Below are 115,343 nucleotides of genomic sequence, written 5' to 3' on the forward strand. Positions count from 1 at the left end.
TCCCCTTTGTCTTTTTCTTTTTTCAGGTTATTTTCTAGTTTTTTTAAGTCACTTATTTGTCTTTTTTCACTGGTTACTATTAGCCAGATTTGTTGGATTCCCCCATAAGTCACTTTTTCTTCTTTCCAGGTATATCCTTCTAAATTTAGCTCTGCCCTTTTTTCTCTTTCCTTGGCCTCTATTTCTTCCATTTCTGAATTTTGGACTAATTCTTTGGCTCTTTTTATCGTCATGGGAACTCTACTTATCCATTTTAGATGTTGAATTAGTTGAAGATTCTCTTGACTATATAAGGCACTGTCACAGACCATAATACTGTCAAATTTTATTTGTTTTTTAAATTCTACTAAGATTTTGCCAAAGACAGCTTTGTCCGCTTCATTTCCATCTCCGACTCTCACAAATAATGGTACGTCTCCATCCTCGGTTGTTATTAAGTCTAAGACGCATTGTTTCAAATCTGGTCGATGGTCACGAGAATATCCTTTGGTAATAATTATTGGTCTTTCTTTGAGCAGCTCTTCTTCTTTCTCTTTTTTTTCTTCACTTTTATATTCTCCATCTAGATGAAATGATGTGGCATCTAGATGAGAATATTTTGTCTCTATTTTAAATTTTTTGATGACCGATAAGACAACTTCTATAAAGATATCATTCAGTCCATGTTTGTATAATTCATCCATGACTCTCCCAATTTTATCATCATTGATATAATCGGTTTTTATTTCTTCTCCCAATAATTCTTCGATTCCTTTATCTTCAAAAAATTGACTAAATAAGTATAAAGGTCTTGAAACAAATCCTAATCCATTGATTAGAATAGCTTTGACCACTGTTCCTGCTGAAATTTTTTCTCGGGGGTCGATTCCTAATTTAGAGTTGATTATTTCAACTATTCCTATTTCGTCAATTAGCCCGGCTACTATTCCTAAGTGATCTAGGTTTTTAATTTTTACCTCTGAGATAGGAGACAATTTTTGTACCTTTAATAGATTTTTGAGCTTTTTGATTGTCTCACTTTTTTGGGACTAATTCTCTGAGTATTTTTACTTATTTTTTCTTGAATGAGTTTATGCTACTTTATACTACATTTTGAAGTGCGGAGTGTCGGATATTAGTAGAGTTAAAGGAAAAATATGGCAGGAGTTTATAAGATAGAAATATCTGAAAGTGAAGCAGAACTCAAGGAACTGCTTAGAAAAGAAAAAACTGGTTCAGGAAAAGAAAGAATACAAGTATTGTACTTGTTAAAGACAAAAAAGGCAAAAACGGTGACAGAAGCCGCGGAAATGCTAGGAAGAAATAGTAGAGCATCAATTTTGTTTTGAGGGATAAAAAAAGAGCTAATCTGGAAGAAGTTATCCAACTTCAGACAAAAAAATGCCGAAGAAAAAATATATTGTAGATCTAACAGACTCCGAAAGAACTGAACTCGAGCAGCTAACCAAGAAAGGAAAAATAGCAGCTTACAAAATGAACCATGCCAGAATACTACTTTTAGCAGACGTCAATCAACAGGAAGGTGGTTGGACTGACTCGAAAATTAGTGAAGCCTTAAATGTTGCTCAAGCCACCATTGAGAGAGTACGACAAAGATTTGTCGAGTCAGGAATTGAATCATCATTAATTCGAAAAAAGCAAGAACATCGCCGTGCCAAAATTATCGATGGGGAAAAGGAAGCATATCTGATTGCCATCGCTTGTAGTGAAACACCAAAGGGACGAGCAAAATGGACACTTCAAATGCTGGCAGATAAAATGGTCGAACTTGAATATGTGGAAAAAATATCACGAGAAACCATCAGAAAAACCTTAAAAAAAATGAATTGAAACCATGGCTGAATCAATCATGGGTCATTCCCCCAAAAGAATCAGCGGAGTTTGTCTGTGCCATGGAAGATGTCTTGGATATTTATCATAGTGAGTATGACCAGCAAAATCCCTGGCTGTGTTTTGATGAGATTTGTAAACAATTAGTCAAAGAAACAAAAGAGAAAATACCAGCCGAACCAAGAGAACCAGAAAGGTATGACTATCAATATGAGCGTAATGGTGTAGCCAATATGTTTATGTTTTTTGAACCATTACAAGGTGGGCGACATGTAGAAGTTACACAACAAAGGACGGCGAGCGATTATGCACACCAAATGAAATATTTGGTTGATGAGCATTATCCGGATGCCCAGAAAATTAGAGTAATTCAAGACAACTTAAATACTCATGTAAAAGCCTCATTATATAAAGCCTTTGAACCAGAAGAGGCCAAGAGAATTTTAGATAAACTCGAATTTCATTACACTCCCAAACATGGCAGCTGGTTAAATATGGCAGAAATTGAGTTGAGCGTTTTGAATCGTCAATGTCTCGATCGTCGTATCCCAGACATGGATAGTTTAAAACAAGAAATTAAGGCATGGGAAGAAAATCGAAATGAAAAGTCAAATTCAGTTGACTGGAGATTTACTACTGCTGATGCTCGTATTAAATTAAAAAAACTCTATCCCTCAATTCAAACTTGACAGACTAATAGAGTCACTGTACAAGATTGGTTAGGAAAATATCGTCAAGGAGGACTCGAAAAATTATTGTCTAAAAAAGTCAGTACAGGAAGACCAAGAAAAGTTCCTCAGTGGGCAGAAAAAACCTTAGAAAAAAGATTAAAAGAAAAGGAAGGATTTGATAATTATGAGGAAATTTGTGAATGGTTAAAGGAAAAATTAGGGATAGAAGCCAAGTACAAAACTGTACACAAATTAGTATATTATCGGCTAAAAGCGTCTCCAAAAATAGCCAGACCAAAAAGCCTAGAACAATCAGAAGAAAGGTTAGAGGATTTTAAAAAAAACCTCCTAGAAAATTTGGCAATGCTGAGTTGGATGGCGATAACAATGATGAGTAATACAGGAAAAATTCGCTTTTTATGTGAAGATGAAACTCGTCTGGGACTGAAAACAATCAGCGGGAGAAAAATAACAGCAAAATGGGTAAAACCTTACGGGAAAGTGCAGGGTCAATTTCAAGCGATCTATATCTATGGGGTGGTAGAGCCGAAGACAGGAGAGCATTTTTTTTACGAATTCACTCATTTAAACAGTCAATGTTTTCAAATATTTTTAGAATTAGTTTCTGAATATTTTGCCGATAGTATTTTGATAATACAGTTAGATAATGGCAGGTTTCATAAGGCAAAAAACCTGAAAATACCTGACAACATTATTCTCATGTTTCAGCCACCACATTGCCCAGAATCTAATCCAATTGAACAGATTTGGCAATATCTAAAAAAAGGATTGAGATGGAAACTACCTAGAGACTTAGAGGAATTACGTTTGTTAATTGGTCAACGACTCGAAGAAATGAACAAAGAGGTAATTGCTTCAATTGTTGGACGAGGTTATATCCTGGATGCTCTATCTGTAGTTGGTATTTAGAGAATTGGTATAACCACCTTTAAGGTGGCGCAGGCAGAGAACTGTTAGGAGATCGGACTCGGTGTTATTGATAACAAAATTGTAGATATCATTAGCCGCCTCTTCTTGAATTCGGATCAGGTAACGATTATCCATGCACCAATAAATCCATTCTTCATCAGGCAAGTCTTTTAAGAGATTTAAAACCGTATCCCTGATCTTGGAACAGTCCATCGGAATTAACTCCACTTTATCGCCATATTTTGCTAAGTTCTCAGGATAATTGTCGTAGGGAACACGAAAAGTAAAAGGATTACTTGGCCACAATTTTTGATAAGTATAAATCATGTGATCAGCAAATTTAATGTACTTATCGCAGGTCAAAACGATCGCTTTCATAAATGATTCTTAATCCTGAATAGTTTTTTAGTTTTAGCTGTTATCCTTACGGAGCGACTAATTATAGGATTATCACCAGCAAATTTACAGCAAAGCTGTCTATTTGTCAATACTTTTGGTATCCTAGTCTTGAAAAAACAGAGAGCGGCACTCAAGAAGGCCGTTTATTCTCTCCATCAACTGGCAATTTTAGCGATTATTACTGACAATAATCAAGAATAACGAATCGAGTTAAGTAGCTGGTTATAATTAAATTAAAAATGGATTTTAGGTTCGATCCCCCCTGCCCCCCTTGATAAGGGTGGTGCCGATAGGCGGGGGGATCTGAAAGTTTTTAATACCTATCTACTTAAGTAGTTATCAAGTCACAAACATTTAAAAAAAGAAATAGGTTTATATTGGGGTAAAATCCAGTTTAGAATGGCCACAAGACCCAGAAAAAAGAAAAAAATTCAACAGAAACTAGCGGAATATTTAAAAATAGCAAAATCTCAATATAGACTCACAGCGATCGCACCATACCAGAATTGAGGGATAACTTTCCCCAGTCTGCAAGCTGGGGGGGACAAAACTGGTTTATGCTAGAAAGAGTTACCTTAACGTAACTTTACAAAGTCATCGATCGCCCACATTTATGGATTGCATCATCAATCGTCGAGCGCGGTTTTCAGCCAGCCATCGCTATTATCTACCAGAATGGGACGAAGCCGAAAATCAAAGACTTTTTGGTCTTGGTAGCCGTTTTCCCGGTCATGGTCACAATTACGAATTATACGTCTCCCTATACAAAGAACTCAATCTTTATGGCATGGTGGAGAATCTCTCCACCGTGAAACAGGTAATTAAACGAGAGATAACCAGTCAATTAGACTACTCCTATCTCAATCAAGTCTGGCCGGAATTTCAGCAAACCCTACCCACCACAGAAAATATCGCTAGAGTTATCTGGCAAAGATTAGCACCCTATTTACCATTGGTCAAAATTCAACTATTTGAACACCCCGAATTGTGGGCAGAATATCAAGGAAAAGATATGGAAGCAACTTTAACTATCAAAACCCATTTTAGTGCCGCTCATCGTTTGGCTTTACCGCAATTAACCCTCGAACAAAACTCGGAAATCTACGGCAAATGCGCCAGGGTAAACGGTCATGGTCATAATTATCACCTAGAAGTATCCGTGGCGGGAGAAATTGATCCCCGCACCGGTATGATTGTGGATCTAGGAGATTTACAAAAAGCGATCGATGAATTGGTAGTAGAACCCTTCGATCATACTTTTTTAAATAAGGATATTCCCTACTTTGCCGAAGTGGTTCCCACCGCGGAAAATATTGCCTTACATATCGCTCAACTATTGGAGGAACGGATCCGCCAATTAGGAGCCGAATTAGATAAAGTTAAACTAATTGAAAGTCCCAATAATTCTGCGGAAATCCACTGTCGTGGTTCGGTTCAAGCTCCCCGACAACTTCTAGAAAAAACCCTGACAGCCGTTTAATTGCCTGTTGGTGAAGGTGATTAGGGTGAGCATGGCTCACCCTGATGGATTTAATCAAACCCTAGTTAAACACTTCTCGCCATCCTCGCTTTCCTTTGCTTTGGCGCAAGGGAGAGGCTAAATCGACAATTTTCTCCAGCAGTTTCGGGGCCAATTTTTGACACCAAAGAGCTAGATGACTTTGCCAACCGACGACAATTTCCGTTTTTTCCCTATTTAACCCGGTAATTAGGGTTTGGGCGACTTCTTCGGCGCTCATCGGCTTTAACCATCGAAATAACTGCAATTCTCGCACCATATCCGTATCGGTTAAAGAGGGTAAGAGGGTGACAACTTTGATGTTGTGTTCCCGTAATTCCGACCTGAGAGCCTGACTAAAACCCAAAATGGCAAATTTGGTGGCCGAGTAGGTAGCGAAGCTAGGAGCGGCAATTTTACCCATCATGCTGGAAACATTGACGATGGTTCCCTGTCCCCGAATTGCCATCCGGCGGGCAATTAAGCGAGTAACTGTGTACATGGCCATCAGATTTAAAGATATTTCTGCTTGCACTTGCGAAAATTGCGATCGCAGAAAGGGGGTTTGATGGGCAATACCGGCACAGTTAACGAGGATATCAATGCCACGACATTCTTGCCAAACGCGGATAATTGAAGGACTAACAAGGTCATTTTCGGTTAAATCTAGGGCTAAAGGTGTGGCAATGACCCCTAGAGACTCAATTTCTTTGGCTAGTTTGTCTAATCGCTCTTGATCTCTGGCAACAATCACAATTCTGCTTAAACCTTGTCGGGCTAATTCTAAGGCGATCGCTCGTCCAATGCCCCGGGATGCCCCCGTGACTAGGGCTGTTTTTCCCTGTAATTTCATGATCAAACTCCTGTTTTAAGCAACAGTACAGAAATTTATTGGTTTTGCTTCTGAAATCTTTGATTTGTGCATCTATGCCCTACATAAGTAGCGAAGCAATCGGGGGATAGATGGATAGGTTAGGGTGCATGGGATTTTTCCTCCTTCAAAGCGCACTCTTGAACCCACGGTAACAGTTGTCTTTACAAACAGCAATCTTTTTTAACACTTTTCCGCAAAATCACTCGATCGGATGAACGCTCAGGGTGATCCTCAATCCTATGGAAGGGGAGCAGGGAGAGAGGAGAGGTAGGGTTGATTCATGAATCAACCCTACTATGAATCAACCCTAGGGGAGAGGGGCAGCAGAAAAAAAAATTGTGGTTCCACCCTATTGTTGATCTCAATTTAGGTGTTCAATGTCGGTAATAATCGGTAGAATCACCGTGATCTTTGTGCCTTTTCCTTCCTCACTTTCTATGTAAATTTGTCCTTTGTGCGCTTCCACACAGCGTCCGACAATGGCTAATCCTAATCCCGTTCCTTGAATATTATCGACATTGCTACCGCGATAAAAAGGTTTAAATAAATTTTCTTGATCTTTGCTGGGAATACCAATGCCTCGATCAATAATTTTAAAGACTACCTGCTCGGATTCGACAATAATCTTAAATTCTACGGGGTTTCCCTGTGGTGAATATTTGATAGCATTTCCCAGTAAATTTGTCAAGATATGTTTAATTAAATTAACATCCCAAAGTCCTCTTTCTAAGCTGCCCTCAATTTGGAAAATAATTGCCGATTGTTTTTCTGGCTTAACCATAAAAGATTCTACCAATTTCTGACAATAATCGAGCAAATCCACTGGATCAAATTGACAGTATAATCTCCCAGAATCGGCCCTACCAATTAATAACACTTCTGTGAGCAATTGATCCATGTCTTTAATGGCCGATCGAATCATGCGAAAATAGCTAACTTGCTGATCTTTTGTCAACCGATCGCGACTTTCTTCTAATAATCCAGCCGAGAGTAAAATTTTATTTAAAGGATTGCGAAAATCGTGAGATAACATGGAAACAAATTCAGTTTTTAACTGATTTAATTCCTGAGCTTTTTCCAGTTGATTAGTGCGTTCAATCACGCTCATTTTTAAAGCTTCGTTCGATTCTCGTAAAGCTTCCTCCATCTGTTTTCGCTCGATCGCATAACATAGCGATCGAGTTAAAATTTCTAAACTTACTTCTCTTTTAATTAAATAATCCTGCGCTCCCTGACGTAGTGCTGCCAAAGCTAAATTATCATCATTAGTATTAGTTAAAACCACGATTGGTAATTTCGGAGCCGTAATTAAAAGGGGAGCTAAGGATTCCAAATCCTGACTATCTGGTAAAGTTAGATCTAATAAAATTACATCAAAATTTGTTTGTTTTAAAAGAGAAATTGCCTCCGATAATCTTGACACATTAACCAGATGAAATTCTTTTTTTTCATTACCCTTAAGAATTTCCTTTAATAATCGAGCTTCGGCTAAATTATCCTCGATTAAAAGAACTTTTATATCCTGCGAGAGTCCCATTGTTTAATCAAGAGTTAAAGAGATTTGGGAAGTTAGGAAGTGGGGTGTGGGGTGTGGGGAGAATAAAGCTGCCTCCTGACTCCTGACTACTGACGACCGACTCCTGATAACTGATAACTGATCACTGATAATGATTCACTCCCCAGGTAAAGTAGCGGTTTCTAACCAAAAAGCCTCGATATTTTTGACAATTTTGAACAAATCGTTGAGATTGCGCGACTTGGTTATATAACAATTAACGTGCAGTTCATAGCTATAAAAAATATCCTCCTCGTTGCGAGAAGTGGTTAAAACCACCACAGGAATTCTTTTTAAACTGGGATCGTTTTTGATTTCCGCTAATACCTCCCGTCCGTCTTTTCTTGGCAAATTCAGATCGAGAAGAATCAGATTAGGACGAGGAGAATCGAGATACTCCCCTTCTCGACGCAGATAATCCATGGCGTTGACACCATCCCTAACGATAACTAATTCGTGCGGGACGGTGCTAGTTTTTAATGCCTCTTGGATGAGGCGAATATCAGCTTTACTGTCCTCCACTAATAAGATAATTTTGTGTGGCACGTCCTCGCCAGCGCTCACGCTCGTTACCTCCTAGGGGAATTGTAAAATAGAAAACCGCTCCTTTACCTAATTGGGATTCTACCCAAATTCGTCCGCGATGACACTCGATAATTTTCTTACAAATCGCCAAACCCATACCTGTGCCGGGGTACTCGTCGCGGGTGTGCAGTCGTTGGAAAATTACGAAAATGCGTTCGGAAAATCGGGGATCGATGCCAATTCCATTATCGCTGATAGAGAACAGCCATTCCTCCTCTTGACGTTGAGCAGCAATATGAATAGTGGGGGTTGCTTTTCCCCGGAATTTAATGGCATTACCGATGAGATTTTGGAACAATTGCATTAACTGAGTTTTATCTGCCATGACAATTGGCAAAGGATCAACGGTGATTATAGCTTGACTTTCTTGAATTCTCCCTTTCAGGTTAGCGAGAGCTTTTTCCAGTGCCAGATTAGCATCGATGGTATTAAACTCTACCGCCTGCATATCCACTTTTGAGTAAGCCAGCACATCATCTATTAATGTTTGCATCAAGCTGACACCTTCGACGGCAAAAGTAATAAATTCTTTAGCATCTTCGTCCAGTTCTTCGGTGTAGCGCATTTCTAGCAACTGCACATAGTTGGCGACTTGATTGAGGGGTTCCTGTAAATCGTGGGAAGCGACGTAGGCGAATTTTTTTAATTCGGCGTTTGATAGTTCCAAATCCCGCGCTAAACGTGCCAATTCATCGGCTTGTTTTAAGATGATATTGACGATCGCTTTTCGTAATTCTAGTGCGGCGTTAATTTCTACCGCTTTCCAGGGTAAAGATTTGAGGCGAACGGTTTCTTTCCAGAGGGAGAAAGATTTACGCGGACAGAGACGAATATTACCATCTATGGCAGTCGTTTTGATCGCTTTACCCGGATCACCACCCCAGTTCACGGTTTGAATTACTTCTGGACGAAACCAGAGGAGATAATTACGTTTAGAAATGGGAATTGCTAGTAAACCACTGGCAATATCTTTAAACTTACCCGCATCGGTATAAATTCGCGGCAAGGAATTAGTATAGTAAACATCTTCATGGACGTTTTTTTCTAGCCAAGTAATCAGATAATTTAGTTCTTCTTCGCTCGGTGTTACTCCAATTAAGGTATAATTGCCGCCTAAACAAATAGCGGCTCCTGTGGCTTTAGTTAGATCGAGCAGATTCGGTTTATGGGCAATTAATCCATCAATAAAGTTATTAGCTTCCGCCATATAATCGATTAATTGCGATTGCACAAAGCTTAATTTTACTCGATAGTCATAATCCTCGGTTTCTTCCCGTGCCGATATTTCCGAAAAAATCACTCTTCCTAAGAACTCACAGGCTTTACGGAGTTCGTAGGGTACATATTTAGGGGTGCGATGATGACAGGCAATAATGCCCCAGAGACGTTTATTTTCAATCAAAGAAATGGTTAGAGATGCTCCCACTCCCATGTTATGCAGATATTCTAAATGACAGGGAGAAGCACTTCTAAGACTGGACAGGGTTAAATTTAAGGGTTGTTGGGTTTCGGGATGAAGACTAGGCACTAGCTCGACGGGTTCAGAGGTAGCATCGGGAATCTGTCGAATCCAATTAGCGCTTAATAAATTTCGTGCCGGGAGAGGGATATCGGAAGCGGGATAACGTAAACCTAGATAGGGTTCTAGTTGCTCTATTTTGTCTTCTGCTATCACATCACCGTTATCTTCTTCGTCGAATTTGTATAACATAACTCGATCGAATCCTGTCATTTTTCGCACTTCTTTAACGATGATATTACAGAAATCTTTCAGGCTACGGGTGGCTTCAAGTTTATCGATCGAAGTTTTGGCTAGGTGATAGAATCTCAGGAAAGGAATGTTTTCATAGGAAATAGCTGGTTCTAACTCTAAAATCAGCATTTGTTCGGCGTTACGGTGGAAAATAGCATCAAAGACGGCAAAATCATCCCCTTTAACCCGCGCCCAAATTTTGGCAGGATTGAGAGCATCAAAATCGTTATTTTCTATGGCTGATTTTAGAGGATCGATCTGAAAGGGATCGAAGATTTCCTCTAGGGTTTTACCGATAATTTCCCCCGGAGAAATACCCAATAAACTGCGGCTATTATTGCTAGTTTGGCTGACTTTTAGCTCCGGTTCGCTGAGAACTAAAAGCACCCCGTGCGGTTGAATTCGGTTATAGAGATGGATCGGTTCCCGTTCGATCGAAGTTGGGTTAATTGTCTCGGTTATAACTTCCATGTGTATTGCCCCTAGAGGATTTTTGCCAAGTTGAAAACTCTTTGTTTATTAAAACTATTTCTTCTCACTTTCAGGGAGCGATCAAGAATAAATTTACTTCTCTTAATCCCAGGCCATCAAAAGTAATAAAACTTTAATTAATCAGTTATCTATCGATCGAGCAGTTCTGTTCAGTTCCCTTTATTATAATCAGTTTTTCTCTGAGAATCTAGGGTAATTTGTTAAGAATTAAGATTTAATGTTACAAGGGACGGATAATTCTTAATAAAAATATATAGTAGGGTGTGTTAGCGAAGCGTAACACACCAAAATCTAAGATTTAAATATGATAGCAACCCTTTTTTGTTAATTACCTGGAGGCAAAATATTATGATTGTTGATCATTTCTACCAGCTTATAAACATTGACAGGGAGACTAATTGGCGGATTAATCTTTTGTGCTTTTTCTGGAACTATTTTTGTTAAAAATTCATGTAATTTTTGCCATACATTTTTCTTAGTTTCTCTATCTTCGCCTTCGACTTCATTAATTCTCAACTCAGCCAGAGTAGCCAAAATTTCCTTGCGAAGACCATTATAGCCAACGATGTAAAATTTGTTAAGAGCTTCTAGGACTTCATTTAATTTAATCAGCAGAAATTGTTTAAACTCTTGCGTAATTTTGCTATCTTCAATCATTTGAATTAAACCTAAGATTTCTTCCCTTAACCTGTTCAAATCCTCTTTGCTTAAATATATTTGCTCAACATCTTCTACACAAGAAGGAAGCCAATGTAGAGCGTGCCAGTCAGGAGAGTTTAATGGATATGCTGAATGACTTAACCACTTTATTTGAAGTTGTGAAAATACACTAATTAATTCATCACTAATTTCTTTCATAAGTCTTTTATAGGAAGACTGTTTGTTTGAAGAAAAATATTGTAGTTGATCTTCTATGTGATAAATAAGCTGTAGTAATTGAATCAACCCTTTCTGAACAGAATCAGTGTCATTTTTCACTTCCATTGCTCTTGCTAAAACTGCTTGAACTGATTCGTCAGTTTCGTCTTGAGAACATCTTTGTAGGATAATTAATAAACGTTCGGCTGGATTATGAATCGGTAGAGTAGATGATTCCATAAATTTTATCAAAGGCTAGATTGGTAATGTATAGAACAATAGTATTGTAACTTATCATTTCTATTTTTACAGCAAGTTTGAGAGCCTATTTATGAAAGTAGGGTGCGTTAGACAATCCCTTGTTTTTAGGGAAAAAATCAAGAGCTAAATATTACCGTAACGCACCACAAAGAAAAGTGTTTGACTACTTTTATAAGCCGCTATGACGGAGGAGAGGCTCGGTACTAGGTTCACGACCGCGGAAAGCTTTAAAAACATTCATAGGATGGGAACTTCCCCCCATAGCTAAGACAGTGTCGCGAAAACGACGACCGATCGCTTTCACTGCTTCTTCGTTATCTAATCCTACTTCCTCGAAAGCGGCAAAAGCATCGGCACTGAGGACTTCTGCCCATTTATAACTATAGTAACCCGCCGCATAACCGCCAGCGAAAATATGTCCAAAAGAACACAAGAAAGCATCTTCCGGTAGGGGAGGAATGATCGTCGTCGTTGCCGCTAAACGCTGTCTGACTTGTTTAGGAGTTTCGCTGCCATTGGGTTGATAGCGATGGTGTAATTCCAAATCTACTAAAGACAAATGTAACTGACGCAGCATAGCCGAACCGCTCATATAATTCTTAGCTAGGAGCAGTTTTTGATAGTAATGTTCGGGGAGAGTTTCACCGGTTTGGTAGTGTTTGGCCATACTCATTAAAGTAGGGCGATCATAACACCAATTTTCCATAAATTGACTGGGCAATTCCACTGCGTCCCACTCAACGTTATTAATACCCGCCGCGCCAGAATAGTCCACAGTGGTTAACATATGCTGTAAACCGTGGCCAAATTCGTGAAATAGGGTAGTTACCTCCTCAAAGGTCATTAAACTGGGGTTTCCGTCCACTGGAGGGGTTTGATTGCAGATTAAATAAGCCACAGGTAAACGCACCTCGGTGCCGGTTTTGGCCCGACCGATACAGACATCCATCCAAGCACCGCCGCGTTTTTCGGCGGGACGACTGTAGGCATCGAGGTAGAAATAGGCGATTTTTTCGCCCTTTTCGTCGTTAATCTGGAAATAACGCACATCGGGATGCCAGATAGGTGCTTTACCGTCGGCAGCGATAATTTCTACCCCAAAAATCCGTTTAGCGAGGCTAAATATGCCTTCTAAAACCCGTGGTAGGGGGAAATAGGGGCGTAATTCCTCGGCACTAAAGTTAAACTTGGCCTGACGCTGTTTTTCTGACCAATAGGCTATATCCCAATTCTTGAGATCGTCGGTTCCCGCAAAAGTTTTTAAGGCCTCTAAATCCTGTTTTGCCGCTTCATAGCTTACTTGGCGCAAATTGTCAAGCAATTTCTCGATTTCATCCACAGAATTGGCCATTTTCCGGGCAAGACTGACCTCGGCGTAGGTACTATAACCTAGAAGATGGGCCTGTTCCTGACGAAGTTGCAAAATGCGATCGATTAAGGGATTATTATCCAATTCTCCCAGATCAGCCCGACTAACGTAGGCTTTATAGAGTTTTTCGCGCAATTCCCGATTATCGCTGTACTTCATAAAGGGGAAATAACTGGGAAAATCGAGGGTAATCACCCAGGGGCCAGTTTCGTTGCTGGCGTTAGTTTCTCCTTGGGTGCGGGCGGTTTGGGCGGCTAAACTGAGGAGACTAGGGGGTAAACCGGCGATATCTTCTGGGGTTGTTAGTTTTAGTTGAAAAGCTTTGGTGGCATCGAGGAGGTTATTAGAAAATTTCGTGGTGATTTCCGCTAATTCCAGTTGAATCGCGTTAAATCTGTCTTTTTTCTCCCCTACCAATCCCACCCCAGCCAATTGGGCATCCCGCAGGGAAGCTTCGACAATGCGCTGTTGTGCCTCGTCTAATTGCCCCCAGCTTTCCCCTTGGCGCAGGGACAAAAATGCTTCATAAATGGGTTTACTTTGGCTTAAACGGCTAATAAACTCGACTACCTGTGGTTGTACGGTTTCGTAAGCTTGACGCAATTCTGGGCTATTTTTTACCCCCATCAGATGACCGATAATCCCCCAACTCCAGCTTAAACGTTCTTCAATCCGGGTGAGGGGTTCGACTAATTTTTCCCAGGTGGGGGTAATCTGCGCTTCTAGTTCGGTTAATTCTCTGGCCAGTTCCTGCAAAAGTTGCGTCATGCCAGGGACAATCAGGCCGGGTTGGATTTGGTCAAAGGCCGGTAATCCTTGACCGGCAAGCAGCGGGTTACTGGTATTCGTCATAATTTTTGGTCTGGAAGGGTGGGTAATCTGTATCTTTTACTACCCTAACCCAAATCCCCGACCATCTATCCGGGCGATCGAACGCCGGAGCTTTTTCAGTGGGGTGTAGGGTGTGGGGTGTGGGGTGTGGGGTGTGGGGTGTGGGGTGTGGGGAAAGAAACCTCTTTCATCTGTGGGGGTGAAAATTTTTTCATTGGGACTGCCTCTGTTGATCAAAGATAAGCAAAAATTATTTATTGACTGCAAAAACTTGAGAATATTTAAATTAACATTCCGCAATATTTACAAATTCTTAAGAATTAATTGAGAAGGATTTTTATTTAACAACGATGTTACAAGGGTTACAGCGATTTGATAGAATTTCACAATGGGTTATTTTGTGCTTTTTTGGGCAGCAATGGTTGAAACCCTTGCCACACCTAGAAGGTGATCCTAATTAAGACGGTCAAATCAGTCAATTTCACCCATAACGATGATCTTTTTTTTGTGTAGTTTTATTGCAAAAAAAAAGTTTTTTTGACAAAAAGCACAAAGTATGATACTACCCAACGTATTTCTGGCTGCGAGTAATTATTGTAGAGGGGGAGAAAGGAGAAGGGAGAGGGGAGAATAAATAAAAATAATCTCCCTACCCCACACCCTGTCCCTAGGAAAAACTTCTTCAGCAAACCCTAGTTAAGGCCTGCTCGATTCTCTGACTATCGAGGGAGCGGCCGATAAAGACCAAGCGAGTTTGCCGCGTTTCCGTGGATTGCCAGGGTCGATCAAAGAAAGAATCAAAGCGATCGCCGACTCCCTGTAACACCATACGCATCGGTTTGTTGGCCACGTTAACAAATCCCTTGACCCGATAGATTTCTTCTCGGGCCACCAATTCCTTGATCCGTTGGGTCAAAATTCGGGCATCTACGGGAGAATCGAGGCAAAACTGCACAGAATTGATATCCTCATCGTGATCGTGTTCTTCCTCGTGATCATGATGACTAGGACGACTAGCTAAATTATCCTCGACGGCGGCATTAAATCCCAATAGCACATCGGGGCTAATTTGTCCATCGGCACAAGTAACTATTTTTACCGTCGATCGCAGTTGTGTTTTCAGCCAATTAATAATTTTTTCTAATTCAATTTCGCTGATGAGATCGGTTTTAGTTAGGAGTACCAGGTCAGCGCAGGCTAACTGATCCTCAAATAACTCCTCAATAGGCGTTTCGTGTTCTAAATTGGGGTCTGCTTGCCTTTGTGCCGTTAAAGCATCTAAATCCGCCACCAGACGACCCCTAGCGATAGCAAAACCATCCACCACGGTGATTACTCCGTCCACCGTCGCACCGTTGCGGATTTCCGGCCAGCGAAAAGCTTGAACCAGAGGTTTAGGTAAAGCTAATCCGGAAGTTTCGATCAGCATACAATCCAACTGTTGCCGTCGCTCCAGCAATTTCTGCATGGTGGGGAGAAATTCTTCCTGTACTGTGCAGCACAGACAACCGTTGGTCAATTCCACAATATTATCGTTGGGGTTGTCGTCGCAGGTCTGACAACTTTTCAACAAATCACCATCAATTCCCACTTCTCCGAATTCATTGACCATAACGGCCACCCGTCGGCCTTGATTATTTTGCAGTAGATGACGGATGAGGGTAGTTTTTCCCGCACCCAGAAAACCCGTGATCACAGTAACTGGAATTTTATGCATAGATAGGGCGATCGATCATGTTTCTAGATCAATGTATCAGACTCTCGGTCTAGGGTTGAGGGTTTCAGCACTAATTCTTTAGGATTGCCCCACCAATTGCCGGACTGTCACAAACTGGCTGAAATTTTCCTAGTTAGTCGTTATTCTGTTAGAAGTTTCAGCCGGCTAAATAATCGCTGAAGAACTTTTGTGGGAGTGGATCATGTTACAACGTCTTTTTTTAGCCTTTACCCTCGCTTTTCCTCTTTATTTAAGCATTGCTATTCAACAAACTTCTCCTCTAGCTGATAGAATAAATCGCCCTTCTTCTCGCGGAATCAATAAAATTGAGCAGACGGTAAAAGCTATCCAAAAGCAATTAAAACAAGAGCATTCGGTTCAATTAGATTAAGAGGAGAGATAAAACTCCTCTTTTTCACTTTTGATTTGACAAATTACTTGCCATTTGCTGCGGGGGTTGGTATTCGGGAACTAAATCTTGTAGGGACTTAACTAGGCCCTGACGGTCATTAACTTGAATAGAATTAAGCAGTTGTTCTAATTTGATTTGCAATTCCTCCCAAGCAAGAAAGTGTTCATGAGCGCAAAAAATCTTTGGGTGAGAGGTGGGACGAGCTTTATCGGTATCGATTAATAATTCTTCGTAGAGTTTTTCCCCCGGTCTTAATCCCGTGATTTCAATATCGATATCTTGCCCTAATTCCAAGCCACTTAAACGAATCATCTGTAGGGCCAAATCGTAAATTCTTACCGGTTCACCCATATCTAACAGGAATACCTCACCCCCCTTAGCCATGGCTCCTGCTTGTATAACCAAACGCACCGCCTCTGGAATAGACATAAAATAGCGAATAATATCGCGATGGGTGAGGGTAATATTCTTACGTTGGGCGATTTGTTCCCGGAAACGCGGCACCACGGAACCGCTACTATCGAGAACATTGCCAAAGCGGACGATCGCGCAACAGGTGGAACTGTCGGGTAAAGCGGCCAAAGCTTGCACGACTAACTCAGCACAGCGTTTGCTGGCCCCCATAATGTTAGTTGGTCTGACGGCCTTATCGGTGGAAATAAGAACTAAATTACTAACTGAATTCTCGATCGCGGTCTGAGCGACATTTAAACTGCCCCAAACATTAGTGTAAACCCCCTGACTAGGATTGGCTTCCACAAGGGGAACGTGCTTATAGGCGGCCGTGTGATAAATTGTCTCAATCTGGTGTTGTTGGATGACTCGGTCTAGATGATTGCGGTCGAGAACATTGCCTAAATAGGCATACTTGCGTAAATCGCTATAATTTTCACTTAAATCAAGATCGATTTTGTAGAGAGAAAACTCGTTTAATTCGTAGATTACCAGGCATTTTGGGTTGAGGAAGGCGATTTGTCGGCATAATTCCGAACCGATGGAACCACCACCCCCGGTGACTAACACCGCTTTACCGGTGACATTTTTTCCCAAAAGTTCGGGATGAGGTAGAATTTCTTCCCGTCCTAATAATTCCGAGACATCGACACTGCGAATCTGATTGATGGTCGTTTCTCCCGATAAAATTTTTGAGAGGGGAGGAACGGTTTTAATGTCGATGGGTAAAGTTTCTAGACTTTCGATGATTTGCCGCTTTCTGGCCTTGGCTACATTAGGAATAGCGAGAATAACCCAGTCAAAGGCTGTTTTTTGGTGCAGTAGTGCCAATTGAGAGGGGGGATAAACCCTAAAGCCTTGGATCACTCGGTGCTGCAAATCGGGATTATCATCAACAAAGGCCAATAAACGATAGTGGGGGTCATTTTGTAGGGAACGTGCCAATTGACGACCCACAACCCCCGCACCATAGATAACAATTGTCGGTTCTCTATCCACACTACTGACGTAAATATTCAGACGGTGAAAGACAGAACGAATCAACAATCTCACCCCGATAACCAATACTAGGGTTAACAATGCGTCGATAATCAGGACTGAACGCGGCAAAAAGGCATCCCCTTGAAAGTAGGCCAGAATGATTAAAAACCCTGAACTATAGAGAACCGCTTGCAGTACGGAGGAAAGAAACTCTAATCCTGTATAACGTACTACGGGACGGTAAATACCTTTGAGATAGAAAACTAGAGTTTTAATGGCAATTAAGCCCAATATTGGCTCTAAAAAAGGTCTAATTTCCCGATATTCGAGGCTCAGATTCAACCTGAGAGAGAAGGCCAGATAGATGGTTAGACAAAAAACAAGGCAGTCGGTGATCATTAAAAGAGATCGCTTCGATGACCTAGATAGGTAATTAGCCAATTTAAGGATTTTGTTCGCCAGTTTTCTATACATTATCCAATTGATTAATTAATCTTAAGGTAAATTACTTGGCTCCTCTCGACTTTGTCTGGTAATCAGTGCTTATTATTCGGACGAGTCTTGCTAGGCAAGGCTTTGAAGAATATATTTACGGAAAACTACCCCTATTCTTCTCTCTTCCATACACAAACGAGAAGAGCCAATATTTTTTATAACAGTAGCACTGTCCGTCTTTCCGCAACATAATATCACCTAAATCCAATTATGTCAAGCGGCGGGATTTGTCAAGACTTTGGCTCTCTTAGGTTTGGTGGGCAAAATATATTCTAAGATACAGTCCTGCTGGCGAGGGAGTGGAGGGAACCACTCCAGACACAGAGGACACAAAGATTGATCACTTCTAGAGTAAGTTAAACTGGTCGCAACGCGCTCGCTACGCGAGATCACACAAAGAATAAGAGAGCCGGACTTTTTTCCTTTTAGCAACTTTTCATCGCTCCCCAAAAATTTTTTGCTCCCCCAAACTAGCCGATAGATGACCGCTAGTCAAGGGTTACAATCAAGAATTGATGCAAAAATTTATCGAGTCAAGTTATGAGTAATCAGTACGATGCGATCGTGATTGGGTCGGGAATCGGGGGATTGGTGACAGCGACGCAATTAGCGGCAAAAGGAGCAAAAGTCTTGGTTTTAGAGAGTTATCTGATTCCGGGGGGCAGCGCGGGTTATTTTGAACGAGAGGGTTATCGTTTTGATGTGGGTGCTTCGATGATTTTTGGTTTTGGCAAAAAGGGGACGACTAACCTCTTAACCAAAGCTTTGGCAGCGGTGGATATGAGTATCGAAACCATTGCCGATCCCGTCCAGATCCATTATCATCTCCCGGACGGATTAGACTTAAAAGTTCATCGCGACTACGAACAATTTTTACAGGAATTAATTAGCCATTTTCCCGCAGAAAAAACCGGTATCCGGCGCTTTTACGATGAATGCTGGCAGGTGTTTAATTGCCTCAATAGTATGGATTTACTATCATTGGAAGAACCCCGCTATCTGACTAGGGTTTTTTTCCAGCATCCTTTATCCTGTTTGGGATTGGTCAAGTATTTACCCCAAAATGCGGGAGATGTGGCCAGAAAATATATTAAAGACCCGAAATTATTGAAATTTATCGATATGGAATGTTATTGTTGGTCGGTAGTACCCGCCGATCGCACTCCGATGATTAATGCGGGAATGGTCTTTAGCGATCGCCATTACGGGGGAATTAACTATCCCCGGGGGGGAGTGGGACAGATTGCTCTCAAGTTAGTCGCGGGATTGGAAAAAGCTGGTGGTGAAATCCAGTATCAAGCGAGAGTGAATAAGATTATTTTAGATGCAGGACGGGCGATCGGGGTAAGATTGACCAATGGTAAAGAATATTACGCGAAAAAGATTGTTTCTAATGCCACCCGTTGGGATACCTTCGAGAAACTACTCCCCCCGGAATCTCTCCCGGGTAGCGAAAAAAAATGGCAAAAACGCTATCAAAAATCCCCCAGTTTCCTGAGTTTGCATCTGGGAGTTAAGGCCGATGTATTACCATCAGGAAGCGAATGTCACCATATTTTACTAGAAGATTGGGAAAATATGGAAGCAGAACAGGGAACTATCTTTGTTTCTATTCCTACCTTACTCGATCCCTCCCTAGCACCTCCAGACCATCATATCATTCATACTTTCACCCCTAGCTGGATTGATCAATGGCAAAAACTGCCTCCCCAAGAATATCAACAGAAAAAAGAGGCCGCTGCTCATCGTCTCATCGAGCGCCTGAAAAAACTCTTTCCCAAACTAGATACAGGATTAGATTATATCGAAATTGGCACGGCCCGCACCCATCGCCGCTTTTTGAATAGAATCGATGGCAGTTACGGCCCAATACCGCGAAGAAAACTGTTAGGTTTATTAGGAATGCCCTTTAATCGCACAGCTATTCCTAATCTTTATTGTGTGGGAGATAGTACCTTCCCCGGTCAAGGATTAAACGCGGTGGCCTTTTCTGGTTTTGCTTGCAGTCATCTTCTATCGGTAGATCTGGGTTTACCTAGTCGCAGAGATTAAAAGCTGAAAATCCGGATTTTTACTGGCGAATTCAGAAACGGGAAGGTAACACTTGACAGCATTTCTCAGATAGATGAAGCACATTTTTGCGACTGGAATCCTTGCTTCGGCAAGGTTTAATTTATACTTCACCTTGACGAGAAACGCTGTAGATCGGTTTTGCTGATAACTGATAACTGATAACTGATAACTGATAACTGATGCTTACTCCCTTTGATTCCTCGAAGTCTTTACATTGGCAGCAAAGCTTGCGATCACCGATTGTTCGTCAATTGGAGATATTTAGCTTTACAACGCAGTTTTTGACTTTTTTGCTCTGGGATCGTTTAACGGGGGCTAATAGGGGCAAAAAACGGCAAAGGAGAGCGAAATGGTTAGTTGATCGCCTCATGAATTTAGGACCAACTTTTATTAAAATTGGACAATCTTTATCGACGCGAGCAGATTTAATTCCGCTCGAATATATCGAACAATTAACCCAATTACAGGATCGAGTTCCCGAATTTAATAGTCAAGAAGCGATCCGAGTTATTGAAACAGAATTAGGACAACCCCTAGATAATTTATTTGCAAGTTTTACCGTGTCTCCCCTCGCTTGTGCCAGTTTAGGACAAGTGCATCGAGCGCAGTTATTAAGTGGAGAAGAAGTCGTTATTAAGGTACAAAGACCGAATCTAGAAGGACTATTTAATCTCGATTTTGAATTGTTGCATCGTCTCACCCGTTGGTTAAATATTTTTCCCGGGGTGAAAAAATATAATTTAGAAGCTATCTATCAAGAATTCTTTGAGCTACTCTTTCAAGAAATCGATTATATTCATGAGGGCAAAAATGCCGATCGCTTTCGGGAAAATTTTAAGAATTATCCTCAAGTAAAAGTCCCTTTAGTTTACTGGCAATATACCACCCGCAAGGTATTAACTTTGGAGTATGTACCCGGGATTAAAGTCGATGATCGAGAGACTTTACTAGCTAATGGTATTAACGTAGATGGGATTATTCAACTGGGGATTTGCTCCTATCTCAAACAACTATTACAGGATGGTTTTTTCCAATCGGATCCCCATCCGGGTAATATGGCAGTTAGTCAGGAAGGGGAGTTAATTTTCTACGATTTTGGCACGATGTTCGAGTTAAAGTCCGTCGCTAAAGATCAAATGATCGAAACCTTTTTCGCTGTCTTGAGAAAGGATGCGGAAACAGTCTTAAAAACTCTGGTGTATATGGGTTTAATTGAACCCGTTAGAGATCTGCAACCCGTGCGAAATATCGTCCAGTTTCTCTTAGATGAATTTCGCGATAAACCGGTAGATGTGAGGGTCTTTGAACAAATTAGCGATCAAGTGTATTTAATGTTTAAACAGCAACCTTTTCGCTTACCTCCCCAAATGACTTTTATTATTAAATCTGTCACCACTTTGGATGGGATTGCCCGCTCTTTAGATCCCCAGTATAATTTATTAGCAGCTAGTCAACCTTTTGTGAAAAGTCTAGCGGTATCAGGAGGAACTACCAACACCATGCTTACCCTAGCTAATCAAGCTCGCACTTTTTTTCAACAACAATGGCAAAAAGGTAATAAAAACGAAAGAATGATCCGTCAATTAGAGGAAAAAATCGAGCGAGGAAATTTAGTTTTTCAAGTTAAGTCACGCGAAAATGAGCGACTTCTGAAAAAAATTTATCTGGGAATTAAAGTATTAATTAACGTCTGTCTATTGGGGTTTAGCATTATCTCAGCCATATTTTTATTAGACACCAACTATAGCAAACTAGCTATTATTCCCTTCAGTTTAGCGGGGTTATTTGGTTTATTTTTTCTACGTTCTTCCCTAGCTTTATTGATTCAGGAAAGATTAGATAAAATGTTAGATAAGTAAATAATTATCATTTTTATTAGTAGATGGTTTTTGTTATCCGCAACAAAAATTAAAGTTTGACAGGCTGTCTGTTGACAAGATTTTCCAGAAGTTATCATAATGAAAATGTTTTCATTGCACCCAGCAGCAAGAGGACAAGAAAATGTTATTAAAATCTTTAGCCCTTGGTTCCCTTGTCGGATTATCCTTAGTTACATCTATCCCAGTCTTGGCTAATCCTTCCCTTTCTCCAGTACAAACTAACGAAGCAATAATCGCTGTCGGTCAACAAAAATCCGATTTATTTGTTAATTTAACCACCGATGATCCTTGGCGAGCTGCAATGGCCATTGGTGTCGCCACCAATATGCTGAAAAAAGGTCACTCAACCACCATTTTTTTGAATATTACAGGGGTACACCTGGCAGCGACGACCATTCCTCAACACACTAACGGTATCACCGGTAAAACCCTGCAAGCAATGTTAGTAGATTTCATCAGTCAAGGGGGAAAAGTCTTAATTTGTCCCTCCTGTATGAAACAAGCAGCCATAAAACCCGAAGATCTAATTGCCGGTGTGGTGACAAGTTCCCCCGATTCCCTAGAAGCAAATTTATTTAAGGAAACGGTTAAAGTAATTAGCTGGTAATCGAGCATTTTCTAGAGAATATCGAGGCTGCCTCTCAATGTTGTCTGAGATGCAGCCAGATAACTGGATATTCTCCCCTCGTAATGGTGATTTAAATCACTGTTTAATCCAAGCTGATGGCCAAATACCGCCAATTTCGAGACCAGCTAGACGACTAGAGGCATTTATAAGGGTTTTACCACGACTATCAGCCAATTTTATCGATAATTTACCTTTGAGTGTATCTTGACAAGCAAAACAGAGACCTTTTTCCGTGGGTACACGCACGCGATCGGGAGGATGGTCACTGATCCCGATTAAGACAATGGTATAATTCTCGTTGGTTGCCCTCATTTCCCAGTATCCCCAGGGTTGCACTGTCCAAGTTAGTTGAGAATTCCAGATATCAAACTTATAAAAGCGATTTTGCCAGTGAATACCGATAATTCCCACCGATTCCGTCCAGTTAAGAACTTTCCGGGTAGAACCCACTGCGGTTAAGGTTAAATCGGGATTTTCAGGGAAAGCATTACAATTAATCCAAAACCACTTTTCGGGGAAAGAATAGCCCCAATTTTTCTCGCTATAAAAAGGTACATTCTCAAATTGATAATTTTTTCCCCGATGGGTAATCATTCCCGTTGCTAAACCATGAGCAGTTAAAATCTGCCAACCCGGGTCAAAAATCGGTAAATAAGATAATATTCCTGCTGTTGCTTGGGGTGGACGCTTGTTATCTCCCCAAGTGTACCTAGTTTCAATGCGATAATCCCATTGACAGATTTCTCCAGTGACAGGATCATAAATTCGTCCTTGCTGCTGGTTTGCCGTTGCTTGATAACCCTCTTGAATAGACTCAAAAAAAGCTGACGGGGAAAGAAGACAGGGACGGATTTTTAAGTTAGTTTTTCCCCAATGGATAATGGCTAATTCCTGACGACTTGCCCAAAATTTATCCGTATCGGGAAAAGTGCGACAAAGATAATTAGATTCTATGGCTAAAATTTGTACCGCTCCACCGCTATTGACTTGACCGCCCCTTGGGTCTTGAATAGAATACATAAAGGCGAATCCGTCAGCTAATTGCGGAATCATGACTCGGAAGTACCAACCTTCAAAGAATCGGGGAGTGATACCATCCCAATGGTAGCCAGAATGAGGGGGTTGTGAAGACATCTATGGGTTTATCTTTAGGTATTGATTTTGGCACGTCGGGAGCGCGAGCGATTGCTATTGATTCTAGCAAAAATATCGTCGCTGAGGTTCATTATCCCTTCACTAATGCCAATTTTCAGGATTGGCAAAAGGCCCTATTTTATTTATTGGATAATCTAGGGGATTCGGTGCGTTCAGAACTTAAATCGATCGCAATTAATGGTACTTCCTCGACGGTGTTATTATGTGATAATTGGGGTAATCCTCTTTCTGAGGCCATATTATACAATGACGGGCGAGGAATTGGGTTTTTAGAAGCAATTAAAGGCATTGCACCCCCTCACCATCCCGTGATTATTGCTACCTCCAGTTTAGCTAAATTACTTTGGTGGAGTGAACAAGAAATTTTTTCGCAAGCGCGTTATTTTCTCTCGCAAGCGGATTGGTTAGCATTTCTCCTGCACGGTAAACTGGGAATTAGTGATTATCACAATGCCTTAAAGTTAGGTTATGATCTCGAAAATCTCTGTTATCCCGATTGGTTAGAGAATTTACCGATGTTTAATTTATTACCGCAAATTTTTGCCCCGGGTACAGCGATCGATACTATTAAACCAGATTTAGTGACTCGTTTTGCTATCCCGAAAGATTGTTTAATTTATACGGGAACCACCGACAGCATAGCGGCATTTTTAGCCAGTGGTGCTAATTCTTTAGGGGATGCAGTGACATCTTTAGGTTCAACTTTAGTCTTAAAATTATTAAGTAGCCAGAAAGTTGATGATAGTAACTATGGCATCTATAGTCATCGTTTAGGAAATTTGTGGTTAACCGGTGGGGCATCTAATACGGGGGGAGCAGTGTTAAAGAAGTTTTTTTCTCATGAAGAATTGAGAAATTATAGTTTAGCAATAGATGGACAAAAAGAAAGTAATTTAGATTATTATCCTCTACTAAAAGCGGGCGAGCGCTTTCCCATTAATGATCCTTTTTTACCTGCAAAACTGACTCCTCGCCCCGATAATCCTCTAGAATTTTTGCATGGTTTACTAGAAAGTATTGCCCGCATTGAAGCTTTAGGTTATCAGCGTTTACAGGAATTGGGGGCCAATAAATTAGAGCGAGTTTATAGTGCCGGTGGTGGGGCAAAAAATCCGACTTGGAGAATAATTCGTCAGCGTCATTTAGGGGTTCCCGTGCTTTTATCTCAACAGGATCAAGCAGCCTATGGTACTGCCTTATTAGCACAGCAATCGGTTACGCTATTGAAATAGTCTCATAAGTAGGATTTGCGGCAAAAAGCTTGTTGGTGGGGTTAGGAGTTAGGAGTCGGTCGTCAGGAGTCAGGAGATAGGAGATTATTTTATTTATTCTCCCCACACCCCACACCCCACTCCCCACTCCCCACACCCTACACCCTACACCCTTCGTTAATTAACCATAATAGGGTGGCTCATTACCCGGTTTCCATTTGATATTACAGCCTAAACTGGGTTTTTGCTCCGTCGGCACCGGTTGACCGGCTAAAACCTTGTCAATAGCGGCCCGGAGATCTTTGCCTGTCACCGGTACACCATTACTAGGACGACTATCATCCAATTGACCGCGATAGACTAGAATGCGCTGACTATCAAAGAGGAAAAAATCGGGAGTACAGGCTGCCGTGTAAGCTTTCGCCACTTCTTGGCTTTCGTCATAGCATAAATTGAATTTAAAGTCAAGAGTTATCGCCATTTTTTTCAAATTTTCTGGCGAATCATCGGGATATTTCTCCACGTCATTAGAACTAATGGCGAGGATGCCCAGATTGGTGTTAGCATAATCGCAACCTAGACGGGTAAGTTCTTCTTGAATGTGTTTAACAAAGGGACAATGTTCACAGAGGAAGATGACTAACAGAGCGGTTTTAGCCGCAAAGCTGTCCAGAGAAATAGTTTCACCCGAAACCACATCGGGTAAGGCAAAACTGGGAGCTTTTGTCCCCAAATCTAACATTGTGGACTCGGTGCGTGCCATAAAGTTTTTACTCTTTTCTATAGGGAGAACTGAGATTTTTATAACATTTCATGCTTCATCGCGCAAATTTAACGCCTTAGACACCATCAGTGAACAGTAAACAGTAAACAGTGAACTGATAACTGATAACTGCCATAACCTACTGAAACTGATCTGACCAATTTTCGATCACACGCTGACTTTCGCGAGCAATAACTAAAGCGTTATCGGGGACATTTTTAGTGATAGTTGAACCAGCGGCCACGGTGACATTTTTTCCTAATTTTAAAGGGGCCACTAAAACACTATTTGCCCCAGTTTTTGTGCCACTGCCGATCATAGTTTGGTGTTTTTTCACGCCATCGTAATTAGCAGTAATTGTTCCCGCACCAACGTTCACTTTTTCCCCTAAAGTGGCATCTCCCAGATAGGATAAATGGGCAATATTGGTTTTATTGCCGATGTCACTTTTTTTAATTTCAACAAAATTACCGACTCGACAATTAGCCCCAATTTTCGCTTCTCCGCGCAAATGAGCATAGGGACCGATGCGACAACCAGAATCCACCTGACTATCAGAAATAACCGAAAATAAGACCGTTACATCGCTGCCTATCCGACTATTTTCGATTAAACTCCCCGGACCTATACGACAACCGGAAGCGATTATCGTCTCACCGCGCAGATGGGTTTGGGGTTCGATAATCACATCGGGACTGAGGGTGACAGTATCCTCAATGGTGACACTATCGGGGTCAATTATGGTGACTCCAGCGGCCATCCAATCATCTTTGACTCTAGTTTGCAGGATATCATAGGCGGCGGCCAATTGTTTGCGATCGTTAATGCCGCTAATTTCTAAACAATCCTCCACATCCACAGCCATGACGGGATCGAGAAAATTGACCACATCTGTGAGATAGTATTCACCTTGATCGTTATTGGGAGTTAAATTAGGCAGTATCGCCGCTAATTTTGACCAATTAAAGCAGTATATACCCCCATTAACCCGGTGGTTTTGTCGTTGGGCATCGGTACAGTCTCTTTCTTCGACAATCTGCTTAACGAGATTATTGCCATCACAAAAAACTCGACCGTAACCTTTCGGGTTAGGGAGGTTAGCAGTTAAGAGGGTGGCAGCGTTACCATGGTTTTTATGAATCTGGAGAAGATTTTGCAAGGTTTCGGGACGCAACAGGGGAACATCGCCATTTAAGACCAACAAATCCCCCTGAAAGTCCTCTAAATGGGGGATTAACTGCTGAATAGCATGGCCAGTGCCTAACTGTTCCTTTTGTTCAACAAATTCGATATCCGCAAGATGCTGTAGAGTATTTCGCACCTGTTCCCCTTCATAACCGATAATTACCAGTTTTCGCCGGGGATGTAAGGATTCGCTGACATTAAGTACCCGTTCCACTAGCGATCGACTGCCGAGGGGATGTAAAACTTTCGGAAGGCTGGACTTCATTCGGGTTCCCTTACCCGCCGCTAAAATTGCTACCGCTACCATGGTCATGCTTGCCAATATCGTTCGCGACCGAGTATATCGCACTCCGATCCCTTTGGGTGCAAGAATTTTTTCCCTCTTTCATCCTGTGCCAGTTGAGAAACTACCATAAAAAGGTTTTCTTTAAGACATTGTCAAGGTACTATACACAAATTGAAACAATTGAACATAATCAGCACTCTATAGATACCGCTATGACAACTGTACTAACTAAGGAATCCTCCGCCATGAAACAGATTCGCACCACCTACCAAGCTGACCAACAGGTGAAATACCTGCATCTAGAAGCGGAAATCGAGGTACTGCTGCAACAACTGCAAAACCTCAAGCGCAAAAACCAAGAGAATCAAAACCTAAATTAAAGAAAATTTCCCTAAGAATTCTCAAATCCCACCCTCTTACTAGCGAGAAGGTGGGAAAATGTTTTTTGAGAATTCCAGATAGGTGTAGATTAATGATCAATTTTGCCTTACAGCAAGCCTTCGCCCGTCGTCATGCCCTGAAAGTGATTAGTGGGTTAAATAATTTCGATCGCTCGCAGGTTCTCTCAGTAGTTAAAGCCGCTACAGCCGGAGGAGCAACTTTTGTCGATATTGCCGCTAATGCTGACCTAATTGGGTCCGTAAAAGCCTTGACAAATTTACCCGTGTGTGTATCGGCCGTCGAGCCAGAATTGTTGGTGATGGCAGTGGCGGCCGGGGCTGATTTAATTGAGATCGGTAATTTCGATAGTTTTTATGCCCAAGGACGCATTTTTGAGGCGGCGGAAGTTTTAGCCCTAACCCGTCAAACTCGCGACCTACTGCCCGAAATTACCCTGTCTGTGACAGTTCCCCATCTGCTGCCCCTCGATGAACAGGTGAGACTAGCGGAAGCTCTAGTTAGTCAGGGTGCTGACATTATTCAAACCGAAGGCGGCACTAGCAGTCAACCCCGTCACGCCGGTATTTTGGGACTGATTGAAAAAGCTGCCCCGACTTTAGCGGCAGCCCACGCTATTTCCCATGCGGTTAAGGTTCCCGTCCTCTGCGCTTCTGGTTTATCCATTGTCACCGCTCCTATGGCGATCGCTGCTGGAGCGGCCGGTATCGGTGTTGGTTCGGCGATCAATCAATTGGATAATGAAGTGGCCATGGTGGCAGCCGTGCGCGGTTTAGTTGAATCTCTGCAAGCACAACCGGTCCATATTGGCAACTAGAACAATTTTTGTCTAGATACGGCAGAGAAGGGGCCGTTTTCCCTTCTCTTTTTCCCTCTGTCACCAGTTATCAGTTATCAGTTATCAGTTACCAGTTACCAGATGTGAGTTTGCAGTTATCAGATGTGAGTTTGCAGTTCACTGATTACTGATTACTGATTACTGCTCACTGAAAAGCCCCCCACCCCCATCAACTGTGGTAAAATGCGCTATGGCTCAAAACATTAGAGATAGAAGCACTCCACCATGATTCGAGATATCTTCATGCCCGCGCTCAGTTCCACCATGACCGAAGGAAAAATAGTTTCTTGGGTGAAGTCCCCCGGGGAAAAAGTCACCAAAGGGGAAACGGTGTTAGTGGTCGAATCCGACAAAGCCGACATGGACGTGGAATCGTTTTATGATGGCTATCTCGCTGTAATTTTAGTCGAAGCTGGCCAGGAAGCACCCGTGGGGGAAGCGATCGCCTATATTGCCGAAACTGAAGCGGAAATTGAACTGGCCAAAGCTCAGGGAAAAACCGCCGCAGTCGCCCCTAGCAAGCCCGTAGAGACCCCAGAAATCGCTCCGCCTCCCGTTTCGATCCCCGTCGCCGTCGTTAAAGATAATGGCCGTTTAGTCGCCTCTCCCAGGGCCAAAAAACTGGCTAAAGAATTAAAGGTGGATCTGAAAACCCTAGTGGGTAGCGGTCCCCACGGACGAATTACCGCCGAAGACGTAGAAAAATCGACAGGAAAAGTCAGCACCGCCCCCGCTCCTGTCATTACTCCCCCGCAACCCGTCAGCGTCCCTGTAGCGGCTCCTAAAGCCCCGATTCCAACCAGCGCCCCAGTCGGCCGGACTGTTCCCCTCACCACTCTACAAAAAGCCGTCGCCCAGAATATGTCGGTTAGCCTACAGGTTCCCACCTTCCAAGTGGGCTACACTATCACCACCGACCCACTGGATCAACTCTATCAACAGCTAAAATCCAAGGGTGTCACCATGACGGCCTTGTTAGCAAAAGCGGTAGCTAATACCCTCGCTAAACATCCGATCGTTAATGCCTGCTATAGCGACGCAGGAATTCAATACCACGGGGCGATTAACGTGGCTGTAGCCGTGGCTATGCCCGATGGTGGCTTAATTACGCCGGTTTTGCGCTCTGCGAACCAGATGGATATCTATTCCCTCTCCCGCAGTTGGAAAGATTTAGTCGATCGCGCCCGCAGTAAACAACTGCAACCGGAAGAATACAATAGCGGTACTTTTACCATTTCTAATCTGGGAATGTTCGGAGTCGATCGCTTTACCGCTATCTTACCCCCCAACCAAGGCGCAATCCTGGCCGTGGGTGCTTCCCGTCCCCAAATCGTCGTCAATAAAGATGGTTTATTCGGAGTGCAAAAACAGATGACGGTTAATCTCACCAGTGACCACCGAGTCATCTACGGGGCCGATGCGGCCTCCTTCCTGCAAGACTTGGCTAAACTGATCGAAACTGAGGTGCAGTCTTTAACTATGTAATCAAAATCTAGACAGCAGGAGCCAAGGGAGTTTCTCTCTAGCTCCTGTTTTGTTGTTACTAAAAAAATGTAAAGAATTAGCTAAAATGGGTTTAACCCTATCTATCACCCGAAACTATCGCCCAAACAAGGCCAAAAAAAGTGTTAATCTCAGGGAACTTTAAGATCTAAGCTAATATCGGTAAATTAACACTCAATTTCGCCCTATATATTAAGCCTACAATAATTCGTATTCCCACGCCCTAACGCCTACCCATAGGAAAAAATGATCACAGAGAATAGTCGCTTACGTTCAGAATTTTTAAATACACAGGTTATCACTCGCAATACAGGCAAAAAACTCGGCGTTGTTAAAGATATCCTAGTAGATATCGATCAACGAGAAGTATTTGCCCTGGGACTCCGCGACAATATCCTCTCCTTGTCGGGAATGCCTCAATATATGTATTTATCGAGCATCAGTCAGACAGGAGACGTGGTTCTCGTGGAAGATGATAACGTCTTGGAATCCGTCGATATCGATGCTTATACTCCCTTAATCGGTAGTGAAGTGATCACGGAAACCGGCGAACCTTTAGGCAAAGTCCGCGATTATCAATTTGATCCCCTCAGTGGTCAATTACATTCCATTATCATTGCTTCCCTGGGATTGCCTCTGATCCCCGAACAATTGATCAGTACCTACGAAATTTCTATCGAAGAAGTGGTTAGCAGCGGTCCGAATCGCTTAATCGTCTTTGAAGGGGCCGAAGAACGTCTCACACAGGTTAGTGTGGGGGTTTTGGAACGTTTGGGTATTGGTCGTCCCCCCTGGGAAAGAGAAGAGGAAGAAGCTTATTATACCCCCGCTGCTCGTCCAGAAAATCAGTTAGGTACGGGTATTCCCCTCCGCACCCCCGTGGAGGCCGCTAAACCCGTTGAGGAACGCTGGAGTGAGGATGAATGGGAAAAAGAACCCCTGCGTGCCACTCCCCCACCGCAAAAACGGGCCGAGGCTCGTTATTATGAGGAAGAATACGAGGAAGAAGAAGATAACTGGGGAGAAGCTCGCTCAGAACGCGCAGAAAGCTTTTCTCGTCCTCAGTACGACGATTACCAAGATAAGGCCGAGGATGATATGTGGGATGATGACGTGGAACCGGATTACAATCCCCCCCGGATCAATATCACCGAGAAGAAAAAGGAAAGAATCCCCGAATACGAAGACGGTTAATCTTTGACAGTCCCCCTATCCATTAGTTACATCTTTCTTAACATAAAATTTGACAAAAAAAGAAAAGTGTGCTATGTGGACTAAGGGGGTTCTCTGGGGGGACTAAATATTTTTGGTATCACTTCGAGTGCATTGATTTGTCAGACCTTATAGATGTTCAATGAACTCTTCAACTGTGACTTGGGCTTGTTTCAGAATTCCACTTAATGTACCAACCTTCAATTCCCGATGTACAGGGACAACACAACCGATTTTGCCCTCTTCGGTTTCTTTCTTCATCACAACATGGCTACCTGTTTGACGAACTTGCTCGAAGCCTAAGCGTTCAAGAGATCTAATTGCCTCCCCACTAGAGATTCGTGGCAGCTTAGGCATAACTAACCTCAATACTGGTCACAAATCTAGGGGATGTTTCTGGTAAGGTAAATTCCTCTAGGTAAAGCCGTGTGGCTTCTTTCAATCCAGCAATCGCCTGCTCAATTGTTTCTCCTTGATCTACTGTGCCAACTTCTGGACATTCAGCAATGTACATATTATCTTCTTTGTACAAAATAACAGTAAAGATGCGATTTTTCATGGTGTCTTATCATCTCCGGCTTACTCTGAAAATCATAACATAAATGTTTCCTAATCGTTTGGTTAGAAAATAGTTATGTTTCCTGATCATTGACCCAACTCAAGCTTTTTGAAAAACTCTATAAGATATTAAGTTATTAGTAATTAATCCAATATTGTCCCACCTTCCTAGAATTGAGTGAGAAGATTGTGCAAAAACAAGCGTAGAGTTGATTAATCATTGAAATAAATTTGCCCCAATCAAACCGACTCGATGAACTGCTCGATGTCCGATTCTTACGAACCAAATTTGAGCATAGGTCAATCGGGCTAAAAGTTGATCGGAAGCTGTGAGGCTGTCTTTTGCTACTTCAAAAGCCCCTGTTTCAATATCTATGGCTACAATCTTCCCATGATTGCCTTCCTCGACTTGGGGGCGCACCTGAGATTGATAAATCTCTTTACCACGTCGGGCGAATTCTTCTTTGCTGTAGCGGAGTTGATTAACTGTCATTGTCCTGACCCCGTTGCAACTTTTGCCCCTCTATTTTAACCTAAACATTGGCAATCTTCGCTAACATTCCCCAACTGGGACCACAAGAGCGGCATCGCATTTAGACTCACAGTTTCAATCAATGTGCATGGTGCGTTCCCCAAAATCGATCGCTGGAGCGGTAGAAGTTGCCTTAGGGAACGCACCCTACGGCGATTGCGATCGCAGTGCGTTATACCTTAGCTCTTCGCAGACGCAGTTCTCTGTAACTCTTCCCATCGAACTCCATGACGCAGGCTCGATCAAAAGAGCTTAGATACTCATTATTCATCAACTGCTCATGCGGGCGAAGCATACTTGCGCCGACGCTGCCATCTAAGACAAGTAAAAGCAATGCCTCATCAAATCCATCACGCCATTTCAGAATATTCCGTTCTTTGTCGTCAAGCGCATTCTGTATTAGTTCGTCTGTTGTTTCACCGACCCAAAAGCTATATGTGTAACTCCAATGAGGGGGGTGATCCCCTTCAAGTCGCATTACGCGAACATAGTCGATTTCTTCAGGCCAATCCGGCCCCCACAACTTTTCAGCACGCAAGGTGAAATAATCTCCAATTTTAGGATCATACTTCTCAACCAATTTCACTAGCATCTCAGCTATTTTTCTTTCTCGCCTTGCGATCAGGTCAGCATCACGATAACTGCTAAAGGATACCTGGACATCAATCCATTTGTCGCTACGCCTTGAATGAATGTGGGAACAAGTTTTAACTACAGATTCATATATGCCACGACGCTTACGTTCGCGACTGCCAGACCCCTCTTTCTCGTCATTGAATAGATTCCTGATTTCGATTCCAATCGTAATAGAATCAATTCTTGCTATGATATCGGGTCTTTCCAGGTGATCTGGCACGTGCAGTTCTGCGTAGTGGCTCAATCCTCCTGCATCACGAAATAGCTTGACTACGTTTAGCTCGTAAAGTTTTTGGCTTTCTCTGGTCATGGCTCTAATCGGTATAACTACATATTATACAGAAACTTTCTGCATAACAGTCTCCAGAGCAACGATAGGGGTCAACTTCCTGTATATCACCCCGTCTTACAACATATATACTCATTTGTCAATAGGTAGTAATATTTAATCTGCTTATACTTCGAGTTTTGGTCTGAAAATGGGCGATCGATAGTCAAGCGATCGAGAGATGGGGAACAACTTATACTAAATCCGTTGAGTATAGGCTACATATCAAGACAGACAAAAGGCACTCATGCAAAAGGGAGAATAAATAATCAGTCTTTAATAACCAGATTTAGGATTATTTAACCTTCAATCCGGGCTATCACCGGGCAACCAATCTTCGATCACCTGCGCGATAGTATAGGGACAAAACTCGGGAAAAATGCTGAGGACTAAACCTGTTTGTCTGGCGGCTTCTCGACGCGCTCTGGTGTATTCCTTATCCAAAATTTGCGCGGGATAACCGCGTAAACTGGGACTATCCTCTAATTTGCGACGAATTTGCGATCGCCCATCATTGATGGAATCCAGCCAACTATCGGAGTGCCGTTGGGGTTGATATTGCCACTTGAGCAGATGAAGCAAAATTCGCTCCATTTGAGAACCAATCGCACTGCGTTCACTTTTCCCCAAATCCTCGATTTCCTCGATTAAATGCTCCCAGTCAATGGCATCCCAGCGTTGTTCCCGCAAAAGTTGAGCCGTATCCCGGGCCCAGAGAATTAAATCGCAATCGTAGGTGGTTGGCATAACCGGTTCCCTGTTTTTCAAGCTTTTCGGGTCATCTCTCCTGTTGTCACGAGTACCATGATCAGAACCTCACCGACCCTGCAGCTACAGCAGCAGAAAAGCTGGTGATATCAGCCCCTGGGCCGAACAACTCGAAGCCTGAAACGTTCATGATGCCGTTGATTACATAGTTACCCGCACCCACCCCGGCAGTGATTGTGTAGGTGCCAGGATTGAAAACCAGCGTATCTTGACCGCTGCCTCCCTGAAAAGTTCCTCTGCCGAAGCCTTTCAGGGTGTCATCGCCTGCACCTAGATTCGTTATACCGCTTCCGGCGAAACCACCGATTAAGGCATCAACTAAGTCCCGGTCACTGCCTGTATCAATGGTGCCATCGTTGTAGATACCGATGCTGCCAGAACCCATGCCAGATCCGATGATGTTGTCCTCGCTGATGCCCGTGTTGATGGTGACACCGGTGCTAATGTAGATGCCGGTGCCGCCAGGTCCCGTTGCGGATCCTATGATGGTGTCTTTATCGGGGCTGGTGTCAATGCTGATGCCGGCATTGATGTTACCGCTGGTGGTGTAGATGCCATAGGCTTTACCAGTTCCCGTGATGCGGTCGTCGCCGCTGCTGGTGTCAATGGTTCCACTGTTGTAGATGCCATAGTTCATACCAGCTCCCGTTGCAGATCCCGTGATGGTGTCATTGCGGATGCCGGTGTTGATGGTGTAACCAACACTGTTGTAGATGCCATAGGTGATACCAGTTCCCGTTGCAGTTCCTGTAATGCTGTCGTTATCGGCACCGCTGCCAGCACTGATACCAGTATTGATGGTTCTACTGTTGTAGATGCCATAGGTGAGACCATTTCCCGTGATGCGGTCGTTGCCGATGCCAGTATTGATGCTGCCGGAAGTAAGGATGCCATGGATACCACCAGTCCCCACGATTTCGTCGGAGCCGATGCCAGTTTCGATGGCACCGCTATTAGTGATACCAGAGCTACCAGGGCCAGATGCCGTTGCAGTTCCTGTGATGGTGTCGTTATCGGCGATGGTGCCACTGCTGATGCCGGTGTTGATGGTACCCAGGTTACTGATGCCATAGGCGAGACCAGATCCACTGATACGGTCGTCGCCGCTACCAGTGATGATGTTCCTGAAGCTGTTGTTGTAGATGCCGGAACTGTCAGATCCCCCAGCAGCTCCCATAATGGTGTCGTTGTCGGCACCGGTGTCAATAGTGCCGGTGTTGATGATGCCATGGATGGCACCAGTTCCCGTACTTTCAGTGCCACCTGTGATACTGTCGTTGCCAGCACCAGTATTGATGGTGCCACCAGTGTTGTTGATGCCGGCCGTGACACCATAACCGTCTCCTGTAATGGTGTCGTTGCCAGTGCCAGTGTCGATAGTACCGTCATTACTGATGCCGTAGTAATGCCCCCACCCTCTGATGGCGTCGTTGCCGGTGCCAGTGTTGATAGTGCCGCGGTTGATTTGGATGCCGTCGCCGCCACTACGTACAGATGTATCTTTAACTCCTGCAATGTGGTCGTCACCGTCACCGGTGTCGATTCTGCCAGAGTGGTAGATGCCAGATGCACTCCCTGTGGCAATTCCCCCAATGATATCCCTACCGCTGCCGGTGAGGATAGTGCCGGTGTTGTAGATGCCGCACCAGCCCTCTCCCGTGATGCTGTCATCATCGGCGCCGGTGCCACCGGTGTTGATGGTGCCAGAGTTGTTGATGCCGTAGCCGCTACCAAAACTACGACCCTCGATTCGGTCGTTGCCGCTGCTGGTGTTGAGGGTGCTCCTGCTGTTGAGGCCGATGCCGCTGATACCAGATCCTGTAGGCGTAGTTCCAGTAATGCGGTCGCCGCCGGCCAAAGCATCGACAGTCACATCAGTCGGAACAAGCCAACCTTCTGGAGAGGAAGCCAAATCCGCACCTGCCGTGAACGTAAATCTTGTGCTAAGATCGTAAGCCATGATCTTAAGTTCTTTTTTGCTAATAGAAACGTCATGGTAAAACACATACAAGAATTTGTCAATAGGTAGTAATATTGAATCTACTTATACTTCGAGTTTTGACCTGAAAATGGGTGATCAGATCAATAGAGCAGCAATTATTGTAGTTGGGTTGACCCAAGGAAACCCAACCAAGAGTAACCTTTGGGGGGGTTGGGTTGCGCTTTTTCAAGCGAATTGAGCTATTTTCGCCCCAGTATTGTTTCGCCCAACTCAACCCACGAGGCGATGCGCTCTGCTACGCAGTGCCTTTGGCATCGCACTATGAAGGCTTAAAACCTAAACTGAAACCGAGTTGAATACAGACTGCTTTCTCTATTTCTTGCCAATAAACGTCTTCTAAAACACCCTGTTTATTCTTAATTCTTTGAGAATCTACAGCCCTCATTTGACTTAAGTTGATGTGTCGATCTCCGTCTAGTCCATTCTGCACTGTCGGGGTAATATTGACAACAAAAGGATAAGTCCTTTTCCCAGGCAACAATGGAGCAACTATTGTCGTTGTTCCATTTTGATTGCCAATATCGTTTTGTAAAATCAGGCAAGGGCGTTCTTTATCGGTTTCATAACCAACAACGGGTTTCAGATCGACCCACCATATCTCTCCTCGCTTATAGGTTAGTCTTCCATTAGGCATTTAGACCATCGCCCACTGCAATATCCCAGACAGAAATTTCTGCTTGCATCTCTGGATCATTGGCCTGATCTTTATAAGCATCTTCTAGCTCTTTCATAAAAACCCTTTTCTTCTCTTGCCAGAGAACATCATTGATAAAGCGGCTACGATTGCTTGCTAGTCGATCTACAAAGTCCAAAACTTCGTCGTCTAAGGTTATGCTAACTTTCTTACTCATTGCCCTAAACTGCCCACGACAGCCCAGTAGGATTAGCTCATCATACTAACTAATCCTACATTAATTGTCAATGCCTGCCTCTGATCTTTAAGTAGATTGAATGTCTAACGCTTGAACTCACCCGCCGTCACTAACTTTGGATGATAGCAGTAGTTTAGCAATTATTTTAGGTTGGGTTGACTCAAGGAAACCCAATAAAGAGTAACCTTTGGGGTGGTTGGGTTGCGCTTTTTCAAGCGAATTGAGCTATTTTCGCCCCAGTATTGTTTCGCTCAACCCAACCCACGAGGCTTAGACTCACAGTTTCAATCCATGAGCATGGTGCGTTCCCCAAAATCGATCAGTGGAGCGGTAGAAGTTGCATTAGGGAACGCACCCTACAAGATTGCGATCGCACTGTCAGAGGTAAGGTCAAAAAGCCTGTGAACCCTGTATCAATAACAGCATCAATTACTTGCCTCTGTTTACTCTCATTGCTTACGACTAACCTAAGCCTCGCCTCGCAGTTTTGATCAACAATTCCGTTCATCATAAAGTTAAAGCAGACGACCTACGCCAAAGCGGTGAACGCCTTTATGTCCAATTCGGACACGCCAGATTTGAGCATCAGGGTTTCGTTCAAGCAATCGATTAGAAGCAGTTATTGTGTCATTGGCAAGCTCAAAAGCACCTGTTTCAATATCTATGGCTACAATCTTCCCATGATTGCCTTCCTCGACTTGGGGGCGCACCTGAGATTGATAAATCTCATTACCACGTCGGGCGAATTCTTCTTTGCTGTAGCGGAGTTGATTAACTGTCATTGTCCTGACCCCGTTGCAACTTTTGCCCCTCTATTTTAACCTAAACATTGGCAATCTTCGCTAACATTCCCCAACTGGGACCACAAAGGCTGCATCGCACTTAGACTCACAACTTCAATCAATGTGCATGGTGCGTTCCCCAAAATCGATCGCTGAAGCGGTAGAAGTTGCCTTAGGGAACGCACCCTACAAGATTGCTAACCAATAACCTCAATGGTCCGGTGCATTGGGGTTGTTAGGTTCGCGATCGCCATGACTTTGGATCACGCCGACCATGAAAAATTGCGGTCACAACGACCCGACTTGAAATCACTCGATAGTAGACAGCATATGGGAATCGTCTGATGACTGCTCGTCGAATGTCCAGATAAACGATTGCATAAGACTCTGGCATCATGCCGATCTGATTGAGTAAGTCATCTACACAATCAATAAATTCATCACCCAAACCAGCTTGTTGACTCTCATACCAATCATAGGCATCGCTGAGGTCGTCACGGACTTCTGGACGAAATACCAGTACATACTTCATGCTTGCTTTCTGACTGATGCTTTCATCTCTTCCCAGGTGAGGACGTTATCGGGATCATTATTATGACCCTCAATCCGCTGATCGAGTTCGTGTTTTTGCGCCTCGGTTAAATCAGGATACACCTGTTCCACTGCAATACTGTCCCAAATCGCTTGAACCAGAAGGATTCTATCCTCAACACTTAAAGTTGTAATTTCATTTAGTGTAGCTGCGATATCCATACAGACAAGCTCCCGATTCAGATTGAGCGAGTAGTTCTAACAAGTTGTCATGGGTTCGGACTTGAAGCGTTAGTTTAGGCATACATAGTGATGACTCAAATACTAAGCGACCTGACTATATATTATAGGTCAACTTTCTGCATAACAGTCTCCAGAGTAACGATATGGGTCAACTTTCTGTATGTCACCCCGCTCTACAACATATATAGTCATTTGTCAATAGGTAGTAATATTTAATCTGCTTATACTTCGAGTTTTGACCTGAAAATGGGCGATCAATAGTCAAGCGATCGAGAGATGGGGATGACCACGACCCTACGGGATTATGCAAGGGTGAACAACTTATCAGCAGGTTTCCGGGGGGCTAAAACCATAATCTGGGAGATTCCGGGCATCTCCGCAAGTCAGCTAAGAGCCATTGACCCCAGAAAAAATCTTCAGCCCCATAACCACTATAACTAATAGCCGTTCCCCAATAACTGATCACTGAGAGACAGCTAAACTAAAAAGCCGTGCTAAAATCAGCATATCTAGGGTCGCTTGTGTAGGTGATGGATAGGCTATGTTTGAAAGATTTACGGAAAAAGCCATTAAAGTAATCATGCTCGCCCAAGAAGAAGCCCGCCGCCTTGGCCATAACTTCGTGGGAACAGAGCAGATTTTACTAGGACTAATTGGAGAGGGAACGGGAGTTGCCGCCAAAGTCCTCAAGTCCATGGGTGTCAATCTCAAAGATGCGCGCGTGGAGGTGGAGAAAATCATCGGTCGCGGTTCCGGATTCGTAGCCGTGGAAATTCCCTTCACCCCCAGAGCCAAAAGAGTTTTAGAACTCTCCCTCGAAGAAGCCCGTCAACTGGGCCATAACTATATTGGCACAGAACATCTCCTTTTAGGACTAATTCGCGAAGGGGAAGGTGTGGCCGCTAGGGTTCTGGAAAATCTCGGCGTGGATCTCTCGAAAGTTCGCACCCAGGTGATCAGAATGTTAGGGGAAACCGCCGAAGTGGCCGCTGGTTCATCTTCCCAAGGTCGCACTAAAACCCCCACTCTTGACGAATTCGGTTCCAATCTCACCCAAATGGCCAGCGAGGGTAAACTCGATCCCGTGGTCGGCCGGCAAAAGGAAATCGAGCGCGTTATCCAAATTCTCGGTCGTCGTACCAAAAATAACCCAGTCCTAATCGGGGAACCGGGGGTAGGTAAAACAGCGATCGCAGAAGGATTAGCCCAACGCATCGCTAACAAGGATATTCCCGACATTCTCGAAGAAAAACGGGTTGTCACCCTCGATATCGGCTTGTTAGTGGCGGGAACCAAGTATCGCGGCGAATTTGAGGAACGCCTCAAAAAAATCATGGACGAAATTCGCCAAGCGGGTAACGTCGTCCTTGTGATCGATGAAGTTCACACTCTCATCGGTGCCGGGGCAGCCGAAGGGGCGATCGATGCGGCCAATATTCTCAAACCGGCTTTGGCCCGAGGAGAACTGCAATGTATCGGGGCGACGACCTTGGATGAGTACCGCAAACATATCGAACGGGATGCGGCTCTAGAAAGACGTTTTCAACCGGTTATGGTCGGTGAACCCTCCGTAGAAGAAACGATCGAAATTCTCTACGGTCTCCGGGAACGCTACGAACAGCACCACAAACTAAAAATCTTAGATGAGGCCCTGGAAGCGGCGGCGAAATTGTCCGATCGCTACATTAGCGATCGCTTCTTACCGGACAAAGCGATCGATTTAATCGATGAAGCTGGTTCGAGAGTGCGCTTGATTAATTCCCAATTGCCACCGGCAGCCAAGGAATTAGACAAGGAACTGCGGCAAATTCTCAAACAAAAAGATGACGCGGTGCGCGGTCAAGACTTCGAGAAAGCTGGGGAATTGCGCGATCGGGAAATGGAAATCAAAACCCAGATCCGGAATCTCGCTTCCACCAAAAAAGGCGAAGATGGCAACGATGAACCCTTTGTGGATGCCGAGGAAATCGCTCACATCGTCGCTTCTTGGACTGGGGTTCCCGTCAATAAACTGACCGAAACCGAATCCGAGAAACTGCTGCACATGGAAGATACCCTACATCAGCGTCTCATCGGTCAAGAGGACGCGGTTAAAGCGGTGTCTCGTGCCATTCGTCGCGCTCGCGTCGGTCTAAAAAATCCCAACCGTCCCATTGCTTCCTTTATCTTCTCTGGTCCAACGGGGGTAGGTAAAACCGAGTTAACTAAGGCTCTGGCCGCTTATTTCTTCGGTTCCGAAGATGCGATGATCCGTCTCGATATGTCGGAATACATGGAACGGCACACGGTTTCTAAGTTAATCGGTTCGCCTCCGGGTTATGTTGGTTACAACGAAGGGGGACAATTAACGGAAGCGGTGCGTCGTCGTCCTTATACGGTGGTGCTATTCGACGAAATCGAAAAAGCTCACCCCGATGTCTTCAATATGCTTCTGCAAATCCTTGAAGATGGACGTTTGACCGATGCCAAAGGTCGCACGGTGGACTTTAAAAATACCCTGTTGATCATGACCTCGAACATCGGTTCTAAAGTCATCGAGAAGGGTGGCGGTGGTTTAGGTTTCGAGTTTGCCGATAATCAAGCCGAAGCCCAGTATAATCGCATTCGATCGCTGGTTAATGAGGAATTAAAACAATATTTCCGTCCGGAATTCCTCAACCGTCTCGATGAGATTATTGTCTTCCGTCAACTCAATAAGGAAGAAGTCAAGGAAATCGCCGAAATCCTGCTCAAGGATGTGTTTAAACGTCTGACAGAACAAAATATTACTTTGTCTGTCACCGATAAGTTTAAAGAACGCTTGATCGAGGAGGGTTATAATCCGGCCTACGGCGCTCGTCCCTTACGTCGTGCGATTATGCGTCTATTGGAAGATGTTCTGGCTGAGGAAATTCTCTCCGGACGGGTTTCTGGTGGGGATACGGCTATGGTCGATATCGATGAGGAAGGTAAGGTGAAAGTAATTTCCGGTGAAAGACGTGAGTTAATCGCTCCCGTGATTGAATAAATTCTTACTGGAATTAGTTAAATAAAAGGTGGGCTTTTTGCTCACCTTTTCTCGTAAAAATAGGGGAAAAAAGTGCGATGAAAGTTTGGGTTGTGGGTTGTGTTTTGTTATTTTTGTTGGTGGAATTTTATCAGTGGGCCAAGGGGTTTATTTTGCCTTTACCTCTCTATATTTTTGCTGGAGCTTTATTATCGATCACTTCTAATTATTCTCAAGATATGAGCAATTTATTTGCTAGAAATGAACAGGTTTATAAAACTGCTAGTTTAACTGATATTCCTGACATTTTGACGGCAGAAACCGCAATTACCAGCCTAGAAGCGGCAGCATTAGAGGATAGTAAAAAGCGGGATCGCTGAATCAAGACATGAATACTAAATTGTGCCTCCTATCTACAAGTTACCTTAGTGCTAGGTTTTAAAAATTGCCTAGAGGGAAATTGATACTTAAAATCAGCAACGCCCTATAACTTTTCAAACAGCTTCTAAAAATAGATGGTCATGAAAACAGTCATAAAATTAGCTCTTATTGCCCTACTCTGGATAACAATAATCAATCCTGCCAACTTACCTCCAGATACCGATGCTAGGCTAAGAATGGCCCATGCCCTGTGGACGGGAACTGAAGAAGTTTCTTTACCCCCAAATTATCGTCCTTCCTCTCGATTAGACCATGTTGGTGTTTTAGGAGTAGATGGAAAACGATATGAAGCTTATGATATAGGACAATCCTTATTAATGTTGCCCGCAGATTGGATTGGCACCCAACTCTCTAAAGTTTTTCCTAGTATTAAGCCTTATTTATTAAGAGAATTTGCGGTTAGTTTTCTTGTAGTTATCCCTCTAAATGTATTAGTTGTTATCTCCTGTTATTGGTTACTTAGACTATTTGATTTTCAGGAGAAAATTGCGGCATCTGCCAGCTTGATTTGGTTGCTAGGTACTACCGTTCTCCACTATGCACAAACTTTTCAACAAAATAATCCAGTCCTACTTTGTGTGATTTTAGGTTATGCTTGTGCTTTGGCTTATATTAAAACTAACAAAGTACCTTATGTTTTTTTGAGTGGATTGGCAATCGGAGCGGCTATTATAATTCGCTCGACAACTATCATTTATGCTCTCACGGTTTTTGGTTTTCTAATTAGCTGTCTAATTTATGAAAATTTCAAGCTGAATCAAATCTTTAAAACAGTCATACTCTGGAACGTCGGCTTATTTCCCTTCTTTTTTGTGAGTAGATTATTTAATTACTTACGCTTTGGGGATTTTTGGACAACGGCAGCATCCTTGAGCATTGAGCAAATACGCAATGGAGCAATCTTTTCAGGGTTGCCAGAATTGCCCCCTAATTATCCTTTCATACACCCTCCCTACGTTGGTATTCTCGGCGTTCTCTTCTCACCAGCTAAAAGTATATTTATTTACGACCCCTTTCTTTTACCATGTTTAGTATTGGGGATTATTTTATTTAACAAATTAACACCTTATATAAGAATATATTTTATTTCCTCAATTTTCGCACTTGTCTTTCATATTATATTAACCAGTACAATGGATTTCTGGCATGGAGATGGTTCTTGGGCTGCTCGTTATCACGTTACCTCTGTTCAACTACTGCTTCTCCCATTAATAGCTTTGCTAATCTTAGAGATGTTATCAGTTAATCGGCTCAAACGATGGTTAATTAGCGGTTTGGTTGTTCTTTCCATTTTGGTTCAATTTACTTCTCTTGTCTTTGACCCTAGTGTAAATAGTGGTGTGGTCATCTTTGCAGAACCAAAAAGTTTTTTGAGGTTTCGTTTAGCTGAACGTATCGACAGTGTTAGTTGCTTCATTGGTCTTTCTCGATCCCAAAGTTGCTTAACTGAGGAAAAGTACAGTAAGTCCGCTCTCGCCAGTAGGGTGTATTTCTGGCCCCTTAAATCCAACAAAGCGCAAGGATTGCTCTGGAAAATTTGGGGACTCCTCTTGATCACAGCCTTGATCAGCACTCTACTTTTCCTAGTGATTGGGTAGTAAGTACCTAAGCAAAATTAATTACACATTTCGATAAAGCTTTTGCCTCTTGCCTATTGCCTCTTGCCTGTTTTCACTAGGAAATTTATTTTGCATGACTACTTAGTGATGGAAACTTAATACCTTGCTTGTCCCTTACGTCGTGCGATTATGCGTCTGTTGGAAGATGTTCTGGCTGAGGAAATTCTCTCCGGACGGGTTTCTGATGGGGATACGGCCATGGTCGATATCGATGAGGAAGGTAATACCATTTCTCTAAATGAAAACTACACATCGAATTTAAATCCCCCTTTAAGTTCCCCTTTTTAAGGGGGATTTAGGGGGATTAAACTGGGAGCATCCCAATTATGTAATGAGTATAAATGCTCAGAAGGGTAAGAAGGCTTTTGTAGTAACGATTCTGGTTCCAATCACACAATTTAGAGAACCGTTGAAAATCTATGAACTCCCGAAAAGGCTTGCCATATAAGTATTTCGCATCTAAGTACAATTGCTTATTGCAAAAGTGGGATGCTCCCGATTAAACTTCTGTAGTCAGACTTTGGAGAATTGGTATAAGGTGAAAGTAATTTCCAGTGAAAGACGTGAGTTAATCGCTCCCGTGATTGAATAAATTCTTACTGGAATTAGTTAAATAAAAGGTGGGCTTTTTGCTCACCTTTTATTGTAAAAATAGGGGAAAAAAGTGCGATGAAAGTTTGGGTTGTGGGTTGTGTTTTGTTATTTTTGTTGGTGGAATTTTATCAGTGGGCCAAGGGGTTTATTTTGCCTTTACCTATCTATATTTTTGCTGGAGCTTTATTATCGATCGCTTCTAATTATTCTCAAGATATGAGCAATTTATTTACTAGAAATGAACAGGTTTATCAAACTGCCAGTTTAACTGATATTCCTGACATTTTGACGGCAGAAACCGCAATTGCCAGCCTAGAAGCGGCAGCATCGGAGGATGGTAAAAAGCTATCAAATTAGGCGGTTTTGTAGAATTGCCATGTCATAACTAGGGTAAAAATTACTAAAACTAGCCAAGGAACTAAAATTAAATTGCGTTTATCAGTAAAGAAAAAGGGAAATAAATCGACTCTTTGAATTAATGGTGTAGCTTTAGGAGAATTTGAGCTCTCTATACACCAAGAGGAGGTGAGTAAACAAGTAATGTTACGAAAACGACTACCTAGTCGAAATTCTTGATGGGTTTTGGGAGGAGCAAAGAAAATCATACCTAGATTACTGACTTCTGTATTAGAAGATAAACTAACGGAGGCTATTTGAATAATAAAAGCAATAATAAGGGCCGTAATAATTAACCAACGTCTCCAATGAAAATTGGATAACAAATACTGAATTAAGAGAGCGATTAGGGGAATCAATAATAGATGAATAGAAGTGACTTGGTAGCGCGCTCCCCATGCAGAGTCTCCATGCCAAAAATCAAAACGGCTAGTAGCTAAGGTAAAGAGAATAAGATTCAATAAAGCTGTCAATATATAGCCACGAAGATAGGGAGATAATGTTTTCCATACATAAACTGTCAACATTAAACAAGGTAGAAGCAGTGGATCGTATATGAAAATGCTTTTAGCTGGAGAAAATAATACTCCTAATATTCCGACCGAAGGGTGATTAATCATTGGATAATTATCTGGCAGTTTTGGTAAACCCTCCAAAAAAGGATCGGTATTTATAGTATCAATATCTATTACCCTCAACGTCCAAAATTTTCCAAATCTTTGGAAGTTAAAATATTGGTTGATTAACATAACAGGAATAGCACCTAATATCGAAATAGCAAGAGACTGTAATATAGTCAGCCAACTTTTTCTTTTATATAGTAAAATACCAAACAAAAATAATAGAGTAGTTGCTATATGAATAATACTGGTGGTTCTAACTAAAAAAGCACAGCCCAAAGCAACTCCACTTAAATAAATATTGATAATCTTGTTATTTTTTAGATAATTAAAGATAGCAATATAAGCCAAAATAACAAATAATAAAACTTGATTATTTTGTTGATTATTTTGAGCATAATTTAAAACCGTGGTAGTGAGCAACCAAGTCAGGCTAGAAATTGTAGCTATTTTTTCGCTAAATTCTAGCTTAATCAACAAATAGTAAGCTGAAATCACCACTGCTATGTTAATGGGGAGAAAAATTAACCAGTTAACAACAAATCTTCGGCTCAACTCTTCGGGAATTCTGGGAATAAGTTGATGTATCGTAGTTCCTAGCCAATCCCCCGGTAACATTAATAAAGATTGACCTACTTCATAGGTATAATAACGTTTACCATCTCTACCTATAATTCCAATTTTATTGTCCATACGAGTGAGAGGCTTATGGTTAGTATCTAGTTGAACTTCAGGCTCTCCCGTCCAGATAGTATGGGTTATACTTAAGCGGACTAAAGTATCTGCACGCATGATGAGACCAGTGTTAATCACCGCCAGCCATAAAAATGTTATTAAACTAATTTTTATGATGTTTCTTTTTGATAAGTTGTTCATTTTTTATCTACTCCTGTAAAACCATATTGAGGCAGTTGATGTCCTGATAATGTATTTAATCCTTCTCCATACTAACCTAAGTTCGGGATAAGCCGAAACCCTAATTTTATCCTAGCCAGTCAGCCCTATTCTTTCCTGGAATTCAACGACACTACAGCGTGCGTCATCCTGAATGCTGTACTCGCTACCGAAAGCGATTTGTAAGAATAAGATACTGTACAAAATGGAGAATACGATGCTGAGACTGAACCAGAAGGTTCTGGAAAGCATCAATTCTCTTAGAGGAGTGAGTTCTAAAAAATACGGCTCTTCCGGTTTCTGTGTGGAAACGAAGCCTATACTGATAGTTTCTTCGGCAAAATAGTCGTAAAAGTCTTTCTCCGTCAACATTTCACGATTCCATAAGCAAAAATTATCACACAAAGTCGAGAAGAGCCAAAATACGAGTTCTTTGTCTGCATAAATACCTTATTAAAGGTAAAATACTTGTACGTTTTATACAAGTATTTTACCTTTAATATGGATACCCGAAGAGCTAGGATGATTGTCGATTTCTTGCTATTTTTAATTTGCCATTAGGATCTAGCCTAAATAATCTTTTAGATGCCCTAGAATTTCACTATTTCTAATCATAAAAAATTTCATGGCAATTATAAATAGTAAAGTCAAGAGAAAGTATTATTTCTTGCCATCTATAAGCTTTAGAACCATATTAACTGTTACTTTATTAGATAAAAGATTGAGGACTAGAGTGATTGTTATTGATGCTTGACATTTGCTTAGTTGATAGGTTGATCAGGAAAAATGGTAATGAATTATCTGGGAATTTTGATTGCAAAAAAATCAATAAAGACCACTATTTTCGATTAAAAGTCCATTTTTTATGGGCAATAAAATTATAAATAGTCATTAGTATAGTAAGGATTATGTAAGCGTACAAGTACCATACTTTCAATAAATCAACCAAGAAATACATAGCGATAGCGACCGCAAAAGAACTAGAAAGCATGATCCCATGATACTTGATTAATTCTCCCAAAATACTTCCAATTTTTATTCGTCCTGTAAATGTATATTTTCGATTCAGATAGAATCCCAATGTATTTACATAGAACATTTGCACGAAAATCGAGAGAACGTAATGCAATTTTAGGTAATTGGTTAAAAGGTATAGAATTAGTATATTTTGGAATGAACAAAAGACACCCACAAGGCAAAACCTAAAAAATGAGCTTCTGAATAAACGATTAACCGCAATAAATTTCATGTTAAACCTAATCGTTACTAAATTATATTAGCTTTTAGTCTAGCAATTATGCGCTCATGGATGCGCGAATATCGCAAGTATTTGTAAACTCCTAAAAAACCAAGCGAAAAACTCGATAGGAGTAACTTAATTAACTCTAATCGAGAACCTTTACCATGCGCCATCCTCGCTAAAATAGTATTCACTTGTATTGAGAATTCAGCAAGTGATCGAATTCTTTTTTTTCTGTAAGCTGACACGTCCCATCTATCTAGACAGTCGTGAGCAACCACATTCAATTGATTATAAAACTCTCCAGTTTTGGAGCTTCTGACAACGGTTTGAGAGCTTGAATGAATGCGGAATGCACTCAATGGATAAGGATAATAAATGATTTTTTCATCTCGTTTATGAAAAGCGATTTTTAACCAGAGATCCCAGTCGGCTGTATACCAAAGTTTTTCGTTCATTCCCCCCACCTGTAAAGCAATTTCTCTTTTAAAAATTGGAGCAGGAATGGAGATAAAATTTTGAATCAACAGGCTCTCGATTAAAATATCTCTATCAACATATTTTGGAAAAGCTGGTAAAGGACAAGTCCATAAACCTAACTTTTTCCCTCGGTCATTGATAAAGATTGAAGGGTGTAAAAGTAAGTCGGTATCTGGATAATCATTAAGGATTTTCTTGATTATTTTTAAACGATTGTTCAACCATAAGTCGTCTTGATGTAATAAACATACATAGTCTCCCGAAGCATTCTGTAAAGCGAAGTTAGTGTTAGCAACCCAATTGCCTATCCTTTTACGCTCGAAAAGCTTGATAGGAATTTTATCCTCGTAATTTTTGATAATAGATAAAGTTCGATCAGTAGAGCCATCATCAATGATAATATACTCGACGTTTCTCTCATTTTGTTCAAGGATTGAATTAAGAGTATCCTTTAGATACTTATCTCCATTATAAGTGGGAATTAATACGGACAACCACAGATGATCATTCATAAAGACTTTTTGAAATAACACTATTATGAAGAAATTTTAATTAGAAAAACAATATTGTTTTTCCAAGGACGAACGGTAGACTCAAGGAGAATCGATTGTTTACCAAAGAGTTTATATATCATATCTCGAAATTGTTTGGTAGTTTTATACTTGACCTTATCACCAGTAATATACCGCTCAAATAGATAGCATAAATAATGGATCGGTGAATTATTTTTACACCAATCCTTGAGAATAATATATCCGTTAGGTTTTACGGATTTACCAGCGTAAGTTAAGAATTCTTCATGCATTGACCAAGGAACATGGTGCATAACATCACTAATGACGACTAAATCGACACTTTGGGGGGTTTCTGCAACGAATTCTTGAATTGATTTTTGTTCAAACCGAACATGATCGAGATTTCCTTGAAACATCCGTCCTACTCTAGGAGTAATATCGATTCCTATAATATGTGAACTAGGATAGGCACTCGCTAAAAGTTCAGTTAAAGCACCTTCCCCACAGCCTAACTCTAGAATTATCTCAGGATTAACCCATTTATGGATTTGATGAGTTAAATCAGCTAGATCAATAAAAATGTTTCGATAAATATCAGAAATTGGTTTTTCCCAAGGACCTAACAAGTTCCGAACAAATGTTCCTATCGGCATAAAAATTAGTTAACCCCCTATAAGTTTATCTTCGGCTGTTTTCATCTTTGTTTTAGTCCCAAAACACTTAAAAAGAAACTGGAAAAAATCACCCGTACTGCCAAGGCTAAAGCGGGTACGAAAGGAATGACAATTCCCATGGCTACGGCTGGACATAAGGCTCCATAAAGTCGAGCATTCCAAGTGTATAAAGCATACACTGAACCGCCTATATCTAGTAAAAATAAAATTACGCCAATGAGCAATGGAGAAGTTAGCAATTTTTCTAATTTTACTCTTGGTTTGACTAGAAGTATTCCATGCTTCTAGATGCTCATCTATAACAGATTCTAACTGTTGTCGAAAATCTTGGATATAAGAGCTACGAGTAACGGTTTGGGAATGAGAATGAATGCGAAAGACCGATAAGGGCTTGGGATAGTATATTATCTGTCCATCTTGAGCTAATTTTAGCCAAAAATCCCAATCAGCCGTGTACCATAGTTTTTCATCCAAACCACCTACTTTTAAAGCCATCTCTCTCTTAAAGATTGGTGCGGGAATAGAGATAAAATTCTGCACTAACAATTTACTAATCATCTGCTCCGAACTAATCATTATTGGATAAGAAGGTAGAGGACATCGCCATAGTCCTAATTTTTGCCCTTGTATATTGACAAATATAGAAGGATTAAGAATTAAATTGGCCTCGGGAAATTGAATGGTTAGCTTTTTTAAAATCATCAATCTCCAGGTTAGCCACATATCATCTTGATGTAAAAAACAGACATAATCGGCTCGGGCCATATTGAGTAGATAATTAGTATTAGCTACCCAGTTTTTTTGCGGTTCCCTTTGAACAATTTTTAGGGGAATTTTGGTTTGAAAATACTGGAGTATTGCCAAGGTTTCATCTGTTGAACCATCATCAATAGCCAGACACTCTATATCAAAATCATCTTGAATAGCAATAGAGTTTAGGGCTTTTACTAAATATTTTTCCCCATTGTAAGTGGGAATTAAAACTGACAGCCAAGGTTTACTCATATTCTTTGCTCTGGTAATTTTATTTCTCTTTTTGACTTAAAGAGACAAATTCATTATACTTAAATAATTTGCCCACTATCCGTGGAAAAGGGAAAGAGTATTGTTTAATAATTTTGGAATCAAGTTCTCTAGCAATTGCTTTCAATTTAGCAAAATTCATAAATTCTACATGGGTTGCATCACTCTTGAAACCAGCTTCTTGAGGAGTTATTATAACTAATTTGCCATGATTTTTTAACAAATAAACATAGTCATTAAGTAAATTAATTACCTCTAAATAACTCATGTGTTCTGCGACGTGGGCTAATAAAATAGAATCAAATTTTTCTGGTTCATCAAATGATGACTGTTGAAATTCCTCCGGTGTGAAAGCCATGAAGCCCCTAGCCCGGCAGACTTCAACTGAGTGAAAATTGTGGTCAATACCAATTCCATTTCCTTTCAGATTCATCAGATTACGGCCTATTCCACAACCAATATCGAGAGTAAAACCTAAATTTAGTCTCTGAAGATTCCAACGGTAAGGAGCTTGAACATCCAATATTTCTTTCCATTTTGCTGTCTGTTTATTTAGCAATCGTTCGGAGTAGGACTGATTTTTTGTATCCTGATTAAAAGGATTGATTTTCCTGTTCATAAGTTTTCTGAGCGGCTAGAGAAGTGAGAGACAACTAGGTATAATTCCGGGTAGGTTAATTATTTTCTCTTCAGTTGCAAAACACTTAAAAAGAAACTGGAAAAAATCACCTGTACTCCCAACGCTAGAGCGGTTACGGAAGGAATGACAATCCGCATGGTCACGGCTGGATCTAAAGCCCCATAAAGTTGTGCATTCCAAGTATATAAAGCATACACCGAACCGCCTATACCTAGTAAAAATAAAATTACGCCAATGATCAATCCCACCTCCAGATTAATATAACGTAAAAATCGTCTTAATTTTCGGTCTTCCGGTAATAAACCTTCGCTGATAGCAAAAGCTTTTGTGAAGACGGCAAAACTGACGATTTGAAAGCCAATAATCAAAGCTGTGGCTGAATAGAGAAGGGTGTGAACTTTCGGTTGAGGAATAAACCAAATCGTCGCCACAAATCCCAGAAACATTAAAGCCAGTCCAGGGTACAGAAACAACCAGCGAGGACTATACATTAAGAGAAATCGGAGATGTCGCCAGCCATCGCGCCAAGTTTTTAGGTGGGGAGGACGACTACGACCGTCAGGGGATAAAGTGGTTGGTACTTCGGTAATTTTCAGACCGTAGAGGGATGCTTTCACCACCATCTCGCTGGCGAATTCCATGCCAGTGGTGCGTAGGTTCAATTGTTCGATCGCCTGTTTACTAAACCCGCGCAATCCACAGTGAAAATCACCACAGGGGCTGCCAAAAAATAACCGTCCTAACCAAGTCAAGACAGGATTGCCCAGATGCTTATGCAATACTGGCATCGCTCCTGGTTTAATTCCCCCCTGAAAACGATTGCCCATCACCAAATCGTAACCCTGTCGCAATTTTTCTAGGAAAGGCGAAAGATTAGTAAAGTCATAGCTATCATCGGCATCCCCCATAATAATATATTGACCTTTGGCGGCGGCGATCCCCCCCCGCAGGGCGCTACCATAACCCCTTTCCGGGATGGGAACCACCCGCACCCCTGAATTAGTGGCAATTTCTCGGGAACCATCGCTACTGCCATTATCGGCGATTAGCACCTCCCCCGCAATTTTGTGTCGTTCCAGATAATCTCGCGCTTTGCCGATACAGGTGGCCAGGGTTTCCGCCTCGTTGAGACAGGGCATGATGATCGATAATTCTAGAGTAGGTATCTGCTCATTGGCGACGGCATCTGCCATGACCTGATTTTCTAGCATAACAATGGCGGTGGAGTCTTTTTGCCCAAGAGTATAACAGGATTATTGACGTTTGTAACAACAAATTTTTGATTGCTCAATAGTGCTGCCTTAATTGATTGGCTTGTCTTTGTCCCCAATAACCTATAATAAGTGGGCTGTTCATTATCTAGATTTCCGAAGCTATCTTAAGCTAGACAGGACCTTCAGCATCCCAACAACGGGGTTTAGATTACGAACAGCTTAGGGCAAAAATTTGGCAACCCAGAGAAAATGATACTGAAAAATTAAAAACTGAAGTTTATCTTGATTTCAGAGCAATAAACCTTAGCTATATCAAGCTGAAAATCGAAATGACCTTAAAAGTTTAGTTGTAACATATAAGTTTAGAATTGACAGTGCCGATAGCAATGGATTACTGGGGAATAAATAACGTGAAGCTGCGGGGAAAAATGCCATATCGACTGCAACATACAAAAATAAGCGCAGTAAAATTATAGATAGGGCAAAAGAAATAATCAATACATATTGATTAAGAAGTTGGGAGTGAACAGGTTTAATCAAGTAATAGACGAATAATATTACAAAAGATATCATTCCAATAATATTGATGATCTGAATTAAAGGAGTGATCCTGATCTGGTTTAAATAGAAAATAAGGTCTTTATTTAAATCTCGTTGATTAACTAGATAAGTTCGACGATGTGCCACTCGATTAAATATTGATCTCATTTCAGGAGTTACTCGAGGATCATCCGTATTTTGTAAGAATCTATTACTGACTCGTGGCAAAAATAAATATCCACTCATTTTAGTTAATGAATGAGGAAATTTGTTTAGCCAAAATCCTATATCTATAGGATCAAAAGAGAAAGTTTTCCTGTTAATTATTTGATAGTTAAATGCCTCTTGCAGTTCAGAATTAATTTGAGTAAAAACTTGATACATACTCCTGTCTTCTGTTAAATTGCTTCTTCTAATTGCTTCTATTGTTGACCAGTGCACCCAATCAATTGTTACTTCTATATTAGTATCTTTTCCACCGAGTGTAGTAACTTTCCTAGCTAATTCTTCTTCGATTAGAGATTTTACTTGATTCAACGTTGGACTCACTTGATAAGCCATTTTTAATTGTTTACGATTTATATTGACAAACTCAAAATCATCGATATTTTGACCATCATCTATACTCTGAATCTGGGAAAAAGTTTCTTTGAAAGCCGATGATTGACCAATGGATAATGCCGGTAATTCTAGAAAAAAAGTATTTAATAAAGTAAAAAATGTAGTAATTAATAAACTTATAGCGATGGGAATAATACAAATCGGCAAAGCTTCTCGAATAGCTCTTGCTATATTCATTCTATTTCTTAATACAAGAATAACAAAAACAACTAGGTAACTCAGCAAGAACACTATCTGCTCTGGACGGGTAATGAATATTATTCCTAAACACAATCCACCAAGGACAGAAAATATTAGTTTCTTCGCTAAATTTTCTGACATAACAGTTATGATGGTTAAAGCCAAAAGGATATGATATAAGCTAATGGCTATTGTTTCAGTTACAATAGTATTGAAAACCATAAAAGTTGTTATATGAAAAGTTAAAATTGCAAAAACGACTAAGCAGATATATCGAGGGATTTTTAGTAATCTAAAACTAAAAACCAATAAAATATTAGAGATAGTGTAAAAAATCTCATGACTAATTCTTAGAGGAAAATTCAGAAAATTAGAAACCATTATAAATATTGGATATCCTGGCATATAATCGATTATTGCCTTAGCTTTATTAGTAGGGAACCAAATATTCTGATCTGCCATTAACGCATAGAGCAAGCAATCTCTTGGATGCCCTAAAACTTCACTGTTTCTGATTAAAAAAAACTTAATAATGATAATTGATAAAATCCCACAAGCAAAGAATAATTTATTTATATCTTCGGAAAATATTCTCGTCAATAATTGTTTTTTTAGCATAATATTTACCGAATTCAGATTACTTTGGCAATAACTTGGGTTAGACGATAGTAACTACTATATCGAATAGAGATAAACTGTCCTCACATATTCAAATCCCTCATGATCATAGTCCCCTTTCTAGGATAGTAACCACCCGCGCCCCTGAATTAGTGGCAATTTCTTGGGAACCATCGCTACTGCCATTATCGGCGATTAGCACCTCCCCCGCAATTTTGTGTCGTTCCAGATAATCTCGCGCTTTGCCGATACAGGTGGCCAGGGTTTCCGCCTCGTTGAGACAGGGCATGATGATCGATAATTCTAGAGTAGGTATCTGCTCATTAGAGGCGGCATCTGCCATGACCTGATTTTCTAGCATAACAATGGCGGTGGATTCGTTTTGCCCAAGAATATAACAGGTTATGTACAGCAGTGGCCTGAATTGTTAGCAGACAAGCGGCAATCCATATCTGAAATTAGATGGCGATCGCTCTGCCCGACTCTCTGACTTTCTTGATTGGGCAATTTAACCCAAATTTTCCAGCAACTGAAATTCTGATGCTATCCTCGCCAGCCTACCTGATTATTTGCTAGAAGTCATGGCCAAATCTCCTTAACCAGCAATTCTCAGTTTTAGACACAGCAAGCCTTTTAGGGATTTAAAGAACATTTTAAAGGGGGATTTTTGGGGCAACTTTGGGTGTACTATCAAGTCAAAAGCCTGAAGACTCGTGAAATGAAATTCGCAATCCCATTGAATTTTACCCCGTATTATGCGAACTAACTCCCAAAAGCCTTGCTACAGGGCAAATTGAGAATTGCTGCTCCTTAACCCCAACTGACGTTACATTTACTCAAAAGCTATATCCTTGGCACTGAATTTTTGATGCGTCCGGGACGCATCCCACAGCCAAATATCGCCAATTTCCCCCTAGGCTTTAGGTCTTAAATAAACTAGAGACTGTTGCCAAATTAAAGTGGGTTTATCGTAGTGATCGACTAGGTATAAACAGTTAGCATCTTGCCAAAGGATGCGACCAACGAGCAGATCATCGGTGCTTAACTTAATTTCTACTTCCCGTTTCTCTTGAATATAGCTCTGTACTTGTTTAATACTCGGCAGACCAGGATCGAATTGAGACATAATGAGTTTATCGATGAGGTGTTCATCCTCTATTATTCCTGTTGAGTAGCTTTTATTGACGATGAAAATCCCCTTCACCAAATATCAAGGCCTGGGCAATGATTTTATTTTGATAGATAACCGTCACAGTCCCGAACCCCTGATCACACCAGAAATAGCCGTGGCTATGTGCGATCGACATTTTGGTATCGGTGCTGATGGCGTGATTTTTGTGCTTCCCGGCCAAGCAGCAACCGACTACACCATGAGAATTTTTAACTCTGATGGTTCGGAACCAGAAATGTGTGGTAACGGTATTCGCTGTCTAGCCCAATTTATCGCCCGTTTAGAGGCTAACAACGCCATTGGCCGCACCTATCGCATTCATACTCTAGCAGGAACGATTATTCCTCGTTTAGAGGCTAATGAACAGGTAACGGTTGATATGGGACCGCCGCAATTACTAGGCAGTGAAATCCCCACCACTTTGGTGAAGGGGTCAGAAAAAGTCCTCGCGGTTCCCCTAGAGGTGGAAGGCAAAGATTGGTTAATTACTTGCGTTAGTATGGGTAATCCCCACTGTGTCACTTTTGTGGATGATCTGGCCTCTATTCCCCTAGAAACTATCGGTCCAAAATTTGAGCATCATCCGGTTTTTCCCCAACGTACTAATGTGGAGTTTGTGGAGGTAATTGGGCCGGATTATATGAAGATGCGTGTCTGGGAGAGAGGAGCGGGAATTACTCTCGCTTGCGGTACTGGTGCTTGTGCTGTGGTAGTGGCGGCCCTGTTAACGGGCAAATGCGATCGCCATTGTACCGTGGAACTGCCCGGTGGTTGTCTTCAGATTCACTGGTCGGACACCGATAACCGGGTTTACATGACAGGTCCTGCTAAAGCTGTTTTTGAGGGCATTTACGCCATCTAAACCAACCCGTCTGGACGGGGACTGAACTCCCCGAACAGCGCGACAGGATTGTTAATTCTTAGAGACTGGTAATCCAAGCAATAATTCCTTTACCAGTTAACAATTCAATGGCTAAAAGAGAGACAAAGCCAATCATAGCTAGTCTGCCATTCAATTTTTCAGCTTTTTTGGTAAAACCGAGACTGCTAGAACTATCAACGTACATTTTCGGTTCAACAGCAAAATTATTCAGTCTTCCTTGTTCTTCGGTGGTGTAGCCGCGGGCAGTCATGGGGAGGCTCCTTTTGTATGCTTATGTTAAGAAGTGTAACACATTGTTAAGTTATGTTGCAAGTTTTAACAAAAAATTTCTGGAGACTCAGAAAACCTCGATGAGGTGGTCAGTCAACGGCAGGATTCTAGGCTGTCAGGGTAGTGCTATAGTTCTATCTCCTCTGGGTTTATCGATGAAATTTTGCCTTTTTCTTGACAAATTAGTCAGATTGTGATAATAAAGAGGTGTAAACTCGTTCGCCTAATCAGGGGAAAGACAAAAACTATCTTAAGGTCGCCAGAGGAGTCCCGTTAAACCGTACAGGAGTTAGCGGGGGATAAATTGCCACCAAAAGCGAACCCGATTTTAGGGAGTCAACTGACCTTGAGTGAAGATACTCGAAAGGGTAAGTGTGGGGAGAATAGGGAAAAACCACTAGGAAAAACCCGAATAAAATCTTAAGATGCGGAGTGCCTAGTAGCCGTAAGTAACGATCGCGCTCACTGTTTTTGTAAATTCTATGGCAGAGATTAGCCCAGAGATCAACCTCATGCAGATAGCGACTATACTCAACCAATATCGATTTGAAATGAGAGGATACAAAGCGCAGGAATTAATCGAGCGCTGGTTGCCTACCTATTCGCTAAATTGGATTCGCATGGCGATTTTAGAGGCACTCTATCAGGGACGTTACAAAGTCATTTCGGTGGAGGAAATCCTCAAAATTTGGCACCGTCGCGGCCATCCTACCTTTCATTTTACGGGGGAATTCGAGCGATTGGTTTGTAAAAACCTGCCAGATTCCCAGTTAAATGGCAAAAAAACGGTATTTATCCCTAAACAGGAAAAGATCAATATACTTTCTGCCACCCTTGAGCGGCCTGATCCAGAGCCACAAGCGGAAGCCACGAGTAAAGATGCTTTATTCAACTTAGAAACTTCTCTTTTTGATGATCCTCGCAAGGGGATGAGTGATTTGGATGAGTTATTCTCGCAGTTAACCCCGGAAATGCCCAAATTCCCTGAATTAGAATCATTGCCTAAATCCCCTAACGGTCATGGAACTAGGGAGAATTTTTCGGTTAATTTTAAGCCAGTAATCGATGAGTTTATCCCTTTGTTAGACCCTTCGGAATTATATCCCAAATTAAAAGCTGTGGCTCGATCGCAGTATAAGTAGGGTTGGCTGAAAAAGTTTTTCCTAGGGGCAGGGTGTGGGGTGTGGGGTGTGGGGTGGTGGGGTACTGACACCAATTAATTCCCCGCCCTCAAGAAAAAAAATCGCCTTGACGATTAGAATAGAGTTAACTTTTCCCCTCAAGGCTCTGCTCAATTAACTAGATTATGACATCCTCCTATTTTGGTCTAGAAACCGAAGAAAATAAACTAATTAACTCTAATAATCTCTCGTTCGCCGCTTCTCTTGGTATTCATGCCCTAATTTTAGCGATTATCTTACCTAATTTCCTCAATAATCCAGCGCAGGAGCCAAAAAAAGAGTTACGCAACGTCAATCTGATTGAATTGAACCCTCTAGAGCAGTCACGTCTTCCCAGTCTCGACTCCTCCCTGTCCAGCTTACCGGAACTGCCTAACCCCAATTCGTCTTCTTCCTCTTTGCCTCCTCTCCCCCCCATGGATGGTATCCATAACAGCACCTTACCTCCTTTACCCTCGGTTTCTTCCCTTCCCCCTTTACCTTCTTTACCTGCTTTACCTCCCCTCTCCTCCTTACCCTCCGTCAATATCTATTCTCCTCCCGTGGCATCTATTCCCTCTCTGGGTAGATTACCGATTCCTCGCAATTTTCCCACTTCTACCCCCAGTTTACCTAGTCCTCCTTCTGTTCCCACGCTGCCAGAGAATAATAATCTGCCGAGGGAGACTAATAACCAGCAGCTCCGGCCTGAATTCGATCCCTACCAAGATAATCTAACTTTAGATAGATTGCGAAATTCGCCCCGTAGTGCATCGCAACAGGCACAGGAACAATTAAACAATTCCTTGGCCCGCACTTCGGAGCCGAATGGTCAATCGCCCATTGATGAACAGCGTCGTCAACAATTAATGTGGGAAATGCGGGAACGTTTGCGCTCTCTGGAGGCGGATAAAAGCAATACGAGTAACGAGGAGGCCATGAGAAATCAGGTGGATTGGCTGGCCAGAGTCCAAAAAAGTAATCCTAACGCCTTAAATGAACTAAATCAGCCCAATCCGGGCAGCAGAGGTATAACTACCGTCAATTTGACCGGTAATTATCCCGCCACGGCTTGTTCCCGTCAATTAGCGGGGACGGCGGTTTATGGGGTGACGGTGGATGCTCAAGGGCGCCTCAGCAGTGAACCCCAGTTAATTAAAAGTGCCGGCTTCCCGATTTTCAATCAACAGGGGGCTGGGGAAGTGCGCTCAACTCGTTTTAATAATCCCAGTGGTGAGTCGAGAATCTATCAGGTGCGAGTCAGTTTTGCCCCTAACCCAGAAGTGTGCCGAGGTGCGATCGCTAATCCCCCAAAACCGGAGGGTAGTAACCTCAATACCCGTAACTCCCCCCCCGTAACGCCGGCAACTGAAACCCCGCTTCGTCCCAATCAAACCCCGCAGCCCGCCGTTAGTCCCCAACCGGATAACGTCAACCCCCCCGCAACCACAGGGACAAATCCAGTCCCAACCCAGCCAGAACCGCCCAAAGAAGCGATAATCGAGGAAAAAGCCCCAGAAACTTCTTCCCAACCCCCCGCTCTCAATCAGACGGAGGTTTCCCCCGCTAGTCCCCCCACTAGCCAAAATCCTCAACCTGTCAGCGAGGAAGCTTTGCCCCCCGGTCCGCCAGCGGAAGCTAAAACTGAACCAGAAAGTTAGGACTTTTCAGTTATCAGTTATCAGATATGAGTTTTAAGTTCACTGATTACTGAAAAAAACTCTCATCTTCCTAGTCAATGATTCGATCCCCCCTTAATCCCCCCTTAATAAGGGGGTGCCGATCCCCCCTTAATCCCCCCTTAATAAGGGGGGCATCTGATAATTTTTAACGGCTACCTACTTATTTTTACTTAAATGATTTCCACTTCCCAGCTCCCCGATTCTTTTGTCTCACCTTGCCGTCGCGCCTCCGTTAGTCGTACTACCAAAGAAACCGATGTAGAGGTGACGATCGATCTTGATGGTAGCGGCAATTGTCGCGCCCAGACAGGAATTCCCTTTCTTGATCATATGTTGCAGCAAATCGCCTCCCACGCTGCGATCGATCTCGATGTGCGTGCCACCGGAGATCTAGAAATTGATGACCATCACACCAATGAAGACGTGGGAATCACCCTTGGACAAGCTTTACTGCAAGCTTTGGGGGACAAAAAAGGGATCGTCCGTTTCGGGCATTTTGTCGCCCCTCTCGATGAAGCTTTAGTGCAGGTTGCCCTCGATTTTTCCGGTCGCCCCCACCTCAGTTATGGTCTAGAAATTCCCACCCAAAGAGTGGGAACCTACGATACTCAGCTAGTGCGGGAATTTTTCGTTGCTTTGGTCAATCACAGTCAAATGACCCTACATATTCGCCAATTAGACGGGATTAATTCCCATCATATTATTGAGGCTACTTTTAAAGCTTTTGCCCGGGCGATGAGTATGGCCATAGCGATCGATCCCCGTCGCGCCGGTATAATTCCCAGTTCTAAGGGAGTTTTATAGAAGCGCTGCTTAACCCGAATTAACGTTAGCTTAAAAGCCCATAATTTGAGCCACTTGCGTTAATTCGGGAGCAATCCCAGATTTTAGTTGGTTATTGCTGTGTTTTACCGCCGAATCTGGGTCTTTTAGTCCATTTCCCGTTAAAACACACACTACGGTGGCCCCATCGGGAACCTGTTGATGCACTTTTAATAATCCTGCCACAGAAGCGGCGCTGGCCGGTTCACAGAAAACCCCCTCTTGGCCCCCTAAAATCCGATAGGCTGCCAATATTTCCTCATCGCTGACCGCGTGAAATTGCCCTTGACTAGCGTGACTAGCGGCCCAAGCTTTTTCCCAGTTAGCGGGGTTGCCGATACGGATAGCCGTGGCCAGGGTTTCGGGATGGTCAACCGGTTGTTTGGAGATAAAAGGGGCAGCCCCGGCGGCCTGAAAACCCATCATCTTCGGCAGTCGGTCACATTTGCCTATCTGGTGATACTGACAGAATCCCATCCAATAGGCGCTAATATTGCCCGCATTACCCACGGGAATACATAACCAGTCGGGGGCATTACCCAAGACATCGACAATCTCGAAAGCCGCCGTTTTTTGACCCTCTAAACGGTAGGGATTGACGGAATTGACTAAAGTTACGGGATAATTTTCTGATAGTTGGCGGACAATCTTGAGGGCATCATCGAAGTTGCCATTAATAGCGATGACTTCGGCTCCGTACAATAAAGCCTGGGCTAATTTTCCTAAGGCCACATAACCATCGGGGATAATCACAAAAGCCCGCATCCCGGCTCTTCTTGCATAGGCTGCCGCCGCCGCCGAGGTGTTCCCGGTACTGGCACAAATCACCGCTTTTGCCCCTTCTTCTTTAGCTTTCGAGATGGCCATGGTCATGCCCCGGTCTTTAAAGCTGCCGGTGGGATTTAAACCATCATATTTGACAAAAACCTTGACATCGCGCCCGATTTGTGCTGAGAGATAGGGGGCGGGGATCAGGGGTGTATTGCCTTCTAGGAGGGTAATTACAGGGGTTTTACTGCTTACGGGCAGAAATTGGCGATATTCTTCGATCAAACCGCGCCAGCCGCCGATAGACGATGATTTAGTGGGTGATTGGGGGATCGATCGAGAAATAGTTGTCATAGCCTTAAGGATACAGATTTGATTAGATAGCCCAGCTTACTATTTTATCGAATAAGCAGGCCAAAAAATTAATCTCGATCGCCCGATTGGGATTCATGGGGTTTAAAACAGGGATGCGGAAAGATAAAAGGTAGTAACAGCCAATAAATGGACTTTTAGGCAAAAAAATGTCATTTTATCGCTTAAGCAGGCCAAAAAATTAATCTCGATCGCCCGGTTGGGATTCATGGGGTTTAAAACAGGGATGCGGAAAGATAAAAGGCAGTAACAGCAAATAAATGGGCTTTTAGGCAAAAAATTGTTATTTTATCGCTATAAATCTGATTTTTTGCCTTTTTTGTCTTTCAGAGGTTGATTTAATTAGGATTGGCTGAATAAATCTAAAAACCTTCTGAAAATCGGTAAAACCCCACACCAACCAACAAACTTTTTCAGTAAACCCTAATTAGCAGTAGTGCCAGATTAATTTCTTAGCTAGGATGGGCAAGAGGCAGCTGGAAGAAATTCTCCTGTCTCCTGTCACGGCTGCTGGCAGTAAGTAATTTTGCTGGCATCTGATATTCAAACTCAAGCAACTATGTGTCAACTTCTAGGCATGAATTGTAATGTCCCCACGGATATCTGTTTTTCCTTTGAGGGATTTTGTGCGCGGGGAGGAAAAACCGACGAACATCGAGACGGTTGGGGAATCGCTTTTTTTGAGGGTTTAGGTTGTCGAACTTTTATTGATGTTAAACCCTCGATCGCTTCTCCGATTGCGGAATTAATTAAAAACTATCCCATCCATTCTACCAATGTTATCGCCCATATTCGCAAAGCCACCCAAGGAGAAATTAAACTAGAAAACTGTCATCCTTTTCGGCGGGAATTGTGGGGGAAATATTGGGTTTTTGCCCATAATGGTAATTTAGAAAATTTCTCACCTGCTGCGGGAGATTTTTATCAACCAGTTGGGGAGACGGATTCGGAAAAAGCTTTCTGTTTAATTCTTAATCCCCTGCGAGAGACTTTTCCCCAGGGCAAACCTTCCCTACAACAACTCTATCAAGTCCTAAAAACTATCACAAATTCTATCGCTTGTCAAGGAATTTTTAATTATCTTTTATCCGATGGTGAACATTTTTTTGCCCATTGTTCGACAAAATTAAGCTATATAATCCGTCAATATCCTTTTGCCGCTGCTCATTTAATTGATGAAGATGTGAGCGTTGATTTTCAAGCTTTAGCTCATCCCGGCGATCAAGTGGCAATTATTGCCACTACACCCTTAACTGATAATGAAGTTTGGACAGCAATTAATTCAGGAGAATTATTAGTTTTTCAGGAGGGCGCAGCAATTTTAAGTTAATCTTACCAATTGTCACTTTGTCGAGATTTTTCTAAATCAATTAACTGAGTTTTTAACCCTAACCAATCTAATTGATTGGCGAGGCAATCTGATCCAATTCTTCCCGCTTCTAGATAAATGACTCGCTCGGCAAATTCCTCTAAAAAATCTAGTTGATGATTGACCATAATTATCGTCATTGAACTTTGATTGTTCAATACTTCTAATAACCTGCTGGCCGTTCCTGTATCTAGAGCAGAGGTGGGTTCATCTAATAACAATATGCTCGGTTCTAACAGCAAAGCTCTGGTAATTGCCACTAATTGTCTTTGTCCTAAAGATAATTCTAACTCCCCGCGCTCAAACCACTGTTCAGGAATCTTTAACAGGGATGTCCAATGGTCAATTCTCTGATTAATTTCCGCAGGGGTAAGTTTTTTTAATTGCAGAGGATAAGCGAGAGCATCTCGAACATTCATCCCTAATAACTTCGACTCTTGTAGCAATAAAACTATCTGTTGTCGCAGGGAAATAACCGGTATTTCCCTAATCGATTTACCTTGAAAATAAATATTTCCCGTGCTGGGTTCTTGCAAACGATTTAACAATCGTAAAAGAGTCGTTTTTCCTGCCCCAGATGCTCCGACAATAGCTAACTTTTCTCCTTGCTTGATGCTAAAAGTAATATCTTCTAACAGATAAGCACTACCCCGTCGGATAGCTAAATTTATTTGCTGTAGTTCTAAAATCAAGATTGGTCTTTTCCTTACTTAGTTCAAAATTATTATATAATGAAAATAGCCCAATGAGTTCGGCAGGTATTCCCCATGGTTAGTCAAGTTAACAAAAACGAGATTATCTATCCTGAGAGCGACGGTAAACCGATGGCAGATAATACTAAACAATTTAACTGGATAGTGACGATTAAGCAGAATCTCGACTGGTTATATATCGATGATCCCCAGGTATTTGTAGCGGGGGATCTGTTATGGTATCCCGTGGAAGGCCAGCCGAAAATTGCCGCTGCTCCTGATACGATGGTAGTATTGGGCAGACCGAAAGGCGATCGAGGTTCCTATAAACAATGGCAAGAAGATAATCTTGCTCCTCAAGTCGTCTTTGAGATTCTTTCTCCTAGTAACACATCGATCGAAATGGCCAAAAAATTGCTATTTTATGATCGCTATGGAGTCCAAGAATACTACGTCTATGATCCCGATGATAATAGTCTAGAAGCTTGGCAGCGAATTGGTGACAGTTTAGACAGTGTTAGTGAGGTTAATAATTGGGTGAGTCCCCGTTTAGGAATTCGTTTTGACTTAACCGACGAGTTAAAAATTTATCGTCCTGATGGTACTCAATTCTTGTCCTACAGCGAAATTAATCAACTACTGGAGCAGGAAAAGCAACGGGCTGAAAATGAACGCCAACGGGCTGAAAATGAATGCCAGCGGGCTGAAAAGGCTAATCAGCAGTTAGTAGAAATGGAGGCAAAACTGCAAAAATATCGTCAACTTTTTGGGGAATTACCTAACTAGGGTGTGGGGTGTAGGGTTTTGCCGATTTTGAGGTAGTCAGTTACCTAATTTTCAGGGAAAAAGTCTAGGGATTTTACCCCCGATCACTCCAATGGTCAGCACTTTTTGAGGGCAAAAAAGTCTAAAAGCCTTATCCAACAAGGTTTTTAGATTTATTCCTGGACAGCAATTCTCATTTTAAGGTTTCATGACATTAAAACCCTTGCACCTAGAGGGGTTAATAATTCTTAACGAATCTCTAGATCGCTGAAACAACGCAAAATCGTTTCAAAATGAGAATTGCTGGCTCACCTCTTTGTAATAAACCTACACCTGTCAGAATAGGGCCACGGAGTAACGTCAAGTATTTTATAGAAAATTAATATAATTTAATTAATTACGTTGAATTAGTCAGATCCTAACCCTGATCATCTTTGAACAGCGACATCTCGTCTGAGGTGTTATCTATTAGCATTTTTGTAATTAAAAGTCAATAGATTAAATATTAATTTTTGTAAAGGAAAGCCTGAGCAGTTACTCAAAAAGCTCTTTACCATCTGTTACAAAATATGGCAAGATATTTATCGAATTGTGTCAAAACCCAGAGTAAATGCTCATTGGGGTTACATTTTCTGATACAAAACAGAAACATATATATCCAAATACCTTAAACAAAGGGCGATCGTCATCCGATGACGAAAATCACTTCATACCAGACTCAGCAATAATAAGGAGAACCATCATATATGTTCACTCACGTCAAGTCCACCATTCGTCATATAGTTCCCGACGGGTTGAATGGTCGATCGCTGGTCAAGGTGGTCTATGTCGTGCTAGAACCTCAGTACCAAAGTGCGCTGAGTAGTGCGGTCAGGGAAATCAACGCTAACAACCCGAAACTAGCGATCGAAATTAGTGGTTATTTAATCGAAGAACTGCGCGATGGTGAAAATTATCGCAATTTTCAGGAGGATGTAGCCAAAGCTAATATTTTCATTGCTTCTCTCATCTTTATCGAGGATTTAGCCGATAAAGTTGTGGCCGCTGTCGGTCCCCATCGGGATAAATTAGATGCGGCGATTGTCTTTCCCTCTATGCCCCAGGTAATGCGCTTAAATAAGTTAGGCAGCTTTTCTATGGCACAATTGGGACAGTCTAAGAGTGTCATCGCTAATTTTATGAAAAAGCGCAGGGAAAACTCCGGCGCTGGTTTCCAAGACGCGATGTTAAAGTTATTGCGAACTTTACCGCAAGTCCTGAAATACCTCCCCATGGAAAAAGCTCAGGACGCACGCAACTTTATGTTAAGTTTCCAGTATTGGCTGGGAGGTTCCGCAGAAAATTTAGAGAATTTCCTGTTAATGTTGGCCGATAAGTACGTCTTTGATAACAAGGATGACAGTGTAGTTTACAAAGAACCGGTAGTTTATCCGGATCTGGGTATCTGGCATCCTTTATCGATGAAAATGTGGTCGGATGTCAAGGAATACTTCGCTTGGTACAATAACCGCAGTGATATTGCTGATGACCTAAAAGACCCCTTGGCTCCCTGTGTGGGCTTAATTTTACAGAGAACTCACCTGGTTACTGGTGATGACGCTCATTATGTCGCTCTCGTGCAGGAATTTGAGTCTATGGGTGCGCGAGTCCTTCCTGTTTTTGCTGGGGGATTAGATTTTTCTAAACCGGTAGAGGAATACTTCTGGGATAAAAGCTTAAAAGGAGTGGAAGCGGTTGCTATCGTTGACACGGTAATTTCCCTGACGGGATTTGCTTTGGTGGGGGGTCCAGCGCGACAAGATCATCGGTCAGCGATAGAATCCTTAAAACGTCTCAATCGTCCCTATATGTGCGCGTTACCGCTAGTTTTCCAAACTACTCAGGAATGGGAAGAAAGCGATTTGGGGTTACACCCGATTCAAGTGGCGCTACAGATTGCTATTCCGGAATTAGACGGTGCGATCGAACCTATTATATTATCGGGCCGGGATGGGGCGACGGGTAAAGCGATCGCTTTACAGGACCGGATAGAAGCGATCGCTCAACGGGCGCTAAAATGGGCTAATCTAAGAAAGAAACCGAAACTGAATAAAAAGGTCGCCATCACTGTGTTTAGTTTCCCCCCCGATAAGGGGAATGTGGGAACCGCAGCCTATCTAGATGTGTTCGGTTCTATCTACGAGGTGATGCAAGCGTTACAAAATAATGGTTATGACTTGCAGGACTTACCCGCATCTCCCAAAGAACTGATGGAAGCGGTAATCCATGATGCCACCGCACAGTACCATAGTCCGGAGCTAAATATCGCCTATCGGATGTCTGTGCCTGAATACGAGCGTTTAACCCCCTATTCTGTCCGTTTGGAGGAAAATTGGGGACCACCACCTGGACATCTCAACAGTGATGGACAAAATCTTTTAATCTACGGGAAAGAGTTCGGTAACGTCTTTATTGGGGTTCAACCTACCTTCGGTTATGAAGGGGATCCGATGCGTCTGCTATTTTCTCGTTCTGCTAGTCCTCACCACGGTTTTGCGGCCTACTATACCTATCTCAATCAAGTCTGGAAAGCAGATGCGGTTCTCCATTTTGGCACCCACGGTTCCCTAGAATTTATGCCGGGGAAACAGATGGGAATGTCTGGGGAATGCTACCCCGATAACCTCATCGGGATGATTCCCAATCTCTACTATTATGCCGCTAATAACCCCAGCGAAGCTACGATCGCTAAACGTCGCAGTTATGCGGAAACCATCTCCTATCTTACTCCCCCCGCAGAAAATGCCGGACTTTACAAGGGGTTAAAAGAACTGAGCGAGTTGATCGGTTCCTACCAAACCCTGAAGGATAGTGGGCGTGGGGTGCAAATTGTCAATACTATTGTCGATAAATGTTTATTGGTCAATCTCGACAAAGATATAAGTTTACCTGATGGTGACACTGCCCATCTCAGTCAAGAGGAACGGGATAATATCGTCGGTTCGGTCTATCGTAAACTGATGGAAATTGAATCGCGCTTGCTTCCCTGCGGACTGCACGTTATTGGGAAACCCCCCTCAGCGCTCGAAGCGGTGGCAACTTTGGTCAATATTGCCAGTTTAGACCGGGAAGAGGACGATTTACTTTCCTTACCCCGGATTATTGCTAACAGCATCGGCCGGGATCTAGAGGAAGTTTATCGCAATAGCGATCGAGGGGTGCTGGAGGATGTGGAACTACTGCAAAACATCACCCTCGCGACTCGCGCTGCCGTCTCCGCTTTAGTCGAGTCTCAAACCGACGGGTCAGGTCGGGTATCAATGCTTTCTAAGCTGAATTTCTTGAATATAGGCAAGAAATCGCCTTGGATCGAAACTTTACGGTCGATGGGTTATCCACAAGTTGATCTGGTGGCGTTAAAACCCCTGTTTGAATACCTAGAATTCTGTTTAGAACAGATTTGTGCTGATAATGAATTGGGGGCCCTATTAAAAGCATTGGAAGGGGAATACGTTCTTCCCGGTCCTGGTGGCGACCCCATCCGTAACCCCGGAGTTTTACCGACGGGTAAAAATATCCACGCTTTAGATCCCCAGTCTATCCCGACCCTAGCGGCGGTCAAATCGGCTAAAATCGTGGTGGATCGTCTGTTAGAACGGCAAAAACTGGATAATGGCGGTAAATATCCTGAAACTATCGCTTGTGTTCTCTGGGGAACGGATAATATCAAAACCTATGGGGAATCCCTAGCACAAATTCTCTGGATGGTGGGGGTTCGTCCTCTTCCCGATGCTTTGGGACGGGTGAATAAACTGGAATTGATTCCCCTAGAGGAGTTAGGAAGACCGCGCATTGATGTGGTGGTCAACTGTTCTGGTGTTTTCCGGGATTTATTTATCAATCAGATGAATTTGCTTGACCAAGGGGTAAAAATGGCTGCGGAAGCAAACGAACCGATGGAGATGAATTATGTCCGTAAACACGCTAGGTCACAAGCAAAAGAAATGGGTTTAACGGTTCGACAGGCAGCCACCCGCATCTTTTCTAATGCTTCTGGTTCCTATTCTTCTAATATCAATCTCGCGGTGGAAAATAGCAGTTGGGAAGACGAAAAAGAGTTACAGAATATGTATCTCAACCGCAAGGGTTTTGCTTTCGATTCTGATAATCCGGGGATGATGGCCGATAATCGTCAGTTGTTTGAAGCATCTTTAAAAACTGCCGAGGCAACTTTCCAAAACTTGGATTCTAGCGAGATTAGTTTAACCGATGTTTCCCACTATTTCGACTCGGATCCGACAAAAGTTGTGGCTAGTTTACGCGATGATGGCAAAAAACCGGCGGCCTATATTGCTGATACTACCACCGCTAATGCTCAGGTGCGTACTTTATCGGAAACCGTGCGCTTGGATACCCGCACCAAGTTGCTCAATCCCAAATGGTACGAGGGAATGTTAAGTCATGGTTACGAAGGAGTCCGAGAATTATCGAAGCGTTTGGTTAATACGATGGGATGGTCGGCAACTGCTGATGCGGTGGATAATTGGGTTTATGAAGATGTGAACACCACTTTTATTCAAGATGAGGAAATGTGTCAGCGTCTGATGAATCTCAATCCTAATTCTTTCCGCAAGATGGTGGGAACCCTACTAGAAGTTAATGGTCGCGGTTACTGGGAAACTTCTCAAGAGAATTTAGACCGCTTACAGGAACTTTATCAAGAAGTGGAGGACCGTATCGAAGGAATCGAGTAATTGATCTAGTAAAATACCTCAAGGTAGAGAGGCAAAATATCGCTTCTCTACCATTTTTGTCTAGGAAAAACTTACAGTATTTGAATCACTTGTCTTGATCATCTTGTTCGGACTGAATTCTTCTCTCTTTATCCCCTGTAACAAAAACCGTCACCAAACCTGTTAAAGTACCCGCACTCATAATTCCAGATGCCCAAACTTTATCATTAATCCCCAGATAAATAGAGCCACCTAAACCAACTATCGCAATCGTAAAACCGGCAATTTGTCCAAGATAAGAGCGGATATTATCGTTTTTTACCAGTTCTGTTTCTATCTTTCTTCGATGTTCACCTTCTTTCTCCGTCATAGACAAAATCCGATCAGCACTACCGGGCAAAACTTCTTCATATCCTTTTAGAATTGTTGGATGAGGAATCGGGCCAGAGAAGGTTATGCTTTTGTTTATTCGTCTCAGGAGAATCGAGATTTTAGTTGACTGATCAATAGTCTCATCTTCTAATATTTCATCTATGGACTCTAAAGGTCTTTCAACTAGCTCACTATTATCCTGGTCTTCTGACTTTTTACTTTCGTCGGACATTTTAAGACAACTTTCCCCCATATTCACAAATGGCATTGTAAATATCTAATCCCGTCTTCATCCAATCAGACTGAATTGCGGCAGCGTCTGGGTTCAAATGTACTTTTTTGCCCACACGAACACGACAACGATAATCTAGATTGGCACGATAAGTCCCCCCTATATCTAGAACAGAGACCAGACCATCCATAAAGTACCGTCTAGGAATAGAGTAATTTTGGGAAGAAATGTCACGATAGTATTTTTTTACCATAACATCCTCGTTTAAGTTATGCCTACCCCTTTATTCTAGCATTTTATCATAGCAATTTTTTGAATTTATAAGAAATTATCACACTTAACCCATTTTTTACAGTTACAACACATAGCCACTACATTCGTACTATTAATGATCAAGGCAATTGACCGACCTTATCATTAAATCTTGACAAATATAAGTTTAAATTATAGCTATTGCGCCCTAAGAGCGATAATATTTAATATTAACCAGATTTATACCAAAGATAAATCATTATGGAAAACGTCACAGAAACTCCCATTTTATCTCCTAAAGGAACCTTTCCCGCCACTGTCGTTAAGGTTATTGACGACTATAAATTAGTGATCAATAGAGGTGAAATTAGTGGAATTCGAGAAGGTCAAAGAATGTTAGTTTACAATACCAGCGAAGAGGAAATAAAAGATCCTCAGACTGGTGAGTCTTTAGGCTATCTTGACTTAGTGAGAGGGACGGGGACAATTACTTTTGTTCAAGAAAAAATATCGATTTTACAATCGGATAGAGCCAATAATAAAGGATCTAGATTGCTGGAGTTGTTGCTTAAAGAACAAGAAACCCCGTCCGATTTGATAGGAAAATTCATAAAAAGAGCCGTAGGAGCGAATTCTAAGAACGATAAAAAGCCAATATCCGAGCTAATAGATCGTGAATTGTTAAATAAACTGCTAGTATGGGAATTATCCGAAACTTTACCTTTTGAAAACCCTCAAATTGGCGACTCAGTTAGACCTATTTAGACCTATCAATGGAACAACCAATATTAGAATACTTTTTATCTCTTAAATATCCGATTTCAATTTATCCCGAAGAAGAAGGCGGATACACGGCACTAATTCCCAATTTACCCGGATGTATGAGTCAGGGTGAAACTTTAGAGGAAGTGATTATTAATATTGAAGAAGCGGTGGTAAAAAAGCAATTACTTTGCTTTCTAAAAGATAAATAAATATCCCCATAACTTGTTGCGGGAATCTAGAGATGAAGAGATTGAAAAATGTCAAAATAATGAATAATTAGTTTGACATTTTTTTGGTACTTTCAGGTTCTTCGGTTTGTGTTATGCAATGGACGGGTGAAACTCTTATATAGAAAGACATTGCTTCGATTTTTGCCAATTGTTTTCCCTCTCTAACGAACTAATCAATTAAGTCTCTTGCTAAATAAGGATTTAGTCGATTTATACCACCCTATCGAACCATACCAAGTAACGAAGAACCAAAAAAACTAGGGAAAAATATTAAAAGGGGAGAATTAATCCCCCCCATCAATTTAGACAAAGAAACTATTGACTGGAATAGTGCCGAGCGCCGGTAAACTACCCGTTAACCCAGTAAGATTAATCACCAAATCATTAGCACTTTGGAAACCCGCCGTACCGTCGTTGATAATTAAGTAAGTAGAAGAACTATTGTCCCGCACTAAAGCAGCGCTGTTAATTCCGAGAGGTTGATTTCCGGCTGTTGCCCCATTAGCATCGGTAAAGACGTTAGTAACAATGGTGTTAATATTGGTCGTGGTGCTATCTGTTGCCCGGGTAAAAGCGACCGGGGCATTAATTGCCGCACCAGCTTGACTGAGCAGGTCAATCTTATCAGTACCAATAGCAAAATCCGTAACTCGGTCTAGGGCTGCTGCGGTGGACTGACCAAACTGGAAGATGAAGATGTCTGTCCCCGTCCCACCGGTTAAAGTATCGATTCCAGCAGCACCATTGAGGCTATCGTTACCAGCGCCACCGATTAGGGTATCGGTTCCAGCAGCACCATTAAGGCTATTATTGCCACTATTCCCTGTAATCTGGTTATTTAAGGCATTACCCGCACCATTAAGATTATCAGTACCGGTGATGAGGAGATTTTCCACGTTGTCGGGAAGGGTATAGGAAATGGAAGCTTGCACGGTATCGGTTCCCTGGTTGAGAGCTTCAATCACCAAATCGCCGGCATCATTTACCGTATAGATATCGTTTCCGGCTAATCCAGTTATGGCATCTGCTCCAGAGGTTCCCACAAGGGTGTCTGGACCAGAAGTACCGATAAAGTCATCATTTTGGATAGTGCCAATAGCTGTAGCGGTGGTAATAGTAGCGCCGTTGGTGGCATTGGAGAGGGTAACGGTAAAGTTTTCGTTCAGTTCTACCGTTGTATCCCCCTGAACGTTAACAGTAATCACTTTACTGGTTTCCCCGGCGGCAAAACTTACTACTCCACTGGGTAATACTCCCCCAACAAAATCAGTGGCATTGGCAGGATTGCTGCCGCTGCCGGTAACTGCCCAGTTGACGTTATTGGTTCCCGTGGTATTAACCGCACGAGTGACGGTGAAGGTAAAGGCTTTACTGCCACTGTTGCCCTCGGTTTGATTGGCACTGGTGGCGGCAATAGCGAGGGTGGGAACTGCTGCATCATCATTTTGGATAGTGCCAATAGCTGTAGCGGTGGTAATAGTAGCGCCGTTGGTGGCATTGGAGAGGGTGACGGTAAAGTTTTCGTTCAGTTCTACCGTTGTATCTCCCTGAACGTTAACAGTAATTACCTTACTGGTTTCCCCGGCGGCAAAACTCACGGTTCCTGACGGTAACAATCCCCCGACAAAATCCGTGGCATTGGCAGGATTGCTGCCGCTGCCGGTAACTGCCCAACTGACGTTATTGCTTCCGGTGGTATTAACCGAACGAGTGACGGTGAAAGTGAAGGCTTTACTGCCACTGTTGCCCTCGGTTTGATTGGCATTGGTGGCGGCAATGGCGAGGGTGGGAACTGTGAGACCACCCACATTTAAAGCCCACAATTCATCACCGTTAACGCCGTTATTGGCAGTGAAGAACAAAGTATTGCCCACTACCTTCAGACTGCTGGGGCCGAAGGGAGAGGCCCCGGGGATGATGTCGGCCACCAGAACCGTACCGGCAGCCGTGCCGTCGCTTTTCCATAATTCAGTACCGTTCACGTCGTCATAGGCAGTGAAGTACAGGGTACTGCCCACCGCCGTTAGATTTTCAGGGGAGGGACCAAAGGAACCGGGAAAAATATCCTTGACCAAAACCGTACCGGCAGCCGTGCCGTCGCTCTTCCACAATTCAAAGCCGTTCACGCCGTCATTGGCAGTGAAGAACAGGGTGTTGCCCAGCGCCGTAATCTGGGGAAAGAAGAAGGGAATGGAGCCATAGGAACCAGGGTTGATATCTTTGACCAGAACTGTACCAGTCGCCGTGCCGTCGCTCTTCCACAATTCCTGACCGTTCACGCCGTCATTGGCAGTGAAGAACAGGGTACTGCCCACTGCTGTTAGATTGCGGGGGAAGGAGCCTGAAGAACCGGGGAGGATATCCTTGACCAGAACTGTACCCGCCGCCGTGCCGTCGCTTTTCCATAATTCATCACCGTTAACGCCGTTATCGGCACGGAAGTACAGGGTGCTGCCCACTGCCGTCAGATTGAAGGGGTCGGAGCTAGAGGAACCGGGGCGGATATTCTTGACCAGAACCGTACCGGCAGCCGTGCCGTCGCTTTTCCACAATTCCTCACCGTTAACGCCGTCATTGGGAGTGAAGAACAGGGTGTTACCCACTGCCGTCATCTGGGTGAAGAAGCTAAAGGACGAAGAGGAACCTGGCCAGATATCCTTGACCAGAACTGTACCCGCCGCCGTGCCGTCGCTCTTCCATAATTCATAACCGTTCACGCCGTCATTGGGAGTGAAGAACAGGGTGTTACCCACTGCCGTCATCTGGGTGAAGAAGCTAAAGGACGAAGAGGAACCTGGCCAGATATCCTTGACCAAAACCGTACCGGCCGCCGTGCCGTTGCTTTTCCATAATTCAATGCCGTTAAGAAGGTCACGAGCGGTCAAGAACAGGGTGTTGCCCACTGCCGTTAGATTGCCGGGGGAGCGGATGTCGGCCACCGCAACTGTACCGGCTACCGTGCCGTCGCTCTTCCATAATTCATAACCGTTAACGTCGTCATCGGCGATGAAGTACAGGGTACTGCCCACTGCTGTCAGATTTTTGGGGTAGGAGCTAAAGGCACCGGGACGGATATCTACTAAAAAAGGAACGGAGCCGTCGTCGTCAACAATAGTCACGGTTGCCGTAGATGGAGTGCCGAGAGTAGCTCCGTTGGTGGGATTGGAGAGGGTGACAGTAAAGTTTTCGTTCGGTTCTACTGTTGTATCCCCCTGGACGTTAACAGTAATTACTTTACTGGTTTCCCCCGGGGCAAAACTCACCACCCCACTGGGTAACAATCCCCCGACAAAATCGGCAGCGTTGGCGGGATTGGTTCCCGTGCCGGTAACTGCCCAACTGACGTTATTGCTTCCGGTGGTGATAACCGAACGAGTGACGGTGAAGGTAAAGGCTTTGCTGCCACTGTTGCCCTCGGTTCGACTGCTGCTGGCGGCGGCAATGGTGAGGGTGGGAGCTGCTACATCATCATTATTGATTGTTCCCGTGGCAGTAGCGGTGGTAATGGTAGCGCCGTTGGTGGCATTGGAGAGGGTGACGGTAAAGTTTTCGTTCGGTTCAAATGTGGTATCTCCCTGGACGTTAACAGTAATCACTTTACTGGTTTCCCCCGGGGCAAAACTCACGGTTCCTGACGGTAAGACTCCTCCGACAAAATCCGTGGCATTGGCGGGAAAAGTGCCGCTGCTGGTAACTGCCCAGTCAACGCTATTGCTTCCCGTGGTGTTAGCTGAACGAGTGACGGTGAAGGTAAAGGCTTTACTGCCACTGTTGCCCTCGGTTTGGTTGGCATTGGTGGCGGCAATGGCGAGGGTGGGAATTGCGAGCGTACTCACAGCCCACAATTCAGTACCGTTCACGCCATTATCGGCGCTGAAGAACAGGGTACTGCCCACTACTCTCAGATTGCGGGGGTTGGAGCTAGAGGCACCGGGGCGGATGTCGCCCACCAGAACCGTACCGGCCGCCGTGCCGTCGCTCCTCCACAATTCCTCACCGTTTACGCCGTCAAAAGCAGTGAAAAAGAGGGTATTACCCGCTGCCGTCAGATAGCGGGGGTTGGAGCTAGAGGAACCAGCGCGGATATCTTTGACCAAAACCGTACCAGTCGCCGTGCCGTCGCTTTTCCACAATTCCTCACCGTTAACGTCGTCATAGGCAGCAGTGAAGAACAGGGTACTGCCCACTGCCGTTAGATAGCGGGGCAAGGACCAAGAGCCACCGGGGGCGATATCTTTGACCAGAACCGTGCCGGCCGCCGTGCCGTCGCTTTTCCACAATTCCCGACCGTTCACGTCGTCATCGGCAGTGAAGTACAGGGTACTGCCCACTGCTGTTAGATAGCGGGGGTCAGACCAAGAGGAACCGGGGGCGATATCTTTGACCAGAACCGTGCCGGCCGCCGTGCCGTCGCTCTTCCACAATTCCCGACCGTTCACGTCGTCATCGGCAGTGAAGTACAGGGTGTTGCCCACTGCCGTTAGATAGTGGGGGAAGGACCCAAAGGAACCGGGGAGGATATCCTTGACCAGAACCGTACCGGCCGCCGTGCCGTCGCTTTTCCACAATTCCCCACCGTTAAAGCCGTCAAAGGCCCGGAAGAACAGGGTACTGCCCACTGCTGTTAGATTGTAGGGGCGGATATCCTTGACCAGAACCGTACCGGCCGCCGTGCCGTCGCTCTTCCATAACTTGTCACCGTCATTGTCGTCATCGGCAGTAAAGAACAGGGTACTGCCCACTGCCGTTAGATTGCTGGGGAAGGAGCTAGAGGAACCGGGGCGGATATCTCTGACCAGAACCGTGCCGGCCGCCGTGCCGTTGCTTTTCCACAATTCCTCACCGTTAACCCCGTCACGGGCGGCAAAGAACAGGGTGTTGCCCACTGCCGTTAGATTGGGGCGGGAGCGGATGTCGGCCACCGCAACTGTACCGGCTACCGTACCGTCGCTCTTCCACAATTTATAACCGTTAACGTTGTCATCGACGATGAAGAACAGGGTGTTGCCCAGCACCGTTAGACTGCCGGGGTAGGAGCTAAAGGCACCAAGGTTGATATCTTTAACTAAAAAAGGAGTTGACATGACTTTTTCCTGAATAAAGGGTGAAAATTAAACAATTAAGTAGTGGTGCAGAATAAATTTCCTAGTGAAGAAAGGCAAGGAGCAAGGGGGGGGTTAGATTTGTGTCATTAATTTTGCTTAGGTACTTAAGCCAACCCACGTTCATCTCTGGTATAGATTAGAATCGATTATTAACATTGATTTTTGCTTATGATTTATTATGGTTTCAGTGGGTATTAATAGAAGTCATGACGTTAACTGCAAAAGATTAATGCGACTATTTTACGCAAAGAATCCCAAATCTTTCAAGGTTTCTATAACAAAAATTAACATTTATACAAGAAAACGGGTTTCTCAAAGACAAGAAACCCGGTTTCTCAAAGACAAGAAACCCGGTTTCTAAATAGGTTCTCAAAGAAACCGGGTTTCTCAAGAAGTTCTAGGATTGGATTTTTGCCAAAGACTGCTTAAATTTTGCGAGAGAATTAGCGGTAGCTGCTAATTTAACAATCTCTTGTAATGTAGATAGTACCGAAACTTTATTCAGGTATTGTTCCACATCTAAAGGAACTTCACCTAAGCGAGCTTGCAAAACTGTTTTGACAAAATCACGAGCATTTTCTAACGCTCCAATTTCCTTGCCTATTTCTTTACCAATTTCCTTACCAATTTCCTTACCGCGTTCTATTCCTCGTAACTCCATATTACTTACTAAAGGCATGGTTCTTTCCTCCTCAAATTGTTTGATTTTACTCTCTAAACTTGACTGCAATTCAGGGGATAAAGTCATCATATTGTCGATGATTTCAAACAGTTTACTAAGTAAGGTAGGTATTACCCACACTACTTATTTATGATGATACTAAAAGACTTCCTACACTCCTCAAAAGAATTTACTATAAGTGCGGCTTTTAACATCTCTTCTAAAACCGAAATAACTGAAGCATCATTGAGACATTGTCCAATATCTCCAGGAATCTCGCCTAGTCGGTTTTCCAAAACTTTTTTCACAAAATCACGAGCATTTTCTAACGCTCCAATTTCCTTACCAATTTCCTTGCCAATTTCCTTACCGCGTTCTATTCCTCGTAACTCCCCAATTTTCTCACCAATTTTCCTTCCTCGTAACTCCATATTACTTATTAAAGGCATGGTTCTTTCCTCCTCAAATTGTTTGATTTTACTTTCTAAACTTGACTGCAATTCAGGGGATAAAGTCATCATATTGTCGATGATTTCAAACAGTTTAATTATCTGTTCCCTCTCGAACTCCTTTTCATATAATCCCCTGATTAACTTCCACTTCCACTGTTCCCGTTGTGGCAGCTTCCCAGTAGTCGCTTTTGTTTTCAGGTGTGCCATGACTATTATAGCAAAGGGATTGCTACTTGTTTCTAGTTCTGTCCATCTTTCCTCATAGTCCAGTAATTTGACTGTTGGGAATTTGAGGCTGACTTCACAACCAGCGATAGTATAATTATAGGAATCTGGTCGCCAATTTACTCTTTCATCTCCTAATATAGCAAGACTGATAACCGGTTTCTGATACAAATCAAAGGCACGATAGTTATAAATATACATCCTCTGAGGGAAATTTTCTTCGTACTGGCTTTGAATTTCAATATGAATCAAAATCCAGACTTCTTCACCCCTGAGTAACCAAACTTTATAGAGTTTGTCAGCGAAACGTTTTTTTGTCTTTGCTGAAGCAGTAATCCGTTTGAGTTCTTTTTCTAGGGATTCGGGAATTTTTGTCCAATCAATCAATTGGTGAACTTCAGGAAAAAAGAAGTATAAAAACGCTTCAAAATACTCGGTTAATGCTTCTTTCCAGGGTTCATCATAATTGGCGGTTGTTTGGTTCATTTGAGTTGTCCGCTTACTCTTAGGGGTGAAGCGCGATAGCGTAACGCACCGATTTAATAATAGAGGTGGTGGTGGTAATCTGGGGATTTTGTTGTAAAAAAGCGGATATTTGTTCGATTCCGTCTTCGTTGGGAGAGAGAATAACGGTGGCGACTTCTGGAATTACTCCAGCTTGGAGACTTTGATAATCGGTAACACCAGCATCGAGGAAAACTACGGTAGCGGTTAAACGCTGATTTCTCGCACTATCCACCCGATTAGCTTGACTCAAGCCATCAGATTGAGCAAAATTGAACAAAACATCGTCAACAGCAGAAAGGCTCGGCAAAAGGGTAGAAGTCATGACGTTAACCGCAAAAGATTAATGCGACTATTTTGTGCAAACAATCCCGAATTTTTCAAGGTTTCTATAACAAAAATTAACATTTATACAAGAAACCGGGTTTCTAAATAGGCGTTTTCTCATGGTTTCTTGAAAAAAACCATTTTCTCAGTTTCGTGGGTTGTTGCAAGATATGCAATCTGAACGACGTTCATAAATTGTATTTTTATTAGTTTATGGGACACAAACAATTCCTAATCCTGCCATTTGACGAATATGATCATCAAAAGCGAATACCTTAAATATTTGTAAACGATGAGCCATAACTAAAATAGAACAATCAGTGTAACTCCATTTTTTATCATTGTACTTACAGAAAGCTTCCAAATATTGCCAGATCATCGCTATCTGACACATTGATATAACGATGATCTTCTCTTAGTATTTGACCCACTTGGATTGAGGCTCGACTAGATACCTTGCTCCGAATCCAAGTCACAGTTTCATCGAATACCGATTCGAGAATAATCCAATTATTATGAGGATTTTCTAAGTAATATTTTTGAGCACTTTCGTGATGAGTTTCAGATTTGACAAAAAAGGCAATTAAAGCAGAAGTATCAACAATAATTTCTTTGTCCACAATTTTTAATAAATAATTTCATCGATGTTTTCAGCGTAGTTAGTTACAACTTGACCCCGATTATCTTGTCCGATAATATATTTAGGCTCAGGTTGGACAATTTCTAAACTTCCACAAAGTTCCCAAGTACGAGTCTTAGTAATATCTGGTAATTCAGCTTGAACATAATTTTCCAAAGCTTTGATAACAATCTCTTGAACCGAGGATTTTTGTTCTTGCAAATGAGATATTAATTCGTCGGGAATTTCGATCAATATTTGAGTCATTGATAAACCTTAGAGATTAACGTTGTTTTACTAACATTATAGCCTGTTTGTGAATTATAACCAAGAGACGCAAATGCAATTACCTGAATCAGTTACCAAAAGGCTAACAACTGTTCACTGATTCAGGTGATTCGCCATAAGTCCAGAAAACGGGTTTCTTCAAGAAACCCGTTTTCTAGATATTGATTTTTGCCAAAGACTGCTTAAATTCTGCGAGAGAATTAGCAGTAGCTGCTAATTTTAGTAGCTCTTCTAAGATAGTAGGGTTAGTCATTTTAAGGAGTTGACATGATTTTTTCCTGAATAATAGGGTGAAAATTAAACAATTAAAGAAGGCACCATCCAGACGGATTGAGTGCCGTCGAGGTCGGTATCCGGTCCAATTAGCGCCGGGTTGCGGTAGCCCGGGAGGACGGAGACGGCGAAAACCTCCTCCACGCCGCTATTGAACCAAAAAGTCGCCACCAGTTGACTGGTAGCCAGGTTGACAATAGCCAACCCGCACCGCAATTGATTACGCCGCTCATCCAGGGGTAAACCGCCAAAAACCGCCGTTTCCCGCACTTGGGACAACCCGACAAAGGCGTGACCTTCCCAACAGTCCAAACCCCGGGTAAAACCGGGCAATTCCGCCACGATTTCCGTGCTACCAGTTTGGGGATGCCAACGGTTCAAGGTTCCATAACCGGAATTGAGGAAATAGAGATTACCCTGATAAAGGCGGGGAGAATGGGGCATAGCTAAACCCCGCAAAATCACCTCTCCCCTAGCCACATCAATTAAGCATCCGCCCTGGGCCTTATTCTCTCGCCAGAGGCTTTCCTCGTTGGTTTCCCCTAATGCCGTTACATATACTGGAGTGCCGCTATTTTCAGCCATAGCCAAGCCATTGAGGTGGCAGCGGTCTCCGGGGACTAACTCGGTAATAAAGGGCGGTTTCCACTGGGGTAGAAAACTCCAATTTCCTTCGATAGTTGCCAGACAGTTAAATAGGGTATTGACCACCCAAAGGCGATTACTGCCAAAGGCCAAATCATGACCCATAATCGGACCGGTGAGGTGAGAGGAGCGGGCCAAAAAGGCGATATCCTGTTCCCCTTCGGGTTTAATCTGGGGGGCAATCTCTCGATTAGCGGGTAAATTCCAAATTGCCTGACGAGCGCCCACAGCAATTCCGGTAGCGGTTCGGGTTAAACCCATTGCTTGGTCAAAATGGGCGAAACTCACCCGTATTTGTCCTTTATAAGTGCCAATGCTGGCCACTCGTCCCGCTTGGTAGGTGGAAATCAACACTGAGAGGTCAAGCTGGTTGAGTAATTCCGGCAGATTGAGGCTGTACTCATAATTGACCGGCACTGCTTGGCGCTGAGATGGACTCGCTGCTGGCTCTTGGGTATCTGAAAACTGGTTAGTCTTGGGCGGCAAGCTGTCCATAGAGTTTTTTTTGCATGGATTAGAATCGATTGTGATAATTGATTATTGTCTATGGTTTGTTGACTAAGGGGTTCTAATTAATCCCCCCTTGCCCCCCTTAATAAGGTTTGATCCCCCCTTGCCCCCCTTAATAAGGGGGGTGGTGATGGGTTTCAGTTGGCATTAATGGGTTCTATTATAGACAAATTAATCAATATTATTTATAAAGTTTTCTTAACTTTTTTTGTATCAAATTTACCTGAACGGTAGTATTAAATACTTATGATTGAGTTTGTATAAAACACTTTTGCAATTTAAGCTTGTGTATAAAGTTTTATACACAGATTCAACATTTCTGGTCACTAAGCCACAGCAAATCCCGTATATTTGCGTATTTTAGGATAACGAAAACCCAGGACTATATCTTCTTTGGGAATACCTGCCTCCATCAAATCAGTAGCTATGCCTTCCTCCGTTTCATCACATTGAATCCAGACTTTATCGACAACCAAGCTAAGGTGAATTGGTGTTGCATGGAGATACTTATTGCCACTCCAACCGAAATCTAAAACTAGATAATGTCCTCGTTCATCATCAAATATAACCTGAGAAGTGTAGCCATCAGGTAAAGTAGCACGATAGTTAGCATGATTCTGGAGAACAGTCTTAATAATACCTTGATATTTTAATCGGGTATCCATTGCACGATTACCTCACTTTCATCATCAAAGACAATTAATTTCACAATCTGATTCTTTAGCAATACCTGCCCTAATTCTATACTAAAAACACTGTTAAAAGTTGGCTGAGATATGGCCAGATAAAGAACTCGCTCAACTTTCATCTCGTTAAGGATTTGACGATACAAGACGTACTGCCCCAAAGCTTGCTGTAAATCCTTTACGTCAGACTGTCCTACAAAGCTTTTCACTTCAACGACAATTTTCCGCAATTCTTTCTCCGCACTGATTAAGCGTTCTGCTCCCAAATCAGCGGATAAACGCTTCTTGCCAATTTGAAGTGGAAAAGGATCGTGAGTGATTGCCCACCCGTCCTTCTCTAAAGCAAGTTTTACAGTGTCGTGGTAAATATCTCTTGCAGACACAAAAATTCAGAGGATAAATACTCTAATCAGCAGTATAGCAAATTTTTCTGTTCTCAAGACCTCTTGTAAAAATCAAAAGACGAGTGCCTACAGCAATTCCGGTAGCAGTTCGGGATAATTGACCGACACTGCTTGGCGCTGAGATGGACTCGCTGCTGGCTCTTGGGTATCTGAAAACTGGTTAGTGTTAGGCGGCAAGCTGTCCATAGAGTTTTTTTTGCATCGATTAGAATCGATTGTGATAATTGATTATTGTCTATGGTTTATTATGGTTTCAGTTGGCATTAATGGGTTCTATTATAGACAAATTAATCAATATTATTTATAAAGTTTTCTTAACTTTTTTTGTATCAAATTTACTTGAACGGGAGCATTAAATATTTATAATTGAGTTTGTGTAAAACACTTTTGCAATTATGGAATTTTGGAATTGACGAAATCTAGCCAAGAATTTAACTTAAGCTTATTCTTTTGGATATAAACTTGATTCTAGAAAAACTATTGGTAATCAGAAAATGCTGACTTCATCGCCTCCCAATCTCTCGCAACTTGCCCTTTTATTTCTCAAAATCGGCATTATCGGTTTTGGTGGTCCGGCTGCCCATATCGCTTTAATGGAGGAAGAAGTGGTTAAGCGTCGCGGTTGGATGACTAAGGAGCGATTTCTCGATTTGGTGGGGGCAACTAATCTGATTCCTGGTCCTAATTCCACGGAAATGGCTATTCATATCGGTTATATTTTTGGTGGTTTAGCGGGTTTAATAATCACGGGGGTTTGTTTTATTACTCCTGCGGTGTTAATTACGGGTTTTCTAGCTTGGATTTATACTACCTACGGGACTTTACCGGATGTGGCTCCGATTTTTGCGGGGATTAAACCGGTAGTAATTGCGGTGATTTTTCAGGCACTCTGGCGCCTAGGCAAAAAGGCACTGAAAACCCGTCAATTACTCTTCATCGGATTGGGAGTTATCGGATTATTAATCTTAGGTTTAAATGAAATTATCGCTTTACTGTTAGGCGGAATTATCGGGATGTTTATCCTAAAAAAATTCGCTACCTTTCCCCTGATTGTGGCAGGAATAGGCGGTGCGACGGCGGTTGCTACTCCTAGCAATATCCCACCGACATTAACAGGATTAGGGCTATTTTTTCTCAAGGTGGGTAGTGTTTTATTTGGTAGTGGTTATGTGTTAGTTGCCTTTTTAGAAGGGGATTTAGTGCAGGGGAGAGGATGGTTAACCCAGCAACAATTATTAGATGCTATTGCTGTGGGTCAATTTACCCCTGGTCCGGTGTTATCTACAGCCACTTTTATCGGTTATCAAATATTAGGAGTATCGGGGGCAATTGTGGCAACTCTAGCGATTTTCTTTCCTTCTTTTATCTTTGTTTTATTACTTAATCCTCTCATTCCTAAGCTGAGAAAATCCGCTTGGGCGGGTGCTTTTTTAGATGCAATTAATGCTAGTGCCGTGGCTTTAATGGTAGCAGTAATTTTTAATTTAGCTCTAGCTACTTGGTTACAACCCTACGGGAATTTACCTTTTAATTTATTGGCTATCATTCTATCTCTTATCTCCTCTATTCTTTTACTACGTTTTCAGGTTAATTCTACTTGGTTAATTCTGGCTGGTGCGCTTATTGGTTTGCTCTTAAAACAATTAGGTTAGGGGGAAATAAGTCAATGGTTCTAATTGAATATTAAGATAGATTTTGCCTTTTATCCCCCCTTAATTCCCCCTTGATACCCGCTTAATAAGGGGGGTGCTGATCCCCCCTTAATCCCCCCTTGATACCCGCTTAATAAGGGGAGTGCTGATACCCCCTTAATCCCCCCTTAATAAGGGGGGCGCTGATACCCCCTTAATCCCCCCTTAATAAGCTATCCATTAGTCGGATCTTTCTTAACAAAAAGAGAAGAAACTTAAAAAAAGGGGAAACGATTGATAGGTATAGTTTTGAAAGAAGGAATTAAGGTGGAGGTAAGCAAAAAAATGGAGAAATGGGCAGCCCAAGAATTACAATATGCAGACCTGGGGGACACCAGAAGAAAGAAAAGGTTAATCAGTATCGTAGAAAACTTGGCCAGCCAACCTAGTACAAGTGTGCCACAAGCTTCGGGAAATCTAGCCGCAGCGAGTGCCACCTACGACTTTTGGAATTCCCCCTATTTTCACCCCTCAGATATAATTGCCGCCCAAGCCAAAAGTACAGTAGAAAGAATCAAAGAACATCCAATAGTTTTGGCAGTGCAAGACACAACAAGTTTAGACTTTACGACGCAAAAAGCAAAAAAAGGAATGGGTTATCTAGATTATAAAAAATCCTTTGGTCTCAAAGTTCATACCACCTTAGGAGTGTCAGCGCAAGGAATACCTTTAGGACTGATTAATCAATATGTCTGGGCAAGAGAAGAAAAGAATTTAGGGATTGCCAAGCAAAGAAAAAAAGAGAAACCGAAGAAAAAGAAAGTCAAAGATGGTTAGAGTCTGTATCAGAAACACAACAACAAATACCCGAAGATATTCAAGTAGTAACAATCGGAGATTGTGAGGCAGACATATTTGATTTATTTGCCCAATCAAGAAGTCCTAACTCTCATTTATTAATCCGAGGAACTCATAACCGAAAAGTTAACTATCTCGAAGACAAGCAAAAGTCAGGGCATCCAGAGCCTAAATATTTACATCAATCCATCAGAGAAATAAAAGCCTGTGGTAGCCTAGATGTGCAAGTAAAACGCAATCCTAATCACGAGGCTAGACTAGCTAAACTAACAGTTAGATTTGCCAGTTTTGAAATACAAGTACCTAAGCATCACTCGAAAGCGAACCCTCGTCAACCGGTCAAATTACAGGTAATTTTAGCTGAAGAAGAAAATCCGCGTCCTGGAGTTAATCCTATCAGTTGGCTCCTCTTAACTAGCCTAGACATTAGTAGCTTTGAATCAGCGATAACCTGTGTGCGCTGGTACAGTTATCGCTGGTTGATAGAACGCTATCATTTTGTTTTAAAAAGTGGTTGTGGATTAGAAAAACTGCAATTAGAAACGGGTCGTAGAATTGAGATGGCCTTAGCTACCTATTCAATTGTAGCTTGGAGATTACTCTGGTTAACCTATCAAGCACGCTTACACGGAGAGGAGAGTTGTGAAAGTTTTTTGGAAGAACATGAATGGCAATCTTTGTGTGCCACTATTCATAAAAAGAGTCCGCCACCTGAAAAGCCGCCCTCCTTTCGAGAAGCGGTCAGAATGATTGCTTCTCTTGGGGGGTTTTTAGGTAGAAAAGGTGACGGTGAACCAGGTGTTAAAACTATTTGGTTGGGACTGCGAAGGTTACATGATATCAGCCAGACTTGGAAACTATCTCATCAAATTAGTCCCCCCATAGAACCCCCTTGAGCCATCTTGCACACTTTTCTCTTTTTGTCAAATTTTATGTTAAGAAAGATGTGACTAATGGATAGCTTAATAAGGGGGGCGCTGATCCCCCCTTAATCCCCCCTTAATAAGGGGGGCGCTGATTCGTTAAACTGAGCTTTTCTACCCAGTTGTAGATCTGATCGCGATTTAGTCTATAGCTTAGAGGATGGGCGATTAATCGAGCGCTACTAGCAAATAATTCGGCAATTTCTACTAAACCATTTTCGCGTAAAGTTCGACCGGTGGAAACTAGGTCAACTATCGCTTCTGACATCCCCGTAATCGGGCCTAATTCTACGGAACCATAGAGAGGTATAATCTCGACGGGAATATCTAAACGACGAAAATAATCCTTAGCACAATTGACAAATTTTGAGGCAACTTTACCGTGATGGGGAATATCTAAGGGACTTTGATAGGGACTATCAGCAGGGACAGCTACCGACATCCGACAATAACCAAATTTTAGGTCAATTAAATTAGCCACATCGGGAGATTTTTCCAATAAAATATCATAACCGGCGATGCCTAATTGTGCCTGACCGTATTCTACATAAACTGGTACATCTGTGGCTCTGACTAATAACGCTTTCGCTTGGTTAGTGGGGTCGGTAATCTGTAATTGGCGATTTTTTGAGTCAAGAAAGGCACTAAAATCTAAGCCAATCTTTTGAAATATTTGGATACTTTCGTTTAGTAAAGCACCCTTCGGTAAGGCAATTGTTAGCATAGAGGGAATTATGAATTGGGGTGTGGGGTTTTTCAGTGAACAGTAAACAGTAATCAGTAATCAGTGAACTGAAAATTCGCCTCTGATAACCGAGATGGCAGTAAGTTCTCTAATGACCACATCAGCTAATTGTAAATCTTGATGGTTTTCCGGTTGCCAACTAATTGCGATCGCAGCTGCTGATTTTGCCTGTTTAGCCATTTCCCAATCGGCCCTAGTATCCCCTATCATCAGGGTTTTGTCCACTGGGGTCCCCAAAGCTTGACAGGTTTCTTGCAATAATAAGGGATCGGGTTTACTTAAACCTCGATCGCAGCCCCGAACAATTTTAATATAATTTAATAGGTGATTTTCTTTGACAAATTGCTCAACTCGTGCTGTGGTATCGGAGGAAAGAATCGCCAATTGTAAACCGGCCGCGTGCAGATAACGAATTACTTCTAAACAGTGGGGATAGAGGGGATTTAAGCGGGGGGGAACCTTTTCATCGGCCGCTTGAAAGGCCGCTTTTGCGATCGCCATGGCCGTTAACCAATCCCGGCCGGTGGAAGCAATACAACCGGCAGCGACGATATGATTATCTCTGCGGCTGCCCACTGCCATTAAACCAGCAGGATTGAGACTATTTGCCCCAATACCGAAAGTTTTGGTTAATAAAGACTCTAAACCAGGGATTTGCGATTCAATGGCTTGTATCCGGGCTATAGCTCGATCGTACCAGAAAGCTCGCGAATCCTCTAGCGTACCGTCCTTATCAAAAACAATCCCTTGAATATCTCTAAATTCTCGATTACCACAGCGAATTATCGGCAAATAAACCCCCTTATTTTTATCTATATTGTCAGTCATCATTTTAGCTTTCAGGATTAAGGAGACAGGATTCAGGAGACAGGAGATTATTTCTATTTATTCTCCCCATCCCCCCACTTCCCTACTTCCCACACCCTACACCCCACACCCCACTTCCCCACACCCCACACCCCACTTTCCTATACCTTTTAAACAGGATTTAGTATTACTCCTCAAAGGCAGCTTTTTGCTGACGGACTAAATCGACACCGCGGGAAGTTCCCAGACGGGTGGCCCCGGCCTGGATAAGAGCGAGCGCTTGTTCAAGGGTGCGAATTCCGCCGGATGCTTTAATTCCTACCCTGCCTTTGCTAATTTCCTTGAGAAACTTCACATCGCTAACCGTTGCTCCTCCAAACCAGCCGGTACTGGTTTTTAGATAACTCACTCCTGCATCCATGCAAATTTCTGCCGCTAAACGTTTCTCGGTGTCCGTCAGTTGCGAGGTTTCCAGAATCGCTTTCACTGTCTGGCCAGTTTCCTGACAAATACTAGCAATTTCTTGGAATAATTCCTCGGATTTCCCATCTTTTAGCCAACCGAGATTAATAACCACCTCTAACTCCTTAGCACCATTATCTACGGCTTCTAAAGCCTCATAACGTTTAACTGTGGAGGTAGTGGCCCCTGCGGGAAAACCAATCACGGTAGAAACTAAAGTTTTTTTGCCGTGGAGTAACTGCACCGCTTGCTTAACGGCAGCGGGATAAACGCAGACGGTGGGAAAATGATATTGATCAGCCTGTTGACAGTAAGCCTCTAATTGTTCACTGGTGGCGGTGGGCATGAGGAGAGAATGGTCGATATATTGTGCTAAATCTAGATCAGAATCGGTGATAGCCATTATCTAAGCCTCAATATAGTCAATCGATCGCTATTTTCTCATTTTATGGAAGTCACACAGCAAAGTCATCTCTCGTTAACCTAGAAATTCCGAGACTAGCAAAAATCCAGTAACCTAGGAAGAAACCGTCACAAGTGAAGACTAGGAGACAATAGACCTATGTTAGAAGCGTATCATCAGCACGTTGCCGACCGAGCGAAATTAGGTATCCCTCCCCTTCCCCTCAACGCTCAACAAACGGCGGAATTATGCGAAATACTCAAAAATCCGTCCGAAGAACTCAAGGGAGAATTGCTGACCCTGCTGCGTGACCGTGTTCCCCCCGGAGTTGACGAAGCGGCCTACGTTAAAGCGGGATTTTTAACAGGAATTGCCAAAGGTGAAATAAAATCTAGCGTTATCTCCGCTCAGGGTGCGGTTAGCTTACTGGGAACCATGGTAGGTGGTTATAACGTTCATTCTCTGATTGAACTGCTGAAATCCAGAGATATTAATATCGCCGCCGCTGCTGCCAGCGCTTTAAGTAAAACCCTGCTGGTATTCGACGCATTTAACGAGGTTTTGGAATTATCCGACACCAATCCCTACGCTAAACAGGTTATCGATGCTTGGGCCAATGGTGCTTGGTTTATCGCTAAACCGAAACTTGCTAAAGAAATTACCGTCACCGTCTTCAAAGTACCGGGAGAAACCAATACAGATGACCTATCTCCTGCCCCCCATGCCACCACCCGGCCCGATATTCCCCTTCATGCCTTGGTAATGTTAGAAACCCGTCAACCGGGGTCCTTAGAAACCATTGCCGAATTGAAAAAATTAGGTCATCCGGTCGCCTATGTGGGGGATGTGGTTGGGACTGGTTCCAGCCGAAAATCGGCAATTAACTCGGTTCTCTGGCATATCGGCGATGATATTCCCTTTGTACCTAATAAACGTGCTGGTGGCTATATTTTAGGCAGTAAAATCGCCCCTATCTTCTTTAATACTGCTGAGGATTCCGGCGCTTTACCGATTGAATGCGATGTTAGCCAAATGAACACGGGGGATGTGATTAAAATTTATCCCTACGAAGGCAAAATCACCAACGAAGCGGGCGCAACTATTAGCACTTTTAGCCTCAAACCTGAGACAATTCTGGATGAAGTGCGGGCCGGCGGTCGTATTCCCCTCTTAATCGGTCGCAGTCTCACCGATAAAACCCGTCACGCCTTGGGACTTGAGGCTAGTACCCTATTTACCCGTCCAACTATGCCTAGTGACACCGGTAAAGGTTACACCCTAGCGCAAAAAATGGTCGGCAAAGCTTGCGGTTTACCCAGGGTGCGGCCGGGTACTTCCTGTGACCCAATTATGACTACGGTAGGGTCTCAGGATACCACCGGTCCGATGACCAGAGACGAGTTAAAAGAGTTAGCCTGTTTAGGTTTTAGCGCCGATTTAGTCATGCAGAGTTTCTGTCACACGGCAGCCTATCCGAAACCGGTTGATATTCAAACTCATCACCAATTACCAGACTTTTTCTCTACCCGGGGTGGGGTGGCTTTACGTCCGGGAGATGGCATTATTCATTCCTGGTTAAATCGGATGTTATTGCCGGATACGGTGGGGACTGGCGGCGATTCTCATACTCGTTTTCCCCTGGGAATTTCCTTTCCTGCGGGGTCGGGTTTAGTGGCATTTGCGGCCGCTTTGGGAGTAATGCCTTTGGATATGCCGGAATCGGTTTTAGTGCGTTTTACGGGGGAATTACAACCCGGTGTAACTCTGCGCGATATTGTTAATGCTATTCCCTACGTTGCCATGCAAGAGGGCAAATTAACCGTGGAAAAACAGAACAAAAAAAATGTTTTTAACGGTCGCATTATGGAGATGGAAGGGCTGCCGGATTTGAAATTAGAGCAGGCTTTTGAGTTAACCGATGCCACGGCGGAACGTTCCTGTGCCGGTTGTACGATTAAGTTAAGTACCGAGACAGTGGCGGAATATTTACGCTCTAATGTGGCCCTGTTAAAAAATATGGCGGCCCGGGGTTATAGTGATGCCAAAACTATCCTACGTCGGGTAGCAAAAATGGAACAATGGTTAGCTAATCCTGTCCTGATGGAGGCGGATAAGGATGCCGAATATGCGGATATTATCACCGTCAACTTAAACGAGATTAAAGAACCAATTGTTGCTGCACCCAATGACCCCGATAATATCAAGTTAATGTCGGAATGCGCTGGGGATAAAATCGATGAGGTGTTCATCGGTTCTTGTATGACTAATATTGGTCATTATCGCGCCGCCGCTAAGATATTAGAAGGAGCGGGAGTTGCTAAGGCTAAACTGTGGATTTGTCCCCCCACCCGCATGGATGAAAAACAATTGCGCGATGAGGGAATGTACGGCATTTTTGCCGCTTCTGGGGCCCGTACTGAGATGCCTGGATGTTCCCTTTGTATGGGTAATCAAGCGCGGGTTGAAGACAGAGCGACGGTATTTTCTACCTCAACTCGTAACTTCAATAATCGCATGGGAAAAGATGCGCGAGTCTATCTAGGTTCCGCCGAATTAGCGGCGGTTTGTGCGCTGCTGGGACGCATTCCCACCCTTGAGGAATACCTGGCAATTGTCACCGAGAAAATTAATCCTTTTGCTGGCGATTTATACCGCTATTTGAACTTTAATGAAATCGCTGGTTTTGAGGATGAAGGCCGGGTAATTCCCCTAGAAGATTTACCTAAGATTGAGGATATCTTAGGGATTCCTTCCGGTGTTTTGAGTTAGTATGAAGGTTTAGGGTGAGCTATGAAAAGCTCACCTTCTGCTCAGAAAATAAAGAGGTAAAATTTATGGGAATGCCCTGTGAAGTGAATAGTATTTTAAAGTTAAAACCATCTCAAGGTTATCCAGAAAGTTTGGAATTATCTAAACAGTATCAAGGGAGCAAAGAAGATTATAGAATTATTCCTGTTGATGTTCCAATTCCTTTGGTAAATGAACATTGGGTCGCCTACGCAGATGTTATCATTGAAAAATTAGTTTGGGAAAATCGTCAAACAACAGTTTTATTTAGAATTGATAGGATTTATCCAGTCCCTTTTATTGTCAAAGAAACTTGAAATTAGATGAAGGATCAACAACGAATAATTATTGCAAGAATTATTAAGTATGAATTTGATTATTTTCTCAGAAAATTCAAGCCTTGGGAAAAATTTATATTTTTGTTATACTTAATAGTAGCGATTGTGACAGGTTTAGGGGATGCAAGTTCATTTTTTACAGGAGAGAATAGTCCTATACCTAGGGAATGGAAATTGTTAAAAAGTCCTCAAATAGTTACGATTATATCTATTATTATCTTAGGAATTCCTGTTCTACTCTCTCAAACACAGACTGGACAAGATACTGTTGAACTTTTAGAAACAATTCGCTTAAACATTGTGCCAGCAATCAGTAGTTCTTTAGAAGAATTATCTGTTGATATAAAACAAAAATTTAATCTACAGGGCAATATCAGAGTATCCTTGTGGATACCAGTGAGACAAAAGTTATTTACTTGGAATCTCCAAATGGTATGTAAAACTAGCAGTGTATCTGATAGGGAACTAGAGGCACTTTTTGAATTAGATGAAGGGGTAATTGGTTACACATACCTGAAGACTATAAGAAAGTATGCTTTGGAGTTTGTTGATATTTCTAATTCCCAGCAATTACCGTCTTCTTATGTCCCTCTCCAAAGAGACAATGAACTATTAATTAATCCTCATATAAAAATTGTGTTAGCTGTAGCTGCACTGCAAAAAAGTTCTATTCTGGGACTATTAGCTGTTGATACCGATGATAGTGCGGATTTAAGCTCAATGAATGATAGAAATCTACATAGTAGTATTTTAGACTGGATGACACAATACAATAACGTTGTTAAATTACTCTGGAGAATGAAGAATAATGTCTAGGGTATTGACTAGGTTAAGCAATTGACTCATGATAACAGTAGGGGTAAGACCTAAACCACAGAGGAAACTATTATGTCTGAGTCACTAAAACAACAGAGACAAGCACCTAGTTTAAAGTTAATTGAAATATTAGAAGATGGTAGTGCCAAAACTTTTATCTACGAAGATCCCGAAAAAAAGAACAAATCCAGCTTTATTGCTCGAATAAAGGCTAAAATACAACAAAAACTCAGACCATCAGCTAATTAGTTCTTATGTATTTGCCAGATCATTTGTACACAAGGGGGTTATCTACCCCCGGATTTGTTTTTATAGTCATGACCGATTAGTTTGATACATTCTAGATATATGAAGCTCTTATCCTGTCTAGTATTAATATTCTCAATCTTAATTGAAATCGCTGGTTTTGAGGATGAAGGACGGGTAATTCCCCTAGAAGATTTACCTAAGATTGAGGATATCTTAGGGATTCCTTCTGGTGTTTTGAGTTAGTTGACCGGTTATGGGTCATTTCGATCGAGGCGAAAGATTTCTTTTGATTTCGATCAAGATGACCCCTCTAACGATCGAATTTTCGACAATTATAGGATTTTTTTCGATATACGGAATGACAACTCGATAAAATAAAAATATGAAATTCGAGTGGGATCGACAAAAGAACCGAGCGAATATCATCAAGCACGATCTAGACTTCGCGGACGCGCAGCGGATATTTGAACATCCCATTCGAGTTTCCCTTGACGAACGAGAAAATTATGGCGAAGATCGATTGATAGGAATCGGTACGCTCGATGGCCGAGTGGTAGTTGTCGTTTTTACAGAACCGAGTAGAGATACAATTCGTATTATTTCACTTCGTAAAGCTTTACCCTATGAACGAAAACGATATGAACAATACCTCCGAGACGAATTGGGAGAAAGTTGACGCTCTTACGGAAGAGGAAATCGACACATCCGATATTCCGCCCTTAACCGAGGAGTTTTTTAGTAAATCGCGGTGGTGGAAACCTGTAGAGAAAGTAAATGTTCTTGTTCAAGTAGATCCCGAAACCCTAGCTTGGTTTCAATCACAGGGCGAGGATTGTGAACAAAAAATGTCCGCCGCTTTACGGATTTATGCGGAGGCTCACAAAGTATAGTCAAGTTTAGTTCGGGTACAAGCCACACAATAAAAAAGTTCGCTATCATTTTGAGCGGGATGAAAAGCCACACAATCTCATTTACCAATAAATCGCCTTAAATGAAATGATAAAAGTGAGTACGAAAAATTATGATTATAGATGTACCGACTGGAGATGATTTTAAATCCGCTGGCATTGATTTTTTAAATCTGGCTTGGGATACGCTGATAAGTTTATCTACAAAACTTAAGGATGCGGAATATTTTTATAATGTGTATTATAGCGATGAGAATGAAGAAGTAATCGATCAATTGTCATCTGAGCAATATTGGAAACAAGCACAACGTCCATTGAGTACAGCCCTTTCCCTTATTCAACAAGGAACCGAATTTCTCTTAAAAGGTCATATTGCTACAGTTAGCCCGTATTTACTAATTTCAGGAGATCCGAGTAATTATCCCAGTAAATCTCATGAGCGCAATATCCGTTTTAGTGAATTTAAAACAATTGATGCACAGGATTTAGTCAAAGTTTATAACACCGTATCGACTGATCGATTACCAGATAACTTTCGACAAAGATTTGAAGATTTGAGAAGCAAGCGAAATATAATTATGCACACTGTTAGATCCTGAATTATATATAAAAACTAAAGAGCTGTTTGTTGAAATTCTAGAAATTTGTCATTATTTGATAGAGCCAAACTCGTGGATAAAAATTCGAGGACAATTCATTCAAAATAAACCTGAATCTGTTCTATATAGCTCTGAAACCAGAGAATTATATAATTGGCTGGCTTTAGAAATAAACCTTGTAATTGATTTGTTAACACCTTCAGAAAATAATAAATATTTTAATTTTAATAAAAAAACAAGACGTTATTTCTGTCCTAGTTGTTATAGTGGTTTTAGGGAAGATTACGAAGACGAACAGATTCCAAGATTAGCTCAACTAATACCTAATGAACCAACTAGCAACACTATTTATTGCCTTGTATGTAATGAATCTTATGAAGTATTGCGGGAAGATTGCACAGCTGAAGATTGTCTGGGTAATGTCATAGATCCTGATGATGGTACATGTCTTACCTGTGGTTCGGACAATTTTCGAGATTAATTGTTGAAATTGTAATAAATATCTTGTATGTATTAATTTCTTTATTTTTTTAATCGGACAAGAAATTTATGAAAAGTTTTTCGCTCAAGCTGCCATACAAATAATCTTGCAAAAGTATCAAATTTTATTGTTAATTGTTGACACTAATCAGGAGGAATCGTCCAATGGATAAACTAAATTATTATCAAAACATAATCAAGAAAATTCTCACAGAATATGCAGAAATTTCCTCACAAGTACCCGATCAAGACATAGAAGAAATATTGATGTTTGACGATAATAGAAGCCAATATCTTTGGTTTAATATTGGCTGGAAAAATGGCAAACGAATTAAAGCAATTTCCGTTTATCTTCGTCTAAAAAATGACAAAATTTATATTGAAGAAGATTGGACAGAAGCAGGTATCGCCACGGAATTAATGCGCTTAGGAATTCCCAGCAGTGAGATAGTTTTAGCTTTTCAACCTCCCGAAGTGCGTCAGTTTACCGAATTTGCGATCGCCTAAAAATTATTCTTTACTTTCTCGTCAGATGAGGAGTCGCTAAAATCGAGTATTTAAATATACTTGTTTCTCGGTCATTGCTGCCACTTCATCCTTGACTCGCCGGTTCAAGGGTTGGATATTTTCCGAGCAAAAGTGCTACAATGTAATTTTAGGGGTCAAAACAATCAAGGAGAAGAGCATGGTCAGCAAAATTGATCGCCAAGCATTTTTACAATCCTTAATCGTGCCACCGGGTAAAGAAATTTCTCTGCACAAAGACTACGATGCCCGGTTTAAGCCAGACTACATTACCAAAGAAGATGCCACACTGCTGCTGCAACAGGGGATCGAAAAAATGGCCGAGTTTCAAGATAAACTCTATGCCCAGGATACCTATGCCCTCTTAATTAATCTGCAAGCCATGGATGCGGCGGGTAAAGATGGTACGATCAGACACGTTATGTCGGGCTTAAATCCCCAAGGCTGTCAGGTATTTAGCTTTAAAGTTCCCTCGGCCGAAGAACTAGATCACGATTATCTCTGGCGATATTATAAAGCTTTACCAGAGCGGGGTCGTATCGGTATTTTTAATCGTTCCTACTACGAAGAATTATTAGTCGTGCGCGTCCATCAAGATTTATTGGAACGGCAAAAACTCCCCCCAGAAGACAGAACCAAGAAAGTTTGGCAGCGACGTTTTGAGGAGATTAATAATTTTGAAAAATATCTGGTCAACAATGGGGTTATTGTCCTAAAATTCTTTCTCAATGTTTCTAAAGAAGAACAGAAAAAACGATTTTTAGAAAGAATTGATCGCCCCGAAAAAAACTGGAAGTTTTCCGAAAATGATGTCAAAGAAAGAGCTTTTTGGGATGATTACACGAAAGCCTACGAAGAGGTATTCAATCATACCAGTACCGAGTGGGCCCCCTGGTATATTATCCCGGCTGATCGCAAATGGTTTACCCGTTTAGCTGTGGGGGCGGTTATTTATCACACCCTGGAATCCCTCGGTTTACGATATCCCACCGTCACGGAAGAACATCGCCAAGCTTTACTGAAAGCCAAAGAAATCCTGGAAAATGAGCAGGATTAAAAATAGAAGAAAATCCCCAAAAAGCGATAATTGCCAGAAAATCGATCTCTTGAAGAAATATTTTTATTCATGTCGTCTTTTCTGTTAGGCTTAATTTTTGTCAATTATTGATCAGTAATTCCCAGATTTCTCCCCTATTATTGCCCTGGGAATTGATATTTCTTCGGGCTTTTACCCTTTGAATATTATAATTTTTATATAGGTCATCAAAAAAATTATTGTCAGAGTCAAAGTTTTTAAGGTCGGAATTGCTTAAAATAAATTTATAACCCGCTCGATCGACTTGATCGATAAATTGTTTTAATCTTATTTGCTCCTCATCGTTAAAATCTTCTTTGGTATAAGAGGTAAAAGCTGATGTTTTTTTAATCGGTTTATAGGGAGGATCAAAATAAAATAAAGTCTTGTTATTGGCATAATTTAGAGTTTGGACAAAATCTCCTTGTAGGATCGTCACTTTCTGTAAATGATGATTGACAGCTAATAAGTTTTCTTCATTGCAGATCAACGGTTTGACATATTTTCCAAAGGGGACATTAAAAAGTCCTTTGCTATTGACTCTATAAAGTCCATTAAAACAAGTTCTATTGAGAAATAATAACAAAACTGTTTTTTCTAGACAGTCATCGCAGCTGCGAGAATTAAATTCTATTCTTTTATCCAAAAAAAACTTTTGTTGTTCCTCTAGATTTTTAAGTTCATAAAAATCCTGCTGAATTTTTTTAAGCTTGACTATTAATTCTTTGACATTATTTTTAATAACATTATAAGCCATGATTAAATCAGGATTAATGTCATTAATAATAACTTTTTGGACAGGAGAAAAATTATTTAAGACTGAGAATAAAACTGCCCCACCTCCGACAAAAGGTTCAATGTAGTTAAACTGACAATTTTGAGAAATCTGGGAATTAATCAAAGATAGAATATTGGGAACCAGTTGAGTTTTGCCTCCCGCCCACTTTAAAAAAGGTTTGGCACTAACTGTTTTCCTTTCAGACAAAGAAGTGGTCATTATTCCTACCAGATTATCCTAATCTATTCAATTTACAGCGCAATTCATGAAAACCTGAAAGGCGGATTTGATATCAGAAAGGTAAACGGGGCATTTTTTTCAATACTGACTCAATTTGGTTGATTAAATCCAGCAGACGATTGCCATCCACATGAACCTCGCTGGTGGGATAATTAGCGAGGACTTCGATGATTTGAATCTCATTATCATTAATGGCAGAAGTGACTAAGGCACCGCGTAAAGCTTGCCGACTAGCAGTCCGATTGGGTGTATGGACAATTTCAGTCGCATAATCTAGCAAACTTTCGCCAAAAAAACTATTAAGAAATTTGGAAAGAAAGACGGCATCCACCGCTACCCGACGATTAAGGATTTTGCGGAATTCTTCAGGTTTTTGGTTAGCCATCTTTAATTGTGCCGCTAAAGCGGGAGCTAATTCGCCTGTTTCGCTCAATTGCTTTAATTCTGATACCGATACGGACCCTTGGAAGATGTAGTATTTGATGATAGCTGATTCGGCGGCTGACAAAGGCTGACAAACACCGAGAAAGATAGATATTCCTAGGGGAAGTAAAAGATTTTTGAACATAAACCAAAGGTACAAAACAAGCGAAAAGCGATCGGGATGATTGACTCATTCTAGCGAAATTGGTTGCCGCTTAGGAAAAACTGAAGACGGTGTTGGTTATCTAGAGATGAATTTTCTAGTCACCCAACTAGAAGCAGAAAGCTGATAGCTTAATGCTAATCACTAATTTACATTCGCGAGAGGGCAGCGATTTTTGCTAGTTTATCTTTTTCCAAACCGTTGAGATCCTCTAGCTTTAACCATCCTTCCTTTAATAGTTGAGCAAAGACAAAAATTAGGGAAGTATAGCGATACTCATATTTACCATCAATCTGATGTCGTCGGGCGCTTAGATAATCGTGCATTTGCCAGATATCATCTAAAACCGTGATCTGACCAGACTGTTCTTTAATATGTTCTATTAAAGTCCTAGTTTCTCGCTGATAAGCTTTTTGGAAAGCAGTTTGAGCAATTTCTTGTTCGGTATCTGACCAAATTATTTCACTCATAGGCATGATTTTAGTTTTAGGGATGATAATTTTGGGTTTTTGAACTACCTCGACTCTTTTCGCCCACATCTGTAAGAATGATTGTTTAGTTATTCTTACCTAGATCGCAGAAGAAACCGGTGTATTTACCAATTTTTTTAAGTCAGCCTTTTAATTGTATAAAAAAAAGAGTTCACTTGACAAGGAACTCTAATAAGTTTCATCAGAATTTTTAATGATTTCTCTCAGTAGCTATTTAGCCACGGGCAAAGTTTAATAATTCTTTCGGAGAAGCTAATAAATCGATCGCCACGAAGAAAATTTTATTATCAGGAGTTAGGAGGAAGCGCCATGCCATATTCATACCCACACCCGCACCAAACCAGGGGGTTTGTACTTTTCCCGTCACTTTAATCTGAGTAAAACCGTCATCGGCGGGTTCCACCACACCGCGTTCGGGGATTAATTTTAAATTTTGGCATTCTTCGCGGAAAAAGCGATATACTGCCTCTTTACCGACGACGGGACGTTGGAAAGGTGGTTGCAGAGCGCCGTCAGGGGTGAATAATTCAATTAATACATCAAAGTCATTAGCGTTGAGGTTGTCCATATAGTTGAGGACGGTGGCATTGGTAACGCCTTCAATGCTAACTTTGGTCCGTTCGGCAATATTTTGGGGAGGAACCACGGGTTCGGAAATACGGTTATAATCGCCCAGTTTCTTCGGATCGTAGCCCATATCGACCACACAATTCCGCAGAACGGTGATTTGTTGTCCCGACTCTAATTTTTTAATCCCGTCTAAAACGGCACTAGCATTAGCAGATAGTTCATAACCCTTGGGAATTGGGGCAACACTGCCATCTTCCATCCATTGTCCTAATTGATACCAGAATCCCAGCTTGATATTAGCAGACCAAGTGCCATAGGTACGACAAATCGGGGTGTCAGCATGGTTGGCTAAGTCGCACATCACCTGCGACTGTTGCAGGGGTGACATCTGCCGAATTTCATTCATGGTTTTTTCGGCAAAGACCATACTAGCAGCGCCGGGGGCGGCAACGGTGATGGTTTTGCCCATTTCTAGATAGGCAAACCAAATCAAGGCTAGTTGATCTTCGGTATTCAGCTGATTGAAACGCGCAATCGTGGCAGGAACCACATCCGCTGACAGCGTGTTGGGGAAAATGCTCCGCGCTGATTCGATCGTAAACGGCATAGATTCACCTTGAAGTAAAGTTTTGTATCAATTTACCCTCATTCTATCATATTTGCGCCCCAAGGCAGCACCACTAGAGAAACTTTCCCAAAAAAAGCTGTACTTTAGATCACACTTACCCGGGATTATCACAAAATCTTAATGGTTGAACAACTGTTCCATCACTTATTTAGGGTTGGCGGCAGCAGCGAGCGATCGCTGTTTGGCGATGCTAGATAATGAAAAGTATCTCTAGAGGATGATTTTTGCTGCTCTAACTCGTTTTCAACCCGGGACTACTCTTGATCATCCCTAGTTTTTTCTAGGATTTCTCACCCCGTAGCAGGCCGTAAATTTCATCGGTATAGTCATAAAACTGAGATTGTCGTTTAATTTTATGATTACGATCTAGGGGTAAATTAATTGTTAATTCCCGTTGTATAGTCCCCGGCCTAGCACTCAAAACATAAATACGTTGAGCTAAAAAAACCGCTTCATCCACATCATGGGTAATCATTAAAATACTACACCTAATTTTTTGCCAAATTTCAATTAAATATTCGTGCATTCTTTCTTTGGTTTGTACATCTAAAGCTGCAAAGGGTTCGTCCATTAATAAAACTTTGGGATGACAAGCAAGAGAACGGGCGATCGCAACCCGTTGTTTCATCCCACCCGATAGTTCTCTGGGGTAAGCATTAGCGAATTGAGTTAAACCGACAATATCCAGATAATAACAGGCCACTTCCCAGCATTCTTTTGTCGATAATCCCTGTAGTTTTAAGCCAAATTCAACATTTTTTTGGATCGTCATCCAGGGATAGAGTGTATAATTTTGGAAAACCATGCCGCGATCGGCTCCCGGCCCTGTCACTTCAACACCATCAACGGTAATTTTGCCGGAAGTGGGCAGCTCTAAACCCGCAATCATTCGCAACAAAGTTGATTTTCCCGAACCAGAGGCCCCGACCGCACAGACAAATTCAGCACTTTCAACGTGTAAATTAATATCTTTCAGAGCGACCACAGCACCTCGTTTAGTGGTGAAAATTTTATTGAGTTGAGTAATTTCTAAGTGCATTAAGGTTCTTCTCTTATCATTAAAATAACTTTACTGGTGACAGAATAAACTCTGTTATTGAGTTTTTAAGTTAACGAGTAATTGACCATTTACAAGTCCACTGCAAAAACAAACGAAAACTTAAATCTAGGGCAAAGCCAATAATTCCCAGGACAATTAAACAGGCAAAAATTTCATCGGTTCTCAGAAATTTCTGAGCCAATAAAATCCGTTTGCCTAATCCATTATCGGCCGCAACCAATTCCGCCACTACTACCAAATTCCAGGCGGCCGCCATATTAACCCGAAAAGTATCGATAACATTAGGAATAATATAGGGAGTAATCACTTTAAATAAAACCTGTTTTCGAGTTCCTCCAAGGGTATAAGTTACTTCGATCAATTCACGGGGAATGAACTTAACTGCATCCATAATCATCAGGGTATTAAAGAAAATTGTCCCGATAAAAATGAGCATAATCTTTGATGTTTCTCCAATACCCAAATAAATAACCAATAGGGGAATAAAAGCAGGAGCGGGCATATAACGTACAACGCCAATGATCGGTTCCATTAAACTACGAATACTCGGAAAAGTTCCCATTAAAATCCCCAGGGGAATAGCAAACAATCCTCCCAAAAAAAAGCCCCCAACTACTCGTAAAAAACTGGTAATAGTATCTTGAATTAAAAAGCCCTGTTCTGCCAATTTTCCTAAGGCCTGAATAACGGCTAAAGGAGAAGGCAAAAATACGGATTCAATGCCCGCAAAACTAGAGATTAGTAACCAGAAAATAAGCGGGACAATAATAGAGGAAACCATTAAAGTCCATTTGAGGGATTCGGGAATATCCTCGGTAATCCGCCAAAAAGTGCTTTGAGGAAGCGTTTTAGGTGTTGTGGTCATGGGATTTGCCAAAGAAAAGAATAATTTTGATAGCCAATATCACCCAGTTATCAAACAATTCTTGAAGTCAATGATCGAGGGACTAATTAGGATTTTTTGTCTTGATTTGCCAACGACTTGACAAATTTGGGCTCTAAAATGGTTGTTAGATCGGGGACTTTTTTAATAAAGCCAACTTCCATCATAAAACCAGCCATTTTTTGAGCGGCAAAGGGCATATTTTTTATGGTTTTCCCCGGACTAAAAGCTTCTAAGTTTTCTTCTAAGGTGAAAAACTTCGTTCCCTCTTTATATAAGGCCAATTCTTCTGGGCTAATGCCGGCACGCTTGGCCATAATCTCATCGGCTTTTTGGGGATTTTTAGCCATAAACTCTCGAACATCAAACCAGGTTTTGACAAGAGCCTGAACCTGTTCTGGTTTTTCTTTGATTAATTTGGCACTGACAACTAATAAATCAGGAATAGCACCGGGAAAAGCTTTGGAACTAATTAATTCTTTAGAACCTTTTCTTTTAAGGGCTGTTGACCAAAAAGGTGGAAAAGCACCAACTGCATCTACTTTTCCCGATGCAAAAGCGGCGGCAGCAGCCCCTGTTTCTATGGGGACAATTTGCACATCTTTACGGCTCATTCCTTCTTTTTCTAGAGCTAAACTGAGGAGAAAATCACCGACAACGCCTTCTTCAGCAGCAACTTTTTTGCCTTTTAAATCTTGAATCGTTTTAATCTCTTCTGTGACAATAACTTTGTCATTTCCTGACGAGTTATCATTAACTAAAACAGCAACTTGACCATTCACTGCATCTCCCGCAAAAGCGATTGTATCGTTGAGAGTTTGACTATTTCCATCTAATTGTCCGGCGGCCAAAGCTTGTAAGGATTCAAGATAACCATCAAACCATTTCATTTGAACATTAGCCCCATTTTTAGCAAATAATCCCTCTTCTTCAGCGATCGCCCATGGCCACCAACCGGCCCAATTACTATAACCGATGACAATGGGGGCAGTATTACTCAGAGAACTACTTGCATTGGGGGTTTGCTGAGGAGCTTGATTACAACTAATGGTCAGGAGTAAGCTACTAAAAAAAACGAGAAGTAAGGAGAAAAAATTGCGCCGTTTCATAGGTAATAGCCTAATAGCCTTTAGAGGTGACAGATAGTAAGTAACGAAGATAGATTTTGCCTTTGATCCCCCCTTAATCCCCCCTTGATAAGGGGGGTGCTAATAGACGGGGGGATACCCCCTTGATAAGGGGGGAATCTGAGAATTTTTAACACCTACCTAATTAAAACAGAAATAAATCTCAAAAACTGTTACTGATTAACAATTCAAAAACCTCGGAATATTGACTTGGCTTTTTAGCCAATTTAACCAGTCTTCTAAACCTTCTCCTGTTTGAGCAGAAAGAGCGATAATCTTTACATCGGGATTCATAGAACGAACATTTGCTTCTAAACGTTGTAAATCAATCTCTAAATAAGGAGCCAGATCTAATTTGGTAATAATCAGACAATCCGCTTCTTGAAACATAATTGGATATTTGAGGGGTTTATCTTCTCCTTCAGTAATACTTAATAGAGCAACTTTAGCGTGTTCCCCTACCTCAAATTCGGCGGGACAAACTAAATTTCCCACATTTTCCACCAACAATAAATCAAACTCTTTGGGGTTATAATCTTCTTTGAAACGATGAATTCCCCCAGCTACCATTTTGGAATCTAAGTGACAGGAGCGACCCGTATTAATGGCAATCACGGGAACTCCATATTGTCTCAGGCGCTCTGCATCTAGTTCTGTAGTCATATCTCCTTCAATAACAGCCATTTTTAATTGATCTTTTAAGGCTGCGAGGGTTTTTTCCAATAATACAGTTTTACCCGCACCAGGACTACTCATCAGGTTTAAACAGGTGATGCCCCACTCGTCAAAATGTTCCCGGTTGTGATCGGCTCCTGCTTGATTGGCATGAAGTAGATTAATTTCTAGGGCCGCGTCAAAAGTTTGGTGCATTTTAGTTGAGAATGAATAATTGATCATCGAACTTGTAGAAGCGATCGCCCAACTTTGTTTAAGAATCTAAAGAATATTCAATGTGGTCAATTTTTAACTCTCGACCTGAACGAATATCCTCCATCGGCGATCGACAAGTTGGGCAGGAATATTGCTGGCCAATTTGGGGTTTATAATCCTTTTGACAGCAATGACAATAAGCAATTAGGGGAATATTTTTAATCGCTAATTCCACGCCAGCCAGAAAAGTATTGGCAGTTTGAACTTCAAAGGCAAATTGTAAACTGACCGGTTCGACACAGGTAAATTCACCAACCATGAGATGAATTTTTTCAATTTTGAGCTTTTCAGGTTGGCTATCATACCAATCTCGAACTGTCATAATTAACGCCTTGGTCATATCAGTTTCGTGCATAGGAAATTACTGCCAGGGTTCGTCAACGGCCAGATTGGCATCAGGATGAATATAATAGGGCTTTTCTTTACGCGGTAATTGACCTGAAATAACCAGATGAGCCATGGCATCACAAATAACACGGGTAGCCATCAAAGAGGTCATATCACTAATATCGTAGGGAGGGGAAACTTCCACCACTTCCATACCACAAATGGGAGCTTTTTGGATAATTTTACCCAATAAAGCTAGGGCTTCACGGGGTAATAAACCCCCCGGTTCTGGCCAACCTGTACCGGGGACAAAACCGGCATCAATGCAATCAATATCAAAACTAATCCAAACGCAATCCGTACCATCTAAAGCTCGTTCTAAGGCAAATTCGGCGGCCGCATCAATGCCTCGTTCTACAATATCGGTGACGGTCAAAATATTAGTGGCCCGCTCGCGGCAAACTTTAACACCTTGACGGGGAACTTGCCAACCACCAATCCCTAATTGGACGAGATTTTTAGCGGGAGCATTTTTCATATTGGTGGCATGAAACCAGGGGCAAGTGTGCATCCGTTCATCTAAATCCGTTTCCTGGGTATCCACATGGCGATCAAAGTGAATAATACCAACTTTTTTATTCCCTAAATGCCGACAAATACCCCGCACTGTCGGAAAACCAATAGAATGATCACCCCCTAAAATAATCGGCAAGGCACCGGAACTAAAGACATGGGCAACCCCCTTAGAGATTTGATCAAAGGACTTTTCATTATTAGCAGGAATGGTGAAAATATCCCCTAAATCACAGAGCGTAATTTGTTCGCGCAGATCTACCCCTAATTCAAAATTGTAGGGCGTATAAAGGGCCGAAATCCGCCGAATTCCCTGGGGTCCAAAACGAGTTCCGGGTCGGTAAGTTGTCCCCGAATCATGGGGAACACCGACGATGGCCACGTCATAATTGCCCACATTCCGCACATCTTCCAAATAGGGGGCCTTCATAAAGGTGTTAATTCCCGCATAGTGGGGTAACTCACCCCTGGAAAAGGTGGGAATACTGCGATCGCGAATACTATCGGCCGCCTCTAAACCGTAGGTTAACCCCTGGGAAACTTCCTGTTGCCAACCGGTTAGGGGCAAATGGCGTTCTTTTTCTAGGGCCTGTTGAGCTTCAGTTACATGAGGGGGTTGAAAAGTAGATTCCTCGGACATCATTTTACCTCAAAATACAATAACCCGGGAGTCTTCAAAGACACTGCCTCAAAACAGTTATCCTTAAAGTCTCCCGGGCTTTTATCCCGCCGTGTAGCCAGCTTAGACGGAAAAAATGTTTGATCCGCTCATTTAAGACTAGCTTGCTCCTCTCGGACCTGACATTTAAGGACGCTTAAATCGGAACCCTAGAAGCAATTTTCTTGACATTAGACGATCTCAATCCCAAAAACAGTATCATAGACTACACAAAAGGGGATTTTTCCCGCTTAAATATGGTTTGCTGAATAATTAGGTGGGTATTAAAAACTTTCAGATGCCCCCCTTATTAAGGGGGGATTAAAGGGGGGACTAAGGGGGGATCGGCATCCTCCTTATCAAGGGGGATCCCCCCGCCTTCGGCTTCCCCCCTTATCAAGGGGGGCTAGGGGGGATCGAACCTAAAATCCATTTTTAATTTAATTATAACCAGCTACTTATATAATAAAAAGTATCTCCAGAGAATGATTTTTCCTGTCTCTATGCAACACCCCTCTCTGACTCGCTTTGAACCTGCGACTACTCTTGATGAAATCCATTTAACTATATCTCCTGAACCCCTATTAACTCAGAAGGAAATAGATGCTTTTTATCGAGAAGAAATGAATAAAGTGAGAGGGGAAGATAAAATTCAGCGTCTAAAATTAGGGTTAAAACGGATCATAGATACGCAACAATATTACAAAGCCTGTTTAATGGGACACACGGGGGTAGGCAAATCGACAGAATTAACTCGTTTAATTAATGATCATGAGATTAAACAGCATTTTAAACCCCTGCGATTTAGTGTTTTAAGTGAACTCGATGCGATTAATTTCAGTCCCCTTGATGTGTTTCTCTTTATGGTGGTGGAAATTGTTGAGAAAACCGCTAAAATTTCTCGACAACCCAGTGATGAAAATTTACAAAAGCTTTGGGATTGGTTTAGTTCTGAAGAATTTACCCGCAAGGAAACCAGAGAAAGTCAAATCAAAACGGAAGCAGGAGCGGGAGTAAAGGAAGATTCTTTCTGGAATAAAATTCTCGGACTTTTTGCCTCTCTCAAGGGAGAATTCCGGTTTGCTTCCTCGCGAGAGAAAAAAGTTGTTGAATACCGTCTTTCCCGTTCCAGAGATTTAATTAATATTGCTAATCAACTCCTGAAAGAGTGTAATCAGAACTTACAGGAAACTATGCAGAGAAGCTGGTTAATTATTGGAGAAGACTTCGATAAAGCTGGTGTTTCACAGGAAGCGGTCAGGGATTTATTTTTAAACTATTCTAACATTTTCAAAGATTTAGACATTCACATTATTTTTAATATTCCGATTGGATTGTATAATTCATCTCCTGGGATTAACCTCACTTTTGACCATAATCTCCTGATTCCCGATACTCCAGTTTTTTGCCAAAAAGATCATACTCCTAACCAAAAAGGACGGGAAGCGGTTAGAAAAGTTTTAGAAGCAAGAGTTAAATCTAATTTATTTGAAGATGGACAAATAGAGCGGATTATTATTGCCTCTGGTGGCAATATCAGAGATTTATTTTATTTAGTTAGAGAAGCTTCTGATGAAGCAATTGTCAATCAACAAAATCTGATCATGTCTAGTCATATTAGCAGGGCAATTCGCAGTTTAAGAACAGAATATGAAAGACGTTTAGGCCAAAATCCTTATGATATCGATTCTGTTAGTTATGGGGATAAGGTATTATTGTTAAAACGAATTTATGATGCTAATCCAGAAGCACAAATTCCCAATGAGATATTATACGCTTTATTAAATGATCGAGCGATTCAAGAAGTAGATGGAGACGGGGAAAGATGCTTTATGGTGCATCCCCTTGTGGTTGATATTTTAAATGCTCAAGGTCATATTCCTACTGGTCCCGATGGAGGTGTCCCCGGTGGTACATCAAGTTAATCAAACTAATCGATCGGAGTTAGAACCGGGTACTATTTCCCATACGGCAGCTCGTTTGCTATTATGGGGACGAAGACCATCTAGAGGTTTAGCTAGGGTGGAATTTTATGATGATTTTTCCCGTCAGCAAGTAGTTAGAGAATTAGAGAATAAACTGCAAGAACAAGGCATTATTTTTCATAAAATTGTCTTACCAAGATGGGAAAAACCCTCTTTTGTCTTGAACTTCTTGTTAACACAATTGGCAGAATTGGAGTCGGGAGTAGTATCAATTACTGGTTTTGAAACCGCTTTTTCTAATGCTTCCCTAGTAGATGCCTTGCAATTAATTAATTTCAATCGAGAAAATTTAGCTCGCTTTAATCTCCGACAAATTTGGTGGATGAATCATGATTTTACTAACAAAGTTATTCTCTATATGCCAGATTTAAATTCTTGGTTTTTCCTGCGGTTATTTTTAACAGAAAATTCAACCCAAGCTACCAACTATAATCAGCTATTTACCGATAAAAATACCGTTCATGATCCCTATAATTTACCAGGAACAGCAGTTAACTTTGTTGGTAGAGAACAGGAATTATCCCGGATTCATCAAGCTTTTCAGCAATCTTCCCCAATTGTTTTAAGTGGGATGGGAGGTTCGGGAAAAACTGAATTAGCTTTACAGTATGCTTGGCAACATAAAGGGGATTATCCTGCGGGTATTTGTTGGATAAATGTCCTTAACAGTGACCCCGGTTTAGCTATTTTATTTTTTGCCAGAGAATACCTGGGTTTAAACATACCCAATCAGGGAACCTTAAGTGAACGAGTGCGTTACTGTTGGCAAAATTGGCCCGAGGGAAATGCTTTAATTATTTTTGATGATGTGCGTGACTACGACCAAATTACATCTTATCTACCACCGGGAAAAGATTCTCGTTTTCGGGTTTTAATTACCACTCGCTTTAGTTACTTAGGGGTATCGCTATCAACGATAAACTTAGATGTTCTCACGGCAGCGCAAGCTTTAGATTTACTGCAAACCTACTTAGGAAAAGAACGTCTAACCGCGGAGTTAGAGGCAGCCAAGCAACTTTGTCAGTGTTTAGGATATTTGCCTCTAGGATTACAATTACTAGGCAGTTTTCTGAGACAAGCAACCACTGAAACTTTAGCAAATATCAAGGAAAAATTCCCCAAAAAAGGCTTAAAATATCTCAACTCTGATAAGGAGGAAGTCCGCAGTATTAAAACAATTCTGGATCTCAGTTGGCAACTGTTAGAAACAGAAAAACAAAAATTAGCTCTTTATCTCAGTTTATTTGCTTCGGCACCTTTTCCCAAGCACTTAATCATCAGTTTATTTTCTGATGAAGCTAAAGACGAGATAGAAAAATGGTTAACCGATAGCTTGGTTAAGCTTAATTTGCTGAAATCTTTAGGCAATGAATGGTATCAACTGCATCCCCTCATCCGTCTTTATCTACGGGAAAAATTAGAAGGTTCCGAGATAGCCAATACCGCAAAAAGTCGTTATTGTACGGTGATGACAGATACATCGAGAACAGTCCCCCAAACTCCTACTCTAGATATTATTCAAAATCTGACTCCCTTAATTCCCCATATTGAACAAGCTGTCAGGGAATATCCAGAATATATCGCTGATGAGGATTTAGCTTGGTCCTATACGGGTTTAGCTCGTTATTATAAAGGACAAGGATTGTATGCTATTGCTGAACCCTACTATCAAGATTGTTTAACCGCAACTCGAACCCGCTTAGGAGACAATCATCCCGATGTGGCAACTTCCCTCAACAACTTAGCAGGATTGTACGATTGCCAAGGCAGGTACACAGAAGCGGAACCTCTCTATCTAGAAGCATTAGATTTGAGAAAACGACTCTTAGGAGACAATCATCCCCATGTGGCACAATCCCTCAACAATTTAGCACTATTGTACTATTCCCAAGGCAGGTACGAAGAAGCAGAACCTCTCTATCTAGAAGCATTAGATTTGCATAAACGACTCTTAGGAGACAATCATCCCGATGTGGCAACTTCCCTCAACAATTTAGCAGCATTGTACGATTCCCAAGGCAGGTACACAGAAGCAGAACCTCTCTATCTAGAAGCATTAGATTTGAGAAAACGACTCTTAGGAGACAATCATCCCGATGTGGCAAATTCCCTCAACAATTTAGCACTATTGTACTATTCCCAAGGCAGGTACGAAGAAGCAGAACCTCTCTATCTAGAAGCATTAGATTTGTATAAACGACTCTTAGGAGACAATCATCCCGATGTGGCAAATTCCCTCAACAATTTAGCACTATTGTACTATTCCCAAGGCAGGTACACAGAAGCGGAACCTCTCTATCTAGAAGCATTAGATTTGAGAAAAAGACTCTTAGGAGACAATCATCCCGATGTGGCAACTTCCCTCAACAATTTAGCATACTTGTACAATTCCCAAGGCAGGTACACAGAAGCGGAACCTCTCTATCTAGAAGCATTAGATTTGAGAAAAAGACTCTTAGGAGACAATCATCCCGATGTGGCAACTTCCCTCAACAATTTAGCAGCATTGTACGATTCCCAAGGCAGGTACACAGAAGCGGAACCTCTCTATCGAGAAGCTTTAGATTTGGATAAACGACTTTTAGGAGACAATCATCCCTCTGTGGCAACTTCCCTCAACAATTTAGCATACTTGTACAATTCCCAAGGCAGGTACACAGAAGCGGAACCTCTCTATCTAGAAGCATTAGATTTGAGAAAAAGACTCTTAGGAGACAATCATCCCGATGTGGCAACTTCCCTCAACAATTTAGCAGCATTGTACTGTTACCAAGGCAGGTACACAGAAGCAGAACCTCTCTATCTAGAAGCGATTAAGATTGCTACCCAAGTATTAGGGAAAAATCATCCCCATACCCAAACAATTATGGAGAACTATAAAACTATGTTGTCGCAACTCCAGCAAGCAGAATCAGGATGAGTTAGAGTTTAAATGCTTGGGAAAATAGGGCTTGTAGGCGCACGGATTTTCCATTATGAATATAGTATCATGTCAAGGGGCTTTTGTCAAGAGAAAATTTTTTTGACCCGGAAGAAATTCAACCTAGATAAAAACTGAGGATCAGAGCCACTAAAAAACTCATTAACAGGCATAAAATTCCGAAATAAAGGACGATTTTAGGACGGAAAGCTGATAGGAGAAGGATAAAAGCTTTAATATCAATGAGGGAAGCGACCAGTAAAAAAGCTAGAGTGGAACCCACGGACAGATTAGTAATTAAAGAACCGGGGACAAAAGTGCTAAGACTGGCATTAACAGGGAGAGTGAAACCAAAAAACAACTGCACGAGAATTTGAGTAACGGGAGTATTCCCCCAGGCAATTAATTGACTCTGAGGTAATAATAACTGAAAGACACTAGCGATCGCACAGCCAATAATTAATAATCCCCCTAATTCCAGTGCTTCATCGATAAAGTTATCGAGAAATAACTGCACAGAAATTGGCCAAGCTTGCCTATCTCTAGTTTTATACTCATAAACAAGACTGCCGACTCTTTGTAGGGGTTGACTGGCTGCTTCCTCCGGTAAAAAACTACCGGAAAGAACTAAACTCGATTCTAGGGGAATTTCACTATCGGTGCGGGGTTTTTCCCGATAGAAACTAAAGAGAGTGCCGATAAAAATTGCCATTAACCAGACCGAAAGCGATCGATAGAAGAAAATACTAGAATAGCTGAAAGTCTGCCAAGTTAGCCAAAGAGTGACGATATTTAGGGTAGGTGCAGCGGTGAGAAAGCTAAACACCACCCCTGGGGGTACTCCCTCTAATAAGAATCTTCTAGCGACGGGAATCGTGCCGTATTGTCCGACGGGTAGGATTAATCCGATGGCACTGCCAACGATCGCTCCTAACAGTCGATTACGGGGAAATATCGCCGCTAATCGCTGTTTATTGACGAAAACCAGCAAAAAACTGGAAACGGCTGTCCCCAAAAGTAAAAAGGGAAGCGAGGTCAAGACTAAACTAAGAAAAAAAGTAACGGCGATAGAAATTTGATTCATGAATAGGGTTCAAGATCGGAAGCTATCCTACAAAATAGCAGATAAGGTAAAAAGTAAGTAGTCGTGCCAAATTAATTTCTTGGTTAGGATAGGCACTCATGCAAAAGGCAAAAGGCACTCATGCAAGATGCAACAATAGGTTAGTTTGTTGAAATCAACAATTAAAAAGAACGTAAAGCGATTAATTGTGCCTCAGCTTTATGAAGGGATTCTAACCATTCTTTTTCGGGATCGCTATCGGCAACTATTCCCGCTCCCACTTGTCCCCAAACGGTGTTTAAATTCCCTTGAGTAGTCATTAATAGGGTACGGATGAGAATATTCAAATCTAAATGACCCCGTAGGTCAATATAGCCACAGGAACCATAGAATAAATTGCGTCGCATCGGTTCCAATTCTTCGATAATTTCTAGACAACGAACTTTCGGACAACCGGTAATTGTTCCCCCAGGGAAAAGAGCTTTAATTAAATCAATAGCATGATACTTTTTATCTAATTTTCCTTGAACATTACTGACCAAGTGCATAACATGACTATAACGCTCGATCGTCAGTAATTCATCCACATAAACCGATCCCCATTCACAAACTCTACCTAGATCATTACGTTCTAGATCCACTAGCATAATATGCTCGGCCTGTTCTTTTTTATTAGTTAATAGTTCCTCGGCTAATTGTTGATCGAGTGCCTCGGTTTTACCCCGGGGACGGGTTCCAGCGATCGGTCTAGTGCTGGCTATTCCCCTTTCTAATTTCACCAATCTTTCGGGAGAACAACTAATCATTTCTCCCCAAGTGGTGCGCCAATAACTGGCAAAAGGAGAAGGGTTAATCTGTTGTAAACTGCGATAAATTTGCCATCCTTTTGCCCTAGTTGTGCTTTGAAATCTTAGGGATAAATTTGCTTGAAAAATATCACCTTTTCTGATATAATCTAAGGCTTTTTTAACAGCTTTTTCGTAGTCGAGTTGAGAAGTATAAAAGATTAAGGGAGAGGGATGGGGATCGATAAACTCAAAATCGGGGTTAGTGGTTAAAGATTGTTCGTATTTATCTAAATCTTCAGGTTTAGTGGCAGCTAACCAGAGAATTTGTGCTTGGTGATCGAGAATGGCAAAACTATCCGGTTCATACCAATAAGCGACGGGAAAAGGGAGAGTATCAGCTTTCCTGTCGGGTAATTTTTCTATTTCCCAAGCTAAATCGTAGCCTAACCACCCCAACCAACCGCCATGGAAGGGAAGATGATCGGGAAGATGATCACATCGGGGTTGGGGGAGTAAACTGCTTAAAAAGGGCAAAATTTCCCCTAATGCGGGGGTCCAAAGCTGACGCGGGGAACCAGCACAAAGAGAGTAACGGGAGAGGGAATTACCCGGATAGGGACTTTCTAGTAAAGTAGCGATCGCATCTTGGGAGAATAAGCAGGCAAAAACCTCGGAACCAGTGCGCTGATGCAGAGGAAGCGATCGCCAATGCCATGCTAAAGGTTTTTGCATCTAAAATCGCGGGCCAAAATAGCTGGAAAATTGGGTATAACTAGGGTTTTGGTGTTAGTTGTGGGGGAGTTGATCTTTCCTATCTGCTAACACCTATTATCTTAGTCCTAAATGTTTGCTGCCTCGTAATTATCCCCGATAATCGAGGTCAATTTCTTTAGAACCGCCGCGCTGTAATTGGCCTAACAATTCCCCTAACTGACTCCAAACCAAACCACCGATAAAGATAGTCATCGGGAGAGAGATAGCGTAGGCAACCCAACCATTGAGAATAAATATATCTAATCCCGAGGCCAGGAAAAGACAGATTCCTACACAAATACCAATAAAAGGAATTTGTAAGGAACTGGATTTTAAAAGATTTTGATCGTCTGAACCCTTATTTTTATACCAATTGTTAACCACTTGCTTGAGACTAGCTTCAAAAGCGGCCCCGCAGGTAATACCGATAAATAAACCAGCAAAAACTAGAAAATAGGGTGGTTGGGGCAGAAAATAATAATCCATAGAAAAAGTGATTAACCGATGATGACCTTAAACACTTTAACGCGAACTGGTTTCTCGCGGAAGGACAGCGGCCACACCTTGGGAGGATAATTCCCGAAAAGCGCTCATGGCCACATCCAAGAGTCGCCGCGGTTGCAATTCTCCTTGAATTAAACTCCAGAGACGTTGCACTTCGGCAGTATGGAGACGGTCATCTTCCGTTAAAGCTAATAGCAATTGACGACGCAGATAACGACCTTCTTCCGAGAGAAGAAAAGTGATGCCTAATTGCGCTGTGGGCAGTAAATCGAAGTTAGTTTCCGATCGAGCCATTGTAATCATGTTTTCTAGGCGTTGCCACTGGAATTTACCGTTTTTGAACAGTACATCCAGTAAACGCCGGCGCAGTTGAGGCGATTCCCCGGTCAGGAGACGTTTAGCGACGTAGGGATAGGCCACTTGGACGATTTTGAAGTTAGGATCGAGGGTAAGGGCCACCCCTTCTTGGGTGACGAGGGAACGAATAATCAGGGCGAATTTGGCGGGAATCCGGAAGGGATATTGGTACATCAATTCGGAGAACTCATCGGTAATAGTGCGGAAATTGAAGTCACCGACCCTTTGACCGATGGCATTGCCTAAAACCCGTTCTAGAGCCGGAATAATGGGTTTTATATCCGTTTCTGGGGTTAAAAATCCCAGTTTGACAAAGTTGGCGGCCAGGTTTTCGTAGTCTTTGTTAATTAAATCGACGACGCAACTAGCGAGGGTTTCTTTAGTTTCCTCCTCTAACTGGTCCATCATGCCAAAATCAATATAGGCCATGCGACCATCAAAAGTGGCGAAAAGATTACCCGGATGGGGATCAGCGTGGAAAAAGCCGTGTTCGAGGAGTTGCTGTAATCCGGAGGTTACGCCGATTTTAACGATACTATTAGGGTCTAATCCTAAAGCTTTGATATTCTCGGTATCGGTGAGTTTATAGCCATCAATCCATTCCAGGGTGAGGACGCGGCGACCACTATAACGCCAGTAGATACTGGGAACTTTAACTTCAGGGTTATTTTGGAAGTTGGTGGCGAATTTTTCAGCGTTGCGACCTTCGTTTTGATAGTCGATTTCCTCAAACAGTTTGGTGCCGAATTCATCGACAATCAAGGTGAGGTCATGGCCGAGATTGAGGGGTAATAAACGACCGAATTTTTGAGCAGCCCAGCGCATTAGGTATAAATCGAGGCTTAAAAGCGCCCGCAGCCCCGGTCTTTGCACTTTAACGGCTACTTCTTCGCCGGTGGGTAGAATAGCTTTGTAAACCTGTCCTAAACTAGCGGCAGCCACAGGGGTGGGGGATATTTCTCGATAGGCTTTTTCTACAGGCATCCCCAATTCTGTCTCGATAAGGGCAAAAGCGATATCGTTATCGAAGGGGGTAAGTTGGTCCTGCAGTTTAACTAATTCGTCTAAAAAGTCTTTGCGAACGAGGTCGGGGCGGGTAGAGAGAGCTTGACCGACTTTGATGAAGGTGGGACCCAAACGGGTGAGAATTTGCCTAAGTTCGCTGGCACGCCTGTATTTATTGGCTTCTTCTTGCTTTGTCCATTTGTCCCAGAGGAGACTGAGGAGAAATAATCCTAAAGACCAAGTAATCACGAAAGCGCGACCGAACAATTGCCAAGGTTTGTAACGGTATTGTTGGGCGATCGCTTCTGCACTGTAAGGAGTGAACTGTGTTTCTTCTCGTTTCCCGTCAGTTTGACTGTCTTGATGCCGACTCACTAGCTAATCTCTATATATCTTACGCCACTTGATATTGTAGCTAAGTTCTTGACATCAGTATACAAAACTACACATTATTTAATAATTGTTATAATTCCCTGAGAAATCATAAGTATTTATTGCTGGACTGCCGGGGAAATTTTCGGCTAGTGGATGTCCTCAAGTACCTGATGGATATTTTCAACAAGCTGTTCTATAAAGGTAACGGCATCATTAACGAGATTTTCATCGATATTCCAGCGACTGCCAATGCCATAACTCGGGTCTATATCAGCTTCGTGGGCGATTTTGTTCCTTCGATCAACAATTATGCTAAGTTGGCTTTTAATATCTTTGGCTGGTTTATTTAGTTTGCTGGCCACTTCTTCCCACAATTTCTTGGCTGAAATTAATCTAATGGCCTCCGCTATCTTGTCCGGTTGTTGAAAGCTTTTATATCTGAGGTTTTCTCTAATTTCAGTCTCTAGCCAATAATTACTATTAAGTTTGTTGGTGAGGAGATTTTCAATCATTGGTAGTACCTCGGAAATTGAGCGAGATTCTTGATCAAAAAAAGAACCGTAGTTTTGTTGAATTTCGTTCTCTAACCAAGAGCCAATACTAATAGCTATCAATCGTTCTTGTCGTGCGCCATTCAAGGAGACTTGAAAACGAGAAAAGGCAGATTGAGAACTGTTAGGAGTGGGAGGAGGTTCTGAACGTTGGCCTCGATAAATTTCTAGCATTCCTAGAGTAACCACTTCGTGAATATAATAATCTAAAGCGCTCACAGTCAGGACTAAAGCGGCTCTGAGGATATCCGATACATCTAGGGCCGAAGTAGTCTGAGATTTGAGGGAATTGTGGATAGCGATCAAGTCACGAATGCGGGCAATGCTAAGGCGAAATTGTTCAATGGCTAACTGCATAAATCTCGGAGGTAAGACCGATAACTTTGTCTGCTAAGTCAGAAAAAATATCTTTAAATTTTTGTTGTTTTTCTTGGGCTTGATCTAACACTGTACCTTGCCATTCTAATTGTTCAGCAGTTAGCGCAAAAACAGACACTTGATGCTCTTGAGATAAGGCAATAAGACTATTAAAATCAGGGATTTTTACTAGAGTACAGCAGTCTGGTACACCATTCTGATCGTAGATAAATTTCGGTAGCATCATGCCATTTTTCCCTAGGGCTGGAATCATTTTATTGCCGATATTTTCCTCGATTTCGTTAATCCAGTTTTCAAGAGCTTTTGTTTCTTGGCCACCTTTGATTCGATATTTCTGAACAATAGTTCCTAAAAAATGTAGGTCAACTTCGGGAAAGGGATAGTTGGCTGTTTTGAGAATTGGTAAAGCACTAGCTGCCTTAGCCCATTGGTGCCACTTAGGCAATATTTTAGCTAAAGAATCGATAGCCATAACCGAGAAAAAATCCGCTGTGGTTGGCACAATAAAAAAGTTGCTGGTCATCAGTATATTTTGATTGATTGACCCCAAACTGGGACTCATATCGATTAAAATATAGTCAGCTTGAAATCTTTCGGCAGTTTTGTCTAATAAATATGTAATCGCACCGGGGAGATTTTTTAAAGCCTGAATTGACCCACTAAGTTCTTGAGCAATACCTAGGGTAACTTCATATTCAGCTAACCCCACATGACCAGGCAATAGAAATAAACGATCACGACCATCAATAGGAATACAGTCCACAGCTTCAATTAATCTCGGTTGAGACTCAAAAGCAGGCGCTAAAGCTGTTTTAATATTAGAGTAAGTATTGTAGATTGCTTGTAGTCTTTCCTCCCTATCTTCACTTTCTTTGGCCAAAGCCATACCAGTTAAGTTACATTGGGGATCGGTATCGACAATAATTACTCTTTTGCCCTTCTCAGCAAGCATCCAACCAAGGTTAAAAGTGGTTGTAGTTTTGCTCACTCCACCTTTATGATTAAAAAAAGCTATTTTTTGCACCATGGCATTAATTATATTTGAAGATTGTTGTACTTGGTCATTATTGTAACATCAGTGTGGAGATTTTGCCATGATTTCTAGGCTAGAATCAGAGTTTCGGATTACTCATCTTAATGCCTAGCAATTAAGGAAAAATTGCGCCGTGGTTTCCACCCTAACACCCCCAATCGGATATTTAAGCAATTTCATCGGGATTAATGCCCAATTCTCGCAGCTTTTGGGCTAATTTTTCCGCCCGTTGTTGTTCTCTTTCTTTGGCTAATCTTTCCTGTTCTTTGGCTAATCTTTCCTGTCGGGCCGACTCTTGAGGGGTGGGAACCAAT

At 42.2% G+C, this 115,343-nt stretch carries 105 protein-coding genes, 7 pseudogenes and 1 riboswitch (2 of these 113 cut by a window edge); of the genes and pseudogenes, 43 read left to right on the top strand and 69 right to left on the bottom strand.

Going from position 1 to position 115,343, the window contains the following annotated elements; all coding sequences use genetic code 11:
- Positions 1 to 974, bottom strand: partial view of an IS1634 family transposase gene (locus tag ACQY1Y_RS05250; protein WP_430014120.1) — the 5' portion only. 661 nt of this gene lie to the left of the window's left edge; the window shows 974 of its 1,635 coding nt (coding positions 1-974); it begins with the start codon at positions 972 to 974; the stop codon falls past the left edge of the window.
- A 162-nt stretch (positions 975 to 1,136) separates the two neighbouring features.
- Between ACQY1Y_RS05250 and ACQY1Y_RS05255 the strand changes: the two genes are divergently transcribed.
- The 3 genes and pseudogenes from ACQY1Y_RS05255 to ACQY1Y_RS05265 all read left to right on the top strand — a co-directional run.
- A complete protein-coding gene (locus ACQY1Y_RS05255; protein ID WP_002732835.1) occupies positions 1,137 to 1,328 on the top strand; it encodes a hypothetical protein in 192 nt (63 codons plus the stop codon).
- A 52-nt stretch (positions 1,329 to 1,380) separates the two neighbouring features.
- Positions 1,381 to 2,519, top strand: a protein-coding gene (locus ACQY1Y_RS05260; protein WP_430014121.1) for an IS630 family transposase whose coding sequence is annotated in 2 segments (ribosomal slippage) — positions 1,381 to 1,813 and positions 1,813 to 2,519 — 1,140 coding nt in all. Because the reading frame shifts where the segments join, the coding sequence is not laid out codon by codon here.
- 18 nt (positions 2,520 to 2,537) lie between these two features.
- Positions 2,538 to 3,431, top strand: a pseudogene (locus ACQY1Y_RS05265) (IS630 family transposase); the annotation flags it as partial.
- Here ACQY1Y_RS05265 and ACQY1Y_RS05270 read toward each other — a convergent pair.
- Positions 3,411 to 3,809 carry a hypothetical protein gene (locus ACQY1Y_RS05270; RefSeq protein ID WP_430014122.1) on the bottom strand — a complete coding sequence of 133 codons (399 nt, stop codon included), beginning with the start codon at positions 3,807 to 3,809 and terminating at the stop codon, positions 3,411 to 3,413. The pseudogene ACQY1Y_RS05265 and the gene ACQY1Y_RS05270 overlap by 21 nt on opposite strands.
- A 634-nt stretch (positions 3,810 to 4,443) precedes the next feature.
- Here ACQY1Y_RS05270 and ACQY1Y_RS05275 point away from each other — a divergent pair.
- On the top strand, positions 4,444 to 5,310 hold the full coding sequence (locus ACQY1Y_RS05275; RefSeq protein ID WP_002734811.1) for a 6-pyruvoyl trahydropterin synthase family protein: 867 nt from the start codon (positions 4,444 to 4,446) through the stop codon (positions 5,308 to 5,310).
- A gap of 61 nt (positions 5,311 to 5,371) precedes the next feature.
- Here the strand turns inward: ACQY1Y_RS05275 and ACQY1Y_RS05280 are convergent, their stop codons facing one another.
- The 7 genes from ACQY1Y_RS05280 to cobW all read right to left on the bottom strand — a co-directional run bounded on the left by ACQY1Y_RS05280 (position 5,372) and on the right by cobW (position 15,623).
- A complete protein-coding gene (locus ACQY1Y_RS05280; protein WP_002777481.1) occupies positions 5,372 to 6,181 on the bottom strand; it encodes an SDR family NAD(P)-dependent oxidoreductase in 810 nt (269 codons plus the stop codon).
- 382 nt (positions 6,182 to 6,563) lie between these two features.
- Entirely contained in the window at positions 6,564 to 7,739 is a 1,176-nt protein-coding gene (locus ACQY1Y_RS05285; RefSeq protein ID WP_002777483.1) for a hybrid sensor histidine kinase/response regulator, read from the bottom strand.
- 135 nt (positions 7,740 to 7,874) lie between these two features.
- Positions 7,875 to 8,321 carry a response regulator gene (locus tag ACQY1Y_RS05290; RefSeq protein WP_002758488.1) on the bottom strand — a complete coding sequence of 149 codons (447 nt, stop codon included), beginning with the start codon at positions 8,319 to 8,321 and terminating at the stop codon, positions 7,875 to 7,877.
- Entirely contained in the window at positions 8,266 to 10,566 is a 2,301-nt protein-coding gene (locus ACQY1Y_RS05295; RefSeq protein ID WP_430014123.1) for an ATP-binding protein, read from the bottom strand. Before ACQY1Y_RS05295 ends, ACQY1Y_RS05290 begins: the two co-directional genes overlap by 56 nt.
- A gap of 345 nt (positions 10,567 to 10,911) precedes the next feature.
- On the bottom strand, positions 10,912 to 11,685 hold the full coding sequence (locus tag ACQY1Y_RS05300; RefSeq protein ID WP_430014124.1) for a hypothetical protein: 774 nt from the start codon (positions 11,683 to 11,685) through the stop codon (positions 10,912 to 10,914).
- A gap of 190 nt (positions 11,686 to 11,875) precedes the next feature.
- On the bottom strand, positions 11,876 to 13,927 hold the full coding sequence (locus ACQY1Y_RS05305) for a M3 family metallopeptidase (protein WP_430014125.1): 2,052 nt from the start codon (positions 13,925 to 13,927) through the stop codon (positions 11,876 to 11,878).
- A gap of 661 nt (positions 13,928 to 14,588) precedes the next feature.
- Positions 14,589 to 15,623, bottom strand: coding sequence for a cobalamin biosynthesis protein CobW (gene cobW, locus ACQY1Y_RS05310; protein ID WP_002732696.1), 1,035 nt, complete (start codon positions 15,621 to 15,623; stop codon positions 14,589 to 14,591).
- Positions 15,624 to 15,825: 202 nt separating this feature from the next.
- Between cobW and ACQY1Y_RS05315 the strand changes: the two genes are divergently transcribed.
- Positions 15,826 to 16,014, top strand: a complete 189-nt coding sequence (locus ACQY1Y_RS05315) for a hypothetical protein (RefSeq protein WP_002732804.1) — start codon at positions 15,826 to 15,828, stop codon at positions 16,012 to 16,014.
- Between the two features lie 24 nt (positions 16,015 to 16,038).
- Here the strand turns inward: ACQY1Y_RS05315 and ACQY1Y_RS05320 are convergent, their stop codons facing one another.
- A complete protein-coding gene (locus ACQY1Y_RS05320) occupies positions 16,039 to 17,868 on the bottom strand; it encodes a polysaccharide biosynthesis protein (RefSeq protein ID WP_002731766.1) in 1,830 nt (609 codons plus the stop codon).
- A 636-nt stretch (positions 17,869 to 18,504) separates the two neighbouring features.
- On the opposite strand from ACQY1Y_RS05320, the gene crtH reads away from it, so the two are divergent.
- From crtH to ACQY1Y_RS05335, 3 genes are all read left to right on the top strand, one after another.
- Positions 18,505 to 20,016, top strand: coding sequence for a carotenoid isomerase (gene crtH / locus ACQY1Y_RS05325; RefSeq protein WP_271938444.1), 1,512 nt, complete (start codon positions 18,505 to 18,507; stop codon positions 20,014 to 20,016).
- A gap of 200 nt (positions 20,017 to 20,216) precedes the next feature.
- A complete protein-coding gene (locus tag ACQY1Y_RS05330; RefSeq protein ID WP_430014126.1) occupies positions 20,217 to 21,896 on the top strand; it encodes an ABC1 kinase family protein in 1,680 nt (559 codons plus the stop codon).
- A 142-nt stretch (positions 21,897 to 22,038) separates the two neighbouring features.
- Positions 22,039 to 22,524: a DsrE family protein gene (locus tag ACQY1Y_RS05335; protein ID WP_002777498.1), complete on the top strand. Its 486-nt coding sequence runs from the start codon at positions 22,039 to 22,041 to the stop codon at positions 22,522 to 22,524.
- Between the two features lie 96 nt (positions 22,525 to 22,620).
- Here the strand turns inward: ACQY1Y_RS05335 and ACQY1Y_RS05340 are convergent, their stop codons facing one another.
- Complete coding sequence (locus tag ACQY1Y_RS05340; protein ID WP_430014127.1) at positions 22,621 to 23,679, bottom strand: tocopherol cyclase family protein; 1,059 nt, start codon at positions 23,677 to 23,679, stop codon at positions 22,621 to 22,623.
- A gap of 2 nt (positions 23,680 to 23,681) precedes the next feature.
- Between ACQY1Y_RS05340 and ACQY1Y_RS05345 the strand changes: the two genes are divergently transcribed.
- Positions 23,682 to 24,932, top strand: a complete 1,251-nt coding sequence (locus tag ACQY1Y_RS05345; RefSeq protein WP_430014128.1) for an FGGY-family carbohydrate kinase — start codon at positions 23,682 to 23,684, stop codon at positions 24,930 to 24,932.
- A 160-nt stretch (positions 24,933 to 25,092) separates the two neighbouring features.
- Here the strand turns inward: ACQY1Y_RS05345 and ACQY1Y_RS05350 are convergent, their stop codons facing one another.
- Entirely contained in the window at positions 25,093 to 25,674 is a 582-nt protein-coding gene (locus ACQY1Y_RS05350) for a thioredoxin family protein (RefSeq protein ID WP_287230265.1), read from the bottom strand.
- Between the two features lie 139 nt (positions 25,675 to 25,813).
- Complete coding sequence (gene glmU, locus ACQY1Y_RS05355; protein WP_123231147.1) at positions 25,814 to 27,166, bottom strand: bifunctional UDP-N-acetylglucosamine diphosphorylase/glucosamine-1-phosphate N-acetyltransferase GlmU; 1,353 nt, start codon at positions 27,164 to 27,166, stop codon at positions 25,814 to 25,816.
- Between the two features lie 191 nt (positions 27,167 to 27,357).
- Here glmU and ACQY1Y_RS05360 point away from each other — a divergent pair, with 191 nt between their 5' ends.
- The 4 genes from ACQY1Y_RS05360 to ACQY1Y_RS05375 all read left to right on the top strand — a co-directional run bounded on the left by ACQY1Y_RS05360 (position 27,358) and on the right by ACQY1Y_RS05375 (position 31,079).
- Positions 27,358 to 27,525 carry a hypothetical protein gene (locus tag ACQY1Y_RS05360; RefSeq protein WP_002801704.1) on the top strand — a complete coding sequence of 56 codons (168 nt, stop codon included), beginning with the start codon at positions 27,358 to 27,360 and terminating at the stop codon, positions 27,523 to 27,525.
- A gap of 92 nt (positions 27,526 to 27,617) precedes the next feature.
- Positions 27,618 to 28,361 carry a DUF561 domain-containing protein gene (locus tag ACQY1Y_RS05365; RefSeq protein ID WP_016514650.1) on the top strand — a complete coding sequence of 248 codons (744 nt, stop codon included), beginning with the start codon at positions 27,618 to 27,620 and terminating at the stop codon, positions 28,359 to 28,361.
- A gap of 246 nt (positions 28,362 to 28,607) precedes the next feature.
- A complete protein-coding gene (locus tag ACQY1Y_RS05370; RefSeq protein WP_430014129.1) occupies positions 28,608 to 29,867 on the top strand; it encodes a dihydrolipoamide acetyltransferase family protein in 1,260 nt (419 codons plus the stop codon).
- A gap of 264 nt (positions 29,868 to 30,131) precedes the next feature.
- Complete coding sequence (locus ACQY1Y_RS05375) at positions 30,132 to 31,079, top strand: PRC-barrel domain-containing protein (RefSeq protein WP_430014130.1); 948 nt, start codon at positions 30,132 to 30,134, stop codon at positions 31,077 to 31,079.
- 147 nt (positions 31,080 to 31,226) lie between these two features.
- Here the strand turns inward: ACQY1Y_RS05375 and ACQY1Y_RS05380 are convergent, their stop codons facing one another.
- The 12 genes and pseudogenes from ACQY1Y_RS05380 to ACQY1Y_RS05435 all read right to left on the bottom strand — a co-directional run bounded on the left by ACQY1Y_RS05380 (position 31,227) and on the right by ACQY1Y_RS05435 (position 38,328).
- A complete protein-coding gene (locus tag ACQY1Y_RS05380; protein ID WP_430014131.1) occupies positions 31,227 to 31,454 on the bottom strand; it encodes a type II toxin-antitoxin system HicA family toxin in 228 nt (75 codons plus the stop codon).
- Positions 31,447 to 31,656, bottom strand: a complete 210-nt coding sequence (locus tag ACQY1Y_RS05385; protein ID WP_002734849.1) for a type II toxin-antitoxin system HicB family antitoxin — start codon at positions 31,654 to 31,656, stop codon at positions 31,447 to 31,449. Before ACQY1Y_RS05385 ends, ACQY1Y_RS05380 begins: the two co-directional genes overlap by 8 nt.
- Before the next feature lie 216 nt (positions 31,657 to 31,872).
- On the bottom strand, positions 31,873 to 32,148 hold the full coding sequence (locus ACQY1Y_RS05390) for a hypothetical protein (RefSeq protein WP_002801699.1): 276 nt from the start codon (positions 32,146 to 32,148) through the stop codon (positions 31,873 to 31,875).
- Between the two features lie 211 nt (positions 32,149 to 32,359).
- On the bottom strand, positions 32,360 to 33,133 hold the full coding sequence (locus ACQY1Y_RS05395) for a hypothetical protein (protein ID WP_149978555.1): 774 nt from the start codon (positions 33,131 to 33,133) through the stop codon (positions 32,360 to 32,362).
- Positions 33,134 to 33,457: 324 nt separating this feature from the next.
- Positions 33,458 to 33,898 carry a DUF29 domain-containing protein gene (locus tag ACQY1Y_RS05400; RefSeq protein WP_008199593.1) on the bottom strand — a complete coding sequence of 147 codons (441 nt, stop codon included), beginning with the start codon at positions 33,896 to 33,898 and terminating at the stop codon, positions 33,458 to 33,460.
- 61 nt (positions 33,899 to 33,959) lie between these two features.
- Positions 33,960 to 35,879 (bottom strand): beta strand repeat-containing protein, encoded by a 1,920-nt coding sequence (locus tag ACQY1Y_RS05405; RefSeq protein WP_430014132.1) that lies wholly within the window; start codon positions 35,877 to 35,879, stop codon positions 33,960 to 33,962.
- Between the two features lie 301 nt (positions 35,880 to 36,180).
- Complete coding sequence (locus ACQY1Y_RS05410) at positions 36,181 to 36,555, bottom strand: type II toxin-antitoxin system PemK/MazF family toxin (RefSeq protein ID WP_008199596.1); 375 nt, start codon at positions 36,553 to 36,555, stop codon at positions 36,181 to 36,183.
- Complete coding sequence (gene mazE, locus ACQY1Y_RS05415) at positions 36,548 to 36,772, bottom strand: type II toxin-antitoxin system MazE family antitoxin (RefSeq protein ID WP_004158853.1); 225 nt, start codon at positions 36,770 to 36,772, stop codon at positions 36,548 to 36,550. The genes ACQY1Y_RS05410 and mazE overlap by 8 nt, the downstream gene beginning before the upstream one ends.
- Before the next feature lie 394 nt (positions 36,773 to 37,166).
- A pseudogene (locus ACQY1Y_RS05420) lies at positions 37,167 to 37,304 on the bottom strand (clan AA aspartic protease); the annotation flags it as partial.
- Between the two features lie 4 nt (positions 37,305 to 37,308).
- Positions 37,309 to 37,575, bottom strand: coding sequence for a hypothetical protein (locus ACQY1Y_RS05425; RefSeq protein WP_002733164.1), 267 nt, complete (start codon positions 37,573 to 37,575; stop codon positions 37,309 to 37,311).
- Between the two features lie 235 nt (positions 37,576 to 37,810).
- Positions 37,811 to 38,107 carry a type II toxin-antitoxin system RelE/ParE family toxin gene (locus ACQY1Y_RS05430; RefSeq protein ID WP_052275568.1) on the bottom strand — a complete coding sequence of 99 codons (297 nt, stop codon included), beginning with the start codon at positions 38,105 to 38,107 and terminating at the stop codon, positions 37,811 to 37,813.
- A complete protein-coding gene (locus ACQY1Y_RS05435; RefSeq protein ID WP_008199613.1) occupies positions 38,104 to 38,328 on the bottom strand; it encodes an addiction module protein in 225 nt (74 codons plus the stop codon). The genes ACQY1Y_RS05430 and ACQY1Y_RS05435 overlap by 4 nt, the downstream gene beginning before the upstream one ends.
- A gap of 562 nt (positions 38,329 to 38,890) precedes the next feature.
- Between ACQY1Y_RS05435 and ACQY1Y_RS05440 the strand changes: the two genes are divergently transcribed.
- The 5 genes and pseudogenes from ACQY1Y_RS05440 (at position 38,891) to ACQY1Y_RS05460 (ending at position 44,346) form a co-directional block, all read left to right on the top strand.
- A complete protein-coding gene (locus ACQY1Y_RS05440) occupies positions 38,891 to 41,356 on the top strand; it encodes an ATP-dependent Clp protease ATP-binding subunit (protein WP_002777520.1) in 2,466 nt (821 codons plus the stop codon).
- A gap of 77 nt (positions 41,357 to 41,433) precedes the next feature.
- Positions 41,434 to 41,715 (top strand): hypothetical protein, encoded by a 282-nt coding sequence (locus ACQY1Y_RS05445; RefSeq protein WP_430014133.1) that lies wholly within the window; start codon positions 41,434 to 41,436, stop codon positions 41,713 to 41,715.
- A gap of 141 nt (positions 41,716 to 41,856) precedes the next feature.
- Positions 41,857 to 43,374: a glycosyltransferase family 39 protein gene (locus ACQY1Y_RS05450; protein ID WP_430014134.1), complete on the top strand. Its 1,518-nt coding sequence runs from the start codon at positions 41,857 to 41,859 to the stop codon at positions 43,372 to 43,374.
- A 120-nt stretch (positions 43,375 to 43,494) separates the two neighbouring features.
- Positions 43,495 to 43,683, top strand: a pseudogene (locus tag ACQY1Y_RS05455) (hypothetical protein); the annotation flags it as partial.
- A 381-nt stretch (positions 43,684 to 44,064) separates the two neighbouring features.
- Entirely contained in the window at positions 44,065 to 44,346 is a 282-nt protein-coding gene (locus ACQY1Y_RS05460; protein ID WP_002733870.1) for a hypothetical protein, read from the top strand.
- Here ACQY1Y_RS05460 and ACQY1Y_RS05465 read toward each other — a convergent pair.
- From ACQY1Y_RS05465 to ACQY1Y_RS05510, 10 genes and pseudogenes are all read right to left on the bottom strand, one after another.
- Positions 44,343 to 45,881: a glycosyltransferase family 39 protein gene (locus ACQY1Y_RS05465; RefSeq protein WP_002731671.1), complete on the bottom strand. Its 1,539-nt coding sequence runs from the start codon at positions 45,879 to 45,881 to the stop codon at positions 44,343 to 44,345. The two genes, ACQY1Y_RS05460 and ACQY1Y_RS05465, sit on opposite strands and share 4 nt — an antisense overlap.
- A gap of 856 nt (positions 45,882 to 46,737) precedes the next feature.
- Positions 46,738 to 47,148: a GtrA family protein gene (locus ACQY1Y_RS05470; protein WP_043998691.1), complete on the bottom strand. Its 411-nt coding sequence runs from the start codon at positions 47,146 to 47,148 to the stop codon at positions 46,738 to 46,740.
- A 17-nt stretch (positions 47,149 to 47,165) separates the two neighbouring features.
- Complete coding sequence (locus ACQY1Y_RS05475) at positions 47,166 to 48,131, bottom strand: glycosyltransferase (protein WP_430014135.1); 966 nt, start codon at positions 48,129 to 48,131, stop codon at positions 47,166 to 47,168.
- 23 nt (positions 48,132 to 48,154) lie between these two features.
- Positions 48,155 to 48,787, bottom strand: a complete 633-nt coding sequence (locus ACQY1Y_RS05480) for a class I SAM-dependent methyltransferase (protein ID WP_004158847.1) — start codon at positions 48,785 to 48,787, stop codon at positions 48,155 to 48,157.
- Between the two features lie 9 nt (positions 48,788 to 48,796).
- A complete protein-coding gene (locus ACQY1Y_RS05485) occupies positions 48,797 to 49,813 on the bottom strand; it encodes a glycosyltransferase (protein WP_012268128.1) in 1,017 nt (338 codons plus the stop codon).
- 19 nt (positions 49,814 to 49,832) lie between these two features.
- Positions 49,833 to 50,450 carry a class I SAM-dependent methyltransferase gene (locus ACQY1Y_RS05490; RefSeq protein WP_004158845.1) on the bottom strand — a complete coding sequence of 206 codons (618 nt, stop codon included), beginning with the start codon at positions 50,448 to 50,450 and terminating at the stop codon, positions 49,833 to 49,835.
- A 59-nt stretch (positions 50,451 to 50,509) separates the two neighbouring features.
- Positions 50,510 to 51,682 (bottom strand): glycosyltransferase family 2 protein, encoded by a 1,173-nt coding sequence (locus ACQY1Y_RS05495; RefSeq protein ID WP_430014136.1) that lies wholly within the window; start codon positions 51,680 to 51,682, stop codon positions 50,510 to 50,512.
- A 315-nt stretch (positions 51,683 to 51,997) separates the two neighbouring features.
- The gene (locus tag ACQY1Y_RS05500) at positions 51,998 to 53,644 is read right to left on the bottom strand and encodes a hypothetical protein (RefSeq protein ID WP_430014137.1); all 1,647 of its coding nucleotides are present in this window, start codon (positions 53,642 to 53,644) and stop codon (positions 51,998 to 52,000) included.
- Positions 53,645 to 53,756: 112 nt separating this feature from the next.
- Positions 53,757 to 54,005: pseudogene (locus ACQY1Y_RS05505) on the bottom strand (glycosyltransferase); the annotation flags it as partial.
- Positions 54,006 to 54,557: 552 nt separating this feature from the next.
- Entirely contained in the window at positions 54,558 to 54,770 is a 213-nt protein-coding gene (locus tag ACQY1Y_RS05510) for an Hfq-related RNA-binding protein (RefSeq protein WP_002733331.1), read from the bottom strand.
- Between the two features lie 61 nt (positions 54,771 to 54,831).
- Between ACQY1Y_RS05510 and dapF the strand changes: the two genes are divergently transcribed.
- Positions 54,832 to 55,677, top strand: a complete 846-nt coding sequence (gene dapF / locus ACQY1Y_RS05515) for a diaminopimelate epimerase (protein ID WP_190537383.1) — start codon at positions 54,832 to 54,834, stop codon at positions 55,675 to 55,677.
- 58 nt (positions 55,678 to 55,735) lie between these two features.
- Here dapF and ACQY1Y_RS05520 read toward each other — a convergent pair whose 3' ends face one another.
- Entirely contained in the window at positions 55,736 to 55,948 is a 213-nt protein-coding gene (locus ACQY1Y_RS05520) for a chlorophyll a/b-binding protein (RefSeq protein ID WP_002732553.1), read from the bottom strand.
- 502 nt (positions 55,949 to 56,450) lie between these two features.
- Between ACQY1Y_RS05520 and ACQY1Y_RS05525 the strand changes: the two genes are divergently transcribed.
- The 3 genes from ACQY1Y_RS05525 to hisB all read left to right on the top strand — a co-directional run bounded on the left by ACQY1Y_RS05525 (position 56,451) and on the right by hisB (position 59,614).
- Positions 56,451 to 57,110, top strand: coding sequence for a hypothetical protein (locus ACQY1Y_RS05525; RefSeq protein ID WP_016516244.1), 660 nt, complete (start codon positions 56,451 to 56,453; stop codon positions 57,108 to 57,110).
- A 164-nt stretch (positions 57,111 to 57,274) separates the two neighbouring features.
- Positions 57,275 to 58,789 carry a TonB protein gene (locus ACQY1Y_RS05530; RefSeq protein ID WP_430014138.1) on the top strand — a complete coding sequence of 505 codons (1,515 nt, stop codon included), beginning with the start codon at positions 57,275 to 57,277 and terminating at the stop codon, positions 58,787 to 58,789.
- 195 nt (positions 58,790 to 58,984) lie between these two features.
- Positions 58,985 to 59,614, top strand: coding sequence for an imidazoleglycerol-phosphate dehydratase HisB (gene hisB, locus ACQY1Y_RS05535; RefSeq protein WP_430014139.1), 630 nt, complete (start codon positions 58,985 to 58,987; stop codon positions 59,612 to 59,614).
- Positions 59,615 to 59,644: 30 nt separating this feature from the next.
- Here the strand turns inward: hisB and thrC are convergent, their stop codons facing one another.
- Positions 59,645 to 60,754 (bottom strand): threonine synthase, encoded by a 1,110-nt coding sequence (gene thrC / locus ACQY1Y_RS05540; RefSeq protein ID WP_016515533.1) that lies wholly within the window; start codon positions 60,752 to 60,754, stop codon positions 59,645 to 59,647.
- Between the two features lie 577 nt (positions 60,755 to 61,331).
- Between thrC and ACQY1Y_RS05545 the strand changes: the two genes are divergently transcribed.
- Complete coding sequence (locus tag ACQY1Y_RS05545; RefSeq protein WP_430014140.1) at positions 61,332 to 62,102, top strand: class II glutamine amidotransferase; 771 nt, start codon at positions 61,332 to 61,334, stop codon at positions 62,100 to 62,102.
- Positions 62,103 to 62,104: 2 nt separating this feature from the next.
- Here ACQY1Y_RS05545 and ACQY1Y_RS05550 read toward each other — a convergent pair whose 3' ends face one another.
- Entirely contained in the window at positions 62,105 to 62,833 is a 729-nt protein-coding gene (locus tag ACQY1Y_RS05550) for an ABC transporter ATP-binding protein (protein ID WP_430014141.1), read from the bottom strand.
- Between the two features lie 75 nt (positions 62,834 to 62,908).
- Between ACQY1Y_RS05550 and ACQY1Y_RS05555 the strand changes: the two genes are divergently transcribed.
- Together ACQY1Y_RS05555 and ACQY1Y_RS05560 are read left to right on the top strand one after the other, a co-directional pair.
- Positions 62,909 to 63,619, top strand: a complete 711-nt coding sequence (locus ACQY1Y_RS05555; protein WP_069474994.1) for a Uma2 family endonuclease — start codon at positions 62,909 to 62,911, stop codon at positions 63,617 to 63,619.
- Between the two features lie 725 nt (positions 63,620 to 64,344).
- Positions 64,345 to 68,331: a magnesium chelatase subunit H gene (locus ACQY1Y_RS05560; protein ID WP_430014142.1), complete on the top strand. Its 3,987-nt coding sequence runs from the start codon at positions 64,345 to 64,347 to the stop codon at positions 68,329 to 68,331.
- A gap of 85 nt (positions 68,332 to 68,416) precedes the next feature.
- On the opposite strand, the gene ACQY1Y_RS05565 is transcribed toward ACQY1Y_RS05560, so the two are convergent.
- Positions 68,417 to 68,914, bottom strand: coding sequence for a DUF2335 domain-containing protein (locus ACQY1Y_RS05565; protein ID WP_002731609.1), 498 nt, complete (start codon positions 68,912 to 68,914; stop codon positions 68,417 to 68,419).
- Between the two features lies 1 nt (position 68,915).
- Positions 68,916 to 69,104, bottom strand: a complete 189-nt coding sequence (locus tag ACQY1Y_RS05570) for a hypothetical protein (RefSeq protein ID WP_002733271.1) — start codon at positions 69,102 to 69,104, stop codon at positions 68,916 to 68,918.
- 323 nt (positions 69,105 to 69,427) lie between these two features.
- Between ACQY1Y_RS05570 and ACQY1Y_RS05575 the strand changes: the two genes are divergently transcribed.
- Entirely contained in the window at positions 69,428 to 69,931 is a 504-nt protein-coding gene (locus ACQY1Y_RS05575; RefSeq protein WP_430014143.1) for a hypothetical protein, read from the top strand.
- Between the two features lie 8 nt (positions 69,932 to 69,939).
- On the top strand, positions 69,940 to 70,140 hold the full coding sequence (locus tag ACQY1Y_RS05580) for a type II toxin-antitoxin system HicB family antitoxin (RefSeq protein WP_002794451.1): 201 nt from the start codon (positions 69,940 to 69,942) through the stop codon (positions 70,138 to 70,140).
- 323 nt (positions 70,141 to 70,463) lie between these two features.
- Here ACQY1Y_RS05580 and ACQY1Y_RS05585 read toward each other — a convergent pair whose 3' ends face one another.
- The 9 genes and pseudogenes from ACQY1Y_RS05585 to ACQY1Y_RS05625 form a co-directional block, all read right to left on the bottom strand.
- Positions 70,464 to 75,245 (bottom strand): beta strand repeat-containing protein, encoded by a 4,782-nt coding sequence (locus ACQY1Y_RS05585; protein WP_430014144.1) that lies wholly within the window; start codon positions 75,243 to 75,245, stop codon positions 70,464 to 70,466.
- Between the two features lie 418 nt (positions 75,246 to 75,663).
- A pseudogene (locus tag ACQY1Y_RS05590) lies at positions 75,664 to 76,041 on the bottom strand (hypothetical protein); the annotation flags it as partial.
- Positions 76,042 to 76,067: 26 nt separating this feature from the next.
- Complete coding sequence (locus tag ACQY1Y_RS05595) at positions 76,068 to 77,090, bottom strand: hypothetical protein (protein ID WP_430014145.1); 1,023 nt, start codon at positions 77,088 to 77,090, stop codon at positions 76,068 to 76,070.
- A 19-nt stretch (positions 77,091 to 77,109) separates the two neighbouring features.
- The gene (locus tag ACQY1Y_RS05600) at positions 77,110 to 77,433 is read right to left on the bottom strand and encodes a DUF4347 domain-containing protein (RefSeq protein ID WP_430014146.1); all 324 of its coding nucleotides are present in this window, start codon (positions 77,431 to 77,433) and stop codon (positions 77,110 to 77,112) included.
- Between the two features lie 213 nt (positions 77,434 to 77,646).
- Positions 77,647 to 78,055, bottom strand: a pseudogene (locus ACQY1Y_RS05605) (type II toxin-antitoxin system VapC family toxin).
- 5 nt (positions 78,056 to 78,060) lie between these two features.
- A complete protein-coding gene (locus ACQY1Y_RS05610) occupies positions 78,061 to 78,321 on the bottom strand; it encodes a hypothetical protein (RefSeq protein WP_002777560.1) in 261 nt (86 codons plus the stop codon).
- 318 nt (positions 78,322 to 78,639) lie between these two features.
- A complete protein-coding gene (locus ACQY1Y_RS05615; RefSeq protein WP_430014147.1) occupies positions 78,640 to 79,755 on the bottom strand; it encodes a TIGR03032 family protein in 1,116 nt (371 codons plus the stop codon).
- Between the two features lie 341 nt (positions 79,756 to 80,096).
- Entirely contained in the window at positions 80,097 to 80,435 is a 339-nt protein-coding gene (locus ACQY1Y_RS05620) for a XisI protein (protein WP_002732736.1), read from the bottom strand.
- On the bottom strand, positions 80,420 to 80,839 hold the full coding sequence (locus ACQY1Y_RS05625) for an element excision factor XisH family protein (protein ID WP_002764234.1): 420 nt from the start codon (positions 80,837 to 80,839) through the stop codon (positions 80,420 to 80,422). Before ACQY1Y_RS05625 ends, ACQY1Y_RS05620 begins: the two co-directional genes overlap by 16 nt.
- A 515-nt stretch (positions 80,840 to 81,354) precedes the next feature.
- Here ACQY1Y_RS05625 and chrA point away from each other — a divergent pair.
- Together chrA and ACQY1Y_RS05635 are read left to right on the top strand one after the other, a co-directional pair.
- Positions 81,355 to 82,512: a chromate efflux transporter gene (chrA, locus tag ACQY1Y_RS05630; RefSeq protein ID WP_430014148.1), complete on the top strand. Its 1,158-nt coding sequence runs from the start codon at positions 81,355 to 81,357 to the stop codon at positions 82,510 to 82,512.
- Between the two features lie 324 nt (positions 82,513 to 82,836).
- Positions 82,837 to 84,245, top strand: a pseudogene (locus ACQY1Y_RS05635) (IS4-like element ISMae7 family transposase).
- 103 nt (positions 84,246 to 84,348) lie between these two features.
- Here the strand turns inward: ACQY1Y_RS05635 and hisG are convergent.
- The 3 genes from hisG to deoC all read right to left on the bottom strand — a co-directional run bounded on the left by hisG (position 84,349) and on the right by deoC (position 86,689).
- Complete coding sequence (hisG, locus tag ACQY1Y_RS05640) at positions 84,349 to 84,996, bottom strand: ATP phosphoribosyltransferase (protein ID WP_002794444.1); 648 nt, start codon at positions 84,994 to 84,996, stop codon at positions 84,349 to 84,351.
- A gap of 60 nt (positions 84,997 to 85,056) precedes the next feature.
- A complete protein-coding gene (locus ACQY1Y_RS05645; RefSeq protein WP_430014149.1) occupies positions 85,057 to 85,848 on the bottom strand; it encodes an HAD family hydrolase in 792 nt (263 codons plus the stop codon).
- Between the two features lie 163 nt (positions 85,849 to 86,011).
- The gene (gene deoC, locus ACQY1Y_RS05650) at positions 86,012 to 86,689 is read right to left on the bottom strand and encodes a deoxyribose-phosphate aldolase (RefSeq protein ID WP_430014150.1); all 678 of its coding nucleotides are present in this window, start codon (positions 86,687 to 86,689) and stop codon (positions 86,012 to 86,014) included.
- A gap of 159 nt (positions 86,690 to 86,848) precedes the next feature.
- On the opposite strand from deoC, the gene acnB reads away from it, so the two are divergent.
- From acnB to ACQY1Y_RS05710, 12 genes are all read left to right on the top strand, one after another.
- Positions 86,849 to 89,458: a bifunctional aconitate hydratase 2/2-methylisocitrate dehydratase gene (acnB, locus tag ACQY1Y_RS05655; protein ID WP_430014151.1), complete on the top strand. Its 2,610-nt coding sequence runs from the start codon at positions 86,849 to 86,851 to the stop codon at positions 89,456 to 89,458.
- 14 nt (positions 89,459 to 89,472) lie between these two features.
- Entirely contained in the window at positions 89,473 to 89,793 is a 321-nt protein-coding gene (locus ACQY1Y_RS05660) for a DUF2584 domain-containing protein (RefSeq protein WP_223210942.1), read from the top strand.
- Positions 89,794 to 89,799: 6 nt separating this feature from the next.
- Complete coding sequence (locus tag ACQY1Y_RS05665) at positions 89,800 to 90,630, top strand: hypothetical protein (protein ID WP_430014152.1); 831 nt, start codon at positions 89,800 to 89,802, stop codon at positions 90,628 to 90,630.
- A gap of 72 nt (positions 90,631 to 90,702) precedes the next feature.
- A complete protein-coding gene (locus tag ACQY1Y_RS05670; protein ID WP_002785471.1) occupies positions 90,703 to 90,879 on the top strand; it encodes a hypothetical protein in 177 nt (58 codons plus the stop codon).
- A gap of 99 nt (positions 90,880 to 90,978) precedes the next feature.
- Complete coding sequence (locus ACQY1Y_RS05675; RefSeq protein ID WP_002761373.1) at positions 90,979 to 91,122, top strand: hypothetical protein; 144 nt, start codon at positions 90,979 to 90,981, stop codon at positions 91,120 to 91,122.
- A 139-nt stretch (positions 91,123 to 91,261) separates the two neighbouring features.
- Positions 91,262 to 91,555: a BrnT family toxin gene (locus tag ACQY1Y_RS05680; protein ID WP_002735016.1), complete on the top strand. Its 294-nt coding sequence runs from the start codon at positions 91,262 to 91,264 to the stop codon at positions 91,553 to 91,555.
- Positions 91,503 to 91,769 carry a BrnA antitoxin family protein gene (locus ACQY1Y_RS05685; RefSeq protein WP_002746336.1) on the top strand — a complete coding sequence of 89 codons (267 nt, stop codon included), beginning with the start codon at positions 91,503 to 91,505 and terminating at the stop codon, positions 91,767 to 91,769. Before ACQY1Y_RS05680 ends, ACQY1Y_RS05685 begins: the two co-directional genes overlap by 53 nt.
- A gap of 131 nt (positions 91,770 to 91,900) precedes the next feature.
- Entirely contained in the window at positions 91,901 to 92,386 is a 486-nt protein-coding gene (locus tag ACQY1Y_RS05690; RefSeq protein WP_430014153.1) for a hypothetical protein, read from the top strand.
- A 55-nt stretch (positions 92,387 to 92,441) separates the two neighbouring features.
- A complete protein-coding gene (locus ACQY1Y_RS05695; RefSeq protein ID WP_002794436.1) occupies positions 92,442 to 92,867 on the top strand; it encodes a hypothetical protein in 426 nt (141 codons plus the stop codon).
- A gap of 64 nt (positions 92,868 to 92,931) precedes the next feature.
- Complete coding sequence (locus tag ACQY1Y_RS05700; RefSeq protein ID WP_268932517.1) at positions 92,932 to 93,039, top strand: hypothetical protein; 108 nt, start codon at positions 92,932 to 92,934, stop codon at positions 93,037 to 93,039.
- Positions 93,032 to 93,373, top strand: coding sequence for a XisI protein (locus ACQY1Y_RS05705; protein WP_069474981.1), 342 nt, complete (start codon positions 93,032 to 93,034; stop codon positions 93,371 to 93,373). Before ACQY1Y_RS05700 ends, ACQY1Y_RS05705 begins: the two co-directional genes overlap by 8 nt.
- 178 nt (positions 93,374 to 93,551) lie before the next feature.
- On the top strand, positions 93,552 to 94,448 hold the full coding sequence (locus tag ACQY1Y_RS05710; RefSeq protein WP_430014154.1) for a polyphosphate kinase 2 family protein: 897 nt from the start codon (positions 93,552 to 93,554) through the stop codon (positions 94,446 to 94,448).
- 100 nt (positions 94,449 to 94,548) lie between these two features.
- On the opposite strand, the gene ACQY1Y_RS05715 is transcribed toward ACQY1Y_RS05710, so the two are convergent.
- The 10 genes from ACQY1Y_RS05715 to ACQY1Y_RS05760 form a co-directional block, all read right to left on the bottom strand.
- On the bottom strand, positions 94,549 to 95,463 hold the full coding sequence (locus ACQY1Y_RS05715; protein WP_430014155.1) for a DNA adenine methylase: 915 nt from the start codon (positions 95,461 to 95,463) through the stop codon (positions 94,549 to 94,551).
- 73 nt (positions 95,464 to 95,536) lie between these two features.
- The gene (locus ACQY1Y_RS05720) at positions 95,537 to 96,052 is read right to left on the bottom strand and encodes an alpha/beta hydrolase (RefSeq protein ID WP_002777581.1); all 516 of its coding nucleotides are present in this window, start codon (positions 96,050 to 96,052) and stop codon (positions 95,537 to 95,539) included.
- A gap of 167 nt (positions 96,053 to 96,219) precedes the next feature.
- The gene (locus ACQY1Y_RS05725; protein ID WP_002777582.1) at positions 96,220 to 96,609 is read right to left on the bottom strand and encodes a hypothetical protein; all 390 of its coding nucleotides are present in this window, start codon (positions 96,607 to 96,609) and stop codon (positions 96,220 to 96,222) included.
- A gap of 166 nt (positions 96,610 to 96,775) precedes the next feature.
- Positions 96,776 to 97,738 (bottom strand): orange carotenoid-binding protein, encoded by a 963-nt coding sequence (locus ACQY1Y_RS05730; protein ID WP_002777584.1) that lies wholly within the window; start codon positions 97,736 to 97,738, stop codon positions 96,776 to 96,778.
- 301 nt (positions 97,739 to 98,039) lie between these two features.
- The gene (locus ACQY1Y_RS05735; RefSeq protein WP_430014156.1) at positions 98,040 to 98,798 is read right to left on the bottom strand and encodes an ABC transporter ATP-binding protein; all 759 of its coding nucleotides are present in this window, start codon (positions 98,796 to 98,798) and stop codon (positions 98,040 to 98,042) included.
- Positions 98,799 to 98,868: 70 nt separating this feature from the next.
- Entirely contained in the window at positions 98,869 to 99,684 is an 816-nt protein-coding gene (locus ACQY1Y_RS05740) for an ABC transporter permease (protein ID WP_002760933.1), read from the bottom strand.
- 86 nt (positions 99,685 to 99,770) lie between these two features.
- Positions 99,771 to 100,811 (bottom strand): ABC transporter substrate-binding protein, encoded by a 1,041-nt coding sequence (locus ACQY1Y_RS05745; protein ID WP_430014157.1) that lies wholly within the window; start codon positions 100,809 to 100,811, stop codon positions 99,771 to 99,773.
- A gap of 198 nt (positions 100,812 to 101,009) precedes the next feature.
- The gene (gene hypB, locus ACQY1Y_RS05750; protein ID WP_002734828.1) at positions 101,010 to 101,699 is read right to left on the bottom strand and encodes a hydrogenase nickel incorporation protein HypB; all 690 of its coding nucleotides are present in this window, start codon (positions 101,697 to 101,699) and stop codon (positions 101,010 to 101,012) included.
- Between the two features lie 58 nt (positions 101,700 to 101,757).
- Complete coding sequence (gene hypA, locus ACQY1Y_RS05755; protein WP_002731704.1) at positions 101,758 to 102,114, bottom strand: hydrogenase maturation nickel metallochaperone HypA; 357 nt, start codon at positions 102,112 to 102,114, stop codon at positions 101,758 to 101,760.
- A 6-nt stretch (positions 102,115 to 102,120) separates the two neighbouring features.
- Positions 102,121 to 103,299 (bottom strand): agmatinase family protein, encoded by a 1,179-nt coding sequence (locus ACQY1Y_RS05760; protein WP_069474976.1) that lies wholly within the window; start codon positions 103,297 to 103,299, stop codon positions 102,121 to 102,123.
- A gap of 68 nt (positions 103,300 to 103,367) precedes the next feature.
- A riboswitch (guanidine-I (ykkC/yxkD leader) is annotated at positions 103,368 to 103,502 on the bottom strand.
- 318 nt (positions 103,503 to 103,820) lie between these two features.
- On the opposite strand from ACQY1Y_RS05760, the gene ACQY1Y_RS05765 reads away from it, so the two are divergent.
- Together ACQY1Y_RS05765 and ACQY1Y_RS05770 are read left to right on the top strand one after the other, a co-directional pair.
- Positions 103,821 to 105,242: a hypothetical protein gene (locus ACQY1Y_RS05765; protein WP_430014158.1), complete on the top strand. Its 1,422-nt coding sequence runs from the start codon at positions 103,821 to 103,823 to the stop codon at positions 105,240 to 105,242.
- Positions 105,211 to 108,222 (top strand): tetratricopeptide repeat protein, encoded by a 3,012-nt coding sequence (locus tag ACQY1Y_RS05770; RefSeq protein WP_430014647.1) that lies wholly within the window; start codon positions 105,211 to 105,213, stop codon positions 108,220 to 108,222. The genes ACQY1Y_RS05765 and ACQY1Y_RS05770 overlap by 32 nt, the downstream gene beginning before the upstream one ends.
- Positions 108,223 to 108,340: 118 nt before the next feature.
- On the opposite strand, the gene ACQY1Y_RS05775 is transcribed toward ACQY1Y_RS05770, so the two are convergent.
- From ACQY1Y_RS05775 to ACQY1Y_RS05805, 7 genes are all read right to left on the bottom strand, one after another.
- On the bottom strand, positions 108,341 to 109,306 hold the full coding sequence (locus ACQY1Y_RS05775; protein WP_430014159.1) for a permease: 966 nt from the start codon (positions 109,304 to 109,306) through the stop codon (positions 108,341 to 108,343).
- Positions 109,307 to 109,467: 161 nt separating this feature from the next.
- On the bottom strand, positions 109,468 to 110,805 hold the full coding sequence (locus ACQY1Y_RS05780) for an anthranilate synthase component I (RefSeq protein ID WP_430014160.1): 1,338 nt from the start codon (positions 110,803 to 110,805) through the stop codon (positions 109,468 to 109,470).
- A gap of 129 nt (positions 110,806 to 110,934) precedes the next feature.
- On the bottom strand, positions 110,935 to 111,312 hold the full coding sequence (locus ACQY1Y_RS05785; RefSeq protein WP_002734118.1) for a hypothetical protein: 378 nt from the start codon (positions 111,310 to 111,312) through the stop codon (positions 110,935 to 110,937).
- 36 nt (positions 111,313 to 111,348) lie between these two features.
- A complete protein-coding gene (locus ACQY1Y_RS05790; protein ID WP_430014161.1) occupies positions 111,349 to 113,067 on the bottom strand; it encodes an ABC1 kinase family protein in 1,719 nt (572 codons plus the stop codon).
- Positions 113,068 to 113,213: 146 nt separating this feature from the next.
- Positions 113,214 to 113,975, bottom strand: coding sequence for a HEPN domain-containing protein (locus ACQY1Y_RS05795; protein ID WP_430014162.1), 762 nt, complete (start codon positions 113,973 to 113,975; stop codon positions 113,214 to 113,216).
- The gene (locus tag ACQY1Y_RS05800) at positions 113,959 to 115,023 is read right to left on the bottom strand and encodes a ParA family protein (protein WP_430014163.1); all 1,065 of its coding nucleotides are present in this window, start codon (positions 115,021 to 115,023) and stop codon (positions 113,959 to 113,961) included. Before ACQY1Y_RS05800 ends, ACQY1Y_RS05795 begins: the two co-directional genes overlap by 17 nt.
- 172 nt (positions 115,024 to 115,195) lie before the next feature.
- Positions 115,196 to 115,343, bottom strand: the final stretch of a protein-coding gene (locus ACQY1Y_RS05805; protein ID WP_002731745.1) for a Uma2 family endonuclease. The gene runs 557 nt beyond the window's last position; 148 of the gene's 705 nt are visible here — the last part of the coding sequence; the start codon falls outside the window, past its right edge — the gene reads right to left on this strand; it ends in the stop codon at positions 115,196 to 115,198.

Origin of the sequence: Microcystis ichthyoblabe FBCC-A1114, from assembly GCF_050500245.1 — a bacterium.
Lineage (GTDB): Bacteria > Cyanobacteriota > Cyanobacteriia > Cyanobacteriales > Microcystaceae > Microcystis > Microcystis ichthyoblabe_A.

Coding starts and splice junctions, on each gene's coding strand:
- ACQY1Y_RS05280 (WP_002777481.1), bottom strand. CDS start 6,181: ATGAAATTACAGGGAAAAACAGCCCTAGTCACGGGGGCATCCCGGGGC.
- ACQY1Y_RS05430 (WP_052275568.1), bottom strand. CDS start 38,107: ATGAAGTATGTACTGGTATTTCGTCCAGAAGTCCGTGACGACCTCAGC.
- ACQY1Y_RS05720 (WP_002777581.1), bottom strand. CDS start 96,052: ATGTTCAAAAATCTTTTACTTCCCCTAGGAATATCTATCTTTCTCGGT.
- hisG (WP_002794444.1), bottom strand. CDS start 84,996: ATGCTAACAATTGCCTTACCGAAGGGTGCTTTACTAAACGAAAGTATC.
- ACQY1Y_RS05495 (WP_430014136.1), bottom strand. CDS start 51,682: ATGCTAGAAAATCAGGTCATGGCAGATGCCGTCGCCAATGAGCAGATA.
- ACQY1Y_RS05370 (WP_430014129.1), top strand. CDS start 28,608: ATGATTCGAGATATCTTCATGCCCGCGCTCAGTTCCACCATGACCGAA.
- ACQY1Y_RS05375 (WP_430014130.1), top strand. CDS start 30,132: ATGATCACAGAGAATAGTCGCTTACGTTCAGAATTTTTAAATACACAG.
- deoC (WP_430014150.1), bottom strand. CDS start 86,689: ATGGCTATCACCGATTCTGATCTAGATTTAGCACAATATATCGACCAT.
- ACQY1Y_RS05595 (WP_430014145.1), bottom strand. CDS start 77,090: ATGAACCAAACAACCGCCAATTATGATGAACCCTGGAAAGAAGCATTA.
- ACQY1Y_RS05780 (WP_430014160.1), bottom strand. CDS start 110,805: ATGCAAAAACCTTTAGCATGGCATTGGCGATCGCTTCCTCTGCATCAG.
- ACQY1Y_RS05360 (WP_002801704.1), top strand. CDS start 27,358: ATGACAACTGTACTAACTAAGGAATCCTCCGCCATGAAACAGATTCGC.
- ACQY1Y_RS05575 (WP_430014143.1), top strand. CDS start 69,428: ATGGAAAACGTCACAGAAACTCCCATTTTATCTCCTAAAGGAACCTTT.
- ACQY1Y_RS05735 (WP_430014156.1), bottom strand. CDS start 98,798: ATGCACTTAGAAATTACTCAACTCAATAAAATTTTCACCACTAAACGA.
- ACQY1Y_RS05320 (WP_002731766.1), bottom strand. CDS start 17,868: ATGATCACCGACTGCCTTGTTTTTTGTCTAACCATCTATCTGGCCTTC.
- ACQY1Y_RS05600 (WP_430014146.1), bottom strand. CDS start 77,433: ATGACTTCTACCCTTTTGCCGAGCCTTTCTGCTGTTGACGATGTTTTG.
- cobW (WP_002732696.1), bottom strand. CDS start 15,623: ATGCATAAAATTCCAGTTACTGTGATCACGGGTTTTCTGGGTGCGGGA.
- mazE (WP_004158853.1), bottom strand. CDS start 36,772: ATGAGTAAGAAAGTTAGCATAACCTTAGACGACGAAGTTTTGGACTTT.
- ACQY1Y_RS05560 (WP_430014142.1), top strand. CDS start 64,345: ATGTTCACTCACGTCAAGTCCACCATTCGTCATATAGTTCCCGACGGG.
- ACQY1Y_RS05685 (WP_002746336.1), top strand. CDS start 91,503: ATGAACGAAAACGATATGAACAATACCTCCGAGACGAATTGGGAGAAA.
- ACQY1Y_RS05775 (WP_430014159.1), bottom strand. CDS start 109,306: ATGAATCAAATTTCTATCGCCGTTACTTTTTTTCTTAGTTTAGTCTTG.
- acnB (WP_430014151.1), top strand. CDS start 86,849: ATGTTAGAAGCGTATCATCAGCACGTTGCCGACCGAGCGAAATTAGGT.
- ACQY1Y_RS05570 (WP_002733271.1), bottom strand. CDS start 69,104: ATGGATGGTCTGGTCTCTGTTCTAGATATAGGGGGGACTTATCGTGCC.
- chrA (WP_430014148.1), top strand. CDS start 81,355: ATGCTGACTTCATCGCCTCCCAATCTCTCGCAACTTGCCCTTTTATTT.
- ACQY1Y_RS05300 (WP_430014124.1), bottom strand. CDS start 11,685: ATGGAATCATCTACTCTACCGATTCATAATCCAGCCGAACGTTTATTA.
- ACQY1Y_RS05390 (WP_002801699.1), bottom strand. CDS start 32,148: ATGACAGTTAATCAACTCCGCTACAGCAAAGAAGAATTCGCCCGACGT.
- ACQY1Y_RS05545 (WP_430014140.1), top strand. CDS start 61,332: ATGTGTCAACTTCTAGGCATGAATTGTAATGTCCCCACGGATATCTGT.
- ACQY1Y_RS05405 (WP_430014132.1), bottom strand. CDS start 35,879: ATGGCTTACGATCTTAGCACAAGATTTACGTTCACGGCAGGTGCGGAT.
- ACQY1Y_RS05285 (WP_002777483.1), bottom strand. CDS start 7,739: ATGGGACTCTCGCAGGATATAAAAGTTCTTTTAATCGAGGATAATTTA.
- ACQY1Y_RS05475 (WP_430014135.1), bottom strand. CDS start 48,131: ATGAATGATCATCTGTGGTTGTCCGTATTAATTCCCACTTATAATGGA.
- ACQY1Y_RS05520 (WP_002732553.1), bottom strand. CDS start 55,948: ATGACTGCCCGCGGCTACACCACCGAAGAACAAGGAAGACTGAATAAT.
- ACQY1Y_RS05335 (WP_002777498.1), top strand. CDS start 22,039: ATGTTATTAAAATCTTTAGCCCTTGGTTCCCTTGTCGGATTATCCTTA.
- ACQY1Y_RS05485 (WP_012268128.1), bottom strand. CDS start 49,813: ATGAGTAAACCTTGGCTGTCAGTTTTAATTCCCACTTACAATGGGGAA.
- ACQY1Y_RS05345 (WP_430014128.1), top strand. CDS start 23,682: ATGGGTTTATCTTTAGGTATTGATTTTGGCACGTCGGGAGCGCGAGCG.
- hypB (WP_002734828.1), bottom strand. CDS start 101,699: ATGCACCAAACTTTTGACGCGGCCCTAGAAATTAATCTACTTCATGCC.
- ACQY1Y_RS05665 (WP_430014152.1), top strand. CDS start 89,800: ATGAAGGATCAACAACGAATAATTATTGCAAGAATTATTAAGTATGAA.
- ACQY1Y_RS05500 (WP_430014137.1), bottom strand. CDS start 53,644: ATGCTAAAAAAACAATTATTGACGAGAATATTTTCCGAAGATATAAAT.
- ACQY1Y_RS05270 (WP_430014122.1), bottom strand. CDS start 3,809: ATGAAAGCGATCGTTTTGACCTGCGATAAGTACATTAAATTTGCTGAT.
- ACQY1Y_RS05680 (WP_002735016.1), top strand. CDS start 91,262: ATGAAATTCGAGTGGGATCGACAAAAGAACCGAGCGAATATCATCAAG.
- ACQY1Y_RS05565 (WP_002731609.1), bottom strand. CDS start 68,914: ATGTCCGACGAAAGTAAAAAGTCAGAAGACCAGGATAATAGTGAGCTA.
- ACQY1Y_RS05425 (WP_002733164.1), bottom strand. CDS start 37,575: ATGACAGTTAATCAACTCCGCTACAGCAAAGAAGAATTCGCCCGACGT.
- ACQY1Y_RS05645 (WP_430014149.1), bottom strand. CDS start 85,848: ATGATGACTGACAATATAGATAAAAATAAGGGGGTTTATTTGCCGATA.
- hypA (WP_002731704.1), bottom strand. CDS start 102,114: ATGCACGAAACTGATATGACCAAGGCGTTAATTATGACAGTTCGAGAT.
- ACQY1Y_RS05445 (WP_430014133.1), top strand. CDS start 41,434: ATGAAAGTTTGGGTTGTGGGTTGTGTTTTGTTATTTTTGTTGGTGGAA.
- glmU (WP_123231147.1), bottom strand. CDS start 27,166: ATGGTAGCGGTAGCAATTTTAGCGGCGGGTAAGGGAACCCGAATGAAG.
- ACQY1Y_RS05365 (WP_016514650.1), top strand. CDS start 27,618: ATGATCAATTTTGCCTTACAGCAAGCCTTCGCCCGTCGTCATGCCCTG.
- ACQY1Y_RS05760 (WP_069474976.1), bottom strand. CDS start 103,299: ATGTCCGAGGAATCTACTTTTCAACCCCCTCATGTAACTGAAGCTCAA.
- ACQY1Y_RS05615 (WP_430014147.1), bottom strand. CDS start 79,755: ATGGACAGCTTGCCGCCCAAGACTAACCAGTTTTCAGATACCCAAGAG.
- ACQY1Y_RS05435 (WP_008199613.1), bottom strand. CDS start 38,328: ATGGATATCGCAGCTACACTAAATGAAATTACAACTTTAAGTGTTGAG.
- ACQY1Y_RS05330 (WP_430014126.1), top strand. CDS start 20,217: ATGCTTACTCCCTTTGATTCCTCGAAGTCTTTACATTGGCAGCAAAGC.
- ACQY1Y_RS05295 (WP_430014123.1), bottom strand. CDS start 10,566: ATGGAAGTTATAACCGAGACAATTAACCCAACTTCGATCGAACGGGAA.
- ACQY1Y_RS05380 (WP_430014131.1), bottom strand. CDS start 31,454: ATGCCTAAGCTGCCACGAATCTCTAGTGGGGAGGCAATTAGATCTCTT.
- ACQY1Y_RS05385 (WP_002734849.1), bottom strand. CDS start 31,656: ATGAAAAATCGCATCTTTACTGTTATTTTGTACAAAGAAGATAATATG.
- ACQY1Y_RS05480 (WP_004158847.1), bottom strand. CDS start 48,787: ATGCCGATAGGAACATTTGTTCGGAACTTGTTAGGTCCTTGGGAAAAA.
- ACQY1Y_RS05305 (WP_430014125.1), bottom strand. CDS start 13,927: ATGACGAATACCAGTAACCCGCTGCTTGCCGGTCAAGGATTACCGGCC.
- ACQY1Y_RS05610 (WP_002777560.1), bottom strand. CDS start 78,321: ATGACTCAAATATTGATCGAAATTCCCGACGAATTAATATCTCATTTG.
- ACQY1Y_RS05440 (WP_002777520.1), top strand. CDS start 38,891: ATGTTTGAAAGATTTACGGAAAAAGCCATTAAAGTAATCATGCTCGCC.
- ACQY1Y_RS05585 (WP_430014144.1), bottom strand. CDS start 75,245: ATGTCAACTCCTTTTTTAGTTAAAGATATCAACCTTGGTGCCTTTAGC.
- ACQY1Y_RS05510 (WP_002733331.1), bottom strand. CDS start 54,770: ATGTCTCAATTCGATCCTGGTCTGCCGAGTATTAAACAAGTACAGAGC.
- ACQY1Y_RS05730 (WP_002777584.1), bottom strand. CDS start 97,738: ATGCCGTTTACGATCGAATCAGCGCGGAGCATTTTCCCCAACACGCTG.
- ACQY1Y_RS05690 (WP_430014153.1), top strand. CDS start 91,901: ATGATTATAGATGTACCGACTGGAGATGATTTTAAATCCGCTGGCATT.
- dapF (WP_190537383.1), top strand. CDS start 54,832: ATGAAAATCCCCTTCACCAAATATCAAGGCCTGGGCAATGATTTTATT.
- ACQY1Y_RS05255 (WP_002732835.1), top strand. CDS start 1,137: ATGGCAGGAGTTTATAAGATAGAAATATCTGAAAGTGAAGCAGAACTC.
- ACQY1Y_RS05740 (WP_002760933.1), bottom strand. CDS start 99,684: ATGACCACAACACCTAAAACGCTTCCTCAAAGCACTTTTTGGCGGATT.
- ACQY1Y_RS05450 (WP_430014134.1), top strand. CDS start 41,857: ATGAAAACAGTCATAAAATTAGCTCTTATTGCCCTACTCTGGATAACA.
- ACQY1Y_RS05710 (WP_430014154.1), top strand. CDS start 93,552: ATGGTCAGCAAAATTGATCGCCAAGCATTTTTACAATCCTTAATCGTG.
- ACQY1Y_RS05490 (WP_004158845.1), bottom strand. CDS start 50,450: ATGAACAGGAAAATCAATCCTTTTAATCAGGATACAAAAAATCAGTCC.
- hisB (WP_430014139.1), top strand. CDS start 58,985: ATGATTTCCACTTCCCAGCTCCCCGATTCTTTTGTCTCACCTTGCCGT.
- ACQY1Y_RS05745 (WP_430014157.1), bottom strand. CDS start 100,811: ATGAAACGGCGCAATTTTTTCTCCTTACTTCTCGTTTTTTTTAGTAGC.
- ACQY1Y_RS05410 (WP_008199596.1), bottom strand. CDS start 36,555: ATGCCTAATGGAAGACTAACCTATAAGCGAGGAGAGATATGGTGGGTC.
- ACQY1Y_RS05315 (WP_002732804.1), top strand. CDS start 15,826: ATGTTACAACGTCTTTTTTTAGCCTTTACCCTCGCTTTTCCTCTTTAT.
- ACQY1Y_RS05460 (WP_002733870.1), top strand. CDS start 44,065: ATGAAAGTTTGGGTTGTGGGTTGTGTTTTGTTATTTTTGTTGGTGGAA.
- ACQY1Y_RS05795 (WP_430014162.1), bottom strand. CDS start 113,975: ATGCAGTTAGCCATTGAACAATTTCGCCTTAGCATTGCCCGCATTCGT.
- ACQY1Y_RS05785 (WP_002734118.1), bottom strand. CDS start 111,312: ATGGATTATTATTTTCTGCCCCAACCACCCTATTTTCTAGTTTTTGCT.
- ACQY1Y_RS05555 (WP_069474994.1), top strand. CDS start 62,909: ATGGTTAGTCAAGTTAACAAAAACGAGATTATCTATCCTGAGAGCGAC.
- ACQY1Y_RS05525 (WP_016516244.1), top strand. CDS start 56,451: ATGGCAGAGATTAGCCCAGAGATCAACCTCATGCAGATAGCGACTATA.
- ACQY1Y_RS05620 (WP_002732736.1), bottom strand. CDS start 80,435: ATGGATACCCGATTAAAATATCAAGGTATTATTAAGACTGTTCTCCAG.
- ACQY1Y_RS05465 (WP_002731671.1), bottom strand. CDS start 45,881: ATGAACAACTTATCAAAAAGAAACATCATAAAAATTAGTTTAATAACA.
- ACQY1Y_RS05400 (WP_008199593.1), bottom strand. CDS start 33,898: ATGCCAACCACCTACGATTGCGATTTAATTCTCTGGGCCCGGGATACG.
- ACQY1Y_RS05715 (WP_430014155.1), bottom strand. CDS start 95,463: ATGACCACTTCTTTGTCTGAAAGGAAAACAGTTAGTGCCAAACCTTTT.
- ACQY1Y_RS05770 (WP_430014647.1), top strand. CDS start 105,211: ATGGAGGTGTCCCCGGTGGTACATCAAGTTAATCAAACTAATCGATCG.
- ACQY1Y_RS05675 (WP_002761373.1), top strand. CDS start 90,979: ATGAAGCTCTTATCCTGTCTAGTATTAATATTCTCAATCTTAATTGAA.
- ACQY1Y_RS05350 (WP_287230265.1), bottom strand. CDS start 25,674: ATGGCACGCACCGAGTCCACAATGTTAGATTTGGGGACAAAAGCTCCC.
- ACQY1Y_RS05580 (WP_002794451.1), top strand. CDS start 69,940: ATGGAACAACCAATATTAGAATACTTTTTATCTCTTAAATATCCGATT.
- ACQY1Y_RS05395 (WP_149978555.1), bottom strand. CDS start 33,133: ATGACCAGAGAAAGCCAAAAACTTTACGAGCTAAACGTAGTCAAGCTA.
- ACQY1Y_RS05470 (WP_043998691.1), bottom strand. CDS start 47,148: ATGAAATTTATTGCGGTTAATCGTTTATTCAGAAGCTCATTTTTTAGG.
- ACQY1Y_RS05705 (WP_069474981.1), top strand. CDS start 93,032: ATGGATAAACTAAATTATTATCAAAACATAATCAAGAAAATTCTCACA.
- ACQY1Y_RS05340 (WP_430014127.1), bottom strand. CDS start 23,679: ATGTCTTCACAACCCCCTCATTCTGGCTACCATTGGGATGGTATCACT.
- crtH (WP_271938444.1), top strand. CDS start 18,505: ATGAGTAATCAGTACGATGCGATCGTGATTGGGTCGGGAATCGGGGGA.
- ACQY1Y_RS05670 (WP_002785471.1), top strand. CDS start 90,703: ATGTCTGAGTCACTAAAACAACAGAGACAAGCACCTAGTTTAAAGTTA.
- ACQY1Y_RS05275 (WP_002734811.1), top strand. CDS start 4,444: ATGGATTGCATCATCAATCGTCGAGCGCGGTTTTCAGCCAGCCATCGC.
- ACQY1Y_RS05765 (WP_430014158.1), top strand. CDS start 103,821: ATGCAACACCCCTCTCTGACTCGCTTTGAACCTGCGACTACTCTTGAT.
- thrC (WP_016515533.1), bottom strand. CDS start 60,754: ATGACAACTATTTCTCGATCGATCCCCCAATCACCCACTAAATCATCG.
- ACQY1Y_RS05800 (WP_430014163.1), bottom strand. CDS start 115,023: ATGGTGCAAAAAATAGCTTTTTTTAATCATAAAGGTGGAGTGAGCAAA.
- ACQY1Y_RS05725 (WP_002777582.1), bottom strand. CDS start 96,609: ATGTGGGCGAAAAGAGTCGAGGTAGTTCAAAAACCCAAAATTATCATC.
- ACQY1Y_RS05530 (WP_430014138.1), top strand. CDS start 57,275: ATGACATCCTCCTATTTTGGTCTAGAAACCGAAGAAAATAAACTAATT.